This window comes from Nitrosomonas sp. Is24, from assembly GCF_033063335.1.
GTDB lineage: Bacteria > Pseudomonadota > Gammaproteobacteria > Burkholderiales > Nitrosomonadaceae > Nitrosomonas.
In genome coordinates, this window is record NZ_JAWJZG010000001.1 from 979,214 (window position 1) to 1,077,500 (window position 98,287).

Annotated in this window: 98 protein-coding genes and 3 pseudogenes (2 of these 101 cut by a window edge); 45 read left to right on the forward strand and 56 right to left on the reverse strand. The window is 49.9% G+C overall.

What is annotated here, in order from left to right; genetic code table 11:
* Together R2103_RS04295 and R2103_RS04300 are read left to right on the forward strand one after the other, a co-directional pair.
* Positions 1–675, forward strand: partial view of a hypothetical protein gene (locus R2103_RS04295; protein ID WP_317530286.1) — the 3' portion only. The gene continues 243 nt to the left of window position 1, outside the view; 675 of the gene's 918 nt are visible here — the last part of the coding sequence; the start codon falls outside the window, past its left edge; the stop codon is at positions 673–675.
* A 225-nt stretch (positions 676–900) separates the two neighbouring features.
* Positions 901–2,223 carry an SLC13 family permease gene (locus tag R2103_RS04300; protein WP_317530287.1) on the forward strand — a complete coding sequence of 441 codons (1,323 nt, stop codon included), beginning with the start codon at positions 901–903 and terminating at the stop codon, positions 2,221–2,223.
* A 169-nt stretch (positions 2,224–2,392) separates the two neighbouring features.
* Here the strand turns inward: R2103_RS04300 and R2103_RS04305 are convergent, their stop codons facing one another.
* The 3 genes and pseudogenes from R2103_RS04305 to ampD all read right to left on the reverse strand — a co-directional run bounded on the left by R2103_RS04305 (position 2,393) and on the right by ampD (position 3,454).
* Positions 2,393–2,752, reverse strand: a complete 360-nt coding sequence (locus R2103_RS04305; RefSeq protein WP_317530288.1) for a type II toxin-antitoxin system HigA family antitoxin — start codon at positions 2,750–2,752, stop codon at positions 2,393–2,395.
* Positions 2,753–2,769: 17 nt separating this feature from the next.
* Positions 2,770–2,865, reverse strand: a pseudogene (locus R2103_RS04310) (type II toxin-antitoxin system HigB family toxin); the annotation flags it as partial.
* Positions 2,866–2,878: 13 nt separating this feature from the next.
* Positions 2,879–3,454 carry a 1,6-anhydro-N-acetylmuramyl-L-alanine amidase AmpD gene (gene ampD / locus R2103_RS04315; RefSeq protein ID WP_317530290.1) on the reverse strand — a complete coding sequence of 192 codons (576 nt, stop codon included), beginning with the start codon at positions 3,452–3,454 and terminating at the stop codon, positions 2,879–2,881.
* A gap of 74 nt (positions 3,455–3,528) precedes the next feature.
* Between ampD and tmk the strand changes: the two genes are divergently transcribed.
* Positions 3,529–4,155, forward strand: coding sequence for a dTMP kinase (gene tmk, locus R2103_RS04320; protein WP_317530291.1), 627 nt, complete (start codon positions 3,529–3,531; stop codon positions 4,153–4,155).
* Positions 4,148–5,188, forward strand: a complete 1,041-nt coding sequence (holB, locus tag R2103_RS04325; RefSeq protein ID WP_317530292.1) for a DNA polymerase III subunit delta' — start codon at positions 4,148–4,150, stop codon at positions 5,186–5,188. The genes tmk and holB overlap by 8 nt, the downstream gene beginning before the upstream one ends.
* 7 nt (positions 5,189–5,195) lie before the next feature.
* On the opposite strand, the gene R2103_RS04330 is transcribed toward holB, so the two are convergent.
* Positions 5,196–5,717 carry a heme-binding protein gene (locus tag R2103_RS04330; protein WP_317530293.1) on the reverse strand — a complete coding sequence of 174 codons (522 nt, stop codon included), beginning with the start codon at positions 5,715–5,717 and terminating at the stop codon, positions 5,196–5,198.
* Positions 5,718–5,799: 82 nt separating this feature from the next.
* On the opposite strand from R2103_RS04330, the gene R2103_RS04335 reads away from it, so the two are divergent.
* Complete coding sequence (locus R2103_RS04335; RefSeq protein ID WP_317530294.1) at positions 5,800–6,510, forward strand: dienelactone hydrolase family protein; 711 nt, start codon at positions 5,800–5,802, stop codon at positions 6,508–6,510.
* Positions 6,511–6,645: 135 nt separating this feature from the next.
* The gene (locus tag R2103_RS04340; RefSeq protein ID WP_317530295.1) at positions 6,646–9,342 is read left to right on the forward strand and encodes a beta strand repeat-containing protein; all 2,697 of its coding nucleotides are present in this window, start codon (positions 6,646–6,648) and stop codon (positions 9,340–9,342) included.
* A gap of 20 nt (positions 9,343–9,362) precedes the next feature.
* Here the strand turns inward: R2103_RS04340 and R2103_RS04345 are convergent, their stop codons facing one another.
* The 3 genes from R2103_RS04345 to R2103_RS04355 all read right to left on the reverse strand — a co-directional run bounded on the left by R2103_RS04345 (position 9,363) and on the right by R2103_RS04355 (position 12,257).
* A complete protein-coding gene (locus tag R2103_RS04345) occupies positions 9,363–10,547 on the reverse strand; it encodes an iron-containing alcohol dehydrogenase (RefSeq protein WP_317530296.1) in 1,185 nt (394 codons plus the stop codon).
* Positions 10,544–10,849, reverse strand: coding sequence for an antibiotic biosynthesis monooxygenase (locus R2103_RS04350; protein ID WP_317530297.1), 306 nt, complete (start codon positions 10,847–10,849; stop codon positions 10,544–10,546). Before R2103_RS04350 ends, R2103_RS04345 begins: the two co-directional genes overlap by 4 nt.
* Positions 10,850–10,988: 139 nt before the next feature.
* A complete protein-coding gene (locus R2103_RS04355) occupies positions 10,989–12,257 on the reverse strand; it encodes a folate/biopterin family MFS transporter (RefSeq protein ID WP_317530298.1) in 1,269 nt (422 codons plus the stop codon).
* 223 nt (positions 12,258–12,480) lie between these two features.
* Here R2103_RS04355 and R2103_RS04360 point away from each other — a divergent pair, with 223 nt between their 5' ends.
* The 4 genes from R2103_RS04360 to R2103_RS04375 all read left to right on the forward strand — a co-directional run bounded on the left by R2103_RS04360 (position 12,481) and on the right by R2103_RS04375 (position 15,495).
* Positions 12,481–14,097 carry a fatty acid--CoA ligase gene (locus tag R2103_RS04360; RefSeq protein ID WP_317530299.1) on the forward strand — a complete coding sequence of 539 codons (1,617 nt, stop codon included), beginning with the start codon at positions 12,481–12,483 and terminating at the stop codon, positions 14,095–14,097.
* Between the two features lie 153 nt (positions 14,098–14,250).
* Positions 14,251–14,676 carry a hypothetical protein gene (locus R2103_RS04365; protein WP_317530300.1) on the forward strand — a complete coding sequence of 142 codons (426 nt, stop codon included), beginning with the start codon at positions 14,251–14,253 and terminating at the stop codon, positions 14,674–14,676.
* Between the two features lie 16 nt (positions 14,677–14,692).
* Positions 14,693–15,238: a YMGG-like glycine zipper-containing protein gene (locus R2103_RS04370; RefSeq protein WP_317530301.1), complete on the forward strand. Its 546-nt coding sequence runs from the start codon at positions 14,693–14,695 to the stop codon at positions 15,236–15,238.
* A gap of 71 nt (positions 15,239–15,309) precedes the next feature.
* Positions 15,310–15,495, forward strand: a complete 186-nt coding sequence (locus tag R2103_RS04375) for a DUF3330 domain-containing protein (RefSeq protein WP_317530302.1) — start codon at positions 15,310–15,312, stop codon at positions 15,493–15,495.
* 16 nt (positions 15,496–15,511) lie between these two features.
* On the opposite strand, the gene R2103_RS04380 is transcribed toward R2103_RS04375, so the two are convergent.
* From R2103_RS04380 to R2103_RS04395, 4 genes are all read right to left on the reverse strand, one after another.
* Positions 15,512–15,844 carry a DOPA 4,5-dioxygenase family protein gene (locus tag R2103_RS04380; RefSeq protein WP_317530303.1) on the reverse strand — a complete coding sequence of 111 codons (333 nt, stop codon included), beginning with the start codon at positions 15,842–15,844 and terminating at the stop codon, positions 15,512–15,514.
* A gap of 91 nt (positions 15,845–15,935) precedes the next feature.
* Entirely contained in the window at positions 15,936–16,319 is a 384-nt protein-coding gene (locus R2103_RS04385; RefSeq protein WP_317530304.1) for a VOC family protein, read from the reverse strand.
* Positions 16,320–16,354: 35 nt separating this feature from the next.
* Positions 16,355–17,836: a protein adenylyltransferase SelO gene (locus R2103_RS04390; RefSeq protein ID WP_317530305.1), complete on the reverse strand. Its 1,482-nt coding sequence runs from the start codon at positions 17,834–17,836 to the stop codon at positions 16,355–16,357.
* Between the two features lie 119 nt (positions 17,837–17,955).
* Positions 17,956–19,236, reverse strand: coding sequence for a flavin-containing monooxygenase (locus R2103_RS04395; protein WP_317530306.1), 1,281 nt, complete (start codon positions 19,234–19,236; stop codon positions 17,956–17,958).
* 324 nt (positions 19,237–19,560) lie between these two features.
* On the opposite strand from R2103_RS04395, the gene R2103_RS04400 reads away from it, so the two are divergent.
* On the forward strand, positions 19,561–19,893 hold the full coding sequence (locus tag R2103_RS04400; protein WP_317530307.1) for a hypothetical protein: 333 nt from the start codon (positions 19,561–19,563) through the stop codon (positions 19,891–19,893).
* A gap of 75 nt (positions 19,894–19,968) precedes the next feature.
* On the opposite strand, the gene R2103_RS04405 is transcribed toward R2103_RS04400, so the two are convergent.
* The 12 genes from R2103_RS04405 to R2103_RS04460 form a co-directional block, all read right to left on the reverse strand.
* The gene (locus R2103_RS04405; protein WP_317530308.1) at positions 19,969–21,492 is read right to left on the reverse strand and encodes a peptide MFS transporter; all 1,524 of its coding nucleotides are present in this window, start codon (positions 21,490–21,492) and stop codon (positions 19,969–19,971) included.
* Between the two features lie 1,473 nt (positions 21,493–22,965).
* Positions 22,966–24,138: an acyltransferase gene (locus tag R2103_RS04410; protein ID WP_317530309.1), complete on the reverse strand. Its 1,173-nt coding sequence runs from the start codon at positions 24,136–24,138 to the stop codon at positions 22,966–22,968.
* 352 nt (positions 24,139–24,490) lie between these two features.
* A complete protein-coding gene (locus R2103_RS04415; RefSeq protein WP_317530310.1) occupies positions 24,491–25,495 on the reverse strand; it encodes an NAD(P)-dependent alcohol dehydrogenase in 1,005 nt (334 codons plus the stop codon).
* Between the two features lie 216 nt (positions 25,496–25,711).
* Positions 25,712–26,161: an Hsp20/alpha crystallin family protein gene (locus tag R2103_RS04420; RefSeq protein ID WP_317530311.1), complete on the reverse strand. Its 450-nt coding sequence runs from the start codon at positions 26,159–26,161 to the stop codon at positions 25,712–25,714.
* Positions 26,162–26,184: 23 nt separating this feature from the next.
* On the reverse strand, positions 26,185–26,469 hold the full coding sequence (locus R2103_RS04425; protein WP_317530312.1) for a DUF2934 domain-containing protein: 285 nt from the start codon (positions 26,467–26,469) through the stop codon (positions 26,185–26,187).
* A gap of 136 nt (positions 26,470–26,605) precedes the next feature.
* Positions 26,606–26,962, reverse strand: coding sequence for a hypothetical protein (locus R2103_RS04430; protein WP_317530313.1), 357 nt, complete (start codon positions 26,960–26,962; stop codon positions 26,606–26,608).
* A gap of 317 nt (positions 26,963–27,279) precedes the next feature.
* Complete coding sequence (gene lon, locus R2103_RS04435) at positions 27,280–29,655, reverse strand: endopeptidase La (RefSeq protein ID WP_317530314.1); 2,376 nt, start codon at positions 29,653–29,655, stop codon at positions 27,280–27,282.
* A gap of 142 nt (positions 29,656–29,797) precedes the next feature.
* Positions 29,798–30,247: a CBS domain-containing protein gene (locus tag R2103_RS04440; protein ID WP_317530315.1), complete on the reverse strand. Its 450-nt coding sequence runs from the start codon at positions 30,245–30,247 to the stop codon at positions 29,798–29,800.
* 48 nt (positions 30,248–30,295) lie between these two features.
* Positions 30,296–30,799, reverse strand: coding sequence for a BCAM0308 family protein (locus R2103_RS04445; RefSeq protein ID WP_317530316.1), 504 nt, complete (start codon positions 30,797–30,799; stop codon positions 30,296–30,298).
* 172 nt (positions 30,800–30,971) lie between these two features.
* Positions 30,972–31,319 (reverse strand): ribosome hibernation-promoting factor, HPF/YfiA family, encoded by a 348-nt coding sequence (gene hpf / locus R2103_RS04450; protein WP_317530317.1) that lies wholly within the window; start codon positions 31,317–31,319, stop codon positions 30,972–30,974.
* Positions 31,320–32,747, reverse strand: coding sequence for an RtcB family protein (locus R2103_RS04455; RefSeq protein WP_317530318.1), 1,428 nt, complete (start codon positions 32,745–32,747; stop codon positions 31,320–31,322).
* Complete coding sequence (locus R2103_RS04460; RefSeq protein ID WP_317530319.1) at positions 32,744–33,151, reverse strand: archease; 408 nt, start codon at positions 33,149–33,151, stop codon at positions 32,744–32,746. Before R2103_RS04460 ends, R2103_RS04455 begins: the two co-directional genes overlap by 4 nt.
* A gap of 127 nt (positions 33,152–33,278) precedes the next feature.
* Here R2103_RS04460 and R2103_RS04465 point away from each other — a divergent pair, with 127 nt between their 5' ends.
* Both R2103_RS04465 and R2103_RS04470 read left to right on the forward strand, forming a co-directional pair.
* Positions 33,279–33,923 carry a phosphoribosyltransferase gene (locus R2103_RS04465; protein ID WP_317530320.1) on the forward strand — a complete coding sequence of 215 codons (645 nt, stop codon included), beginning with the start codon at positions 33,279–33,281 and terminating at the stop codon, positions 33,921–33,923.
* A 284-nt stretch (positions 33,924–34,207) separates the two neighbouring features.
* Positions 34,208–34,660, forward strand: coding sequence for a hypothetical protein (locus R2103_RS04470; RefSeq protein ID WP_317530321.1), 453 nt, complete (start codon positions 34,208–34,210; stop codon positions 34,658–34,660).
* Between the two features lie 108 nt (positions 34,661–34,768).
* Here the strand turns inward: R2103_RS04470 and R2103_RS04475 are convergent, their stop codons facing one another.
* The 6 genes from R2103_RS04475 to rimP form a co-directional block, all read right to left on the reverse strand.
* The gene (locus tag R2103_RS04475; protein WP_317530322.1) at positions 34,769–35,353 is read right to left on the reverse strand and encodes a PEP-CTERM sorting domain-containing protein; all 585 of its coding nucleotides are present in this window, start codon (positions 35,351–35,353) and stop codon (positions 34,769–34,771) included.
* Between the two features lie 319 nt (positions 35,354–35,672).
* On the reverse strand, positions 35,673–36,611 hold the full coding sequence (truB, locus tag R2103_RS04480; RefSeq protein ID WP_317530323.1) for a tRNA pseudouridine(55) synthase TruB: 939 nt from the start codon (positions 36,609–36,611) through the stop codon (positions 35,673–35,675).
* A gap of 26 nt (positions 36,612–36,637) precedes the next feature.
* A complete protein-coding gene (rbfA, locus tag R2103_RS04485) occupies positions 36,638–37,021 on the reverse strand; it encodes a 30S ribosome-binding factor RbfA (RefSeq protein ID WP_317530324.1) in 384 nt (127 codons plus the stop codon).
* 27 nt (positions 37,022–37,048) lie between these two features.
* Positions 37,049–39,703: a translation initiation factor IF-2 gene (gene infB / locus R2103_RS04490; RefSeq protein WP_317530325.1), complete on the reverse strand. Its 2,655-nt coding sequence runs from the start codon at positions 39,701–39,703 to the stop codon at positions 37,049–37,051.
* Between the two features lie 86 nt (positions 39,704–39,789).
* Entirely contained in the window at positions 39,790–41,262 is a 1,473-nt protein-coding gene (gene nusA, locus R2103_RS04495) for a transcription termination factor NusA (RefSeq protein WP_317530326.1), read from the reverse strand.
* 24 nt (positions 41,263–41,286) lie between these two features.
* Positions 41,287–41,715 (reverse strand): ribosome maturation factor RimP, encoded by a 429-nt coding sequence (gene rimP, locus R2103_RS04500; RefSeq protein WP_132426344.1) that lies wholly within the window; start codon positions 41,713–41,715, stop codon positions 41,287–41,289.
* Positions 41,716–41,990: 275 nt separating this feature from the next.
* Here rimP and acs point away from each other — a divergent pair, with 275 nt between their 5' ends.
* Together acs and R2103_RS04510 are read left to right on the forward strand one after the other, a co-directional pair.
* Positions 41,991–43,961 carry an acetate--CoA ligase gene (gene acs / locus R2103_RS04505; protein WP_317530327.1) on the forward strand — a complete coding sequence of 657 codons (1,971 nt, stop codon included), beginning with the start codon at positions 41,991–41,993 and terminating at the stop codon, positions 43,959–43,961.
* 43 nt (positions 43,962–44,004) lie between these two features.
* Positions 44,005–44,970, forward strand: coding sequence for an MBL fold metallo-hydrolase (locus tag R2103_RS04510; RefSeq protein ID WP_317530328.1), 966 nt, complete (start codon positions 44,005–44,007; stop codon positions 44,968–44,970).
* Between the two features lie 82 nt (positions 44,971–45,052).
* On the opposite strand, the gene R2103_RS04515 is transcribed toward R2103_RS04510, so the two are convergent.
* Complete coding sequence (locus R2103_RS04515) at positions 45,053–45,271, reverse strand: C4-dicarboxylate ABC transporter (protein ID WP_108698212.1); 219 nt, start codon at positions 45,269–45,271, stop codon at positions 45,053–45,055.
* A gap of 237 nt (positions 45,272–45,508) precedes the next feature.
* On the opposite strand from R2103_RS04515, the gene R2103_RS04520 reads away from it, so the two are divergent.
* From R2103_RS04520 to R2103_RS04530, 3 genes are read left to right on the forward strand one after another with little or no spacing between them, the layout of a single operon-like run.
* Positions 45,509–46,579: an alkene reductase gene (locus tag R2103_RS04520; RefSeq protein ID WP_317530329.1), complete on the forward strand. Its 1,071-nt coding sequence runs from the start codon at positions 45,509–45,511 to the stop codon at positions 46,577–46,579.
* Between the two features lie 10 nt (positions 46,580–46,589).
* Positions 46,590–47,105, forward strand: a complete 516-nt coding sequence (locus R2103_RS04525) for a lipocalin family protein (RefSeq protein ID WP_317530330.1) — start codon at positions 46,590–46,592, stop codon at positions 47,103–47,105.
* 10 nt (positions 47,106–47,115) lie between these two features.
* A complete protein-coding gene (locus R2103_RS04530) occupies positions 47,116–47,316 on the forward strand; it encodes a DUF2905 domain-containing protein (protein ID WP_317530331.1) in 201 nt (66 codons plus the stop codon).
* Positions 47,317–47,440: 124 nt separating this feature from the next.
* On the opposite strand, the gene R2103_RS04535 is transcribed toward R2103_RS04530, so the two are convergent.
* The 3 genes from R2103_RS04535 to R2103_RS04545 all read right to left on the reverse strand — a co-directional run bounded on the left by R2103_RS04535 (position 47,441) and on the right by R2103_RS04545 (position 50,664).
* Entirely contained in the window at positions 47,441–48,040 is a 600-nt protein-coding gene (locus R2103_RS04535; protein WP_317530332.1) for a hypothetical protein, read from the reverse strand.
* Between the two features lie 585 nt (positions 48,041–48,625).
* A complete protein-coding gene (locus R2103_RS04540; RefSeq protein ID WP_317530333.1) occupies positions 48,626–50,101 on the reverse strand; it encodes a Ni/Fe hydrogenase subunit alpha in 1,476 nt (491 codons plus the stop codon).
* 5 nt (positions 50,102–50,106) lie between these two features.
* Positions 50,107–50,664 carry an NADP oxidoreductase gene (locus tag R2103_RS04545; RefSeq protein WP_317530334.1) on the reverse strand — a complete coding sequence of 186 codons (558 nt, stop codon included), beginning with the start codon at positions 50,662–50,664 and terminating at the stop codon, positions 50,107–50,109.
* A 279-nt stretch (positions 50,665–50,943) separates the two neighbouring features.
* On the opposite strand from R2103_RS04545, the gene R2103_RS04550 reads away from it, so the two are divergent.
* From R2103_RS04550 to R2103_RS04565, 4 genes are read left to right on the forward strand one after another with little or no spacing between them, the layout of a single operon-like run.
* Positions 50,944–51,585, forward strand: a complete 642-nt coding sequence (locus R2103_RS04550; RefSeq protein WP_317530335.1) for a hypothetical protein — start codon at positions 50,944–50,946, stop codon at positions 51,583–51,585.
* A gap of 48 nt (positions 51,586–51,633) precedes the next feature.
* The gene (locus R2103_RS04555; protein ID WP_317530336.1) at positions 51,634–52,155 is read left to right on the forward strand and encodes a phage tail protein; all 522 of its coding nucleotides are present in this window, start codon (positions 51,634–51,636) and stop codon (positions 52,153–52,155) included.
* Positions 52,156–52,199: 44 nt separating this feature from the next.
* On the forward strand, positions 52,200–52,718 hold the full coding sequence (locus R2103_RS04560) for a phage tail protein (RefSeq protein ID WP_132426104.1): 519 nt from the start codon (positions 52,200–52,202) through the stop codon (positions 52,716–52,718).
* A 48-nt stretch (positions 52,719–52,766) separates the two neighbouring features.
* The gene (locus tag R2103_RS04565) at positions 52,767–53,267 is read left to right on the forward strand and encodes a phage tail protein (protein WP_317530337.1); all 501 of its coding nucleotides are present in this window, start codon (positions 52,767–52,769) and stop codon (positions 53,265–53,267) included.
* 143 nt (positions 53,268–53,410) lie between these two features.
* On the opposite strand, the gene R2103_RS04570 is transcribed toward R2103_RS04565, so the two are convergent.
* The 3 genes and pseudogenes from R2103_RS04570 to R2103_RS04580 all read right to left on the reverse strand — a co-directional run bounded on the left by R2103_RS04570 (position 53,411) and on the right by R2103_RS04580 (position 55,427).
* Positions 53,411–53,995: a PEP-CTERM sorting domain-containing protein gene (locus tag R2103_RS04570; protein ID WP_317530338.1), complete on the reverse strand. Its 585-nt coding sequence runs from the start codon at positions 53,993–53,995 to the stop codon at positions 53,411–53,413.
* Between the two features lie 68 nt (positions 53,996–54,063).
* Positions 54,064–54,652, reverse strand: a pseudogene (locus R2103_RS04575) (IS1595 family transposase).
* Between the two features lie 14 nt (positions 54,653–54,666).
* Positions 54,667–55,427 (reverse strand): annotated as a pseudogene (locus R2103_RS04580) (IS5 family transposase).
* A gap of 1,293 nt (positions 55,428–56,720) precedes the next feature.
* Here R2103_RS04580 and R2103_RS04585 point away from each other — a divergent pair.
* The 5 genes from R2103_RS04585 to hflX all read left to right on the forward strand — a co-directional run bounded on the left by R2103_RS04585 (position 56,721) and on the right by hflX (position 63,196).
* Positions 56,721–57,338: a translesion error-prone DNA polymerase V autoproteolytic subunit gene (locus tag R2103_RS04585; protein WP_317530339.1), complete on the forward strand. Its 618-nt coding sequence runs from the start codon at positions 56,721–56,723 to the stop codon at positions 57,336–57,338.
* A 239-nt stretch (positions 57,339–57,577) separates the two neighbouring features.
* Complete coding sequence (locus R2103_RS04590; RefSeq protein ID WP_317530340.1) at positions 57,578–58,807, forward strand: IS256 family transposase; 1,230 nt, start codon at positions 57,578–57,580, stop codon at positions 58,805–58,807.
* Between the two features lie 435 nt (positions 58,808–59,242).
* Positions 59,243–59,476, forward strand: coding sequence for a chemotaxis protein CheW (locus tag R2103_RS04595; protein ID WP_317530341.1), 234 nt, complete (start codon positions 59,243–59,245; stop codon positions 59,474–59,476).
* Between the two features lie 39 nt (positions 59,477–59,515).
* Positions 59,516–61,243 carry a methyl-accepting chemotaxis protein gene (locus R2103_RS04600; protein ID WP_317530342.1) on the forward strand — a complete coding sequence of 576 codons (1,728 nt, stop codon included), beginning with the start codon at positions 59,516–59,518 and terminating at the stop codon, positions 61,241–61,243.
* 606 nt (positions 61,244–61,849) lie between these two features.
* Entirely contained in the window at positions 61,850–63,196 is a 1,347-nt protein-coding gene (gene hflX / locus R2103_RS04605) for a GTPase HflX (RefSeq protein ID WP_317530343.1), read from the forward strand.
* A 138-nt stretch (positions 63,197–63,334) separates the two neighbouring features.
* Here the strand turns inward: hflX and R2103_RS04610 are convergent, their stop codons facing one another.
* Positions 63,335–64,831, reverse strand: coding sequence for a PAS domain S-box protein (locus R2103_RS04610; protein WP_317530344.1), 1,497 nt, complete (start codon positions 64,829–64,831; stop codon positions 63,335–63,337).
* 237 nt (positions 64,832–65,068) lie between these two features.
* Here R2103_RS04610 and R2103_RS04615 point away from each other — a divergent pair, with 237 nt between their 5' ends.
* Positions 65,069–66,526, forward strand: coding sequence for an alginate export family protein (locus tag R2103_RS04615; protein ID WP_317530345.1), 1,458 nt, complete (start codon positions 65,069–65,071; stop codon positions 66,524–66,526).
* 288 nt (positions 66,527–66,814) lie between these two features.
* Here R2103_RS04615 and R2103_RS04620 read toward each other — a convergent pair whose 3' ends face one another.
* Positions 66,815–67,426, reverse strand: coding sequence for a response regulator transcription factor (locus R2103_RS04620; RefSeq protein WP_317530346.1), 612 nt, complete (start codon positions 67,424–67,426; stop codon positions 66,815–66,817).
* Positions 67,427–67,428: 2 nt separating this feature from the next.
* The gene (locus tag R2103_RS04625; RefSeq protein WP_317530347.1) at positions 67,429–68,925 is read right to left on the reverse strand and encodes a PAS domain S-box protein; all 1,497 of its coding nucleotides are present in this window, start codon (positions 68,923–68,925) and stop codon (positions 67,429–67,431) included.
* Between the two features lie 320 nt (positions 68,926–69,245).
* Between R2103_RS04625 and R2103_RS04630 the strand changes: the two genes are divergently transcribed.
* The 4 genes from R2103_RS04630 to R2103_RS04645 all read left to right on the forward strand — a co-directional run bounded on the left by R2103_RS04630 (position 69,246) and on the right by R2103_RS04645 (position 72,051).
* A complete protein-coding gene (locus tag R2103_RS04630) occupies positions 69,246–69,419 on the forward strand; it encodes a hypothetical protein (protein ID WP_317530348.1) in 174 nt (57 codons plus the stop codon).
* A gap of 28 nt (positions 69,420–69,447) precedes the next feature.
* Positions 69,448–70,440 (forward strand): sodium-dependent bicarbonate transport family permease, encoded by a 993-nt coding sequence (locus tag R2103_RS04635; protein WP_108699179.1) that lies wholly within the window; start codon positions 69,448–69,450, stop codon positions 70,438–70,440.
* 219 nt (positions 70,441–70,659) lie between these two features.
* Entirely contained in the window at positions 70,660–70,992 is a 333-nt protein-coding gene (locus R2103_RS04640; protein ID WP_317530349.1) for a P-II family nitrogen regulator, read from the forward strand.
* A gap of 786 nt (positions 70,993–71,778) precedes the next feature.
* On the forward strand, positions 71,779–72,051 hold the full coding sequence (locus R2103_RS04645) for a TMEM165/GDT1 family protein (RefSeq protein ID WP_317530350.1): 273 nt from the start codon (positions 71,779–71,781) through the stop codon (positions 72,049–72,051).
* Positions 72,052–72,107: 56 nt separating this feature from the next.
* Here the strand turns inward: R2103_RS04645 and R2103_RS04650 are convergent, their stop codons facing one another.
* From R2103_RS04650 to R2103_RS04660, 3 genes are read right to left on the reverse strand one after another with little or no spacing between them, the layout of a single operon-like run.
* Positions 72,108–73,448 (reverse strand): ATP-binding protein, encoded by a 1,341-nt coding sequence (locus tag R2103_RS04650; protein ID WP_317530351.1) that lies wholly within the window; start codon positions 73,446–73,448, stop codon positions 72,108–72,110.
* Positions 73,445–74,131 (reverse strand): response regulator transcription factor, encoded by a 687-nt coding sequence (locus tag R2103_RS04655; protein WP_317530352.1) that lies wholly within the window; start codon positions 74,129–74,131, stop codon positions 73,445–73,447. The genes R2103_RS04650 and R2103_RS04655 overlap by 4 nt, the downstream gene beginning before the upstream one ends.
* Positions 74,132–74,191: 60 nt before the next feature.
* Complete coding sequence (locus R2103_RS04660; protein ID WP_317530353.1) at positions 74,192–74,482, reverse strand: PepSY domain-containing protein; 291 nt, start codon at positions 74,480–74,482, stop codon at positions 74,192–74,194.
* Positions 74,483–74,693: 211 nt separating this feature from the next.
* Between R2103_RS04660 and R2103_RS04665 the strand changes: the two genes are divergently transcribed.
* On the forward strand, positions 74,694–74,831 hold the full coding sequence (locus tag R2103_RS04665; protein WP_317530354.1) for a hypothetical protein: 138 nt from the start codon (positions 74,694–74,696) through the stop codon (positions 74,829–74,831).
* A gap of 231 nt (positions 74,832–75,062) precedes the next feature.
* On the opposite strand, the gene R2103_RS04670 is transcribed toward R2103_RS04665, so the two are convergent.
* The 6 genes from R2103_RS04670 to rplU all read right to left on the reverse strand — a co-directional run bounded on the left by R2103_RS04670 (position 75,063) and on the right by rplU (position 80,648).
* On the reverse strand, positions 75,063–76,349 hold the full coding sequence (locus tag R2103_RS04670) for a porin (RefSeq protein WP_317530355.1): 1,287 nt from the start codon (positions 76,347–76,349) through the stop codon (positions 75,063–75,065).
* Positions 76,350–76,659: 310 nt separating this feature from the next.
* Positions 76,660–77,769, reverse strand: coding sequence for a DUF1624 domain-containing protein (locus R2103_RS04675; RefSeq protein WP_317530356.1), 1,110 nt, complete (start codon positions 77,767–77,769; stop codon positions 76,660–76,662).
* A 19-nt stretch (positions 77,770–77,788) separates the two neighbouring features.
* Positions 77,789–78,898, reverse strand: coding sequence for a glutamate 5-kinase (proB, locus tag R2103_RS04680; protein WP_317530357.1), 1,110 nt, complete (start codon positions 78,896–78,898; stop codon positions 77,789–77,791).
* Positions 78,892–79,956, reverse strand: a complete 1,065-nt coding sequence (gene cgtA / locus R2103_RS04685; RefSeq protein WP_317530358.1) for an Obg family GTPase CgtA — start codon at positions 79,954–79,956, stop codon at positions 78,892–78,894. The genes proB and cgtA overlap by 7 nt, the downstream gene beginning before the upstream one ends.
* A 105-nt stretch (positions 79,957–80,061) precedes the next feature.
* Positions 80,062–80,319, reverse strand: coding sequence for a 50S ribosomal protein L27 (gene rpmA / locus R2103_RS04690; RefSeq protein ID WP_090320750.1), 258 nt, complete (start codon positions 80,317–80,319; stop codon positions 80,062–80,064).
* A 17-nt stretch (positions 80,320–80,336) separates the two neighbouring features.
* Complete coding sequence (rplU, locus tag R2103_RS04695) at positions 80,337–80,648, reverse strand: 50S ribosomal protein L21 (protein ID WP_317530359.1); 312 nt, start codon at positions 80,646–80,648, stop codon at positions 80,337–80,339.
* Between the two features lie 146 nt (positions 80,649–80,794).
* Between rplU and ispB the strand changes: the two genes are divergently transcribed.
* The 4 genes from ispB to R2103_RS04715 all read left to right on the forward strand — a co-directional run bounded on the left by ispB (position 80,795) and on the right by R2103_RS04715 (position 85,431).
* Positions 80,795–81,763: an octaprenyl diphosphate synthase gene (ispB, locus tag R2103_RS04700; RefSeq protein ID WP_317530360.1), complete on the forward strand. Its 969-nt coding sequence runs from the start codon at positions 80,795–80,797 to the stop codon at positions 81,761–81,763.
* Positions 81,764–82,143: 380 nt separating this feature from the next.
* Positions 82,144–82,371, forward strand: coding sequence for a PP0621 family protein (locus R2103_RS04705; protein ID WP_132426674.1), 228 nt, complete (start codon positions 82,144–82,146; stop codon positions 82,369–82,371).
* Positions 82,372–82,528: 157 nt separating this feature from the next.
* Positions 82,529–84,031 (forward strand): two-component system sensor histidine kinase NtrB, encoded by a 1,503-nt coding sequence (locus tag R2103_RS04710; RefSeq protein ID WP_317530361.1) that lies wholly within the window; start codon positions 82,529–82,531, stop codon positions 84,029–84,031.
* A complete protein-coding gene (locus tag R2103_RS04715; RefSeq protein ID WP_317530362.1) occupies positions 84,022–85,431 on the forward strand; it encodes a sigma-54 dependent transcriptional regulator in 1,410 nt (469 codons plus the stop codon). Before R2103_RS04710 ends, R2103_RS04715 begins: the two co-directional genes overlap by 10 nt.
* Positions 85,432–85,672: 241 nt before the next feature.
* On the opposite strand, the gene R2103_RS04720 is transcribed toward R2103_RS04715, so the two are convergent.
* Entirely contained in the window at positions 85,673–86,038 is a 366-nt protein-coding gene (locus R2103_RS04720) for a hypothetical protein (protein ID WP_317530363.1), read from the reverse strand.
* Positions 86,039–86,200: 162 nt separating this feature from the next.
* Here R2103_RS04720 and R2103_RS04725 point away from each other — a divergent pair, with 162 nt between their 5' ends.
* Positions 86,201–86,587: an exosortase system-associated protein, TIGR04073 family gene (locus R2103_RS04725; RefSeq protein WP_317530364.1), complete on the forward strand. Its 387-nt coding sequence runs from the start codon at positions 86,201–86,203 to the stop codon at positions 86,585–86,587.
* Positions 86,588–86,808: 221 nt separating this feature from the next.
* Here the strand turns inward: R2103_RS04725 and R2103_RS04730 are convergent, their stop codons facing one another.
* Positions 86,809–87,384, reverse strand: coding sequence for an FxDxF family PEP-CTERM protein (locus R2103_RS04730; RefSeq protein ID WP_317530365.1), 576 nt, complete (start codon positions 87,382–87,384; stop codon positions 86,809–86,811).
* 543 nt (positions 87,385–87,927) lie between these two features.
* On the opposite strand from R2103_RS04730, the gene R2103_RS04735 reads away from it, so the two are divergent.
* The 4 genes from R2103_RS04735 to R2103_RS04750 all read left to right on the forward strand — a co-directional run bounded on the left by R2103_RS04735 (position 87,928) and on the right by R2103_RS04750 (position 91,052).
* Positions 87,928–88,317 carry a plasmid mobilization protein gene (locus R2103_RS04735; RefSeq protein ID WP_292925100.1) on the forward strand — a complete coding sequence of 130 codons (390 nt, stop codon included), beginning with the start codon at positions 87,928–87,930 and terminating at the stop codon, positions 88,315–88,317.
* 1 nt (position 88,318) lies between these two features.
* On the forward strand, positions 88,319–89,629 hold the full coding sequence (locus R2103_RS04740; protein ID WP_292925099.1) for a relaxase/mobilization nuclease domain-containing protein: 1,311 nt from the start codon (positions 88,319–88,321) through the stop codon (positions 89,627–89,629).
* A gap of 52 nt (positions 89,630–89,681) precedes the next feature.
* On the forward strand, positions 89,682–90,215 hold the full coding sequence (locus tag R2103_RS04745; protein ID WP_317530366.1) for a hypothetical protein: 534 nt from the start codon (positions 89,682–89,684) through the stop codon (positions 90,213–90,215).
* Positions 90,216–90,533: 318 nt separating this feature from the next.
* Positions 90,534–91,052: a hypothetical protein gene (locus R2103_RS04750; RefSeq protein WP_317530367.1), complete on the forward strand. Its 519-nt coding sequence runs from the start codon at positions 90,534–90,536 to the stop codon at positions 91,050–91,052.
* Here R2103_RS04750 and R2103_RS04755 read toward each other — a convergent pair.
* Positions 91,049–91,900: a hypothetical protein gene (locus R2103_RS04755; protein ID WP_317530368.1), complete on the reverse strand. Its 852-nt coding sequence runs from the start codon at positions 91,898–91,900 to the stop codon at positions 91,049–91,051. The genes R2103_RS04750 and R2103_RS04755 overlap by 4 nt on opposite strands.
* Before the next feature lie 290 nt (positions 91,901–92,190).
* On the reverse strand, positions 92,191–93,309 hold the full coding sequence (locus tag R2103_RS04760) for a Fic family protein (RefSeq protein WP_317530369.1): 1,119 nt from the start codon (positions 93,307–93,309) through the stop codon (positions 92,191–92,193).
* A gap of 175 nt (positions 93,310–93,484) precedes the next feature.
* Between R2103_RS04760 and R2103_RS04765 the strand changes: the two genes are divergently transcribed.
* Positions 93,485–94,126 (forward strand): hypothetical protein, encoded by a 642-nt coding sequence (locus R2103_RS04765; RefSeq protein WP_317530370.1) that lies wholly within the window; start codon positions 93,485–93,487, stop codon positions 94,124–94,126.
* Between the two features lie 72 nt (positions 94,127–94,198).
* Here R2103_RS04765 and R2103_RS04770 read toward each other — a convergent pair whose 3' ends face one another.
* Both R2103_RS04770 and R2103_RS04775 read right to left on the reverse strand, forming a co-directional pair.
* A complete protein-coding gene (locus tag R2103_RS04770; RefSeq protein ID WP_317530371.1) occupies positions 94,199–95,458 on the reverse strand; it encodes a type II toxin-antitoxin system HipA family toxin in 1,260 nt (419 codons plus the stop codon).
* A complete protein-coding gene (locus R2103_RS04775) occupies positions 95,445–95,831 on the reverse strand; it encodes a helix-turn-helix transcriptional regulator (protein WP_317530372.1) in 387 nt (128 codons plus the stop codon). The genes R2103_RS04770 and R2103_RS04775 overlap by 14 nt, the downstream gene beginning before the upstream one ends.
* 232 nt (positions 95,832–96,063) lie before the next feature.
* On the opposite strand from R2103_RS04775, the gene R2103_RS04780 reads away from it, so the two are divergent.
* Positions 96,064–96,818, forward strand: a protein-coding gene (locus tag R2103_RS04780) for an IS5 family transposase (RefSeq protein WP_411172643.1) whose coding sequence is annotated in 2 segments (ribosomal slippage) — positions 96,064–96,393 and positions 96,396–96,818 — 753 coding nt in all. Because the reading frame shifts where the segments join, the coding sequence is not laid out codon by codon here.
* Between the two features lie 153 nt (positions 96,819–96,971).
* Here R2103_RS04780 and R2103_RS04785 read toward each other — a convergent pair.
* Positions 96,972–97,229, reverse strand: coding sequence for a hypothetical protein (locus R2103_RS04785; RefSeq protein ID WP_317530373.1), 258 nt, complete (start codon positions 97,227–97,229; stop codon positions 96,972–96,974).
* The gene (locus tag R2103_RS04790; RefSeq protein WP_317530374.1) at positions 97,198–97,713 is read right to left on the reverse strand and encodes an antirestriction protein ArdA; all 516 of its coding nucleotides are present in this window, start codon (positions 97,711–97,713) and stop codon (positions 97,198–97,200) included. Before R2103_RS04790 ends, R2103_RS04785 begins: the two co-directional genes overlap by 32 nt.
* A gap of 91 nt (positions 97,714–97,804) precedes the next feature.
* On the opposite strand from R2103_RS04790, the gene R2103_RS04795 reads away from it, so the two are divergent.
* On the forward strand, positions 97,805–98,287 hold the 5' portion of the coding sequence (locus tag R2103_RS04795; protein ID WP_317530375.1) for an excisionase family DNA-binding protein. It continues 3 nt past the right edge of the window; 483 of the gene's 486 nt are visible here — the first part of the coding sequence; its start codon is at positions 97,805–97,807; the stop codon falls past the right edge of the window.

Below are 98,287 nucleotides of genomic sequence, written 5' to 3' on the forward strand. Positions count from 1 at the left end.
AACTTGCAAGATGAAATTAAAAAATTAAAAGAAAGTAACCAAAATAAAGGAAGAAATTTATGTACTGAGCTTGAGGATGCAAAATATTTTCAGTTTCAAAAAGATTATGAATATATTTTTACTGACAAAGACTTTACGAAAGATACTGGTGTTCGTGCAATCGCAATTGATGGAAGCTGGAATATTGATAAGGAAAAGAGTTGCACCTCAGATAAGGGTGATCAATATATAGTAGGAAAAGATATTTCAAAGCATCGCATAGAAATTAAACAAGATAACGGAGAATTTAAGCCAGTTGGATATGCAACATCATTATATGATTCTAAAGTGCATATTAGTGAAGAAGGAAAGTTTGGGCTTCGAAGTATAATGAAGCCAGATTTGATGAAATTTATACCTCTAAAAGATGTTCCTTCTACTGAAGAAATTCTTCGCAAAGTTTGCTTATATGATAAGCATAGGCGACAGAAACATAACTTAATAGATGTAGAAGAATCTGATGCAAAAAAAAGCCAACCATGTATTACAACTATGGGGAAAAGTGATCATCGAATCGTAATGGCTTTTATTTGTAGTGGTTATACTAGGGTAATGTTTCAGAATAATCTTCAAAGTGAAGCTCAAGATATAAATACTCTCCCAGGAAACAGTATATCTTGTCCATCCGAAAAATAAATTTTACAAATACATAATATTGATCAGCAGGCTTAATAAGCATAAAACCGGGGAAGCGAAAATCTATATAAAAAATACACATTCTGATCGTTTTTACCACTTAGTAGTTGTAATGCTAGTAATTTTTTATTACTAGCTAAAACTTTTGAAAAAAATCAGATCATTAAAATTATAGTAATGCGTAATTATTTAGCTTTATTTTTTGGCCCCTTATTTGCAATACTTGTGGCAACCAGCATGAACGCCTCCGGCTGGGACACCAAAGCCTGCTGGGCCGGGGCCATCGTCACTTTGTGCGTTGTCTGGTGGATTTTTGAGCCGATTCCGATACCGGTGACGTCGATCATTCCGTTGGCGGTGTTTCCGCTGGCGGGGGTGTTGACCAAGGAGGACATTGCGCGAGCGTACGGCGACGATATGGTGTTGCTGATGCTCGGCGGTTTCATGATCTCGGCGGCGCTAGCGCACTCCGGCGCGCATCACCGGCTGGCGCTCGGGCTGATTCGCATCGTCGGCGGGCATAGCAGCCGACGCATCGTGTTCGGGTTTTTGTGCGCCTGCGCATTCATCAGTATGTGGATTTCCAATACGGCCACTACGTTGATGATGCTGCCGCTGGCGCTGGCGGTGATCGATCAAAGTGGCGACAAAAAACTGGCCATTCCGTTGCTGTTGTCGGTCGCTTACGGCAGCAGTATCGGCGGATTGGGTTCGCCGATCGGCACGCCGCCGAATCTGGTGTTCATGCGCGAGTATGAAAGCTTCACGGGGACCACGGTCAGTTTTACGCAGTGGATGAGCTGGGGCGTGCCGGTGGTGCTGTTGATGACGCCGCTGGCGGGTTTGTGGTTGACCCGGCATTTACATTTTAAGGGCGAATTGACGATGCCGCCGACTGGGCCGTGGCGCGCGGAAGAGCGGCGCATGCTGCTGATTTTCGGGCTGACCGTGCTGGCGTGGATCACGCGCAACGAACCGTTCGGTGGCTGGAGCGTCTGGCTCGGTTTGAAAGGGGCGAGCGATGCGACGGTGGCATTGATCGCCGTGGTGGCGATGTTTCTGATTCCGAACGGCCGTGGCAGCCAATTGCTGGACTGGGATACCGCGGTCAAGGTGCCGTGGGGTATTTTGATTTTGTTTGCCGGAGGGATTGCGATTGCGCAGGCATTCATGGAAACCGGATTGTCGCAAGCGGTGGGCGAGCAGTTGTCCGTTTTGTCCGGTCTGCATCCGTTGATCATCATTGTATTCGTTGCACTATCGGTTACTTTTCTGACTGAAATAACGAGTAATACGGCCATCACCGTTCTGTTGATGCCCATTCTCGGTCCGGCTGCGCTAGCCGCCAATGTCGATCCCGCGCTGCTGATGCTGCCAGCCGCGATGGCCGCCAGCTATGGTTTCATGATGCCGGTCGGCACGCCGCCGAATGCGATCGTGTTCGGTACCGGCGCGGTGCCGATCAGCAGCATGGTGCGCGAAGGGTTGGTGCTTAACTTTATTGGGGCTGCGGTGATCACGACGGTGTGTTATTGGCTGGTCGGTTGATCAAGCTCGGTAGGATGTGCCGGCTACAAGGAGGCGCATCAATCGAACGTGGAGTCACATCTTGATATCACAGTGAATTCAGCGCACGGTAAGGGGTCGTGTCCTGATAGTGTATTTTTGCAACGACTGAAACATCAAACCGGATCTCGGTAAGCCAGCATCTCCGAATTCAGGCCGGTTGTTTTATCAAAGACTCCGCTGGAATTCCCAGTTCCTGGTGCAATTTTTGGATCATTCTTAGCGTTAGCGCGCGTTTCCGGTTCAAAACTTCATAGACGCGGTTGCTTTTTCCAATCATCGGTTCTAGGTCTTTGACCGTTAAACCTTTCTGTTCCATTTCAAATTTGATGGCTTCTACCGGATCGGGGAGATCAAGCGGAAAATGCTTGCGCTCATAGGCTTCGATCAGTGTTACCAAGATATCCAGCTTTTCACCTTCCGGCGTGTTAGGTTCGGCCGTCATCAGTGTTTCCACTTCTTTCAGCGCAGCGCGGTAGTCAGTATCGGTCTTGATGGGTTTGATGTTCATGGTGGTTGTTCCTGGTGCTAAATTGTTTGTGCATCGATCCGGTCGTATTGAGCGTGTGTACCTATGAAACGGATATAGACAACGCTATATGCGTAGTTAATCCATACCACTAAAAGCTCTTCGGTACTATATTAATCCAGAATCATCACGACGGATGATTAAGTTGTTACCCAGGTTTTGACTATACTTCCCCCAATCAAACCAAGGCCCCGGGTCGGTTTTGCGCCCGGGGGCGATGTCCGAATGCCCGGCGATACTCTGAATCGGGTAGTGCTCGGACAAACACCGGGTCAAACCGATCAAAGTTTCATACTGCGCATCGGTAAACGGCGTGGTGTCGCTGCCTTCCAGCTCGATACCGATGGAGAAATCGTTGCACCGTTCGCGGCCTTGCCATTGCGAAACACCGGCATGCCAAGCGCGTTTCATACAAGGTACGAACTGAATGATCGCTCCATCGCGGCGGATGAAAAAATGCGCCGAGACTTTCAAGCCCTGTAACGTCTGATAATAAGGATGTGCCTGCGGGTCGATGTGATTGGTGAACAATTCAATCACACCATCGCCACCGAATTCATCCGGCGGCAGGCTGATGTTGTGGATCACCAGTAAGCTGATTTCCGTGCCTGCCGGGCGTTCGTCGCAATTGGGCGAGGCGATAAATTGAGCGGAATCCAGAAGACCTGCGGCATCGATTGGCATGCGTTAAAATGAGCGGATAATTAACTGATCGCGCATGGTAGCGTACCTTCATAAAACTTGAAAACCGGAATGGCATGACACAAGGCAAATTCATTACCCTGGAAGGCATCGACGGCGCGGGCAAGTCGACGCAGCTGGCGTGGATTGTCGAGTTGTTGCAGCGCCAAGGATTGCAGGCCGTCGTCACACGTGAGCCGGGTGGTACCGGACTGGGTGAGCGATTGCGCGCTGTGCTGCTGGATAAATCCATGACGATGCACGCGGAGACTGAAGCTTTGCTGATGTTTGCGGCGCGGCGAGAGCATTTGGATAAAGTGATTCTGCCTGCGCTAGCGCAAGGGCGGTGGGTGATATCGGATCGTTTCACCGACGCCAGCTTTGCCTACCAAGGCGGAGGGAGAGGATTGGATACCGGTAAACTGGAAATTCTGGAACACTGGGTGCAGAGTGCTTTGCAGCCCGATTTGACGCTGTATTTCGATGTGCCGGTGGAAGTTGGACGACAGCGCGTTAGTCAAGGGGGGGGTATGGATCGATTCGAGCAAGAACAAGCCGAGTTTTTCCAGCGCGTGCGTGCAGCGTATCTGGATAGAGCCCGGCAGTTTCCAGGCCGCATTAAAATCATCGATAGCAGCCAGTCCTTAGCGGAAGTGAAAGCGGCGGTTGAACTGACTCTGCAGCCTTTGTTGAATCATGGCTGATATTTATAGCTGGCAACACGACATCTGGCAGAAATTGATGCATAGCCGTCAATTCCAGGGGCACGCGCTGCTGCTCAAAGGCAAAAAGGGCACCGGCAAATACGAATTTGCCCGTCAATTGGCGAAGTCATTACTGTGTACAGCACCAGCTACCGGACAAAAAGCGTGCGGAACGTGCTTGAGTTGCGGCTGGTTTGAGCAAGCTAGCCATCCCAATTTTTATCAGGTCATGCCGGAAGCGTTGCTTACCAATTCCGATAGCAATGCTGAAAAAGAAGACAGTGAAGAAAAATCCGGCAGTGCCGCACCCAAGAAAAGCGCCAGTCAACAAATCGGCGTTGAGCAAATCCGCAAGTTGACGGATTTTGTTTATATGAGTGGACATCAAAATGGTCTCAAAATCATCCTGATTTATCCGGCGGAAACCATGAACAGTGCAGCAGCCAATGCACTGTTGAAAAAACTCGAGGAGCCGCCGGAGCAGGTATTGTTTCTGCTGGTAACGCATCAAGCGCAGCGTTTGCTGCCGACCATCCGCAGCCGCTGCCAGCAAATCGCGATGCCGCTCCCGGATGCGGCGGCAGCGCTGGCGTGGTTAAAGCAGCAGGAAGTCAGCGACCCTGAAGCCAGTCTGGCGGCCGCCGGTTTTTCTCCGTTAACGGCGCTGCTGCTGGCTAAAGGAGAAAATGCAGCGCAATACGGGCAATTCATCGAGCAAATCGGCCATCCCAGCCGGTTGGATCCGCTATCCCTGGCGGAAGCTTTGCAACAAACCAATCTATCCATCGTCGTCAATTGGCTGCAAAAATGGTGTTACGACCTGGTCAGCTATCGCACCAGCGGAAAAATCCGCTACTACGTGAAACAGTTACCGGCCATCCAAGCGCTCAGCCAACACATGGATTTACCCGGGTGTGTGACCTTCACCCGGGGGCTCAACGCCAAGCAGCAGCTATCGCATCATCCGCTGAATCCGCGCTTATTCCTGGAAGAAATGTTCATCGCGTATGCCGCCATGATGACGCGGAAATAATCACAGCTTATTTCTTTTCATACGTTTCGTCGGCTTTCAGCACTTTCAGCGCCGCACTGGCGCAGACTTCATCGAACTCAATGCCCGGCGCGCCGCCGACGCCGATGCCACCGACCACCTCACCGCCGATCTTGATCGGGAAGCCGCCGCCCAATAACAAAATATTCTCGTTCAAGCGCGTCAAACTTTGCAATTCCGGTTTCTGCGCAACGAGCACGGCGTATTTGTGTGTCGAATCGCGCAAGCTGTTGGCGGTGTAAGCTTTGCGGCGGCTGCTATCCAACGTATGCGGCCCGGCACCATCGGCTTTCAGTTGTACCTTGAGTAATCCGGATTGGTCGACAATCGCCACGCTGACTTTGAAGCCATCGTCGTGACATTTTTTGATTGCCGCCATCGCCGCCTGGGTTGATAATTCCAGCGGTAAAACCTTTTGTGTGGGGAAATCCTGCGCGAAAGACGGAGTGGATAATAAGCACAGCGATAGTGCTGAAACACTGACTGCAACTTGTTTAAGTGTGTTTGTCATGATCAAGTCCTTTGGGTCAATTATTAGGGATGTATTGAGACACGCAGTGAGATTATCACTGCTTTCAAGTAAAGGAGACAACATGATTACAAAAACGATCGATTATCAGGATGGCAGCACACCACTCGAAGGCTATCTGGCGTATCACGACACCGGCACGCCGAAACCCGCCGTGCTGGTGGCGCACGATTGGAGCGGACGGCGCGAACTGGCGTGCAAAGGCGCGGAAAGAATCGCCGACATGGGGTACGTGGGTTTTGCCTTGGATATGTATGGCAAAGGCATCTTCGGTGCGGATGGCGACGCGGATAGAAACGGTGCGTTGATGGCGCCATATGCGCAAGACCGGGCATTATTACGGCGCAGAATCAATGCCGCGCTGCACGCCGTGCGGCAACTGCCGCAAGTGGACCCAGCCCGGGTGGCCGCGATGGGCTACTGTTTCGGCGGTCTATGCGTGCTGGAACTGGCACGCTCCGGCGCGGATGTCAAAGGCGTGATCAGCATTCACGGTATCTTCGCGCCGGGCAATGTTCCCAACGAAACCATCACCGCCAAAGTGCTCTGCCTGCACGGCCACGACGACCCGATGGTGCCACCCGAACAAGTTCTCGCGTTCGAAACCGAGATGACTCGCGCCAACGTCGATTGGCAAGTGCACGTCTACGGTGGCACGATGCACGCCTTCACTAACCCGAAAGCCAACAATCCCAGCTTTGGCACGGTGTACAAGGAAGTGGCGGCGAATAGAGCGTACCGGTCGGTTGAGAATTTTTTGGGTGAGGTGTTTTAATAAGAAATTGCTGTGCCTAAATTAAGGCATTTGCTTATTTTGTTTCCATAGAAAGCGGCCTAACATGATGTAAGTTTCAAGATGGCTTTCGCGACACCGTTGATGTCGCCTATTTCTCTTTATGGAGGCTACATAATGCATAAGCAGCCATTCGTATTAATTTTTGCAGTAAGTTTTGTTTCCGCTGGTTTTGTCAACCAAGCCGTTCATGCGGATACCAAAACCTGGAGCAGCAGTGATGGTTTCTGGCATGACGACAGTAGCTGGTCTCCATCCGGTGTTCCGGGTAGTGGTGACGACGTAATCGTCAGCCCGTACGGCGGGGTGGACACGATATTGAATTTCTCCAGCGCTACCGGCAATCGCTCGGCCAATTCGCTGTTGATTAGTTCAGAAACGGCTAACACCATTAGCTTCCTGCAGGCTGGTGGTAGTTTGACTGTTTCCAGTCAAATAGTCGGCTCCGGTTTTGATTCCGGTTCGTCCGGGCACGGGAGTTATGTGCTCAGTGGCGGTAGTCTATCGGCAGAAGAGGAGGTCATCGGTGATAGTTACACACTTATCCCAGATGTATATGGTGTTTTTACCCAAAGCGGGGGTACAAATACGGTGACTAACCTGATTATTAGCCGGGCCGGTAGCCGTGGCGAATATAACCTGAGTGGTGGTAGCTTGTTGGTAGATAACGAGGTCATTGGGATTGGTTACGATGTTTATTCTTTCGGCACCAATGGCATTTTTACTCAATCCGGTGGCATGCATGTGGTAAATGGTGGGCTTTCCATTGGCGAACGTGGGTTCGGTACTTATACCTTATCTGCAGGCAGCCTATCGGCGAATAGTGAATCCATAGGTTCTGCTATTGCTCCTTGGGAGAGTGGTTCCGGTAATTTTACCCAGAACGGTGGCAAACACACCGTGAGTGACACCCTCTCCATTGGATATGGTCCAAATGGAAGGGGGAGCTATATCTTAAACGAAGGCAGTCTATCGACGAATAGTGAATCCATAGGCTCTACTATTTATTCTAATCCTATGGAAGGAGCCACCGGCATCTTTACTCAGAGCGGTGGCACACACACGGTGAGTGACATTCTCTCCATTGGATTAGGTGGATTTGGTACCTATACCTTAAACGCAGGCAGTCTTTCGACGAAAAGTGAATCTATAGGCTCTACTTTTTATCGTGATCCAATGGTAGTCGGCGGTACCGGTATCTTTACCCAGAGCGGCGGTACACACACGGTGAGTGGCATTCTTTCTATCGGTATTGGAGAGGCGAGTACCGGAAAATATGATCTGAATGCCGGTAGCCTATCGGCAGGTAGTGAGCATATTTATTCCGGTACTTTCAACCAGACCGGCGGTACAAATACAGTGAATCGTCTTACCCTTGGTCTTGTCGGCAGCAGCGGTATTTATAACTTGAGTGCCGGTAGCCTGTTGGCAGATATTGAGTTCATCGGACAAGGCGATGGCAGTCATTATCTACCTGATGGTCATGGCGACCTCACTCAAAGTGGCGGCATGCATACGGTGCGTGGCGAGCTTTTCATTGGTTACGATGGGGGAGTCGGCACCTATAACTTGAGCGCTGGTGACTTATTGGCAGATAGCGAGTTTGTCGGATCCGGTAGATATTTTGATAATATCGGCAGCGGCTATTTCACCCAAAGTGGTGGTACACATACAGTGATTCATGACTTTATTGTTGGAAATTATTTTGGTTCCGCCAGCTATTACCTCAGTGCCGGTAGTTTATCGGTGAGTTCCGAGTTTATCGGCGGCGGTGTTTTCAGCAGCGGAACCTTCATTCAAAGTGGTGGCACGAATACGGTGAGTGATATCCTTTCCATTGGTAGTGGGGTCGAAAGTACTGGAAAATATGACCTGAATGCCGGTAGTCTGTCAGTTGGTAGTGAGTTCATAGGAGGTGGGCCTTGCTGTAGCGCCTCTACAGGTACTTTCAACCAAACCGGTGGTGTTCATACCATAGCTGGTCTTATGACAAATAACGGCGTTTACAATCATTCCGGCGGTGCCTTTGTGGTTGGTGCAATAGATAATAGCGGCACGATAACCCAAACCGGCGGCACAATGACGGTGAACGGCAATGTTACCAATACCGCGAGCGGAAAGATTGAGATAGCAAATAGCCCGGCCATATTCACCGGTGACGTTGTCAATAATGGACAATTTAAGACCACGCACACGACAGTCACCTTCTCCGGTACCTACACGGAAAATGGCTCGTACATCAGTGATCCATCGATCAATAATTTTACTAACATAATCATCGGCACAAGCGGTTATCTCGTTGGCGGTACTGGAGATGAGTGGCACATCACGGGCAGCTTTGAGAATCACAGTCTGCAAAATACGCTATGGAATACCGCTAACGCCGGCTTGTTCTTCGATGGTAGCGGATTGAAAAGTCTCTACCTGGCAGGTATAGATGAAGGCGCGTCGCCCTTCGGCTTTACCAATAACTTTGCTTTCGGATCACTGTTCCTCGCGCAGGGTGCCGAGCTTAATATTTTGGATGGTAACGCAACGCCGGGTGCGGCGATGTATGTGGAACAGTTCAATCTAGCGGGTGGTGTTAGCCAATTGAGCAGCATCCATAGCGATTACAATATTTACTATAACCCGGCTTTGGCTGGTAATGCATATCTGCTGGGAAAAACTTATGCGCTGGATGGCGGTGGTTTGCTTATGGCTGCTGTTCCGGAACCAGAGACTTATGCCATGCTGCTGGCTGGGCTTAGCGTACTGGGTTTTGCTATCCGGCGCAGGGAGCAAAATCGAAAACGTTTAAACCGATTTGATTGAATTCAGAAAACGGTATCCTATTACAGTCGCTCCAACAAAATCTGCCTGATTTCCTCATCCGTGAGCACAATCGGATTAGTTTTCATGCTGCTGCCACGGCAGTTGGCGATGACTTTGTCGAGTCCTGCTTCCTGCAGGCCGTAATGCGAGAGGCGCGGCAGGGCGAGTTCGTCGGTCCATTGTGCCAGCAGGCCGGTGAGGGCATTGAAAGCTGTTTCCGGGTCGATAAAGCGTTTTTCGCAGAGAATTTCCGCAACGTGTAAATATTTCGCCAGTGCTTGGTTGTTGGGTTCTCGCGCTAATAAGCTGTGTATATTGACGCGGGTGGCGGCTGCGACCAGGGTGCCGCAGACGGCGCCGTGCGGGATCGGGTAGAAAGCGCCGAGCGGCGAAGCCAGGCCGTGCACCGAGCCCAAGCCCACTTGTGCTAGTGTGATGCCGGAGAGCAGGGCGGCGTACGCCATTTTTTCGCGATGGCGCGCCAGGTCGCCGTGTTGACGGTAAAGCGGAATCAGCGCATCGCGGGCGGCTTGCAGGCCGCTGATGGCCAGCGCGTCGGTGAACGCATTGGATTTCGTCGATACATACGATTCCAGCAGTTGCGTTAGCGCGTCCATGCCGTTGGCGGCGATCACGCTGGCCGGGCAACTGGCCAGCAAATCCGGGTCGACGATGGCGTATTCGGCGACCAGTTTGTCGTGGCGGAATGATTTTTTGAAACCGCTCTCGCCTTGCACGCTGAGCACAGCGTTTTTGGTCGCTTCGCTGCCGGTACCGGCAGTAGTGGGCACGGCGATGAACGGGATGGCAGGGCCTTCATAAGGTAATTCCGGGCCGACGCCTTCCAGGTAATCCATCACCGAGCGTTGCACTGACAATAGTCCGGCTATGGCTTTGGCGGCATCCAGCGCGCTGCCTCCGCCGATGCCAACCACGGCCGCAAAACGATCATTGGCATAGGTTCTGACGAGATCATCGATCAAAGCAGGGGAAGGCTCTTCCGCTACCGTGCAGTGTTGCCAGCCGATTGCGCGTTGCGCAAGCTGATCGATCAAATAGGACCAATGTCCGGTATCGGTAAAGGAACGCGCGCCGGTAACCAGCAAGATGCGCGCGCCATAGTTAGCGATAATATCCGGCAGTTTCTTCAAAACGCCTGCGCCAAATTCGATGCGCGGCAATCGGGCGATGGAAAATGGTGTCATGAGCTGCTCACGGTCGGATACAAACCGTCATAAACGATGCCCTTGCGTGGTTCGGCCATCCAATCCGCGACGGTATCGCGCCAAGCCAGATAATGCGCGGTTTCTTTATGCGCAGCCGCGTCCCGCTGCGATTTATAAGCTTCGTAAAATACAAATTTTGCCGGATCGCCGGCGGATTGCAGAATGTCAAAGCGCACGTTGCCCGGTTCGCGAATGGAGTTTTCGTGATTTACCCGGCAAGCTGCCTTGAACGCGTCGATTTTTTCCGGTTTGACTGAAACATAGACGATGGTGACATACATGATCCGAGTCCTCAGTGTTGGATGGGTTGTGTATCCATAGCTCGAAGATTGATCGAGGCATAAGACGGCGGGTATTTTACTACCAAACTCGCTGGTTGCTGCATCCGATCAAGACATGGGAGAACAGCGCTTAAGCAATTCAGCGTTGGCTTGATTGATCGTCGCGGGCGCGTGCTTCAATACGTTCGATGTGAATCAGCGGAACGAACAGCCAGATGGCGGCGGTCGTGCAGGTCGAGATGGTCACCAGCCAAGTGTACGCAAACGATCCCTCGCCGAGCGAAGTGTACAACTGTGCCCCGATGTTCTGCGAAGCCAGTGTGCCAAAATTGAAAATCGACATGAGCAGTGCGAAGAAAGTCGCTTCCGCCCGTTTCGGGCAGGCCCGGGCGGCCAGATCCAGGAACGCCAAGGTGGTGATCATGTTGGTGACGCCCCAGATCATGTGAATGAACAATGCAGATGTTTCTCCGCGATAAACCAAGTACGCCAGCAAGGTGATGACCGACAGGCCGATCGCGATGTTGATCATGCGCCGCAGCGGCACCGTGCGCGACAGCGCTGCATAGATCAGCGCACCGATGATGCTGAAGGTGGAGTCGATGGAGCTCAGAATGCCGATGTACTGCTGGCTGAAGCCCAGCGTATCGGTTTTGTAGTAGAAAAATGCCGGACCGAATGACGGGCTGAAATTAAAGAGAAAAATGAAGGCCGCGACCAGCCATATCGAGCGCTCTCCAAATCCTTCCCGCAGTGCAATCCAGGTTTCCTGGAACGCTTCAGGTCCTGAATGCACGTACTTTTTCTCACGCACGAAGAAGATCGCCATCAGCAGTACAGTAAACGGAAATATCGCTGAGACCGCAAACGCCGTGTGCAGGTCGCGGTGTTCGGCGAAATACCCGCCCAGTAAACCAACAAAGATCGATGCCGTGGTGATTGCGATCCATTGCACCGACTGAAAAGCACCGGTCAGCCCATGCAACTTACCATTTTCCACCATCAGCGCATCGCTGAGCACATCGTTATACGCCAGGCCGAATCCCATAATCGTATAGAGGACGGCGAGCTCCCAATAACTATACTGCGTGGTCAATGCAGCGACCAGCCCCGCTCCGCACGCCAGCGATGAAGTCAGCAGCATATAACTCTTGCGCCGTTGACCGAAGAGCGGCAGAAAGTCCGAGATCAACCCGTACAGGGGTTTGATGAACCAGGGAATCGATGCCAACAGAAAAAAAGCGGCTACATCGTCGGCTTCAAAACCTTGATCCTTGAAGGTGATCGAGATGGTTTGATCGGTCAACGCCGACATGCCTTGCGCGAAGTAAATGATGGCGAACAGAGCGGCAAAACGCTTTGCCTCGGCGGTTTTGAACAGAAGCAGGTATTTTGTCCAGACATTCATGTTCGCTGAGTTCGGTTTTTATCGTATTGGAATGAAAGGCTTAACGCTTTTTCAGTGCGCTGTAAAAAAGGTAAAAAAATACGCAAAGATTGGTTTGCTGAGCATTATAGCTTGGCAATTCGGCTCACCAGCTGAAATTTAGCAGATAAAGACCGGTTAATCTTGAATGGCAAGATGGTATTCTTGATTGATATCATTGTTGAAACACTCAACTCGCAAAAAAATGACAGCCTATCCACTTCTACTGAAACAGCTTTGGCATACACCGTTGGCGAATGCGCCCGGACAGGAAATTGTTTATCGCGATCAGTTGCGCTTGACTTACCGTCAGGTGTACGCGCGTATTAATCAGCTCGCGGCGGCGCTGGCAGCCGATGGTTTCGAGCAAGGTGATGTCATCGCCGTCATGGATCACGATAGCCACCGCTATCTGGAATGCTATTTTGCCATCCCGATGTACGGTGCGACTCTGATGACGGTCAATACCAAGCTGACTCCGGCGCAGATTGCGTATACCGTGAATCATTCAGGCGCTGCGCTGCTATTGTTGCATGCCGATTTCATCCCGGTGATCGAAGCCATACGCGCGGAATTATCCGGTATACGGAAGATTGTCGTTATCGCCGATGGCGCAGCGCTGCCGCAAACCGCCGTACATTTTGAGCGTGAGTACGAATCCTGGTTGGCGGATAAAACGGAACCTTTTGATTTTACCGATTTCGATGAAAATACCCGCGCGACGGTTTTCTATACCACCGGCACGACCGGCGCGCCCAAAGGTGTTTATTATTCGCACCGGCAATTGGTGTTGCACACGCTCGCTGCCGGTATGGCGCTGGCGGCACCGGCGGCGCATCAGCGCTTGCATGCCGAAGATGTGTACATGCCGCTGACACCGATGTTTCATGTGCATGCCTGGGGCATGCCGTATATTGCCACGCTGCTCGGTATCAAGCAGGTTTATCCCGGGCGTTACGCACCCGATTTCTTATTGAAGTTGATTCGTGAAGAGAAGGTGACTTGTTCGCATTGCGTGCCGACTTTATTAAAAATGATACTCACAGCCGCGCAGGCTTCTGGTACCGATCTGCGCGGCTGGAAAGTCGTGATCGGTGGATCGGCGTTGCCGCATGCGTTGGCTAAGCAAGCGCTGGCGATGGGGGTCGATTGCTTTGCCGGTTACGGTTTATCGGAAACAGCGCCCATATTGACGCTGGCGCAGTTGACCGGCAACAGCCTGCAAGCTTCCGCGCCGGATGATGCGCTGGCTGCGGTGTGCTCCGCCGGGCGTGCGATACCGTTGGTAGAGCTGAAAATCGTTGATGAAACCATGCGGCCGCAGCTGCATGACGGACAAAGCAGCGGTGAGATTGTGGCGCGTGCACCTTGGTTAACGGACGGCTATCTTGCTAACCCAGAAGCCAACGCGGCGCTCTGGCAGGGCGGTTATTTGCATACCCAGGATATCGGCGTGATCGATCCGGATGGCTATCTGCACATTACCGATCGTTTAAAAGATATCATCAAAGTGGCCGGTGAATGGGTGTCGTCGCTGGAAGTCGAGAATGCCTTATCCCTGGTTGCCGGTGTCAAAGAGGTGGCCGTCATCGGCGTGCCGGATAAACGCTGGGGAGAACGTCCGCTGGCATTGCTGGTCGTGGATCAATCGATTTTCAGTGAATCGGCCGTGCATGAGCAAATGCGGCTATCCATCGAACGCGGATTGATTTCAAAGCATGCCTTGCTGACGAAATTCAAGCAAGTCGATGCCATCGCCAAAACCAGCGTGGGTAAAATCGATAAAAAGGCTTTGCGGGCTGAGCACCTGGTTGCCGATTGAACAGTATTGAGGCGGCTAAGCTCGGTGTGAGGTGGATTGAAACCAGAAGCGGCAGCGTTGATTTTGTTTTATCATCTTCGGTACCGATTGAATTCTGCACTTATGTGTCAGTCTAAAAAGCATCTTGCAGCATAACTCGTCAGTGGAGCTTCTATGCGAACTGTTAAACCGATGTATCTGGTCATTGCACTTGTGATAATCCTGGCAAGCAATTCCGTTTGGGCGCGTAGCGGCGGGCATGTCGGCGGTCATAGCCATGGTCACAGTCATTTAAGTATCGGATTGGGTTATTACGGGCCAGGGTTTTATGGCGGCTACGGCTATGGCGGATATGGTTTTGGCGGCTACGGGTTTGGTTATCCGTATTACTACCCGCCGATGTACACCTATCCGCAAACGGTGATTGTGCCCACAACGCCGCCGGTTTATGTCCAGCAGCAACAGGCTCAGCCAGCGCAACCGGCGCAGCCGCAAACCAATTATTGGTATTATTGCCAAGAGGCGGATGGTTACTATCCTTATGTCAAAACTTGCCCGGGGGGCTGGATGCAGGTAGCGCCGCAACCGCCTGGACAATAACGCGGAGAGTTCAAACATGTTTACACCGAAAAGATTATCCGTTTTATTGATGACCGGCATGCTGGCTGCCTGTGCCAATATGCCGACGGGTCCGAGCGTATTGACGTTACCCGGCACCGGCAAGAGCTTTGATCAGTTCCGCGCCGATGACTATGAATGCAGAGCTTACGCGTACCAGCAAATCGGCGGCACAACACCGCAGCAATCGGCTCGTTCCAGCGGTGTGGAAAGCGCGGCGATAGGCACCGGGCTCGGTGCTGCTGCGGGGGCTGCTTTAGGCGGCGGACACGGTGCTGCGATTGGAGCGGGTACGGGGCTTTTGCTCGGTAGCGCGGCCGGGGTAGGGACTGCTTCATCATCCTGGTATGTCAACCAAGACCGGTATGACATCAGCTACATCCAGTGTATGTATGCAAAAGGTCATCGTGTTCCGGTGTCGGGAAATATTACTAACGATCAACCGGTGAGTACCGGCAGCAGCCCCAGAATTGCAACGCCACCGGCAAATTTTACGCCGCCCCCACCCCCGCCGGGTAATCCGCCACCACCGCCACCGCGCTAACCGGATCGCATGTGTGTAACAAGTGATGGCAGGAGCGCAGCAAAACCGGTTTGTATTATTGGGAGACGCTGATGATTGAACAGAAAAAGATAATCGAACCGGAAAAGGTAGCTTGTGAAGTGTGCCTTAAAGAAATACCGCTATCCGAAGCCACCAGTGTGAAAGCGACCGATTACATCGTGTATTACTGCGGACTGGAGTGCTACGATCAATGGAGAAAACAGAAAGAACCGCCTGCACCTGCAGGCAAAGATTGAACGTGCGCGCTTGCCATCAGTTTTTTGTCAGTACCCTCAAATCCAACGGAAGCTCTTCTCCGAGCCATTTGGCATCCACGGTATGGGCTTCCAGCTCGTTTTCCTGCACCGGATGAATGAGCACGGATAGACCTTGCCGCATTTCATCCAGGACCGGCGTGATTTTTTCGATCTCGGATGCCGGAATATGGATTTCAAACATCGGTCTGGAATGCGGACCGATCGGCTTTGCAATCAACCGGCCGACGTAGGTCAATTGCGGAAGCGCTTGAGCAATATTTTCCCGGACAATGGCAGCACGATCGATTTCATTTTCCAGAAAATAAATATGGCCATGGAATGTTTGCATGATCACCGCCTGTTAATTTTTTCCTGAGCATTATTCTATCATTCGCGCCTTGCCGCATGACTTCTATGCGCGGAGCTTATCCGCCAATGCGTCATTGCGGCGGGATGACGTAATCCGCTGTCAGCATCTCCAGCAAATGCCCGTTTGGATCGCGAAAGTAAACGCCCCGTCCGTCATAATTGTGATTGATGGTCATATCATCCGCAGTGCTGGGACCGCTACCGTATGGGATATGCCCGGCTTGCAGTCTGGCGAATATATCGTCGAATTCCTGCTCCGAGACTTTGAACGCATAGTGCAGGGTGTCAAATTTCTCTTTGTTGTCAAAATCCAGGCATAGCGTGTCATTGACGCGCACGACGATGAAATGCGAGAACACGCCGACATATTCAAAGCCAAACAACCGGCTATAAAATTTTGCCGATGCGGTTTTATCGAAGCAGGGCACGATAGTGTGATTCAGGGTAATTGCCATTATCTTCTCCTTTTAAAGCATTCGCATTGAGCCGCTTACGTTCCGCAAAAGGTTTGATAGACACGCTCCGACGGCGCTGGCGGCGTGCGGTAATGATAGTATTCGGGCAAATCGGTGAATGAATCGGCCAGTGCGGCAAGCAGTTGCTGCAACACGGTGTAATCGCCGTGTTCCGCAGCGGCGGACAATGCTTCTTCAACGCGGTGGTTACGTGGTATGACTGCGGGATTATGTGCTTGCATCAAACGCAACGACATCTCCCGGGAATCGGGTTGGCGCGCGAGCCTTGCTTGCCAGCGGGTGTGCCATGCCACAAATCCGGCATCATGAAACACCGCGTCTTCGGGCAAGGATTCCGCTGCCAGCGCGCGAAACGTATTGGTGTAATCGGTTTGATGACTGTGCATCCAGCTCAATAGAGCTGAGATCAGTGCGCTATCCTCGGTTTCTTCGGTGAGCAATCCCAATTTTTTACGCATCCCGCTCATCCACTGGTCTTGGTATATTTGCGGAAAAGCGTGAATCGCTTCTTCCGCCAGCGCCACGGCTTTTTCCTGCACCGGATCGATGAGCGGCAGCAGGGTTTCAGCCAAGCGGGCGAGATTCCATTGTGCCATCACGGGCTGATTGCTATACCGATAGCGGCCGGACCGGTCGATCGAGCTGAACACCGTGTGTGGATCGTACGCGTCCATAAAGGCGCAAGGACCATAGTCAATCGTCTCGCCGCTGATGCTCATGTTATCGGTGTTCATCACGCCGTGAATGAACCCGACTAACAACCATTTTGCGACCAATGCCGACTGGCGTTCAATGACCTGATGCAACAATGCCAGATAAGGGTTATCGGCATCGGTAAGGGTGCGATAGTGGCGTTGAATGACGTAATCAGCCAGTGTTTTAATGGCTCTCACATCGCCTTGCCCCGCCGCATATTCAAATGTGCCGACGCGGATATGGCTTGCAGCGACACGAGTCAGAATTGCACCGGGTAACACGGATTCCCGTATCACCGGTTCGCCGGTGGTAACCACGGCGAGACTGCGCGTAGTAGGAATATTCAATGCATGCATTGCTTCGCTGATAATGTATTCGCGCAGCATCGGCGCCAACGCCGCACGGCCGTCGCCGCGCCGTGAAAACGGTGTCTGGCCGGAGCCTTTGAGCTGGATATCGAACCGCTCGCCTGCCGGGGTGAGATGTTCGCCGAGCAATATTGCGCGCCCATCGCCCAGCATGGTGAAATGACCAAACTGATGACCGGCATAGGCTTGCGCGACCGGTTGCACCGTATCCGGCAGTGCATTTCCGGCAAACAGCAAAGCCGCTTGGTCTGCCGTTAATGCATGCAGATTCAGTCCGAGCGATTCGGCTAAAGCATGATTCAACAGGACCGTTCGCGGCGCGCGCACCGGCATTGGATGAACCGGTGCGTAAAAGTAATCGGGCAAACGGGCATAGCTATTGTCAAAGCGCCAGCCAACGCTATCGTTTGCCGGTTGTACATTGAATTTCATAGGTTTATTTCGCGTATGTTGGGTTGGAGTTCTTATCAAGTGACACTATTGTAAAGGACACCGCCTGTCTTGGTATGTTCCTGGCGCAGGGGAGTGATTCAATCGGGAGCAACGATAATTTATCGAACGGATTTTCCTTGCAGCATGCGGAGGAGCTGGCGGCGATAGGGGTGGTACTGCACTTCGATGGAATGCCGTGGACGCGCAATGAAGTGCCGCGCCCAGAATGCGCCTTCAGCATCGGCTTGTTCACGCCAATTGGATGGTAGCTGGATTTTGCCGCCGAGGAATTGACCGATCAGCCGCGCTTGCAGCTCGGCCAGAGTCCAGATGCAACCTTGCGGTTGTATCAAACCGATAAAAAACAGACTGGGATGGCCGGGATGAAAAATGCGCAAATAAAGCGGTACATGGCTGGCGTTTTCCCAGCTAATAAAGTCTGTATCAAAGAAGGGAAAGCTGATGGAATAGCCGGTCGCGGCGATGATGACATCGTACTGCGCCGATGTGCCATCGGTAAAGCGGACCGTGTGATCCGTAACATCCTGAATAGCAGGGCGGGGGTGTATTTTGCCGTGCCGTATCCTATCGAAAATTACCGAGTTGATGGTCGGGTGTGCTTGCGTGGGTGCAAAATCCGGCTCCGGCAACTGATAATCGCGGTAACGTCCGATTTGGATTCGCAGGGAAATTTTTTGCAGGCGGTTTCTTATGCTTTGCGGTATCCATTGAATAGAAGCCGCAAAGGTATCGGTCGGTTTTCCCATGACCAGTTTGGGAATAATGTACTGCGGTGTACGCAGGCTGATATCAACCCGCGCGGCATCGCGACTGGCTTCAACCGCGCAATCGCAGCCTGAATTACCAGCGCCCACGACAAGAACCCGCTTGTTTTCCAATCCTTGACTGGTTTTAAACTCGTGCGCATGCAGATATGTTCCGGCAAAACGGTCTTGCCACCCGGGATGACGCGGTTTGGTGTGATGCCCGTTGGCGACGAGCAGATCGTCGAATTCCGCTTGTGTGCTATCGCTTAATGTCAGTCGCCACCGCTCGTTCTCAATTTTTTCCGCATGCAGAACAGCAACATTGAATCGAATATATTTCTCCAGTTGAAAATGCCGGGTGTACGCCTGGAAATAAGCAAGTATTTGCTGATGACTGGGGTAATCGGGATAGTCGTCCGGCATCGGAAAGTCACTGAATTGCGACATCGGCTTGCTAGAAATAATGTGCGTCGCCTTACTGATGCTGCTGCGGCCCGGTGCGGTGCTGTATACCCAGTTCCCGCCGATCTGATCGTTCTTTTCATAGCACACGATATCGTGCAACCCCGCTTCCACTAAGTGCTTGATCGCGGTGAGACCGGAACAGCCGGCACCGATTATGGCAATGCGCATCTTGTGTAAGTTGATTCCGGTAAAAAGCGTTATCGGGCGATGAGCGATTCTTTACGATTCAATGTTCATCCTATTTGATCTGATGATAGCAGGTTATGGCCGCATCGTTATTATCCGGGCAGTAATCCAACCGGTAACGTAGCGCGGAGATGCGTGTTGCGATAGGTACGATTTACATTCAGCTGATATTCAGCCCAATGCTCACACAATGGCAACTGAGATACCGCGATTGATTCGGGTATCGGGTTTTAGAGAATAAAACGGGTTTGCATAGAAATTACCTCACAAAATAGCCCGTCTGTGTGAATTTTCAGGAGAAATATCATGAGCACTCAACGAATACTTATTCCACTTGCTTTCGTCGCAATTATTTTTCTGGGCGGCTGCGTAGCCACGCCGTATTACGGAGGAACGGGCTATTATCGGGGCGCGGCATACGGTTACAGCTATCAGCCATCTTATTATGCCGGTCAAGGTTATATGGGCGGCGGGTTCGGATATACCAATCGAGGACATAGGCATAATCATGGTCATATGCATCAAGGCGGTGGATATCGTCCTTTCGCCGGACAACATAGACATATCGGCGGCGGACATAAACACCATGGCCGGGGACATTGGGGTGGCGGTCACCGAGGCGGCCATCACCGGAGATGAGCAGGATGATTATGGACTTAATGGTAAATTCGCAGGGATTGCGTTATCCGGTGAAGATTGAATTGACGCAAAACGCTATGGCGCACCGTGCATCATTTTTTGCAATGTTTGAGTGAGTGCAAACAAAATCATGGACGCAATCCCGGACAAGATCACGAAGATCATGAAAAACTCGAACAAGCCTGTGATTTCAAAGCCAGCAAATACCGGTGTTGCGGGTAATGCCGGATCGGGGTACAAAGCGCTCAGTATTCCTGCGAATTTGCTGGCGGCCGCCATGGATAGAAACCATACGCCCATCAACAACGAAGCAAATTTCGCTGGCGCGAGTTTGACCACCATGGCCAAACCAATGGGCGATAAACACAATTCGCCGATGGTATGCAACAAATACAAACTGAATAACCACATCATGCTGACTTTGATGGCCGGATCCACGCCTTTGACGCCGAAGGCGATGACGCAGTAGCCTAGCGATAAGAATAACAGTCCTAATGCCTGCTTGGTGGGTGATGAAGGTTCCCAATTGCGCCGCCCCAGGAATGTCCAAATCAGGGCGAATAACGGCGCCAGTATGATAATCAGCACGGCATTGATGGATTGAAAGAAACTCGTTGGGATTTCGGTTCCGAACAAATTTCTATCGGTCTGTTCTTCGGCAAAAAAGGTCAACGACGCGCCCGCTTGCTCAAATGCCGCCCAGAAGAAAATCACGAAGAAAGCCAGAATATAAATCACGCCTATTCGCTTTTTTTCAATTGAGCTCAGGGCTTTATCGGCAATGATCGCTGCGGGGCCGATGATCGTGATGGAAAAGATGCTTGATCCGATGAGACCCAGATCCATAAGGTAATAAAACATAGCGAATAAAACCAACGTAGCAAACGCCCAGGCCAGTCTTTGAGAAAGGGGCATCGCGAGTGTTTGGGCGTCATGATCCGCTAGGATTTTTCTCTCCGGAACCAGCCCGATTCCCGCGCCTTCGGGCGTGACGATGAATTTGTTTTTGAGTAGCTCGAAGGTGAAGATACTGACGATCATGCCAATGCAGGCAGCCAGAAAACCCCATTGGAAATCCGCGGGGTTTCCGGTATCGCCCAAGCTGCCGCACACCAGCGGCGCGAGGAATGCGCCAAGGTTGATGCCCATATAGAAAATGGTGAATGCAGCGTCGATACGTTGATCGCCTGCCGGGTAAAGCTGGCCCACCATTGTGGAAATATTCGGCTTAAAAAAACCGTTGCCAAAAATGAGGAATCCCAGACCGAGGAATAGCATCGGTTGCGCGAAGGCAATGTTGTGGTAATTGGCTGCGGACAGGAACATGCAGAAATGCCCGATCGCCATCAGGATACCGCCAACAAGAATGGCCCGTCTGTTACCCCAATAACGATCCGCCATATAACCGCCAATGAGCGGCGTGAGGTAAACCAAGCCGGTGTAGTTGCCATAAATCTCGGACGCCAGCGCTTTGTCGAGCAGCAAGGCTTTGATCATGAATAATGTGAAGATGGCGCGCATGCCGTAGTAGCTGAAACGCTCCCACATTTCGGTAAAAAACAAAAGGTATAGACCTTTAGGATGTCCTGTTGAGTTCATGCGTTTTGCAATGGATTAACGTTGTCCGGATGCTGCTGGTGGTATTGTAAGTTTGAGCGGCGGGGCATTATAACCAGCGGAAGAAATCAGTGCGCATTTTGACTTCGGTAGAAGTATTGTCTCAGTAGAAAGCGATATCTGTTTTTTACATGAAAATATGAATTCTTCGGTTATATTGTCAGGGGATCGAATCGCGATGTTGCAAAGATTTTCTGATGAATAGCTGAATGATGACAAGGTCCAGGAGGATCATTAAGCCGGGCTGAATTACTGGAACGTGCAGCGAATGCCGAAATGCATGCAATGCATATTACTCCCATCGTTTCGCGGCAAAATGGTGCTGCGTAGTCATCTAATGATGGTGTGCGGGGCAGACGATGCGATACCGGCTCTGCATCGGTTGTGCCTATCTTACTGGTTAACCGCTCGTGAGCCCAGATATGCTCCTTTGCCTGTCAGTAATCCGCCGCATATTGCTGAGAGAGAAAATTCATGATGATCAATATGCAGGCGAGGAATACCGTGTAGTATGAAAATTTCTTAGCATCCCTTAAGTGATCATCCTTGGAGGGGAACTTGATGTTGTCTACCTTGCTGGCATATCTTTTACTAATATATTCATAGGTTTTTTCATAGTTAGAGTGCATGTATTGATGGTAAATCATCAATGCAAAAGAAATCACTAACCCGATCCACCCCAAAAGCTCAATCATTGTTTACCCCCGATGTTTTTAATGAATTGCATAGATAATAGAGTCCATCGTATCAATAAAAATTCGATGAATAAAATTTTTTGCGGAAGGGTGGTGAGCAGAACTGGGTCGGCACTATACGCAGTCTTGAGGGGCATAGGATCCGTTGCACAGTTCTGCTCATAAGGATCCCAGCGCGCCCAAGGAGTTGGGTTAGGAGTAAGAAAAGGCGCGCTGGGTTTAAACTCTTCCAGCCATCCGGCTACGCACAACATAATGCGCTGGCTGGTGCGGTACTGTTCTGAAATGGTGAGTGACCATCTTAATGCAATATTTTTAATTTATCTGTACGTGCGAACACGTAGGGTTAAACCCTTATTGATGGTCTGCAAAAGTTATACATGCACCGTAATTGCCATTCGCAGTAATTGGCGCAATAAGAATATGCCCCACAAGGTACTGAATTTTGCAGCGATAGCAGTACAACAGTGCGCCGGTCTCAGACCTGCAAAGCTAATATGTACAGTAACCTACGCGTGGAAGTTAACCGATCCAACGTGCGAAAGCACTACAGCCCGCATACCGGAAAATATTGAAGTGAAGTAGTTTGGATTTGATTTGGCAGCAGGGTTTTACCAAGAGGTGGGATTACCTGGTTTGATAGAGGTGTGAAACTTTGTCAACCAAGCGCGAAAGCGCAAAGGGTAATCCCATGAGTAGTTTTCAACAGAAAGCCTGAATTGCGGCAATTCAACCCCATTTCCACCACAACAACGCCAATTTATCTTCTTCTCTCTCCCGGTATCCACGCCAGTTGCCAACCGGGTGCGGATTTGCCTTCCAGCAAGCCGGTCAGGCGGAAGTTGATCCATTTGCGCGTGGGCATTTCCAGGTGCCGGTAGCTCCAGATCGCGATCGAAATAGCCGAACCGAACATACCCGCTACAAATAGGATGGATCCTGTTACGCTACTTTCCACGGGCAGCCCGGTGATGCTTTCCCAATCCTGTTTTGCAACAAACTGGACCAGGTAATGCCACATATAAATAGAGAATGACAATACCCCAATCGTATGCAAGCCGCGCGTATCGAGGCAGGTGCATAAATAGCCGCGATCTTCCCAGGTCACCAGCACGATCAAGGCCATCAAGCCAATCACCAGAACATCGGTTACACCAAAGTGGAGCGAAAGGAACAGTGCAATGGAGGCAACAATCTGAATACACGTCAGGCATTTGTCCGGTAAAGTAGAAACCGCGTGACGTGCTAGGAACAACAACATGCCGATCGTGAAAGCGGATGCGGCGCGGATGGTGGACAAACGGAAGTTGTCGTTGACATCGCTATCCGTCGCCATACATAAGCAATAGAAAAGCACCGCAATGCATGACAGCACCACTAAAGCCAGCTTGCGGTTATCGCCATTGATGGTCAGAAGCGCGGCAAAGAGCAGATAGCAAAAGAATTCCGCGCTCAGCGACCATGAGGGGAAATTCCAGGTGACCCAATCAAACATGCCCCACGAGTGGATCAGAAACAGGTTGGCGGCCAGTGATTCGGGTGTGCGTAAGGCGTCGTCGAACAAGCAGCAGGCTTCTTTTCCTAATCCCCAGTTGATCAGTGCCAGCAGCGTAAAGAAAAGTATGGTTGCCACCAATGTAATGAAATGCAGGGGATAGATCCTAGCGATCCGGGCAATCAGATAATGCAAAGTGTCACGCATGCTATAGCGTCTGGGATGTTCGATGTCATACACATAGGCCATGACGAATCCACTGAGAATGAAGAAGAAATCAACCCAGAGGTAGCCTTTGTAAAAATACAGGGTGATTTCATCGGGATCTATCGATGAATGCAAATAATATCGAAAATGAACGAAGACAACCATCATGGCTGCCCAACCGCGCAATGAAGTATGCGAACGGATTTCTTTTTTATGTGAGATATGCATCATAAATTGAATTTTTCACTGATGAAACCAGCCGTTCTTAACGGCAAGCGGTTTCAAATCTGCTGAATTGAAGTGTTAGGGTTTGATGTATTGGATTTATGCGTAACGGGCGAATCGGGGAAATACCGGATTGAAAAATGCGCGCTATTATAAATGATTGACTAACAACCGCTCCGCTAAATGTTTATCGGCAAGCAAAAATTAACAGTTTGGATGGAGTGGATCGGCGCCGGAAAGTTCCCGCCAAAATACTAAAGTTGCTATCCAGCGATCAGTTTTCTGCCATTTACCTGGCAAAAATGGAATGAAGGGAGCATGAAAATTTTGCCTGACAACAGCCAGGCAAAATCTCCGGTTACGGGTGACTTAATACAATGCGGTATTTCGCCTGGCCGCTTGCCAATCTGGCCAGCGCTTCATTGACTTGATCAAAACGGAAAACTTCAGTGACCGATTCGATCTTGTGCTGCACGGCAAAACGCAGCATGGTGGCGATACCGGCGGGGCTGCCGACGGGGGAACCCGACACCGAGCATTGATTGGCGATCAGCGGGAATACATTGATATCCAGCGGTTCAAGCGGCACACCGAGAAAATGCAAACGGCCTTTGGGACGCAGGGTAGCGATATAGGTATTCCAATCCAGTTTGACATTGACGGTGGTTAAAATCAGATCAAAGCGGCTGGCCGCGGCAGCCAGTTCGCTTGGTTTTTTCGTGTCCAGCACATCGTGCGCGCCCATCGCCAGCGCTTCCTTCTTTTTGTCTTCGCTCGAAGTGAAGGCCGTTACCCGGCAACCCCATGCACGCAGAAATTGCAGTGCGATATGTCCTAAACCGCCAATGCCGATGACGGCGACTTGGGCCGTGGGCGGAACGTTGTATTGCAGCAACGGATTGAAAACGGTGATTCCGCCGCAGAACAGCGGACCCGCGTTTTGTGCGTTGAGGCCATCGGGCAATGCGACAACACTGACCGCCTTGGCGCGTACTTTGTCGGCAAAACCGCCGTGGTGGCCTACGATGGTGGATTCCGGCTGTGCACAGAGGTTATGGTCGCCGGACAAACAGCTGTGGCACGTCATGCAATAACCGGCATGCCAGCCCAGGCCGACACGCTGGCCTACTGATAGATTATTGACATGCGCACCTTTGGCCGCAATGGTGCCGATGATTTCATGTCCCGGCACGAAAGGATATTGGGTGATTCCCCAGTCATTGTGCAGCATGCTTAAATCGCTATGGCAAATGCCGCAATGCTCGACCGCGATTTCAACATCGTGATCGTCCAATGCACCGGGATCGTATTCAAAAGGCTGGAGTTTTCCACCAGGTTCAAATGCCGCATACGCTTTAATCATGAATTTTCCTTTTACCTATCCGGTTAATCTTCGGGTTCAGCGTATTATGCGGCAATACAATGCTGCATAGAAGACAAAAACTGCGGCACTTGGTTGACTTGGGTGCGAATATCACCGGAAAAAACCCCGCAGCCGGTTATAGCTGACCGCAGGGTTTTGTGGTATCGGTAATTCAATGCGACGAGGAATAATCTCCGCTGTTGCAAGCGGTTACGGTTATTTGATGGCTATTTTTCTGGCGCCCGATCCATTGATCTTGGGCAGTGTCAACTCGAGTATGCCGTCTTTGTACTTGGCTTCCGTTTTTGATTCATCAACCGCACTGTGCAAGGTAAAGCTCCGGTAGCTGGAGCCTTGATAGCATTCGCGGCAGATTACCCGATCACCTTCTTTTTCTTCTTTTTCATTTTTTGTTTCGGCACTGATGGAAACCCGGTTACCGTCGACTTGCACCTTAATGTCATCTTTACTGACTCCGGGGATTTCTGCGCGGACGGTATAGGTTTTATCGTTTTCTTTGACATCGATCCGGATCAGCGGCGCGGTTTCCGGTTCACCGGAAAATGGACGTAAACCGAATCCTTTGAACCAGTCGTCCATGTTCATGAAGGGATCGAGGCGCGCTAAATCGCCGGGTAGTGGAGAACGGCGGACAATTCTTGACATGATTTTTGCTCCCTGAGTAAGGATTATTCTTTAATGGTGAGAAATTGAAAATCTATGCTGCCGCTATCAAACATATCCAGCTCACTGTCGACTTCCCGCTCAGCTTCAAGCCAATCGCGCAGGGCATCCGTCTCATTGCCCGTGAAGCCGCGCTTCTCGGCCCGGAAATAAGCCGCGGTGGCGATCATTTCCTGGCGGTCAACCGGTTCTGCTGAATTCATGGCCTGATGCGCGAGTATCCGCTCCTCGCTTTTTGATAACCTTGTTCCGGATTTCTTGGTTTCTCCTTCGCTGACTTTGCTTGGCATTTGATAATCCTCCTTTAGCAGGATATTTATTCGTACTGAAAGATGAGATTGATAAAAACCTTTATCAATTGATTATCTTAGTGAAATTTTTTTAAAAAATAAGTAAGAAAATACTTATTTTTAACTAAGTAAATACTTAGATATTGACAGCGCTTTTATTTTTCCGGCTGTTAAAGCCGCGATCATTCCGCGTGTTTTCAGTCGCACCAAGAATCTCGCAGATGCTTTTAAATTCACTGCGAATGGTGGCGGGCGTTCTTTTCAGGTGGGCAGCAAGCAGCTTGCAATCGGTCGTTTCCAGGACAAGACTGGCTTCGAGCAGTTGATACAGAACCGGGGGCAGCATTTGCTCGGTATCGATTGCACCGATGAGCTGCGCGGCATGCATTTTCGCGCGCCGCAATTGCCCCGATTCATAGAAAGAACAATTGTTTTTTTGTTTGTAAAGATGACTAATGGCGTTAAAGTTGTCGAGAGTTTCAGCATGCATCATTTGAATTTACTCCTCACATTAGGCGATATTTCCAGGATAGCAAGACAATGTGACAACCATATAACAGACACATTGAACTGGCTTCCGGTGATTCACTGTAACTGGACAGGGAGGAAACTACAATGCGGCAAATTGCCGCTTTATTTAGCCTTGTTTTTTGTATTTAACTACCGCTTTGGTATTTTGGAACGGTTGGCGGCATAAATATATAAGCGCATCGCTTATCTTTCTCTAAGCAAAATGCCTAGAAATTCATGGATGGTCGTTTGATGCGCATGATCATCCGGAATGACTCCCCAAGTTCTGGTAATGCTTGTTTAAACAAGCTTGAATCCGGATGCTTGCAGCGGATTGGCGGCTTGATGCAATGCTGCTTGCATGGCGTCATCGGCGGTTTCCAGTAAAACAAACTGCATCGCCATGCGCGTTGCTTCCGGAACATCTCGCAGATCTTTCTGGTTACGTGCAGGCAACAACACGGTTTGAATACCGGCGCGCTGTGCCGCGAGTATTTTTTCCTTGATGCCGCCGACTGGCAATACCAAGCCGCGCAAACTGATTTCACCAGTCATGGCGACATCGTGGCGCACCGGGCGGTTGGTGAAAAGCGATGCGAGCGCGATGAACATCGCCACACCCGCGCTCGGCCCATCCTTTGGAATAGCGCCTGCCGGAACGTGCATATGCACATCGATGCCGTCAAACAACGCTAACGGAATATTAAGATCGCTGGCGCGCGCTTTGACCAGCGTGAGCGCGGCTTGCGCGCTTTCCTTCATCACATCGCCGAGCTGTCCGGTCAGAATCAGTCTTCCGCTGCCATTGATGCGCGTGGCTTCGATGAACAGGATGTCGCCGCCTACCGGTGTCCAGGCCAGGCCGGTAGCGACACCGGGTAAGTCGGTGTGCAGCGCGAGTTCGTGTTCAAATTTTTCCGCACCCAGGATCGCATCCAAATCGCTCACGTCGATTCGTACTTGCTGTTGCTTGCCTTCCGCAATGCGCAGGGCCGCGTTCCGCATGACCCGGCCGATTTCCCGTTCGAACTGACGCACACCGGCTTCACGGGTGTAGTTGGCCACAATGCTTTGCAGCGCTTCGGGTGTCAGTGTGCATTGTTCCTCGCGCAGGCCGTTCGCTTCACTTTGACGCTGCACTAAATACCGCAAAGCGATTTGCAGCTTCTCCTCTTGCGTGTAGCCGGGGAGATCGATAATTTCCATGCGGTCGCGCACTGGTGGCGGCACGTTATCGATCACATTCGCGGTGGCGATAAAAATCACCCGGCTTAAGTCGAACGGTACGCCGAGATAATTATCGCGAAACGTCGAATTCTGCTCCGGATCGAGAATCTCCAGCAGGGCAGCGGAGGGGTCACCTTGTATGCTGGCAGACATTTTATCGATCTCGTCGAGCATCATGACGCAATTACGCGCGCCCGCCTTGCGTAATCCTTGCACGATATTGCCCGGCATCGCGCCGACGTAGGTGCGGCGGTGGCCGCGCATTTCGGCTTCGTCGTGCACACCGCCCAATGAGACGCGCACAAACGAACGCTGCAACGCGCGTGCGATGCTTTGGCCCAGCGACGTTTTGCCAACACCGGGCGGTCCGACAAAGCACAGAATCGGCGCCCGGCCGTGCGGTTTCAATTTCTGCACCGCGAGGAATTCGATGATGCGTTGTTTGATCCGCTCCAGCCCGAAATGATCCGCTTCCAGAATCTGCCGCGCGCTATTCAGGTCGATCGGCGCCTCCTCGGGCAGCCGCCACGGCAATTCGGTCATCCATTCCAGGTAAGTATGCAGCATCGAGAATTCACTCGATGCTCCCGGCATGCGCTGCAAGCGGTGCAATTCTTTGCGTGTTTGTGTTTCGATATCGCCCGGCATGCCGGCTTTGGTGATGGCTTCGTCCAGTTGCGTGATTTCTTGATCGTTGTCGCCGTCTTCGCCGAGTTCTTTTTGAATCGCTTTCAACTGTTCGCGCAGCAGATATTTGCGCTCGCGATCTTCCATTTGCTCTTTGGTGCGCTCGCCGATTTCTTGCGACAAGCGCAACACTTCGATGCGGCGCGACAGGATGTGCAGCACTTTTTGCAGCCGTTCCTCGGTATCGATGGTTTCGAGCAGCATTTGTTTCTCGCTCACTTCGGTATCGAGCAGACTGGCGGTGATGTCGGCCAGATCGGAAGGCGCGCGCGTGGCTTGCAAAGCGTGCGCAAGCTCCGCCGGTACACCGGGCAATAGCGATAAAATTTCAATGGCGCGTTCGCGCAATTGCAGTGCCAGTGCTTCGGTTTGTGTGGTGATGGGTGCCGATTCCTCAATGCGCTTTATGCGCGCCGCGATGAACGGGTATCCCTCGATCAATTCTTCGATCTGGAAACGTTCCATACCCTGGCAAACGACGTGATGTGTCTTGTCGTCGGATGTCATATGCCGCACGATATTGGCGATAGTACCGGTGCCGCACAGTGCTTCCAATCCCGGATTGTCGACAGCGGCGTCTTTTTGCAGCACGATGCCGATCGGCGTTTTGGATTGCAGCGCGTGCTCAATGGTGGCGATGGATCGCATCCGGCCGACCGTGATGGGCATCAGTACATGCGGAAATAACACCACGTTGCGCATCGGTACCAATGCAATGACATCGGCAGGCAACTCGAATGGGTTTGTGGCGAGTGGTTCCATAGCGGCTCATCCTTCAGAATGTAAGGCGGTTTTAATATTCTCTTGGAATATTTGAGCGCTTAACCAGGAATTCAAGTGAGATCCGCTGGCCTTGTTTGAGGTAACCGGCTTTGTTGTGCCGGTTACCGGTAGAACTAGAACATCACGGGCGATGCCGCGTTTCTTTCTTTTGCTCGTAGCGCACTAATTTGGCGAGATCGAGCAACTCTTCCGATAATAATTGCAGCGCATCGTCCAGCGTCAGGATACCGGTCAATTCCCCCGATTCATCCACAACCGGCAAACGCCGGATGGTTTTGCGGCGCATGAATTCGATGGCTTCAGACGATGGGGTATTTTCCTTAATGGTAAATACTTCCGCTGCCATAATGTCGCCAACGGTGATGACGGCTGCGTCCAATTCCGTTGCCACAACTTCCACCACCAGATCGCGATCTGTCACAACGCCGGCCGGAATCTGGCGGCCGTCACGCTTCTCGACCACGATGACCGCACCGACATGAAACTGGCGCATCAGTTTGGCAGCTTCCACAATGGTTGCATCCCGTTGGATAACAATGACTTCACGATTGCAAATTTCGCCGACAGACATTTGATTTCTCCTTTCTGGTTGTTATGGAAAGACGGGCAAATTCACGGTTCAACGTGACCAATGCACGCGCAACAGGTTTTCCGCTGCGTTATAGTGAAACTCCAGCTCACCCTGGTACGCATCGTGGATGGCTTCACCGATACCGCGCGCGAGATGAATGTCGGTGGTGGTGATCAGCACTTCGTGATCTTTTATCTCCATGGCCATGATCCGTTTCAGCGGGTGCTCGGTTTTTTCCTGTTTCTCAACGTGCTGCATCAAATGCATGATTTCATCCCGGTGTGCGTGGAAGAAATCACCGTGCAAGGTCAGGAATCCAGCCGGGTATTGATCCTGAATGCGTTGGCAGGCCGGACAGTTATGCTCATGCGCATTGACCGGTGCAGCAAGCCATTGCCACCGGCCTTTGTGAAATACAGCGCTGCAAAGCGGACAAACGGTGGGTTCGGGGAGCTTGCTTTTGATTTGATAGGCGTCGTGAATTTTTTCCTGGAAAACACCGTCGTGCCGTGTGATTTGATGGAAGCCAGGGTGTGCGTTTTTTGTGCTCATGATAAATCCCTCCTTCTGCTGCAACTGTTTCAGTTTGAATGAGAAGTCATTTTTTATCCTTTCACGGTCAACCGTGCGTCCGTGAAAGATTGAACATCCGTTTCATCTTGCGCGCTTTGATAATTTTGTCAAGCGTTTCCGTCATGGGATCCGCTGGCATTTTTTCGCCGCGTTATTTGCGGGCGTGATCCTCCAGTTGACGCTTGGCGGCGTCGAAGGCATCGCGCACTGCGACGTAGACATCTTCATTGGCCACACGATTGACCACGATTTCGCTGCCGGGTACCGTCATGTCGATGTGCACGTCAAACATCCGGCCCTGATGGTGGTGTTTGTGCGGGAGTTCGACGACGATCCGGCAGCTCGTGATGTGCGGATAAAACTTTTCCAGCTTTTCCGCTTTTTCGCGGATATGACTTTCAAGCGCTTCGGAGTGGGGGATATCGCGCGTGGTGATTTGCAGTGTGATTTCCATGAAATTTTCCTCCTGTTGAATTGAGTTAAACGTTTCCGGTAACAACTATCCTTTGATGCATACTTTGGGGCGCAGAAAAGCGACTCTGCGCGCCAGTCCCGCTTGTTCCGTGACTTCGGCCACTTGATCGACATCCTTGTAAGCGCCCGGCGCTTCTTCCGCCACGCCACGCATCGAACGGGTGCGGATCAGGATGCCTTGCCGCTCGAGATCATTGATCAAGGTCCGGCCATCCCACTGTCTCAATGCTTGGTTGCGGCTCATGGCGCGGCCCGCACCGTGGCTGCATGAGGCAAACGCCTGATTGGTGCTGACGCCTGCGAGAATATACGAGCCGGTGCCCATGCTGCCGCCGATGATGACCGGTTGCCCCACGTCGCGGTATCGCGACGGCAGTTTGGGATGTCCGGGTGCGAAAGCGCGCGTGGCGCCTTTGCGGTGCACATGCAGCCAGCGGGTTTTGCCGTCCACTTCGTGCTGTTCTTCCTTGCAGGTGTTATGCGAGATATCGAACAGCGTTTCCAGTGAGGCCTGAGGATACACGTCGGCAAAGGTGTCGCGCGTCAAGTGCGTCAGGATTTGCCGGTTGGCTAAAGCGCAATTGATCGCGGCATTCATCGCGCCGAGATATTGCTGGCCTTCCGGCGATTTGACCGGAGCGCAGGCCAATTCCCGGTCGGGCAGGTGGATGCCGAGACGGCTGGCTGCCTTAGCCAGCGTCACCAGGTAATCGGTACCGATCTGATGGCCGAGTCCGCGCGAACCGCAGTGGATGGAAATCACCAGTTGGCCCTCGCGCAGACCGAAAGCCTGCGCCGTAGCGTTGTCGTAAATGCGTTCCACGACTTGCACTTCCAGATAATGATTGCCGGAACCCAATGTACCCATTTCGCCGCGCTGACGTTTTTTGGCCAGCTCGGATACGTTGTCCGGCACCGCGCCGGAGACACAGCCGTTTTCTTCCACATAATCCAGATCGGCGGCATCGCCGTAGCCCTGTTTTACAGCCCATTGCGCGCCGCCCAGCAGCACTTGATCGAGTTGCTGCGGGTTGAGATTGATATGGCCTTCTTCGCCGACGCCCGCCGGGATTGTGGCGAACAACCGGTTGGCCAGTTGATTGAAGTAGGGCGCCGCATCGCGCACATCGAGATTGCTGCGCAGGCAGCGGATGCCGCAGGAAATATCGAAACCGACACCACCGGCTGAAATGATGCCACTTTGTTCGGCATCGAATGCCGCCACGCCGCCGATGGGGAAGCCGTAACCCCAGTGCGCATCCGGCATGGTCATCGCTGCGCCAACCAGACCGGGCAATGCGGCGACATGGGCGATTTGCTCCAGCACTTTGTCGTCCATGCTTTCGAGCAACGGCGCGCTGCCGTACAGCAGGACTTCCGCGCGTTTATCGCCGGATGCCTGAGGCAGCGTCCAAAGATAAGTGTGCAGCTGTTGTAATTGTTGTAGATTCATACATCCACCACGCAACGGGACTCCCAAACCGGGCCAATTGGTTTTACCGCGAGCATGGTCAGCGTTGCACCTTTGACTTCCACGCCGCGTTCCAAGCCGTCGCGCCATTTTTCCCCGGCGGCTTTGGCGTGCCAATGATCATTCTGGTGCTGGATGTGAAAATGACTGAACACCATACCGAGTTCCCGCGCCTTTCCTAAAATGAGATTAAGCCAGACTACCAGCGCCAGTTCAAGGTCGGTTTCTTCAAATTCCAGGGCGACTACGATCACGGGTTGTACTGTTTCAATGTTGGTGATAATCGCGAAAACCGCATGCGCCGCTGCTTCAAACGATTGCTCGATTGTCAGGCCGCAGCCGATAATCCCGATGTCGGCATCGTGTTCAAAATACGATGAGCTCACTTTTTAATCACTTTATAAAAATGTAGTTTTATTGTAGTATTTTTGCCGGAAGAAATGTATCAATCTGAACGATCGTTGCGATTGATCAAATCGGAACACACTGCACAATAACGATAAGGAGCACAGCATGATTTTCGCCGACCGCATGGCAGCAGCCGGTAAATTGGCGCATGCATTGTCCGGATACCGCGATAAAAATCCGCTGATACTCGCTATCCCGCGTGGCGCGGTGCCGATGGCCAAGGCGATTGCGCAGCGGCTGAACGGTGAACTGGATGTGGTGCTGGTGCGTAAGCTCCGCGCTCCCGGTAATCCGGAGTATGCCATCGGTTCCGTCGACGAAAGCGGTTGGGTTTATTTGACGGAATATGCCGCACGGGCCGGTGCGGATCAAGCGTACATCGATCAGGAAGTATCGGCGCAATTGGAAACCATCCGGCAGCGGCGCGCGCACTATACGCCCGGGCGCGCACCGATAGATCCCGCAGGGCGCATCGTGATTGTGGTTGATGACGGACTGGCTACCGGTTCGACCATGATTGCCGCACTGCATGCCTTGCGTAACCAGAAAACGGCGGAATTGATTTGTGCCGTACCGGTGGCGCCACCTGAAACACTGAAGAAATTGCAGGGCAAAGCGGATCGCATTGTCTGTTTGTCAGCACCCGATGATTTTTATGCCGTCGGGCAGTTTTATACGGACTTTCCGCAAGTGAGCGATGACGAAGTGATTGCGTGTCTTGCCGCCGCGCCACGGCAGATTGTGGGGTAATCGCGAATGCTGTTGGCAGGAACACACTCGCCGGTACTTGAAATTGTACGTACCGTCATTACTTCAGTTTTGATGGCAAGAGTGGCAGGTGCCCGTGTCTTGGATGCAAATGATAACAATGGCTGTTTGCTGAAATTGCAGCGTTGCTTAACCGGATCGGATGCAGTGGTGAAATCGAATAGAAAGCTTTATTATCAAAGAAATTACATACCAGTGAACCTTAAGCCCGATTCTTAATCGAATGGTTCATTGGTTACGGCTTCCTACTTTATTTTTGATGACCTATGTACCTTGATAAAATTTACGTATTACAAACGGGTGTAAGTCTTAAAGTTTCTACCATGGCGCTACAGGAATTGATTGCCAAAGCCATCAACACAAGAAAATTTCCCGAACTTCAGAGCATTCGCAGCACGACGGATTTGTATGCTTATCTGTCGGTTGTTGTTTGCGCTGGCGCGGAGGACTTGATCAAAAGACGGCAGCGTTGGATTAATCATAAAACCAAAGCGGATTTGATTGCCGGTCAGCCGATTCCATTCAATACCTTCTGCAATCTCTTCTGGCGTAATCTCGACGAGGATGACCCGGATGGCGATGAATGGCAACAATTGATTGCCAGCGACGAGTTTTATTCACAACTGACCATTTTGCTGCACAAATTGCGTATTGCCGAGCGTAGCTTGCAGCAATATAACGGTAGTGCCATTCTTGATTTCAATCTTGGCTCGGCTTGAGCCAGTGTGACCGGAACAGTTAAAAAGACCACGCTGTTTTAATGTCATGAAGAACAATCCCGCTCTTGAGCGGGATTGTTTTAAGCAATGTCAGATTCGACACCGGTTTTATTTTTTGCGGCGGATGGTAGCACCAAGTAATCCCAATCCGATCAGCAACATCGCGTAGGTTTCAGGTTCTGGAACGGGTGAAACGTACCAAGCGGAATCCGGTGTATAGGATGTAGCTTGAACGTGCAGCGCTAACTGGCCATCAATCGGTAAAGGATCGGATCCCAAACCACTCACATGCCAGGTTACTGATTCATTGGCTGTCAGTCTGTCTGATGACCCGCCATCACCGAAATCGTAACGGAAATTAAAACTTCCACCTGGGCCGCCGCCACTAGCTGGATTGACCACAGTCACGCCTCCACCTAAATCGGTTGAGCTGGATGTGGGTTCTGTGCCTACCACTGCCATTGAGCCTATGAATGAATCGGTACCAAAGATTGCATTTAAATCTAAAGTGGTCAGTGTAAATGTCCAGTTTCCTCCGCCATCATCAGTAGCACTCAGATCGGCAAAGTGAACATTCGCAGGGCCGCCACCGGATAGTAACTGGCCAAATGAATAGGTATTTGCTTGAACACCGCTTCCAAAGACGAGAGTACCCATTGCAATAATCGCTATTGCTAGTTTTTTTAGTATCATGTCTTGCTCCTTTTTATATTGCAGATTTGTGGTATTAACTCTCCTGAGTTCAGAACTTTCATAATGAAAACATTCATTAGTCATTCCAAACTTAGGCACTTTTGATTATGTGCTTAGGAAAGTCTTATTGATATAAGGATTATGCTTATTTTTCAGAAAAAATAACGAGTAATCTTTGTAGGATAATTGGAATTCTTCTGCCGTTATGGCGTTTGGAAGTATGCTTGAGGCAGCGCGTTCGAGAGGTTTGAGCATGAGTGCGATGTGAAGCGATTCAGCGTTGCGGTAATTTCCGGGAGAATTCGTTTCGATCGCAAATTTATACCGTCATTTCAGACCAATAATTATTCGACAATAAACGCTTGGCCATTATTTCCTGGTTAGCGGTGATTTCGCCGAGTCCCATGAAGTGTTGCCGGTTATATAAGCGTATGACTTTTCCGGCCGGTATAGCGTCGCTATCCGGTTGATATTCCACGGTGCGGCCTTGTTGCAGCAGTAATGCCGACTGATCGTCTAGCGTTATTGCCGGGTATGATTGCAATAAACAATCGACCGGCAGTAAACACGCATCTCTCTCGGTAGCGCTCATTTCCTCTAGCGCCGGTAGCGTGTGCGCTTGAGATACCGGGAAACGATCGATAGCGGTACGGCGCAAACTCAGCAGGTACGCGCCACCGCATCCTAGTGCCTTGCCGATATCTTCCGCCAGTGTCCGGATGTAAGTACCTGTACCGCATTGAATATTCAATTGCAATTCATTGTGCAGTAATGACTGGATTTGTATTCCGTGAATGATGACTTCACGCGCTTGCCGTTCAATGTTTTCGCCGTTTCTGGCATAGGCATACAGCGGTTTGCCTTGGTGTTTAAGCGCGCTGTACATGGGTGGGGTCTGCATGATGGGGCCTATAAAACCCTGTATGACGTGTTCGCATTCGGAGAAAGCCGGGTTAGGGACGGTTGCGGCCACTTGACTGATTTCGCCTTCCGCATCGCCCGTGGTGCTCATAAAACCCAGTTTCAAGGTTGTTTCGTAGGTTTTATTGGCGCCCAGCAGCACCGATGAGAATTTGGTGGCTTCGCCAAAACAGACTGGAAGCAACCCGGTCGCCATGGGATCCAGTGTGCCGGTATGTCCGCATTTGGTTGCGGAGAAAAGATGCTTGGCGATCTGGATGGCTTTGTTGGATGAAATATTGAGCGGTTTATCCAATAACAGGACGCCGCTGATATTGCGTTTCGCTGGTTTAGTCAAATGAGTGCGGTGGTCAACTGGTTTGCTCAGGTTTCCGGATCGAGATGGTGCGTTGCCTTGTCTTGCGCGATGGCTTCATCGATTAATTTGGACAGACGCACGCCGCGTTCGACCGATGCATCAAAAACAAAGTGGAGTTGCGGTGTGATTCTTAATTTCATCCGATGGGCGAGATGGGTACGCAAAAAACCCTTGGCATGTTCCAAACCTTTTTCCACCAGCACATTTTCTTCTGTATTGCATAACGTGGTGTAAAAGACTTTGGCATTACTATAATCGCGAGTCACTTCGACGGCCGTGATCGTGATTAGCCGTACACGGGGATCTTTGATTTCATTTTGTACCAAATCCGCTAATTCCCGCTGTATTTGGTCGGCAACGCGCAGGGTACGGGAAAAATCTCTGGGCATATCGGCTATCGCGAATCAGAATACTGATTACAGAGACCGTGCGGTCTCGACAATTTCATAAATTTCCAGTTGGTCGCCGACCTGAATATCATTGAAATTTTTTAGCGATAAACCGCATTCAAACCCTTCCCGGACTTCCTTGGCATCATCTTTGAAGCGTTTCAGCGAATCGAGTTCGCAGCTGTGGATTACCAGACCATCGCGTAACACTCTGACGAGTGAGCTTCTTTTAACGATGCCATCGAGCACATAACATCCGGCAACCACGCCCACTTTAGGAATGCGATAAATTTCACGGATATCGACGAGACCGATGATGCTTTCCTTGCGATCGGGCGACATCATGCCGGAAAGTGCCGCTTTAATTTCATCAACCGCTTCGTAAATAATATTGTAGTAGCGCACATCGACGCCACTGGAACCGATCAATTTGCGCGCGCTTGCATCCGCGCGGACATTAAAGCCAATAATGACGGCTTTGGATGCCAATGACAGGTTGACATCGGACTCGATAATCGCGCCCACGCCACTGTGGATGATATTGACCTTGACTTCGTCCGTTGAAATTTTCTGCAGCGCGTAAGCCAAGGCTTCGCAAGAACCTTGCACATCGGCTTTGATGATCAAGGATAGGATTTTGACATCTTCTTGCTGGTCAAAAACATTCTCAAGTTTTGCGGCCTGCTGCTTGGCAAGCTTCACATCACGGTATTTACCTTGCCGGAACAGTGCGATTTCCCGTGCTTTCCGCTCGTCATCGAGTACCAGCACGGTTTCACCGGCTTCAGGTACCTCGGATAATCCTTGAATTTCGACCGGAATGGATGTTCCCGCCTGTTTAATCGCTTTACCATTTTCGTCGTTCATGCCGCGCACTTTGCCAAAAACCGCGCCAGCCAATATCACATCGCCGCGATTCAGCGTTCCGGATTGCACCAGAATGGTTGCGACCGGGCCGCGGCCTTTATCCAGCCGTGATTCGATCACAACGCCTTTTGCAGCGGTTTTGACCGGGGCTTTCAGTTCTAGCACTTCGGCTTGCAGCAATATGCTTTCCAGCAGGCTATCAATGCCTTGACCTGTTTTGGCCGATACCTCGACGAACATGGTATCGCCGCCCCAATCTTCCGGGACTACTTCGTGCGTAACCAGTTCGTGTCGGATCCGTTCGGGATTGGCTTCGGGTTTGTCGATTTTATTGACGGCTACAATGATGGGGATCTTGGCTGCTTTGGCATGGTGAACGGCTTCGATGGTTTGCGGCATAACGCCATCGTCCGCAGCGACGACGAGAATAACGATATCCGTGATCTTGGTGCCGCGTGCACGCATGGCCGTAAAGGCTTCATGTCCCGGAGTATCGAGAAAGGTGATCATGCCGTGATCGGTTTCTACATGATAAGCGCCGATGTGCTGGGTGATTCCGCCCGCTTCACCACCGGCGACACGGGTGCGGCGAATATAGTCCAACAATGAAGTTTTACCGTGATCCACGTGCCCCATGACCGTGACCACAGGTGCCCGCGGGAGCGATTCGGCTTCACCGGTGGAGGATTCGTGATCGGCAAGAAAATTCTCGGGATTATCAATCTCGGCATATTTGGCGATATGGCCCATTTCTTCGACGACAATCATGGCCGTATCCTGATCCAGCATTTGATTGATGGTCACCATGCTGCCCATCTTCATCAATACTTTGATGACGTCGGCGGCTTTTACCGACATTTTTTGTGCAAGAGCGCCTACAGAAATGGTTTCGGGAACCATGATTTCGCGCACGATCGGTTCTGTCGGTGCGGAAAAGGCGTGCATATTCTGCTCTTCGGCATGCGCCGGTTTGCTATGTTTATCTCTGCGTGTGCGCCAGCCTTGTTGACCGTTGGTGAGATCGCCGCGGGTTTTGACACCGCGTTTTTTAGTGGTTTCATCTTTCCAGACCACTTGCTGCTTGGCTTGTTTCTTCTTTTTCTCGACTTTTTCTTCCGGTTTTACCGCCGGTTTGTGCAGCGTTCCGTCGGTCGAAGCGGCCTGAGTGCCATCTGCAGATTGTTCGGTCTCGGTTTTCTTGGCGATGGTTGACGGACTGCTGATTTCTGCTTCTGCGGGTGTTGCCGGTCCCGGTTTGATTGCTGTTTGGGCTGCTTCAGTCTCAGTGGCTTTTTCCGGTTCTGTTAAGGTTTTATTGCCAGACTCGGCTTTCTTGCGCTCTCTTTTCTGTTTAATCTCTTCAGCCTGACGCGCCATCAATTCCGCTTGCTTGCGCGCTTCTTCGTTGCGCAGAGCCAGTTGTTCCGCATCGATGATGGAGACAGGTTCTTTGCTCGGCGGACTGACGGCCTCAATGGGCTTAGCGGCCTCTGGGGGAGTTTCAACTTCGTCCGGCATGCCCGGTTTTGTCAGTACGCGTCTTTTTCTGACTTCCACTTGAATCGTCCGTGCCCTGCCTGTGCTGTCAGATTTACGTATTTCGGAAGTTTGGCGGCGTGTTAACGTGACTTTGCTGCGGGTCTCAGTGGTGCCATGAGTTTTTCTTAGATAATCAAGTAACTGCGCTTTATCTTGCTCGGTTAAACTGTCTTCCGCCAGCGTTTTTTTTACGCCGGCAGCTTTAAGTTGTTCCAGCAGGACTGCCGGTAACAAACCCAGTTCATTAGCAAATTGTTCCACACTCATTTGAGCCATTTATAACCCTTCAACAAACAAAACGACAAGCAGGCTTCCGAAATAAACAACAACCCGGTTAATTTATTACTAACCGGGTGTTTAAATCAAGTAAACCATGGTTCACGTGCTTTGATAATTAATTGATTTGCACGTTCAATATCAATACCGGTCATCTCAACCAGATCATCGGCAGCCAGATCGGCTAAATCGGCTTGTGTATTAATACCTTTTGCCGCCAGCTCGCGCACGATATCAATATCCATACCTTCTATGGCAAGCAAATCTTCCGCGACATGCTCAACTTTTTCTTCATTTGCGATGGCATCCGTGAGCAGCACGTTACGCGCACGATTGCGGATCTCGGTGACAGTTTCTTCATCCAACGATTCGATTTCCAGCATCTCATTCAATGGCACGTAAGCTACTTCTTCCAGCGTAACAAAGCCTTCCTGCACAAGAATTTCCGCGATTTCTTCGTCGACATCGAGTTTCTGCATGAAGAGCTGGCAGATTTGCGATGATTCTTGCTCATGTTTGGCTTTGGATTCTTCCACCGTCATGATGTTAAGTTCCCAGCCGGTCAACTCGGAAGCTAAGCGCACATTCTGTCCGCCGCGGCCGATGGCTTGCGCCAGATTATCATCATCGACCACGATGTCCATGCTGTGCTTTTCTTCATCGACCATGATGCTGCTAATTTCCGCGGGCGCCAGTGCATTGATGATAAAAGTCGCGGGATCGTCCGACCACAGCACGATATCAACGCGTTCGCCAGCCAGTTCACTGATGACCGCTTGAACTCTGGAGCCGCGCATGCCGACGCAAGTACCGATCGGGTCGACACGCTGATCGTTCGATTTGACGGCAATCTTGGCGCGTGATCCGGGATCACGGGCGGCTGCTTTAATTTCCAGCAGACCTTCTTCAATCTCCGGCACTTCCAATTCAAACAATTTCATCAGAAATTCAGGGGAGTTACGCGAGAGCTTTAATTGCGGCCCTCTGGCAGCGCGATCCACTTTATGCAGATAAGCCCGGACCCGGTCACCGACACGCAAGTTTTCCTTCGGTATCATCTGGTCGCGAGGGAGCTCCGCTTCGATCTTTCCGGACTCGATAATGGCATTGCCACGCTCCATGCGTTTAATCGTGCCGGTAATTAAGTAATCTCCGCGTTCCAGGAAATCATTCAATGTTTGCTCACGTTCGGCGTCGCGTATTTTCTGGAAAATAACTTGTTTTGCGGCTTGTGCGCCGATACGCCCAAACTCAATGGGTTCTAGCGGTTTTTCCAGAAAACTGCCAATCTGAATGTCCGCATCGGTTTCTGCTGCATCACTCAAGGAGATCTGGCGCGCAGGATCTTCCACGGCGCCATCCTCAACAACCAGCCAGCGGCGGAAGGATTGGTGATCTCCTGTGGTTCTGTCAATAGAAACCCGAGTCTCGATATCCTCTTGAAATCGTTTTTTCGTAGCGGATGCCAATGCGAGCTCCAGCGCAGTGAAAACAATCTCTTTTTCCACCGCTTTCTCGCGTGCCAATGCATCAACCAACAGTAAAATTTCGCGGCTCATAGTCCTCCAGCCAAATCTATATACCTACAATTTTGGAACCAAACGCGCTTTTCCAAGGTTACTCAATTCAAGATCAAACAATTTTCCTTCGCTTTCCAGTTTTATTATGCCATTATTTATTTCCCGCAAAACTCCCACAAAATTCCGTTGCCCCTGAATCGGGATACGCAGCTTTAGTTTGACCGTTTCTCCTTTGAAACGGATAAAATCCGCTTCTTTCCGCAACGGCCTGTCTAATCCGGGCGATGACACTTCCAGCCGGCCATAATCGATGTTTTCAACTGCAAACAACCGGCTGAGATGATTGCTGATTGCCACACAATCATCGATGTTAATACCGCCCTCTTTGTCGACAAATATTCTTAATAATTTGTTGTGTGCTAGCCGTTCCACTTCAACCAACTCGTAACCCATGCCTTGCAGAGTCGATTCCAATAATTCCTCTAATACCATAGCTCCACCACAAATAAAAAATGGGCTGAAAAAGCCCATCGAATTTATTGATTTTATTTTAACAAATATTTGTGAAATAGGAAACATAAACTTTCGCCAAGGGTAATATTTGCAGCGATTTTCAGTGCCTTACCGGTATTCTCCGGATAGCCTGTTTAATGCTGTTTTTGGGGCGGAGTTTTTAACCTGTCCCAAATTAAGAGGTATAAGGTGTTTGGAGCCAATGATACAATTCCGTCTCAGTGTATTGAACGAATGAATACCGGAGATAGTGCATGTCGACGATTGAATCAGTTTTAAATGAAACCCGTATTTTTCCGCCCTCTGATGAATTTTCTAGCCAGGCCAATGTATCCAGTTTTCAAGCCTATCAAGCTTTGTGTGCGGAAGCCGAGCAGGATTACCAGCATTTCTGGGCCAAACGGGCGGAAGAGCGGATTCTTTGGCACAAGCCTTTCACACAAGTACTGGATGATCGTAATGCGCCGTTTTACAAATGGTTCGCCGATGGTGAGTTAAACGTTTCATATAACTGCCTTGACCGGCATCTGGCTACCCAGGCGGATAAGGTCGCCATTATTTTTGAGTCCGACGACGGCGAGGTGATACGGTCGACCTACCGTGATCTCCATCAACGGGTTTGCCAGCTCGCCAATGCATTGAAAGCACGCGATATCAAGAAAGGTGACCGGGTTGTCATTTACATGCCGATGCGCATTGAAGCGGTGGTTGCCATGCAAGCCTGCGCCCGTATCGGCGCGATTCACTCCGTAGTATTCGGCGGTTTTTCCGCCAAAAGTTTGCACGAGCGCATTCACGATGCCGGTGCAGTAGCAGTCATTACCGCCGACGAGCAAGTGCGCGGCGGTAAGCATCACCCGCTTAAGGCGACCGTTGACGAAGCCATGCGCATGAATGACATAACATCGGTGCAATTGATTGTAGTGTATCAACGCACCGGCGGAGATATTCCGTTTAATCCGCCGCGCGATGTCTGGTGGCATGAGATTACCCAGAATGCCGGTAGCGAATGCGAACCGGAATGGGTTGATGCCGAGCATCCTTTGTTTACGCTGTATACCTCCGGATCGACCGGTAAGCCCAAGGGTGTGCAGCATTCCAGCGCGGGCTATTTGCTGGGCGCTATCGTTAGCATGCAATGGATTTTTGACTATAAACCGACGGACATTTTTTGGTGTACCGCCGATGTCGGCTGGATCACCGGTCATAGCTATGTCACGTACGGGCCGCTGGCCATGGGCGCGACGCAAGTGATTTTCGAAGGAATTCCCACCTATCCGCACGCCGGACGTTTTTGGGAAATCATCCAGAAGCATAAAGTGACAACCTTTTATACCGCGCCCACGGCCATCCGCTCGCTGATCAAATTGGGCGGTGATCTGCCTGCGCAATACGATCTTTCGTCGTTGCGGTTATTGGGTTCAGTCGGGGAGCCGATCAATCCAGAAGCCTGGATATGGTTTTATGAAAAAGTAGGGCGGTCGCGTTGTCCCATTGTCGATACCTGGTGGCAGACGGAAACCGGCTGTCATATGATCGCGCCAACACCGGGTGCAGTTGCACTTAAGCCCGGCTCCTGCACGTTTCCGTTGCCGGGAATTTTCGCGGCGATTGTCGATGAAGCCGGTCACGAGGTCGAAAACGGTAAGGGCGGCTTCCTAGTGATTAAAAAGCCTTTTCCTTCGCAAATCCGCACCCTGTGGGGTGATCCGGAACGTTTCAAAAAAGCCTATTTTCCGGACGATACCGGCCATGGAAAATATTATCTGGCGGGCGACTCCGCTTATCGCGATAAAGATGGCTATTTCTGGATCATGGGGCGTATCGATGATGTGTTGAACGTTTCCGGGCATCGCTTGGGCACGATGGAAATTGAATCGGCATTGGTCGCCCATCCTTTGGTGGCGGAAGCGGCGGTGGTTGGCAAGCCGCATGAAATCAAAGGCGAAGCGGTGATTGCGTTTGTCGTATTGAAAGGCAAATATCCGCACGGCGAAGAAGTGGCACGGATTACGGATACTTTGCGTGACTGGGTGGCGAAGGAGATCGGCCCGATTGCCAAGCCCGACGAGATCCGTTTCGGAGAAAATCTGCCCAAGACCCGATCGGGAAAAATCATGCGCCGGTTATTGCGCACGCTCGCCAAAGGCGAGGAAATCACGCAGGATATTTCCACGCTGGAAAACCCCGCGATTCTTGAACAATTGAAATATCCGTCCAAATAATATCCAACATTATCCTTTAAAGTTTGAGAAAAAACGGAACACTATGTCATTACCGCTAGTTATAGATTATGAACATGGCATCAGTGCCATTGATGCACAGTTTCACCGCCCCAAACGCGCGGCGATTCACTTGATTGTCGAAAAAGGCGCGGCCGCGCTGGTGGATACCGGCACGTCGTTTTCCATTCCCGGTGTCGTCGCGTCGCTCGAACACAAGAACATCGCCGTTGAAGATGTCGCTTATGTGATATTGACGCATATCCATCTCGATCATGCCGGTGGCGCGAGCGAGTGTATGCGGCTTTTTCCCAATGCCAAACTGGTTGTGCATCCACGCGGCGCGAGCCATATGGCGAATCCGGCGCGGCTGGTCGCCGGTGCCATGGGGGTTTATGGCGAGGCTGAATTCAAACGCGTGTATGGTGAGATCTATCCGATCGACGCCGCGCGGATTATTGAAGCGCCGGATGAAAGCCGCATTGATCTGAACGGCCGTTCATTACTGTTTCTCGATACGCCGGGGCATGCGCGTCACCATAATTGCATTTTCGATGAGCGCAGCCAGTCTTTTTTCACCGGCGATACATTCGGCGTTTCGTACCGGGAATTCGACGTCAATGGTTTGGAATTTGTTTTCCCGACTACCTCGCCGGTGCAGTTCGATCCTGCCGCAGCGCACGCTTCGATTGACCGCATTATGCGCTATCAGCCACGCTACGCTTACCTGACCCACTATAGCCAGATCGGCAATCTCGCGCACCATGCGCAATCTTTGCATGAATTGCTCGATGCGCACGTCGAAATTGCGCAGCGCGCAAAAAATGATGAAGACCGTCAAACGGTAATTTCAAAAGCTTTACGGGAAATATTGCTGCAACGGCTAACGCAGCAGGGTTGCCGGTTGCCGCTGGATGCGATTGATGAGCTTCTGCGCTCGGATATCCGCTTGAATACACAAGGGTTGATTCATTGGCTCGATCAACCGGCGGAGCGTTTCAAACAGCTATGATTGGAAAAAGACCGGTCTTGGCAGCCGAATAAAAAATGGGGTTAAGGCGGAGAGCCTTAACCCCATTATTGGAGAGAGAGTCTTACGCTGTAACTTTTTTGCCAGAGTAATGGGTTCTGGTTTTGGTTGAACTTGCTGCCATGGCGATGACCAAATAATTTACGTACAGAATCGTGCCAAGAATGATGTCGGAGATAACCCATTCGGTTACCGATTCCGGTAAATTGAACACCGACAAAACACCAAAAAATGTGCCGCTGATAACCAATGCCGAAATAATAAAAATATGACCTGTTTTCATGAGAATTTCCTTGTTTGAAATGTGTTGAGGTTGTAGTGAAAAAAAGTGTTTACGGCAATTGGATAGTAATCTTCACAAAAAGTTCACACTAATTTCACATTTAGTTCACATCTACTATCTTTCTATCTGAAAGATAAAGAAATTATTTCTAAAAAAATAATAAAAAATCAGTAAAAAATGTAACTCATTAAATTAAGCTAAAATGATCCCTATTAAATATTTAGGGAGATTTAGTGGATGAATACGTTGTTTTCACCGCTCAAACTGGGTGCGCTGACGGTACCGAACCGCATTTTCATGGCGCCACTAACGCGCTGTCGTGCTGGGGATGAGCACCTTCCGAATGCGCTGATGGCAGAGTATTACGCGCAACGGGCAAGTGCCGGTTTGATCATTGCCGAAGCGACGATGGTGATCGAGGGCAACTCGGCATTTTGGAAAGAACCGGGCATTCATTCCGTGCAGCAGGTTACCGGCTGGCGGTTTGTGACCGATGCGGTGCATGCCGCCGGTGGCAGAATCTTCCTGCAACTCTGGCATGGCGGCAGAGCCTGCCATCCATTGCTCAATCGCGGTGCGCAGCCGGTTGCGCCGAGTGCCATTGCCATCGCCGATGAAGTGCGCACGCCGGAAGGAAAAAAGCCGTATGCCGTGCCGCGTGAATTGCGCGATGACGAATTGCCCGGCATCGTCGCCGGATTCAAACAAGCCGCGCAGAATGCCCAAAGTGCAGGTTTTGACGGCATTGAGATTCACGGTGCGAATGGTTATCTATTGGATGAGTTTTTGCGCGATGGCTCGAACAAGCGCAGCGGTCCTTACGGCGGTCCGGTTGAAAATCGCGCGCGTTTGATGCTGGAAGTGCTCGAAGCGGTTAGCGCCGTATGGGGCAGCGGCCGGGTGGGATTGCGCATTTCGCCGCTCAGCAGTTACAACAGCATGATCGACAGCGATCCGGCCGGATTATCCGCCTGGCTCGCCAACCGCCTCAACGATTATCACCTGGCGTACTTGCATGTGATACGGGGCGATGTCTATCAGCAACAAAGCGGTGACGTGATGACGCCGATCCGCCAGCACTATAAAGGCGTGCTGATCGGCAATATGGGTTACAGCGGCGATGAAGCAAGTGAAGATATCGCCGCCGGAAAAGTCGATGCCGTGGCTTTCGGCACTAGCTTTCTGGCAAATCCCGACTTACCGGCGCGGATCAAAACCGGCGCAGCGCTCAATCCGCCCAATCCGGCCACGTTTTATACCTGGGACGCACAGGGCTATACCGATTACCCGGCATTAACCACTTCGTGAGTACATAAAAATGCGACTGCTATCCATTATTTTTTTCTGCGCTGCGCTCAGCGGGTGCTTGTCGATTCCACAGAATGTTGCGCCGGTTGACGGCTTTGAGCTCAATAAATATCTGGGAAAATGGTACGAAATCGCTCGGCTTGACCATTCGTTTGAGCGCGGGCTCGACAATGTCACGGCGGAATACTTCCTGCGCGACGACGGCGGTGTCAGAGTCATCAACAAGGGCTTCTCAACGGCGGAAAATAAGTGGAAAGAAGCCGAAGGCAAAGCGTACTTCGTCAGAGATCCACAGCAAGGCTATCTGAAAGTTTCCTTCTTCGGGCCATTTTATGGCGCATACATTGTGTTTGAACTGGACAAAGAAGACTATCAATACACCTTTGTTACCAGCTACGACAAATCGTACTTGTGGCTGCTGGCAAGAACGCCGACGGTCAGCGATGCCTTGCTGGATCGGTTTGTGCGCAGAGCCGCAGAACTGGGTTTTGAATCAGACAAGCTGATATTCCCGAAGCAGAATTAGCGCGAATGTCATGCAACAGTTACTGATTGCACTCGGAGTCTTGTTACTCGTGCTCGGCCTGCTGTGGCCCTGGCTGTCGCAACTGCCGCTCGGCCGCTTGCCCGGCGATATCCACATCGAACGCGAGAATTTCAGCTTTCATTTTCCGCTGATGACTGGCTTGGTGATTTCTGTTGTGCTGACACTGATACTGTGGTGGTTGCGGAAGTAAAGTTGCTCAATGCAACTATCCACGACTTCAAAGTCGAGTATCCCCAACTACTTCGCTATTAGTGTTGATGCTGTTCGCATGTTCAATACTATTCCCAAAATTGCGTTTGGATATAAAGTGAAATCTAATCAGTACCTGAGGTTTGGTGCTCACGAGAAGCAAGAGCCTGTGCCAGGGTATGAAGCTGGATAAGACACTCACCTAGGTCTGAAAACGTGAGTTGGTGCTGACCGATCTCCAACGTTGAACCATCGTTTGTAACAGCGAGCATGATAGAAGTTCCTGGTACAACCCCGCCTCGGGCGATGTCCTTTTCCATGTGTTCGATAGCATTACGAACTGGGCGAATCGCCTTCTGGTATGATTCAAGTTTGCGCTTCTCCGTTCGCTCGATCCCAGGATTCAAACGATGGGACGCCATTTTATCCGTAAGTGATAGGCAACGCTTCACTGTGCTGATGCACGTTTCGAAATCAGCCAATCCTTCTAATAACAAGACCGTACGGTTTTCTGATTGTGCGTATTGGAGCAGGAGTGACCGGCCTGCGTTATAGGTGCGGAGCGCTTTGTCTGTACACAAAATGTAAGCATGCACGTATGAACGAACCTGCGGGTCGTTGTGACCTCCACGACAAGTGAACACCAAATTTAAGAGATAGTTCGCGATGACAGGGATATCGAGGTGGTCGAGGTCCGGCGCTGTACAGGTGGTAATCCAGGTCATCGTGTGTGGCTGCCTTTAATTGCAGTGCTAACGCGTAGCGTTTGACTGTTTCTTTGCTTGTTATTGTTAGGGGTTTTGACGATAGTGTGATTCATAATGTTTCTGAGAATCATAGAATTGGTCTAAAACGGCTTCTATTAATGCGCGAATCTGGGTTGGGGATGGCCAGTTTCTATATAATTTTGAGACTATTATCGGGAGCGATGATATGTTTTTTTCACTTCTATATATCGAAGTTTCAAGAACATTTATGTCCGAGTGTGCGAGTACCTGATCTCTTAAATTAATTATATCTTTATGAAGTTGGAGCAGTGGTTCTGGAAGTGCAGGTTCGTAGAATGAGTATTTTTTATTGTTAGAACCATACGATTTTTTAAAGGGTTTGCAGTACTCGATTAAAGCCATTCGGTAAGCTGCGCTCCAAATGGCTCCTCCAGATTTGGTATTTTCTAGCTCGCAAATAGTTCTCCAGGCGCGATTTAGGCTGGTTATAGATTCTTGATAATGGACGTATTCTTCATCCTTGCTCATTCAAACCCCTAATCAATATGTCGGGCGGTAAGCCAAATTGGCATACCTCGTTCGTCATCGAACTGCACCGTCCACCCCTTTCGTCAATTGATGAATCACTTTCCCCGTCGTGTCTTGTAATGCCACTTGCAGCGGCATTTTTCCCAGCGCATGCGTGGCGCAGGAAAGACAGGGATCGTACGCGCGCACGGCGACTTCGAGGTGGTTCAGCAGTGCTTCGGTGATTTCTTGGCCGTCGAGGTATTGATTGGCGACCACGCGCACCGATTCGTTCATGGCCTGGTTGTTGCTGGTGGTTGAGACGATCAGGTTGGCTTGGGTGACCAGGCCTTCTTCGTTGACTTGGTAATGATGGAACAGCGTGCCGCGCGGGGCTTCGATGACGCCGATGCCTTGCGGCTGGCGTTCGCTTTTATCCGCCATCAGGTCTGTGCTGGTGATGCCGGTATCGTGCAGCAATGCGTGAATCGATTCGGCGCAGTGCAGCAATTCGATCATGCGTGCCCAGTGGTACGCCAGCGTGTCGTGCACCGCGCCGCCGTTGCCGTAGGCTCTGAAGCGCAAGCGCGCCGCTTCGGCAAGCGGTGTGGTGATGCGGTCGCAATTGTTGATGCGCGCGAGTGGGCCGACGCGGTACCAGCCTTCTTCGGTTCCCAATGCGAAAAAATATGGGAACTTCAGGTAGCTCCACGAACGCACTTCTTCCTTGAGGATTTGTTGATAATCGCAGTAATCGAACTGATCGAAAATCGAGCTGCCGTCGGCGGCATTTGCGCGCAAACCACCGTGGTAGAACTCCAGTTCGCCGTTGCTGCCGGTCATGCTGAGATAGTGGCTGCGCAGTGTGCCGAAATCGCGGTGTTCCGGGTGCGCGGTATGGATTTGCTCGTTCAGCGTCAGCGCTTCCTGGCTCCATTGCAGAATATCATCGATATCGGCGAGCAGCGCATCGCGTTCGGACAGGGTCAGTGCTTTGTTCATGCCGCCGGGTACGGTGCCGGTGCCGTGAATGCGTTTGCCGGTGATCGCTTCGATGATTTGCTGGCCGTATTTGCGCAATTTGACGCCTTTCATTGCAATTTCCGGATATTGCGCCAGCACTCCGGCAATATTGCGCTGGCGCGGATCGCTGCCGAAGCCGAACAGAAAATCGGGTGACGACAGGTGGAAAAAATGCAATGCGTGCGATTGCAGCATCTGGCCGAAATGCAGCAAACGGCGCAGTTTGGTCGCCGCCGGTGTGAGTTGCCGCACCCCGGCGATTTGATCCACCGCTTTCCCCGCCGCCAGTTGGTGGCTGACCGGGCAAATGCCGCACAGCCGCTGCACGAAGAACGGTACTTCCCAGTACGGACGGCCCTGGATGAATTTCTCGAAACCGCGGAATTCGACGATATGGAAACGCGCTTCGACGATGTGGTTGTGATCGTCGATCAGCAAAGTGATTTTGCCGTGTCCTTCGACGCGTGTGACCGGGTCGATAGCGATGCGGCGGGTGGCGGGTGACGAGGCGGGTTTGTCCGGTTCCATAGCGCTTAATCGTAATGTAGCTGGGATGTTGCGATCACCGGTTTTTGTCCGGCCAGTAACGGTTGCAGCAGTTGCAGGAAAGCATCTGCGGATGGCGGGCAGCCAGGCAGAAAGTAGTCGATGGGCACGATTTCGCTGACCGGATACACCTTGTCGAGCAGCAGCGGCAGTTCAATGTCATTGGGGATCTGCGGGTTGGTGATGCCGGTACCCGTGAGATACGCTTCCTGCAAACAATCCTGCAAATCGAAATAATTGCGCATCGCGGGCACGCCGCCGTTGATCGCACAAGCGCCGACCGCCACCAGAATTTTGCAGCTGGCGCGGAATTCGCGCAGCACGTGCACATTTTCCGCATTGCACACGCCGCCTTCGATCAAGCCGATATCGCACGGGCCGCAGTGCTTGATGTCGGTGAACGGCGAACGATCTAATTCAACCTGTTCGAGCAAACTGGCGAGGCGTTCGTCCATATCCAAAAAAGACATGTGACAACCAAAGCAACCGGCCAGCGACGTGGTGGCGATTTTGAGTTTGCGTTTGATCGTGTGTTCAGTTGTCATTTTTCATCGGATTCCTTGACCGATAGTTCTTACACAGCGGATGCATGGCGTTTTTGTTTTACCAGTCAATAAATGCCGGTCGAATACGGTTATTTACATGAATAATATAATGAATTGCCGCTGCAGAAATCCCTTGATCTGGATTACGATATAAGAGTATAACGTAACTGAACTGACTGACGGGAATCAGTCTCGTTTCGGTCGTAAAGCCGATGACTATGACTGTAATCTTATCAATACAAAGAAAAAACATTCGCATATCCCAAGGAGAACTTTCCAATGAAAAAATATTTACCTGCAAAAACAATTGCAGCACTTGCACTGATGGCCGGATCGCAGTTTGCGCTTGCAAACACGACCGTAACCCTTGGCGATCAGGATTTTGCCGACGGCGCGACAATGAACATCGTTCCTTTTACGACTGCCGGAGCCGGAGAACCCGCGCCATTTGGTTTATTTATTGGCGGGGATACCAGTTCAAACTTCTCAGCCAGTTGGACATTTTCCTACGGCGCAATCGCGGATACTATCCTTAGTGGCAGCTTGATACTCGGCATTTATGATCACGAATCCGCTGCTTCCGGAAATCAAGTGGCGTCCTTTACCGTCAATGGGGTGGATCTGACCAGCGCGCTCAATACGCTGTTTGAATCGCACGGCGGCGCTAGCCGTGAAGATAATGTGTATACGCTGACGCTGCCGTCGTCAACCTTCGCCGGACTGGCCTCGGGTACCGTTAATGTTGCGTTATCCCTGACAGGTCCGGGATTGGGCTTATTCGGTGAGTCGACCTTTAACGGCGCCGGGCTGGATTTCTCCACGCTGGATATCGCCACTGCCGTTCCGGAACCGCTGACAAGCACGCTGCTGCTGATCGGGGTTCCGGCGGTATTGGCTGCGGCGCGGCGTAAGATAGTCTGATACGGTTGATTTTGTTACCGAAGTGCTTTCAGGAGCGAGGAGAAAATAATGCCCGATCCCTATTTAGGTGAAATCAAGACTTTTGCTGGCAATTTTGCCCCCGCCGGCTGGGCTCTATGCCAGGGACAGTTGCTTTCAATCGCGGAGAACGATGCGCTGTTTTCACTCATCGGAACGACCTACGGCGGTGACGGCGTATCGACTTTCGCTTTGCCGAGTCTTGCCAGCCGTATCCCGTTGCATCAAGGTACCGGGCCTGGTCTCAGTCCCAAGGTGACCGGTGAGCTGGGCGGCAGTGAAACAGTCACTTTGACTGCCGGGCAATTGGCCGCTCACAACCATACAGCGGTCTGTTCCAATACCAACGGCAATAGCGCGAGCCCCATCAACAGCTATTGGTCGACCGATCCCGGCAGCAATACCGGAGCCTATAGCACGGCCAGCAGCAGCACCATGGCCGCTACGGCGATCGGCAATACCGGCGGAGGGCAACCGCATAACAATGTGCAGCCTTATTTGGTCATCAACTACATCATCGCGCTTGAAGGTATTTATCCTTCCAGAGATTAGGATGACAGCAATCCGGATAACTGTTGAAAAAAGGAGATCTTTGCATGAGTGATCCGTATATTGGAGAAATCCGCTCGTTTGGATTTAATTTCGCGCCGGTGGGCTGGGCGCAGTGTAATGGGCAGTTGTTGCCCATTGCCAGCAATACGGCATTATTTTCGATTCTGGGTACAACCTATGGCGGCGATGGCAAATCGACCTTCGCGCTGCCTAACCTCCAAGGCAACGTCGTCATGGGCGCAGGGCAGGGGGGCGGTCTTTCTAACCGCGTGCTGGGCGAATCCGGCGGCACGGCGACGGAAACATTGACAATCCAGCAGATTCCGTCGCATAGCCACCCGGCCAACGCACAAGCAGGAGACGGCAACAAACCCGCTCCCGCAGGAAATTTCTGGGCGCAGGATCTGGGTGGCAGCAAGGAATATGGCGATAGCGGACCGGCGCAAATGGCGGCTGGAACAATTACCGCTACCGGCGGCGGGCAAGCGCACGATAATCTTCAGCCATATCTGGCGTTGAACTTCTGCATTGCGTTGCGTGGCGTATTTCCGCCCAGAAGTTGAAACCGGACATTTCGCAGCAAGAATTCGACAAGATAATGAGAGGATAGTATGGACGATCCATTTTTAGGGGAGATTAGGCCCTTTGGGTTCGGTTTTCCGCCCAAGGGCTGGGCGAGTTGCGATGGCCAGTTGTTGCCGATTGCGCAAAACGCTGCACTGTTTTCGTTATTGGGTACGATGTACGGCGGAGACGGCCGCACCACGTTCGCGCTGCCGGATCTTCGCGGCCGTGCCGGGATGCACGTGAGTTCAGTTCATACCCAGGGAGAACGCGGAGGACAAGAAAGCGTGGCGCTTACAACCGCCCAAATTCCACTGCACAGTCATACGGCAAACTGCAGCAATGTCGCTGGAACTCAAACCAGTCCGGCGGGAAAATTCTGGGCGCAGGATTCCGACGGCAATGTCGTGTTCAACAGCACAGGCGGCGCAACCATGGCTGCTGCGGCAGTAGGCAATACAGGTGGACAACCGCATCCCAACATGCAACCTTACCTTGTGGTGAATTATTGCATTGCTCTGCAGGGTATTTTTCCGAGCCGGAGTTAGTAACTCAATACCATTGGTAAAGCCGATGGTACAGGCGTTTAACGGAAGAAATGTGAGAGTTTGCTCCTGAGCTGAAATTTCTTCCGTTAAACGATGGTTTTGTGGTTTTTTACCTGGCAAAATACAATGGCAAGCACCGTTTTTTATGCTTGTACTGTGCGTTTACGGTGGTGAATAGAAACCAGACCGCCAAGCCCAAACAGCATCAGCGCCCATGTAGCCGGTTCAGGTACTGCAACCGTATACTGAAAATCATCCAACAGGTACCCATCTCCAGCAATGAAATCGTCGAAAGTAATGCGTGCCATACCGGTGAAGTTAAGATTGATAAATTCATCGGATGAAGTGACGGAACCGAGCAAGTTGTTGGCCGCATCAAATGCTTGCACAACAATAGTATCCACCTCTGATGTATAAACGCCGCTGATCCAGTTGTGGAAAGTAAGGCTATCGGTCGTGGCTCCGCCTAATAATTCCATCGTAATTTCTTGTCCATCGTGAAACGAGGAAAGTACTCGACTGGATTCCGATGGAAATGCAGGGGTAAGATCTCGAATTTGCAAGCCTAGTCCTGAAAAGCGCACACTGGTCCCATCAACAAGCAAAGTTGTCGTATTTCCCGCATAAGTACCTACCGGTTCACCCTGAAAATCGATAAGTGAAGCATTGACGAGCGGCGCCGCGGCTATCGACGAAGCTATGACCAAACTACGATATAAAGTATGCATGATATTTTCCTTATTAGAAATTTTAGAAACAAAATCAAACTATATTAAAGTGGCTGTAGTAGATTATTTTAAATTTGAGTCCAATTTTTAAGAGTTTTTAGTTGATGTTTAGGTGTTCTACAATTAATTAAACCTGAATTCACATTCTTTAAGAAATAATGGAAATGATTCTTTGGGAATTCCATTGTATTTTCTTTTCTTAAAATACGTTTGGCCTGATTCCAAAAATTCTCAATCCCGTTAATGTGATTCTTGCCTTGTGCAAATAGCGTGGAGTGATTAATTCTTTCATGGTAAAAGTGGCTCACATCAAGTGCATTGTAACGGCGATAACAATCTGTATAAACTCGTTGTCTGGTGCTATTTTTCTTGTTATCAGCGGCATAAGTGTTTCTGATTTAGTGTCACCTACAACCTTTGTGTATACCTTACCACCGAAGTAGCTCTCATCCAACTCTACTGTACCAGCAAAGATTTGGTGAGATTCCTGCTCCAAATGATAAGCAATAACTTCACGTATTTTGCGATAAAACAGCGCTGCGCTATTGGGCTGAATTCCGAGTATATTGGCCGCTGATCTTGCTGTAACTTCCAGAACAAAAAATTCCACTAAACTTAACTGTACTTTCCTAATAATCTACAATTACTTATCTTCATTTGATTAGGGCCTGTTAACACAATCTAAGTGCTTCGACGATGAAGGCAAAGTGGATAAAGGAGATGAAGACGACATCGAGCTTATCGAACCTGGAGAAGATGCGGCGAAATCCCTTGAGCCTTCTGAACAATCGTTCGATCTCGTTGCGTTTTTTGTACATGGCACGGTTGTATTCCCAGGGTGACAAGCGATTTGCTTTGGGCGGAACAACCGGGATGTAACCCAAATCTAGTGCCAGTTGCCGGGTTTGGTCGCCTTCATAAGCACGATCCATCAGCAGGTAGGTGGGCGTATTGACGGGACCGAGGGAAAGCAAAAGCTGCCTGCCCTCTGGCGCATCGTGGGCGTGACCGGGCGAGAGGGCAAAGCTTATGGTTGTTCTGGAATCTGCGGCAACCAGATGAATTTTGGTGGTCCATCCACCTCGGGATTTTTCGATGGATTGCGGTGTTTTTTTAATGCACCCGTACCGCCGGGATGGACTTTGATACTGGTACTGTCCAAAGAAACAGCTTCAATACGGATACGGATGATTTGCTGATGCTGAAGTTGCCCAAATACATGGCTCAGTACACCACTCTTTGCCCAGCGATTCATGCGGGTATAGATGGTATGCCAGTTGCCGAATCGCTTGGGCAGTCCTCGCCACTTGCAGCCATGCTCGGCAACGTAAAGAATGGCATTGAGAACTTGCAGATTGGAATGGCTGACGTTGCCACGCTGACGCGGCAGGCAGTGCTCGATCTGTTGATATTGAGTTTCGGTGATTTCCATCACCAAATTATATCAAATAGCGTTAACAGACCCTAGCTTAGCTACTAAGCTAATCTACTCCAACCTCATCTACTCCAACCTCATATTAGAACATGGTTGTTTGCACAGCTGGAAGGCTATCGAAGGTACAACTAAGCACAGAGTCACATACGAGATATCAGAATGAATTATTTTGAATTGCAAATGCCGCGTAATTAAAGGTTTGCATCAAATGACTGGATTTAATAGCGCTAATATTAATTTGTACTTGGCTTGCCAGTGATGACTGCAAATTGCGTTCATTCTGATTCCTGATTTAGGATTGCTGTCTGAAAGGATGAGGATTCTTGGCTTTGGAACTAATGCCTTTGTTTCATCGGCGCGCGTGCGATGTAATTTTGTAACAATTTCTCCAGTAGTTTTGCCAATATTAATCAGGTCATATTGAGTTCATTTTTGAGAGAAATGTGAAAAAATCTTTATTGCAGTTATCAATAATGCCGGATCTCAATTCAGTAACAATAAGTTTTCGGTTTTTGGTGAAAAATTACCTGCTTTCATTTCAGTTACTGCTGCCGCTGCATCGAGCTATCCGCCAGATACCTGTGCGAGCGATTACGTGATTCATTGGAGGGCAAACAATAAGATCAGAAAAAATCAGAAAAGCGGGGGGACGGCACAGGAATGAAAACCGGGTTTTGGCTTTTCATTAATCGATATTTTGCATTTTGTTGATCTATATCAAGAAAATTGACCTTTGCGGATGGATTTCTTGATCTGAATCAATAAATCGAACGCAGGTTTGCTTGAAAATGCAATCTCCACTAATTGTTAAACGACGGAGATAATCATGGAAATGTTAGACAGAGAAGATTCTATTACATTTAAAAAACTTGGCTACAATATGACTTTCATCGGCGCAGTGGCAGTAGCGCTGATTGTTATCTCAATATACTTCTCGTAAGCAATCAACGCAACGCTTGAATCCCTTCAATTTAAGTGTTTCAGTGAACTACCTCGTCCCTTGGGCGGGGTAGAAAATCCACGCCATCGCTGCGATGCAGTGTGAAAGCTGATCAGCAGCGCTATCAATTCTAGTCAAAACTGTAAAATTACCAGAGTGCATTGAAAGCCGCGCACCGGGTATTGGGTAATTTCCGTAAAAAATAAGAAAAGCTTCAGTGTTGATTGATCCGGAACGAGCAGGGCCGGAACATTCTAAGCTTGCTGCTCATTCTTGCACGAGACTATTTGACAGCAATATACAAGGCGTGTTTGAATATCGCTACGAATTTCAATGGGAGTGATTCAGACATGTCAAATCGTGGCGGAAAACGGGAAAATGCAGGCAGGCCGCGCGGCCAGGGTAAATTTGGCGAGCCTACGACAACGATGCGCATACCGGAAAGCCAGACAGCAACCATAAAAAGTTTCTTGGAAGCTTTTCAACGCAAAAAAGCGAATGGCGATCGCGATACCTCGGTTGCCAATATTGAAGAGAATGAGCTGCTCATTCCCGAGATCAGCGCGCAACCAACCTTGTTACCGCTTTTTGCCACCAAAGTGGCGGCGGGATTTCCCAGTCCGGCGGATGATCATGTCGAAAAACGCCTGGATGTCAGTGAGTTTCTGATCGACCATGCGGCATCGACGTTCTTTGTAACGATCAAAGGGGACTCGATGATTGATGTGGGTTTGCTGCCGGATGATAAAGTGGTGGTGGATAGATCAAGAACACCGGGGATGGGCGACATTGTGCTGGCAGTGGTGGATCGTGAATTCACCATCAAAATTCTGGATTACGGGGCGAACAAAATGCCAAGGCTTATGCCAGCCAACTCATCGGGCGCTTACCGGCCCATTTATATACGTCCGGATATGCAATTTGAGATTTTCGGTGTCGTCATAGGATCGTTTCGCCGCTTCAAATAAAATATCACGATGGCTGCATGGCCGGTGGCAGCCATGCAGTGAAAGCTCCGGAATGCCGGATGAGGTAGCTGTCGTTTCCATCATAGTCATGTGTGGGTTAGTTCGGACACTATCTCACCGTGTGTCCTTAGATAAAGATGACCGTTTTTCTGATTCAATCAAAGAAATTCAGAGGGTGTAAATAATTTTGTGTAAATGGTCATATTGCAGGAAACTGCTTATATATATTTGGAGTAAAAATGACCACACCCAAACCCCTGCCGGCCGGCTTAATTGATAGCCTGCTGGCCGATTACAAAAAGCCAGAAGATTTAATCGGTGAGCATGGTCTTCTCAAGCAACTCACCAAAGCGTTGGTTGAACGTGCCTTGCAAGCAGAAATGGCCGATCATCTTGGTCACGATAAGCACGAAACGGTAGTCAATGCCACTGGCAATACCAGAAATGGTAAAAGCCGTAAGACCCTGAAAGGTGAATTCGGTGAGTTACCCATCGAGATCCCCCGTGACCGTGAGGGCAGCTTCGAGCCTCTGATCATTTCCAAGCATCAGACCCGCTGGGCGGGCTTTGATGACAAGATCCTCTCGCTGTATGCCCGTGGCATGACAGTGCGTGAAATCCAACAGCACCTCACTGAAATGTATGGCGCCGAAGTATCGCCTACGCTCATTTCTACGGTCACTGATGGCGTAATGGATGAAGTGAAGCAGTGGCAATCCCGGCCTCTCGATGCGGTGTATCCTGTGATCTATCTCGATTGTATCCATACCAAAGTTCGTGACGCTGGTAGCGTTCGTACCAAAGCGATTTACCTGGCGATCGGCATTAACATGGAGGGCCATAAAGAAATACTGGGCTTATGGATTGCTCAGACCGAGGGTGCCAAGTTCTGGCTCAGCGTTGTCACTGAACTCAAAAATCGTGGCGTGCAAGATATCTTTATCGCCTGTGTCGATGGCTTAAAGGGCTTTCCCGAAGCGATTGAAACCGTCTATCCACATGCCATTGTACAACTCTGTATCGTGCACATGGTTCGTAACAGTCTCAACTACGTCAGCTGGAATAAACGCAAGGAAGTAGCTGCTGATCTACGTTTGGTCTATAGCGCCGCCACGATTGATGAGGCTGAGCACGCGTTAGCCGGCTTTGAAGATAAATGGAACAATGCTTATCCACCGATCGCCCGATCTTGGCGCAATAACTGGCAACGCATCATTCCATTCTTCGACTACCCGACTGAGATACGGCGCATTATTTACACCACCAATGCGATTGAGTCAGTCAATATGAGCCTACGCAAAGTCAGCAAAAACCGTGGATCGTTTCCCAACGATGAAGCCGTGATCAAATTGTTTTATTTGGCTCTCAGCAATATCGCCAAAAAATGGTCTATGCCACTAAGAGATTGGAAACCGGCACTAAACAGGTTTACTATTCAATTTAACGAAAGAATGCCTCGGCATTATTAACCACCGTTTACACAAAATCTAGGACACCCCCGAAATTCACTTTCCTTAAAAAGCTTAACTTGATTTAGCCCTAAGTTACTGATTTTGTCCCACGTGGCGTAACTCCATCGCTATCCTTCACTTCATCCCTTCATCTGATGAAGCTTTAGATTCCATAAGAATCAGCTACTTCAGTGCTGCTTTAGCAGCTCGCAACAGCTCCTTTAAAGGGTTTGCAGCGATCATTCGAAGTAATTTAATTCTCTATTATAAGAAATATCCTACATTATTGGTTCATGTATTTGAAATAAACAATAGGAATAAACTTACAGAACTTTCTTTAAAGAAAACCGTAAACAGCTGCTTCATTCCTACAAATTGTTTGATTCTAGAATATATTGGAAAGTGGATTCTATATATTTATCAGTAAGTAATAATGGTTAGAGATTTATTGCAGTGATTATTTTGAATGTGGCCGGGCGGGTAATGGGAATTAAGGTGGGTGGAGTATCGGATGTAATCACTCTGAGGGAGGGACAAATACAACCGGAGCCGGAGTTGGGTTTAGTCATTGATACTGAATATATTACCGGGCTAGGAGCAGTCGACGAGCGCATGCTGATATGGATCGATATCGAGAAATCGATGAGTAGCAGCGGCTTGGGCTTGATCAAACAAAGTATTCAGTAGTGGAAAATTTAATTTAGAGAACGCTTAAAGGAGCTAGTAATGTTTAAAGATACAACTATTAAGTTTCGTTTGTTTCTTATAATCAGTATGTTGACAATTCTGATGTTGGGTGTCGGTTCTTTTGGATTAAACAGCTATCATGATTCCAATGAACGCTTGAAGGGGTTGCACGAAACCCGCACCATGTCCCTAGCCTATTTGGGCACTGTGATTGACCGCTGGTACACGATTCGCCTGAATGGGTTAGATTCTGTGGGGAAAAAAGATGTCAATAATGCTAAAGCCAAACACGAACAAAATATGGAGTTGATTAAAGAGATCGAAGAATTATGGGCAAAAAACCAAACTACCATTGTGACGGAACATGAAATGATCTTGTCCAAGACCGTGGCGGATCAGGCCAAAGAGTATGCTGACGCACTAAAGCTGACGTTCCAGTATGCAATAGCTGGCGATTTCGAAGCGGCGGCTAACAATGCGGCGAACAATGGCGGTCCAAAGTTTACTGCTTTACGTACCAGTCTATTCAAAATACTCGACTTGCAGAAAACGGATGGCGCTCAAGAATATCAGGATGCACAAAGTACTTTTGAAAAAATCTCTACGGCTATGATAGCTGTGATGGCACTCGGTGCTGTATTGGCCATTGTTTTTGGCATGCTGTTACTACGTTCGATCATTGTGCCATTAAATGAAGCAGTTGAAGTGGCAAATGCGGTAGCCTCCGGTGACCTCACCAAACGGATAGAAGCGACATCCACGAATGAAACCGGGCGGCTGTTGCAAGCACTGAAAGCGATGAACGAGAATCTGGTCGACCTGGTCGGTAAAGTGCGTTCGGGAACCGACCAAATCGCAACGGCATCGGGAGAAATCGCATCGGGCAACTCGGACTTGAGCCAACGCACGGAAGAACAAGCCTCCAGCCTGGAAGAAACCGCATCGTCGATGGAAGAATTGACCTCCACCGTCAAACAAAACGCCGACAACGCGCGCCAAGCCAATCAACTGGCTGCCGGTGCCTCGGAAGTTGCGATGAAAGGCGGCTCGGTAGTAGGTCAAGTGGTGCAAACCATGAGCTCGATCAACGAAAGCTCGAAGAAAATTGTCGACATCATTAGCGTGATCGACGGCATTGCGTTCCAAACCAATATTCTGGCGCTGAATGCGGCGGTGGAAGCGGCGCGCGCCGGTGAACAAGGCCGTGGCTTTGCGGTGGTAGCGACAGAAGTACGTACACTGGCGCAACGTTCCGCAGCGGCAGCGAAAGAAATCAAGGAACTGATCAGTGATTCTGTAGCGAAAGTAGAAGACGGCACGCGCCTGGTGGATGAAGCGGGTGCAACCATGGACGAAATCGTCACTGCGGTAAAACGCGTTACCGACATCATGAGCGAGATCTCCGCGGCATCGCAAGAACAAAGCTCCGGTATTGAACAGGTTAATCAAGCGGTAACCCAAATGGACGAAGCCACGCAACAGAATGCCGCCTTGGTGGAAGAAGCTTCAGCCGCAGCGGAATCCATGCAAGAACAAGCCCACGCATTAACACAAGCGATAAACACCTTCAAATTATCGGAAGGTTACTCAGGAACACCGGCGGTGATCAAAAGAAACAATCGCTCCGCCAGCATAGCCAAACTGCCGAATCGCGGCCCTGCGCGGAAAAAGCCTGCGGTGAAAGCCGTAACAAACACTGAAGCCGTAACGGCTCAACCACGCAAAGTTGCAGCTGGAGGTGGCGCTGAGGATTGGGAAGAGTTCTAACCTTCCGGGTAGTAGTCTTAAAGTAAATTAAAACAAAGGGCGTTACCGGGTTTGATAGGGATGTGAATCCGTAATCAAACAAAATAAAGGTAACGCCCTTTAATTTGTAGTAATCGCGCACTAAGCTTCACCGCACATCTCAAAATCAACCGGTAAAACGCAGCGATCAACGGTTAGATGAATCTTCGCAGCGTTGCCTGCACGGTTTTCCCCCATGCTACGATTCTTGGATTACCTCAACTGGGCTGGTACACAGCTAAACCAGCCACTGGATTTCAATAGGCGCCAATCGAGATAATCATTGATGGTAAAATGATTAAGGACGGTCGACGGTCGCTTGAGTAATCTTGCACGTTGGGATGCCGGTTATTGTTGCGCAGTGACATGATCTGCAATTAACTGATGATATTTTTATAACCCTGTAATGATGCGATCAGTGCAATTGTTGCCGACGCATCAAATGAACCAATTCTGACCGGTCAAATTCCTTAAGACCGCACAAAACAAAATGTTGGTTTTGTCTTTCCAAGCCGCACCGGTTCCGGTGTATGCAGCAGCTTTTTACACTACTATTGACTCCCATTATCCAGGAAGCGTGATTTTCCAATGTCCATAGAAATCAAAGAAAAACCCAAATTTGCTGTCGCGGCGGCGGTTCAGTTGCCGAATGTCAGCGATATCGAATTCGAATCGTCACTGGCCGAGCTGCGTGAGCTCGCAAAAACACTGGGTTACACAGTCGTCAACACGTTCGTGCAAAAACGCGCCAGCTTCGACACGACCGCGTACTTGGGCGTTGGCAAGCGCGAGGAAATCCGTTGTTACGTGCACAACGATTCCGGATCGGATGAGTCTGAGGAAATCGCCATTCGCCCCGATGATCATGACATCAGCGCTCTCTTGGTCGATCACGAGATCTCACCGTCGCAGGCGCGCAATCTTGAGAATGAGGTCGGTTGCGAGGTGATGGACCGCACCATGGTCATTCTCGAAATTTTTCACCGTAACGCCCGTTCCCGTGCGGCGCGCGCGCAGGTGGAAATCGCGCGCCTCGGTTACATGGCGCCGCGCCTGCGCGAAGCCGCCAAACTTGCCGGGCCGCAAGGGCGGCAACGCAGCGGCACTGGCGGGCGGGGCGCGGGTGAATCGCATACCGAATTGGACCGGCGCAAGATCCGCGACCGTATCGCCGAATTGCAACAGGAAATTGTCGCGCTGGAAGCCGAGCGCAAGATCCAGCGCGCGCGGCGGCAAGAGCGCCAAGGACTCGCCAGCGTCGCGCTGGTCGGTTATACCAATGCCGGTAAATCCACCTTGATGCGGGCGCTTACCGGCAGCGAAGTGTTGGTCGCCAACAAACTTTTTGCCACGCTCGATACCACGGTGCGGGCGCTCCATCCGGAAAGCATGCCGCGCGTGCTCGTCAGCGACACGGTCGGTTTCATCAAAAACCTGCCGCACGGGCTGGTCGCTTCGTTCAAATCCACGCTGGACGAAGCGCTCGATGCATCCTTGCTGCTCCACGTCATCGATGCCAGCGACCCAGGATTTGAGCGCCAGCTCGAAGTTACCCAGCATGTGCTTGAAGAGATCGGCGCGCATGACGTGCCGCGTATCCGCGTATTCAACAAAATCGACCATGTTGGCGATGCAACGGCGCAAGCCGGATGCGAAGCTGCCTTACGCGCCCGGTATCCGGACTGCATCGTGATGAGCGCGCGCCGTGCCGACGATGTTGCGAGATTGCGCCAGAAAATTGTCGAGTTTTTCCAGCAGAATCTGGTTGAAGCCGAACTTTTTCTGCCTTGGTCGGCACAGCAGCTACGCGGTGCGATCTACACGAATTGCCAGGTGCTGGCGGAACATTCGGATAATGAAGGTACTTTGTTCCGGGTTCGTAGCGAATCGGCCACCATCGAGAATCTGCGCGAGCAATTTAGCCGCGCATCATGAGTTCAGCGTCTTTTGCAATCCCGTGACAGGAAAGTCACGGATTTTTATGGTCCGGTCGAGCCACTTATTCGCTCAACTCGCTTTCGCGTGCAATGCGCGCGAGATCCAGCAAATTATTGGCGCTGGTCTTTTGCAAGATCATGGTCCAAAGGGGAGAGTGAAATGAAACTTTGCGCCTGTTTTTGTATCGGCATCAACCCAGAGTTGACTGCCGTTGTCCTTGATCAACGCGCGGCTAATCGTAAGCCTCATGCCGATACCGGATGGCTTGGTGGTAAAAAAAGGCTCGAATATGCGCTTTGCCATAGTTTGATCAAGACCGGGCCCGCTATCTTGTACTATAACTAACGCAATGCTTTTTTCATTCAAAGTTTGTGCTTTGGTGGTAATTGTTAAAATTGGTGAATCGACGGTCCGCATGGCTTCTACAGCATTCCTGAAGAAATTTACAAGAACTTTCTGCACTTGTGTGCGATTGCATTGAACAGCGGGAAGATTTTTTTCCAAATTCAGTTTTGAACGAAATCTTTCATATCCATCGTTAGAAGCAATATCGAGCGCTTCGCGTATGACATCGTTCAAATCTAACGATTCGGCTAACAACTCACCTTGCTGTAAAAAAGCAATTAACTCGTGCAAGCTGTGACCAGCGCGCTGCGCTTGCTCCACACAACCTTCCAGCGCTTTTTTTAGATTCTTCACATTAAGATCATTGCTTTGTAATGCATGGAGTACTACTTCGCTATAAGCCGATATCGCAGTCAGCGGCTGATTCAGCTCATGCGCAATAGTTGAGGCTGTATGTGCAGCTACTTGTTGTTTGAGGATTTTTTCCGCTTCGTCGCGTTGCATTCCCAACTTTTTTCGGAGAATTTTCTGCTCCGTCACATCCTGGGCAATGCCTACCAGCCGATTTGCGCAGTCAGCTTCAAAATAGACTCGCCCCACGACGGAAATCCAACGTTCAGTTCCGTCAACAGGATCAACGACGCGATACTCCGCTTTGTATTCACCGCGGCTGGCGGAATCCATCGCATAATCTATCGCTGCTTGCCGGTCTGCGCGATCATCGGGATGTATCATGGCGACAAATCCTTCATAGCTGATTGTCTTCCCGGTATATCCGCTCCAAAACCTGCGCATTTGCTCATCCCAATAAACAATACTTCGTTTGAAGTTATAGTCGAAAATGCCAAACCCCGCGGCCTGCTTGGCCAAGCGTAAACGCTCCTCACTTTCCCGCAATGCGTTTTCGGTCTTCTGACGTTGCCGGGGCACTGTCAGTGTGATTAAAACGTAAAGCTGTTGTTGCAGTTCAACCGGGCTTAAGCTCACGTCTAGCAGCATTTCCTGGCCGGAACGATCGAGTACTATGAATTCGGTGCCACTACCCATTGGCAGCTTGACCGGTTTATTGAAAAAAAGTGCTTGATAATGCTGGTACTGTTTCCGGTATCGTGGCGCGATTGGCCTATCAATCGTTAGCCCCTCGAGTTCATTCTCGCTGAAACCGAACAATTGCAGCGCTGCCGGGTTCATTAACACGATACGCCCGTCACTTTCAATTAACACCATCGCATCCGCCATAGCATCGAATAATACCTTGAAACTTAAGTTTTTTATCGCTTCGGTCACATTGCGCTCCGATTGTAGAGCTCAGCTTTTTAGTTGCTGAAGTTTGTGTTCAAAATTTATTTTTCTCTATTAGATTCCATTACATAAGAGTTTACCCTTACGTGCTTACGCGTATGTTGCTATTTCTTATACATAAGTACTATTCCTTCGAAAACAGGATTCTCTGTTCAAACCATCAAAATTAAATAGGGAGAGGAAAAAGGAATGATTAGGAAAAATGCTCGGTGTGCCCGTTGGATGGCTTTAGCCGTTACCGGGTCTCTTTTAGGCAGCGATTATTTATTCGCAGCGGAAGTGGAAAAAGGGGAGACGGAGAAGACAACGAAACCATCCGTTGTCGTTCAAAACAAGACCGTAGCCAATGGAGCCAATGGCGCACCTTTCAGCGCACTGGAATCACCTGGGCGTACGCGCTTTGACTTCGATAATCTGACCAAATTGATGGAGGATCACAAAACGCCGCTTGCCGCTATGGCGCCGGATTGGCTCAATGTGGCAATCGAACACCGTACCCGTTACGACGTATACGATCACGGTTTTACCAAGAGTATTCCGGGATTCAACGATCAGATTCATCAACGTACCCGGTTCTTGTTTGAAGTCAAGAACATCATCGATCCGCTGAAGTTCACCCTCGAACTGACCGACATCCGCGCTCCACTGGCCAACTTCGGGCAAGATCATAACCCGACTATGGCCGATCATTTTGACTTCACCCAAATGCATCTCGGTCTGCACGACAAAAACTTTCTCGGCACAGGCTATGCGGCGAAATTCGAAGTCGGCCGTTTCATGATGGACTTGGGTGAAGCCCGCCTGGTAGGGGGACACCGTTGGGGTACCTTATCACCCGCGTTTGATGGTTTGCACTTCATGATGGGCAATACCGATCAAAAATGGAGTTTGCGCGTGTTTGGCGCCCGTCCGGTGCAACGTGATCCGACATCGTTGAATTGGAACACTCCCGAAACTTACTTCTCCGGCGCTTACGTTACCAATCGCGATCTGCGTTGGGCTAACTTCGACGGTTATTTCTTGCAGTTGAACGAAGGCGATAATCTCAGACAGCGTAACTTATCGACCACCGGTTTCAGGCTGTTCGCCAAGCCGACGAAAGGCAGCATGGATTATGAAATTGAATCCATGTACCAATTCGGCGATACCCGGAACAAGAGCCTATTCGCCCATCGCCATCACGGCGAAGTCGGGTATAGCTTCAATACCTCGATGCCGTTGCGGGCGCTGTACTTATTCGACTTTGCATCGGGAGACCGCGATCCGGACAAGAACTTTGACATTTTGTACGCAAAACGCCGGGTTGAATATGGTCCGACCGGTATGTTCGGGCCGTTCTTCCCGTCCAATCTGATGTCGCCCGTCGGCTTTCGCGCCACGCTCGTTCCCACCCCCACGGTGCGCCTGATGATGTCGCACCGTGCGTACTGGCTGGCGGATAAGCGCGGCGCGTTTGTCGGCAGTGGCCTGCAAGATGCGACCGGCGGGGCCGGGGGCTTTCTCGGTCATATGCTCGATGTCAGTTTAGGCTGGGATCCGCAGTGGAGTTACATGAAACGAATGAGCTTCGACTTTGGTTATAGTCATTTATTCAAGGGCGATTACTTTGATAAGGTTCCATTCAGCCCGGGCATGAAGGACACCAATTATGGCTACACCATGGTGACCTTCAAGTTTTAGTGTCGTAAATATTTGAGAAGCAGGCGGCTCCTTAAATAACTTTAAGGAGCCGCCGGTGCATTACTTAGGGAAACGCTGATTAAATCAACGAACGTGATGAAGGGCGAGGCGCGCGGAACGCAACAACCGAGACATATCAATCTGATAGACGAGGGAGTGAGTGCCGCGCAACGAAGCAATTCGCTCGTGCAGTCAATTAATTAGCGCTTCCTTAGTGTAATGCTTGTTAGAAATTGCGTCATGGAAGGTGTGTGATCATTGCGGCGCCGTTTGTCGGGTAAAGCGGCATCATTCGCTCAACTCGCTTTCGCGTGCAATGCGCGCGAGATCCAGCAGATTATTGGCGCCAGTCTTTTGCATGATTTTGGATTTGTGGATTTCCACCGTGCGATAGCTGATGCCCAGATAAGAGCCGATTTCCTTATTGGAATGTCCTTGCACCGCGAGGAGCATGACTTCCCGCTCACGCCGGGTGAGCTTTGTCAGGCATGTGGTTATTTCCCGGTTTTGCGTGGCGTCACTCAATCGTTTTTTTGCTTCGGTAAACGCAGCGCGCACGCAAATCAAGAGTTTCTCCCGGATCACCGGTTTGGTCAGGAAATCGATCGCACCGCCTTTGATCGCTCTGACACTCATGGGAATGTCGCCATGCCCAGTCAGAAAAATGACCGGTAGCAAAATCTTACGCCAAGCCAGTTCTTCCTGGAGTTGCAAACCGTCCATTCCGGGCATTTTTACGTCAATGATGACACAGCCGAAAAAATCCGGACGGTAAGCATTCAGAAAGGTTTTGGCGTTCTCGAAGGATTGCACCCGCATACCAGCCTGTTCGATCATCAATGTGAGGGAATCGCGCACGGCTGCATCGTCATCTACGATAAAAACGGTGAGTTCCTGCATGATCATGGTCCAAAGGGGAGGGTGAAATGGAATTTTGCGCCTGTTTTTGCATCGGAATCAACCCAGAGTTGACCGCCGTTGTCTTCGACCAACGCACGGCTGATCGAAAGCCCCATACCGATGCCGGATGGTTTGGTGGTAAAAAAAGGCTCAAATATGCGCTTTGCTACCACTGGATCAAATCCCGGACCGTTATCCTGCACGATCACGACTGCGACATCCTTATCGTTGACAGTCTGCATCGTGGTGGTGATCGTCAGGACCGGGAAATCGATGTTTCGCATCGCTTCGATCGCATTTCTAAAGAGATTGACCAGAACTTTTTGTATCTGCGTGCGGTTACACTGGACAGCCGGGAGATTCTGCTGCAAATGCAGTATCGGGTGAAATCTTCCGTAGCCGTCATTGTATACAATGCTCAGCGCGCCATGAATGACATCGGTCAAATTCGACCGCTCGGTCACCAATTCACCTTTCTGCAGAAAAGCCAGCAGTTCGTGCAAGCTGCGTCCGGCCCGTTGGGCTTGTTCCACGCAACCTTGCAACGCGCGCTTTAAATTGTCCGCGCTGAAACTGCCGTTATTCAGTGCGTGCAGCACCACTTCGCTGTAGGCGGAGATTGCCGCCAGCGGTTGATTGAGTTCATGTGCGATTGCGGAAGCCGTGCGCGCCGCCACTTGCTGCTTGAGAATATTTTCAGTTTCATTGCGGTGAACTTGCAGTTTTTTCTCGATGTTTTTCTGTTCTGTGACGTCGCGTGTAACGCCTATCAGGCGGTGCGGGCACCCGCCTTCGAAATATACCCGGCCCCTGGCGGATATCCAGCGTTCAACGCCGTTAATGGGATTGATAATGCGGTATTGCGCTTTGAATTCGCCATTGCTGTTGGGATCCATCGCTTTATCGATAGCCGCCTGGCGCGCCTCACGATCTTCCGGATGTATTGCGGCGACGAATTCTTCGTAACTGACGGTTTTTGCGGAATGCTTGCCCCAAAGCTTGCGCATTTGCCGGTCCCAATAAATGATATTGCGCTTGAAGTCGTAGTCAAAAATGCCCAAACCGGCTGCTTGCTTGGCCAAACGCAGGCGTTCCTCGCTGGAACGCAGCGCATCTTCGGTATCGAGACGCCGGTTAGCGATCGTGAATAGGATAAGAATGAAAAGTTGTTGTCCCGTTTTGATGGGGCTGAGACTGATATCCAGCAATATTTCTTTGCCATCGCGATTTAATGCGATCAATTCATTGCCAACGCTCATGGAGCGCTTTACCGGCCGGTTCAAGAACAGCCGTTGATAGTAGCGGTACTGTTTGCGATAGCGGGGTGCGATCAGCATTTCGATGGCCAGCCCTTTCATTTCATCCGCGCTGTAACCCAGCAATTCTTGTGCTGTCGGATTGGTCAGGACGATATGTCCCGTGTTTTCAGTCAACAGCATCGCATCCGCCGCTGCATCGAACACTGTCCGGAAATTCAAGTTTTTCACTGCGCTATTCACATTGTTTTCCTGCTGTTGAATTCGAGTGTGTACCGCGATGAAGCTTACGATAAAAACCTGTAATTTTCTATCAATTTATTGATATGTAAGGGTTTGCCCTTACGTGTCAGCACGAATATTGCCCCCTGTTTTTCTCTTGTAGGATTTGCCGGGTAGGGAATATGACGCGAGTTTGCCCACCACTTCGTTCCGTTTGCATTGCTTAAATTTGCTGGTGGGTTTTTTTCAATCGCGCGGATTATTGGAGGCATTAACCGCGTTCGGCGGCGTGTTGTTTTCACTACATGATATTAACCCCTTTAACTGTTTGGAGAAACGAAATGAGTAGAAAAATAATAGCTTACGGACTTGTTCTGGCTACGCTATCCCTATTGCCGGGCAAAATATTCGCTGCCGGGCAAGCGCTGGCGGGTTGTAAAGAGAGCCCGGTCAAAGCTAACACAAGTCCCGATACGATACTCCCGGATGTAACACGTAGAGTCTCCCTCGTTTAATAACTATTCGTATAAGAGGAGTGTAACCATGTCTCTGTCCAGTCTTCTCGTACCGGCGATACTTTTTTTCGCGCTGGGTATGTTTGCTTGCCTCATCAAATCGGATCTGAAATTTCCGCCCGATATGCACAAGATGATCGTTATCTATTTGCTGATCGGTATCGGACTTCATGGCGGCAAGGCGCTTGCAGGATCTGATATGGGATCCGCGCTTCCCGCCGTATGGGCGGCACTTGCGTTTGGTTGCGGGTTGCCCATTGTGGCTTATATTATTTTGCGGGCGCTGGGAAAAATCGATCCGCTCAATGCCGCGGCCATTTCCGCGCACTATGGTTCGGTGAGCGCAGGAACCTATATGACGGCGGTTGCGTTCCTGGGGGGTATCGGCGTGACGTATGAAGCCTATCCCGTGATCATGCTGGCGATCATGGAATCACCCGCGATCATGATTGGTTTGGTGCTGGCCGGCTATTCCCGGAAAATTTTGGGCGGAGCCACCAAAGCCGACAAAGGAATGTATAAACATCTGATCATCGAAGCCTTTACCAACGGCAGTATTCTGTTGTTGTTCGGTTCGATGGCGATCGGCTGGGTGGTTTCCGATCCGAGCTACAAGAAAATTGAGCCGTTCTTTGAACTCATCTTCATGGGTGCGCTGTGTATATTCCTGTGCGATATGGGGATGGAAGCCGGGAAAAGGTTATCGGAATTTAAGACCGTCGGTGTTTTCCTAGTGGGTTTTGGCATTGCTATGCCTTTAATCGGCGCGGTATGCGGATTGTTCGTCGGTCACTTCCTCTTGGGGTACTCAATCGGTGGTATCACGTTGGTAACCGTACTCGCAGCCAGCTGCTCCTATATCGCGGTGCCCCCGGCCATGCGGCTTGCGATTCCAGAGGCGAATCCATCGTTTTATCTGACGCTGTCGCTCGGGGTGACTTTCCCATTCAACGTGGTGGTGGGTATTCCTATGTACTATGCGGCTGCCCAGTACTTGCACGAGACTTATTATCCGTGGTGATGGATATTTCCGCTGCTGGTTTGGTTACGCATGATTGAAAGCATATTGGGTATGGGGCAGCGATGCGATGATGAATCGCTGCCTGCCACGATATGGAATGTTTCAATCAAAAAAGCACCGGCTGGAATGTATCAGTGATTGAAATGACTCAGGATAGCCTCGGGAATTGATCCGGAATGTGCAGAGCCTGAGTACGACATAAACAATTTTGGGAGAGAAATGATGGTGTTAAGACCAGATATTTTAGTGACTATGAAGCGCATCGAGATCGTCATTGATGAAAAGTCGCTGGATGATATGCTGAAGCTGCTTCGGGATGCCGATGTGCGTGGCTACACAGTCATCAAGAAGGCGGGAGGGTTGGGTTCAACCGGTGAGCGCAACCCGGATGATTATGTGTTGGAAGAGCATAATGCGGTGATGGTTCTTGCCTGTGAAGAGGACCAAGCAGAGAAAGTCATTATGACGCTTCAACCGAAACTAAAGGATTTCGGCGGTATGTGCCTGATTTCCGATTGCCAATGGGTGATAGGGCCGGCCATTTCATTTTAACCGGATTACTATTACCTCTTGGACGGTTAGTCCTTGCGCATCAAACAGAATCCCGGCTGTGATCAGCCGGGATTATTCATTCAAACCTTTTCCTGGAATTGTAAAAAACTGTGCGATCAATCGTGAAAGCGCAGTTCCGGCCGATTGCTGCACTACTTCCGCCGGATGAGGCATTTCAAGCGGGCTGCCGCTCTTGTCAACACTATCTTTGCTTATACCCGTGCCGGATACCGGTCTCCGTTTTATCGCTATTATGCCCGAGCACCAAACCCTATGGCTTATAAGGGCTTACGCTTAAGTGCTCGCACAGATTTTTCAACCCGTTGTTCCCACGTAATATTCAAAACAGCTGAATAGATTGGATCGCCGTTTTGCTCGAGAAAATTACTGGAGGAGGTATAAAACCATGGCTTGGAAAAATATTATGGTCACGTGTTGGATGGTTTTTTTCATTATTGGGTGTTTTTTATGGAGCCCGCACTTATTCGCAGCGGAAGTGGAAAAAGGGGAGACGGAGATTCAAAGGCGATTACTTTGATAAGGTTCCATTCAGCCCAGGCATGAAGGACACCAATTATGGCTACACCATGGTGACCTTTAAGTCTTAATGTTGCTTGACGCGGTTTTCCTGTTTTTGTATGGCCCGGTTGCGGATGAGCCGAAATAAGACGTGATGTTTTGTTATTACAACGAAGAAGATAAACGGTATGATCTAAAGAGGAAGGGTGGTGAAGCAGTTTATCGGCGATCACCCGGTATTAGATTCTTACAGGTCTTGGAAACGGAATGGATTACAAAATTTTACTGACGGTTTTCGCCACGGTGTTTATCGCGGAACTGGGTGACAAAACGCAATTGGCTACGATGCTGTTTGCCGCCGACAAGGAAGTCAGCAAGCTGACGGTATTTGTCGGCGCATCGCTGGCGCTCATTGCGACTTCGGCGCTTGGTGTACTGGCTGGCAGCGTGATTTCCGATTATATCAGCGAAAAACATTTGCACTATATCGCAGGGGCGGGGTTTATTCTGATTGGTGCGTGGACGCTGATTAAGGCGTAGGCGGGAGCGGTCACATCCCAGGTTTTTCAAGCTCGCTATAAGTGGCGTCGTGAGTATTATTTGCTTTTCTTTAAACGCAAAGTCACGCAGAGACCGCCGTTTGGATTGTTCTCAATCAGTAGTTCTCCACCGTACACCTGCATGATATCGCGCACAATCGCCAAGCCGATGCCGTGACCGGGGGTGGATTGATCGGCGCGCACACCGCGTTCCAGGATTCTGGCGATTTCATGCGGTTGGATACCGGGGCCGTCGTCCTTGATTTGGATCACCACCTGATTTTCCTGATAACCCGCCGCTAAATGGATGCTGTTGCGGCACCATTTAAAGGCGTTGTCGACCAGATTACCGAGTAATTCCATCAAGTCGCCTTCGTCGATGCGCAGGCCGATGCTGTCATCGATGGCGACGGTTATTGCAGGCTGTTTGTTGCGGTAGGCTTTGGTGACGGTGTTGACGATCCGGTCGGCCATCGGGCGTAACAGAATCAATCCCATACCCGGTGAGCTGCCGGCGGTTGCGGCGCGGCGCAGCTGGTACTGGATCGTGTTGTCCATGCGGTCGATTTGTTCCTGAATCGTTTTGCGCCGGATGGCTTCATCGTCTTCACTATGAATGGCGCCCTGTAGGACGGCAAGCGGTGTCTTGAGGCTGTGCGCCAGATCGGCGAGGCCGTTGCGGTAGCGTTTTTGCTGTTTGTGCTCATGCGCGATCAGAGAGTTGATGCTGTCGGTCAGCAACTGGAGTTCGCTCGGATAAACGCCTTTCAACCTTTCCTGTTGGCCGGATTCGATCGCGGCAAGCTCCACCGATACCTTGCGCAATGGCTGCAAGCCCCAGCGCAATACCAGCATTTGCGTGGCTAACAGCAAAATGGCCATGGCGCCGAGCCAACCCCATAAATCTTCGCGATAACGGTCAATTTGCGCTTCAAACAGTACGGTATCGGTGATGACATTGAAAGTCAGCGGATAATCGCCGGACGGTGTTTCCCAAGCCACGCCATAGCGGTAAATAAAATGCGACTCGTCGTTAATCATGATTTGCGCGAATTCTTTTTTGCCTTTTTCCAGCAAGGTAATGTCCGGGATCGGTTTGTTCAGCGATGATGTGGAGCGCCAGGCGATGGTGTTGGCCGGGCCGATGATGAAGGCATAAGTATCTGAGTTTACGTGACCGAGTTCGGCATCGAGTAAGTTGGTCGGCACATCCAGCTCGCCGGAATCTTCCACTTCGGCGTCACCCATCAGCATCAGTACCTTCGCAAACAGCCGGTCTTTGACGCCGACGCGGGCACTGTCATAAAAAGCGCGATCCAGCGTCCAGGCGATGCCGACGATAAAAATCAATAACACCAGCGTTGCGCTGAATAAAATGCGCCGGTTAAGCGACATCATGACGATTTGTTGCACTCCAGCGTGAAGCGATAGCCGCGGCCGCGCATGGTTTCGATCGGATTCAAGGTACCCTCGGGGTCGAGTTTGCGACGCAGCCTGCCGACCATCACTTCGAGCACGTTGCTGTCGCGATCTTCGTCGTGCGGGTAGAGATAATCAGCCAAGGTGTGTTTGGATAGCACTTCACCGTGATGACGCACCAATTCTTCCAGCAAGCGGTATTCAAACGAGGTCAGTTCGATGCTCTCTCCATTGACGGTAACGGATTGAGCCGTGACATCGAGCGTGATCGGGCCGCATTTCAGGAGGGTTTGCGGTATGCCGGTAGAGCGGCGCAACAGTGCTTTGACCCGGGCTTGCAGCTCTTCCATCTGGAATGGTTTGGTCAGGTAGTCATCCGCGCCCATTTCCAGCCCTTGTACCTTGTCCTGCCAGCTGCTGCGCGCGGTTAGAATCAGAATCGGCAGCAAACTGCCGCGTTCGCGCAATGCTTTGATAATCTCCAAACCGGATTTGCCGGGCAGGCCGATATCGATAATGGCGGCATCGAGCGGATATTCGGTGGCGAGAAACAATCCTTCATCGCCGTTGCTGCACGTGTCGACCATATAACCGGCCGCTTCCAGTTGCTGCCGGATCTGGTTTTGTAAGCGGAATTCGTCTTCAATGACCAGGATGCGCATCGTTTACTCCTGCGTACATAATAATTTGCTTGGTTGAACCATGGGATTGCAGTGCGCGTGCTAATGCGTTGAAATGACCGTGCCATCCAGCGCATTGATCAGAACCATATGGACTGTGCCTTGGTTGCTGAGAATTTTGATGCGGTAAGTATGATCGGTCTGATTGATCGCCAGCACGCGGCCTTTGAAATGCTGTTGCGCGATGGCGATTGCCCGCTGCTCCGTGATGCCAGTAGCCGGATCGTTTGGCGTGGGATGTTCATTGGCCGCACTATGCCTGCCGGCTGTCGCGGGCGTGAATGCAATGATCGCTAGCAGTGCAATGATTGAAATTTTCCACCATCTATTCATAAACAACAATCCCATACATTGGAGGTAGAAATCAGGTTGGTAACAGATACGGTATTTTCATGCCTGTTACCAGTCACAACGCGCGTCAGAAGCGTATCATAAAGTCCATATTTCCGGTATTAATGCCCATCATCATTTGCGGAGGGACAACGTATACCGGTGCTGGGTAGTAATTATAGTTATATTGCGCTGGCGGATAATATCCGCGTGGTTGGCTATAACCGTAATTATATCCGCCACCGATGAAATGCTGGTGCCGGTGATGTCCGTGGTCATGGTGATGATGATGGTGGCGATGATGACCTCTGCCTGCTTGCGCAAGCGATGGGGCGGCCAAAGTGATAGCTAAACACAAGGCAAGCATAAGACCGGATAATTTTATTTTTCTGGTTTCCATTTTATTCTCCTCTCAGTTGTTAGTTGTTCATGCAAATTGATTGCTGATGGAGCCAATCTACGCCGGTTTGTATGAACAAAAACTGAATGGAAAAAGTAGCGAGCCGAATGATGTTTGGTCTATTCGGTAATGCTCGTGAGTAGAATATTTGAACATTGTTCGCCGTCTTTTTTCATAACCGCCTTAAAACGGTAAGACGAAATCCAGCGAAAATAAAATTTGATCCTTGTTGCCTGCGAACGGCCGGTAAGCTGAGGTTTTATAGGCATCAACCCGGTCGTAGCGAATATTTGAACGGATATTCAATTTTTTGATGAAATCCCACTGGGATTTAAATGTTCTGGCTATTTTCCAGTTAATACCGGCGGTGAAGTTATAGTAGTCGGCGGGTGCGATCGTTACGCTGTTGATGTTGCCGGCGTAACTGGCGGGTATGCCATTGATATTGTTGGTGGCGGCTGCAACGCGGAACGGCGAAGGATTGCGGAAACCATCTTGATCGCGGAACCATTCGCCGCGTATGCCGACCGATACGTTATCGGTAAGGTCGTGGTATAAATGCGCAATTGCGCTGAACCATTCGGCGTCTTTGATGACGTTGTTGTATTTGAGATTATTCAGCAAAACACCGCCGGCATGGCCATGAACATGGTGTAGAACTATCTGAGTCTGCGGTGTGATCTTGTGTTGTAGCACGACATTATAAAACCCCCATATTTCGCTGCTTTGTTCCGAGGTTTTACCATAAGTGCCGGAAAGATGGAATGAAGTCGCTTTATCGTCGCTGCTCCAGGTAAAACCGGTAATGCCGTTCCAATTTTTCAACTGTTTGTCCCAACCTGCGTCCCATCCGCCGTTGGCGCTGCCGGTGAGCGGACCGCCTAGAATCAGCCAATTGGAATTGATTTTGTAATTAAAGAGCACGCCGGTGTGCGTGAACGGCTCGCCGATATTTAAAGTATACGCGCGCGTATAGAAGAAATTATCCGGCGCTGGAACGGTTTCGAAGCCGGTTGGTGTATAAAAATGACCGAGCTTGATGTTGAGGCCGTTGCCAATCGGTACATAAGTCTCCAAGAATGCCTGTGGCAAGGCAATACCGTATGTGCGCGTGGAGGCGCAGCATATATTGAGATCCCAGTTGCTTCTTTTTAGGGGGGCGCCGGTATTGACATCGAAGGCGGGTACACCGAAGGCTTGAGTAAAAATGGCATCGGTGCCGAACATGAAATCAAAGCGTCCGCCGAAATCCCATTTATTGCCTTCCGACACCACGGGGCGGCGCATGAACAGGTTTAATTGGTTCAGTTGAAAGCGATTGGCTTGGTCTGCAAAAATGACCGGGCCGTTATAGCCGCCTGATTGACTGGGATTGAATGTGGCGCCGCCATGAATCCAGCCGCCGAATTCCAGTTTTTTATAGGTTAGAAATTTTCTCAGCTCATTAGCGTAGAGATTTTCAGTATCCATGAAAAAAACGGAAAAATAACAAGCAATGGTTAACAATAACCATTTTGAATATATCGAACGGCCTTGCATTGGGAAAATGTATGTTTAAAAATGTTTTAATCGGTGGCGCGTGATTCCGAAGTCAATGGGAAGCGGTATTTCTGACACGATATTCTCGTTGCTGCTACAGCATGACAAGACCGTGGTTACTCCAATTCAGCGGGGCGCACATTATAACCACAAAGCCCGCATCGATAAATCATAAATCGGTATAGAAAGCCGATGTCACGCAGCCGGATCGATTACTGGCGGCATGCTGCGCCGGTTGATGTTAAAGAAAGCGCAACCAGCTTTGAGGATGCCGCCATTTCAAATTGCGGTAGGCACGGCAGATGGGGTACAGAATGATCAGCGCCAGCAACGTGATCGCGTAGGTTTGTTCCAGGCTGCCGCGTTCAAACAAAGGCTTCAGTGCCGTCAGCACGGCGAAGTGGGCGAGATAGAAGAATAACGCGGTTTGCCCGAATACCAGCACGGGGCCATTGGGGTGGATGGTTTTTTTCCATGACTCCAGGCGCATCAGCAACGATAGCATGATCGCCATCAGACCCAGTTCCAGCAGTGTGTACGCTAAACTGGGCGGATATTTGCTGACGTGCAGCCAGTGCACCAGAGTGTTGCCTTCCAGGTGCATGAATAGATTACCGTAGCCGTCCAGGCCGCGGATCACCACAAATAACGTCAATGCAAACCAGCCGCAGGTCATCAGCAGGCGCTCCGGTTTCCATGCAGCGGATTGCTGGACAATGAGCCTTTCGCCGAATACCCAGCCGAGCATCATGATGCCGAGCCACGGCAGCGCGGGGTATAACACCGAATACTTTTCACCGAACACCGGGGCAAAGGTGATGGCCAGCCAGAAAGGAACCTCGCCACCCGGCTGCCACAGTGACATGAGCAGTAATTCGCCACCGGCGGCGATCACAATCGCCAGCCAGAAAACAGTGCCAGCGCCGAGACGTTGCAGATGCACCATCAGCATCATGCTGATGCCGATGGCGTACAGCACTTGCAGCACCGGTTTGCCGCCAATCAGCGAGAACAGCGCGATGTCGAGTAATGCGATGAAGGCGCCGCGCAGCAGTAGCTCGCGGTCAATCGCGGCGGTGCTCATGCCTTGTTGTTGCCGCTGGAAATTGCTGATGGCGATCGAGGTGCCGGCGAGAAATATAAACGTGGGTGCACAGATATGGGTGACCCAACGGGTGAAAAACTGATCGGCTGCGAACTGAGCACCCGGTTGGTAGAGTAAAACCGAATCGGCGAAAATGCGCTGGCTGTTGAAAAACCACGAGGTATGATCGAGTGCCATCAGAATCATGACGATGCCGCGCAGCCAGTCGATGGCGGCGATGCGTTGCGCGTTTTTATCGAGTGGCATGGTTGCGGATTGGCAGTAATTACAGCAGAACCAGATTGTTCCTGTGAATCAGTTCCGGTTCGTCGACATAGCCCAGGATCGCTTCGATTTCACTGCTGGGCTGTTTCAGGATTTTTTGCGTTTCCACGGCGCTGTAGTTGATCAACCCGCGTGCGATTTCGCGGCCGTCGGAGTCCAGACAGGAAACCGTTTCACCGCGTTCGAATTCACCATTGACGTCAGTCACGCCAATCGGCAGCAAACTTTTGCCGTCATCGATCAGGGCTTTGACCGCGCCTGGGTCAAGCGTGACGTAACCGCGCACTTGCAGATAATCGGCGAGCCATTGCTTGCGCGCCGCCAGCACCGGTAATTTGGCGACAAAACGGGTACCGATGGCTTCATCCTGGCTTAGGCGCACCAGCACGTTGTCTTCGTGCCCGGAAGCAACGATTGTGTCCGCACCGCTGCGTGCCGCGCGTTTGGCCGCGATCACTTTGGTTTGCATGCCGCCGCGGCTGATGGCGCTGCCGACGCCGCCGGCCATTTTTTCCAGCGCCGGGTCGCCGGCGTGGACTTCGGGTAACAATTTCGCATCCGCATTCTTGCGCGGATCGCTGGTATACAAACCGGCTTGATCGGTCAGAATCACCAGCGCGTCGGCTTCCACCAGATTGGTAACCAGAGCCGCGAGCGTGTCGTTATCGCCAAAGCGGATTTCATCGGTGGCGACGGTATCGTTTTCGTTGATGATGGGGATGATGTTGAATTTCAGCAAAGCCGTCAGTGTGGAACGGGCGTTCAGGTAACGCTTGCGATTGGATAGATCTTCATGGGTCAGCAGCACTTGCGCGGTTTGCAGGCCGTATTGCGAAAAGCTCGAAGCGTAGGCTTGTGCCAATCCCATTTGGCCCACGGCGGCCGCTGCTTGCAATTCATACAGTGCAGTAGGGCGGCTTTCCCAGTTGAGCCGTTGCATGCCTTCGGCAATCGCGCCGGAAGAAACCAGGATGATTTCCTTGCCCATTTGCTTGAGTGTGGCGATTTGCGCCGCCCAGCCGGCCAGTGCGGCGTGGTCGAGTCCTTTGCCTTGATTGGTGACCAGGCTGCTGCCTACTTTGATGATGATGCGGCGTGCTTGCTTTAACATGGATTCGCTAGTTCGTTTTCCGGAATCGGGTTTTCAGGTTGTGGCGGTAGATGCTGCTCCAGATATTCCATGATGGCGTACGTCAGAAGCTGGCAGCCTTCGCTCGTCAATGCCGAAATGATGAAGTATTTGTCTTGCCATCCCAGTTTTTCCACAAACTGACGACAGATTTCGTCGCGTTCGTCTTCCGGCATCATGTCGGTTTTGTTCATCACCAGCCAGCGCGGTTTTTGATACAGTGCTTCGTCGTATTTTTTCAGCTCTTCAGCGAGTGCTTGGGCTTCATGCACGAGATCGGTATCTTCATTCGGCGGCATCATGTCGACCACATGCAGCAGCAGCCGGGTGCGAGTCAAATGTTTCAGGAAGCGATGCCCTAGTCCTACACCTTCGGCCGCACCTTCGATCAGCCCAGGGATATCGGCCATGACGAAACTGCGGTTCTGGTCAACGCGCACCATGCCGAGGTTCGGTTGCAAGGTGGTGAACGGATAATCGGCTACTTTCGGGCGTGCGGCCGATACTGCGCGGATGAGCGTGGATTTTCCAGCATTCGGCATACCGAGTAAGCCGACGTCGGCGAGCACCTTGAGTTCCAGTTTCAGCTCGAGTTCCTGGCCGGGCTCACCGAAGGTGAATTGCCGTGGTGCGCGATTGGTGCTGGATTTGAAGTGCAGATTGCCGATACCGCCGTTGCCGCCTTTGGCTAGAAGAATTTTTTGCTGGTCATGCACCAGATCGGCGACGACTTCACCGGTATTGATATCCTTAATCAGCGTGCCGACCGGCATACGCAGAATGATATCTTCGGCGCTTTTTCCATAGCGATCCGAGCCTTGACCGTTTTGGCCATTCTTGGCGCGGTGAATGCGGGCGAAGCGGTAATCGATCAAGGTATTGATGTTGCGGTCGGCTACGGCAAATACGCTGCCCCCTCGGCCGCCATCGCCGCCATCGGGCCCGCCCTTGGGGATATATTTCTCGCGCCGGAAGCTGGCGACGCCATCACCGCCTTTGCCCGCCAATACCTGGATAACCGCTTCGTCTATGAACTTCATAAGTAACTGGTTAATGATTCCTTGCTGTTTTTACGGCATCCTGCAAACAAAAAAGCCCCATCGGTTGCGACAGGGCTTTTTAAGTAAATCAGGTGTATTTGTTTTTTACGCAGGTATTACGCTTGCTACTTTGCGTCGTAATGCACCCTTGATACTGAAATTCACTGTTCCCGTCACTTTGGCAAATAAAGTATGATCTTTACCGATGCCGACATTCTCTCCCGGGTGAACCTGCGTGCCGCGCTGTCTGATGATAATCGATCCGGCTGAGATCAATTCACCGCCGTAGCGTTTAACACCAAGCCGTTTTGAGTGTGAATCGCGTCCGTTTCTAGAACTTCCGCCCGCTTTCTTATGTGCCATTTATTGCTCCTTAAGCCTTAAGCTGAAATACCGGTGATTTGTATTTCAGTATAATTCTGCCGGTGACCTTGATGCTTTTGGTAGTGTTTGCGACGGCGCATCTTGAAAATGCGAATTTTGTCGTGACGGCCTTGACCAAGAACCGTCGCACTGACTTTGGCGCCACTGATAAGCGGTGTGCCCACGGATACTTTGTCACCATCAGCCACCATCAATACCTGATCGATAACGAGCTCACTGCCATTTTCCACTTGCAGTTGCTCCACCTTCAGTTTCTCACCCACTTGAATTCGATACTGTTTACCGCCGGTTTTTATGACCGCATACATAATTAACTCCATGCTTCCCTTTTACAGAACCGCGAATTATACATAAATAGCCTTTGATTGTGGTGGAAAATTTCATGCAATTTATCATTATGCTTGACACTTGGGCGTCGTCATTCCTAACATAGCGTTTTCTACAAGGTATTATTGTGTCAATCGAAAATATTAGAAGCTTCATCGCGCAAGACATGAACATCGTTGACGATGTGATTCGCGCAAAATTGCATTCTCATGTCCTTCTGATTCGCCAGGTTAGTGAATATATAATTGATAGCGGAGGTAAGCGGCTACGCCCTGCATTGGTGATTTTATCGGCGGGCGCGTTTGGGTATAAGGGTAAATTTCATTACAACCTCGCAGCGGTTGTCGAGTTTATCCATACCGCAACTTTGCTGCATGATGATGTGGTCGATGAGTCGGAACTACGGCGCAATAGAGAAACCGCCAATGCATTGTTTGGCAATGCCGCCAGTGTTCTGGTAGGGGATTTTCTTTATTCCAGGGCATTCCAGATGATGGTGGAAGTCGACAACATGCGCGTAATGCAGGTCTTGGCGGACGCTACCAATACGATTGCCGAAGGGGAAGTCCTGCAGCTGCTCAATTGCCGCGATCCGCAAGTGACGGAAGAAAACTATCTGCAAGTCATTCGTTATAAAACCGCCAAATTGTTTGAAGCAGCAAGCCGGTTAGGCGCGATTCTCGGTGGTGCGACGCCGGAAGAAGAAAATGCCATGTCGATTTACGGTATGCATTTGGGCACAGCATTTCAACTTATTGACGACATGCTCGACTATACCGGCAACAATCAAGATATCGGCAAGAATCTGGGTGACGATCTGGCCGAAGGAAAACCGACATTGCCGCTTATTTATGCCATGCGTGTGGGTACCCCGGAACAAGCCGGCATTATCCGCAGGGCGATTGAAAATGGCGGGGAAGAGGGGTTTCAGCCCGTCCTTGATGTGATCCAGAAAACCGCAGCACTGGATTATGCGCGGAAATGCGCCGAGGCTGAGATTGTAACCGCGACCGCTGCGATAGCATCCTTGCCGGATTCGGAAAACAAAAAATGCCTTATGCAATTGGCGGATTTCGCCATTACCCGCAATCATTAAAAAACATGAGAAATTGTTGTGCTGATTAACTCGTGATCACCCTATGGATTTTGAAGGAAGTGTTTTTTCTCTTCTATCGATCAAGGTTGTTTCAACTACGGTATATGCAACGCAACATTTTTTTGTGTTTCCACTCCTGAGTTTTATCCGTTTTTCCATCAAAATTATTTTGATCTGATCAAATTATTATTTTATATTTCATATTCTATTGATAGGGAATAAAACCCCGGTTAATCGATCATTTGCCACGGCAAAAAATTGTTATGCTGATCCGGCTATGGCAATTAAATCCGGATTGGCAGGTTATTGATGCGCGGCAATGCGAATGCAATACACTCAATAAATCAGATTGATGCCATAAAGGAAGTATCAGAATCAATATGGGTAAATTAATTTTTTACGTACTGATCGCACTGCTGATTTATTGGATAATCAGAAGCCGCCGCCCCAAGCAGGAAAAGCATGAAGCTTCACCGGAATCTGTTGAGGATATGGTGAATTGCGCGCAATGCGGTGTTTATCTGCCGAAAAGTGAAGCTATCCATAGTCATACTAAATATTTTTGTAGTCACGAGCATTGTGACTTGTATATAAAATCTTCAACTTGAGCCGATTTTTGTGTCAACTTCACGATACCTCTCACCCCATAAACATTCATTATCTTGGCCGCTAGAATCAGGCACAACGGCGGCTGATTATACTGGTCAATACTGGCGTTCTCTCTATTATTTCAATTGCTTCCGCTTTGTGATCGGCAGTGGTCTATTGATTGTCTCATGGCAATCCGGATTCGCGAACCTTGGTTCTTATCACTATCAGCTGTTTTTATATGCCGGCATTGGCCATGTGCTTTTCAGCGGCTTGTTCATGCTGCTGATCAGGTTGCGTTTTCCTGGTTTTAACCGGCAACTGGCGATCCAGGTCATCAGCGATATCGTGTTTTTCTCGCTGATGCTTTATGCCAGTGGCGGTTTACATAGCGGTTTGGGTGTTTTATTACTGGTATCGTTGGCTGGAGCGGGTCTTATCAGCCGTGGTCGCTTGGCGCTGTTTTTTGCTTCTATTGCGACGATCAGCTTGCTGCTGCAGGAAACATACTCCTTATGGACGGTTGATCATTACGCTGCGCAATATTCGCAGGCAGGCTTATTGAGTATGGCGTATTTTGCCGTTGCCTGGCTGGCGCATCGATTGGCCAAATATACCTTGGCCAGTGAACAGCTGGCCAAAGAGCGCGGCATCGATCTGGCGAATATGGCGCAAGTCAATCAATTGGTTATTCAAGACTTGCAGGAAGGTGTATTGGTTGTCGATCAATATGGTTATATCCGGCAGCGCAATGCCTACGCGGAACGGTTGTTTGATCTGAATGTATCTGCGGGTAAAGCGGAACGGCTCAAATTATCCGATTGTATGCCCGAGTTAGCCAGCCGTTTTACCAGCTGGCAGGGTGATAGCAGTATCAGTTTCGATTTGCTGCGCCTAGCCCATAGTAACGCCCTGGTGCGGACGCGTTTTCTTCCAATACAAGCGGATTCCCGCAACGGCGTTGTTATTTTCCTCGAGGATATGGGGCGCATACAGGCGCAGTTACAGCAGTTAAAACTTGCCGCCTTAGGACGTCTGACGGCTAACATTGCCCATGAAATCCGTAATCCGCTGTCCGCTATCAACCATGCGGCTGAATTGTTGGAAGAAGAACAGCTTGAGAGCAATACAGATCCCCGTCTTGTACGCATCATTTGTGATAATACCCGGCGTTTAAACAAGATCGTCCAGGATGTGCTGCAGTTAAACCGGCGTAATATTGCAAAGCCTGATTTGATTGATTTGCATGAGTTTATGCGAAAATTTCTTGAGGAATTTTGTCATGCGGAAAAAATGGACGGGAATGTGTTCGTGTTGAGAAATTCCAACCAACACTGGGTAAGTTTTGATCGCGATCATTTGAATCAGGTGCTCTGGAATTTATGCCGCAATGCGTGGAGACACTGCTGCAAACAGGCGGCTAGCGTCCGCATCGAGTTATCCACGGCCAATGAAAATAATGTCTGCCTGGATATCGTGGATGATGGTCCGGGTATCGATCCGCAACAGGTGAAGCAGATTTTTGAGCCGTTTTTTACCACGGCTGCCGGAGGTACCGGTCTGGGTTTATATATTGCGCGCGAATTGTGCGAAACCAATCAAGCCTCGCTGGATTACATTGAAGGTTCCAGCGGCGGACATTTCCGTATTATTTGCCAAAGTAATCAATCATGTCTGTAGATAGCGAACGATCCGTCAATTCCCATAGAAAAACCGCTTCTCCGCATATTCTGATTGTGGATGATGAACCCGATATTATCGAATTACTTGAATTGACGCTGGCTCGCATGGGAATGGATGTTTCCAGTGCGCAGTGTATTGGCGACGCCAAGCAGTTGCTGCAATCCCGGCAATTTCAGTTATGTTTGACCGATATGCGTTTGCCGGATGGAGATGGGCTGGAGCTGGTTAAATATATTGCACAGCATTGCGCGGATTTGCCGGTCGCCGTGATCACTGCGCATGGCACCACGGAAAATGCCGTGGCTGCGCTTAAAGCCGGTGCCTTTGATTATTTACCCAAACCGGTTTCATTAAAACAATTGCGGGATCTGGTCAAATCAGCTTTGAGCCTGCCGCCGATGCAGACTGAATCGGCAGTGCAAGTCAGTCAGCGTGTGTTATTAGGCGAATCTGCGCCGATGCTTCAGCTGCGTGCAACGATTGATAAACTTTCCCGTAGTCAGGCTGCGGTTTACATCAGCGGTGAATCAGGTAGCGGAAAGGAACTTGCAGCCAGAATGATTCATGAGAGGAGCGCGCGTCACACACAGCCTTTTGTCGCCGTCAATTGCGGTGCGATCCCGGAGAATTTGATGGAAAGCGAGTTTTTCGGGTATAAGAAGGGCGCCTTTACCGGTGCGGAAAAAGATCATGACGGTTTTTTTCTGGCAGCGAATGGCGGTACTCTGTTTTTGGATGAAGTCGCCGATTTGCCATTGACGATGCAGGTCAAACTGCTCAGGGTGATACAGGAAAAACAAGTCAGGAGAATCGGTGAGACACAAGAAAAAAGTGTCGATGTGCGCATCATTAGCGCCACACATAAAAAACTCAACCTGTGCGTCGAGACCGGGCAATTCCGCCAGGATTTGTACTACCGGCTGAATGTGATCGAATTGAATATGCCGGCGCTACGCGAAATGCGCGAAGATATTCCGCTGATCGCAGAAGCCGTGCTGGCCAAGCTATGCCGGGAAGCGGGGCGGTCAGATTGTAGTCTGAAGAAAGACGCGCTGGCACTGCTCAAGAGCTACGATTATCCGGGCAATGTGCGCGAGCTGGAAAATATACTGGAGCGGACACTTGCACTGTGTTTTGACACGGAAATCGGAAAAGAAGATTTGCAGTTGCCGCATAAAGCAAAAGAGACTCCGCAAATTGCCATGATCAAGCTTCCTGCCGATCTGGAACAGAATCTGCCGCTGCAGGATTTTCTCGATAGGCTGGAGAGAGATTCCATCGTCAAGGCATTAAATGAAAACCGGTACAACCGCACCAAAGCGGCCAAGATTCTGGGGATTACGGTCCGTTCGCTGCGTTACCGGATGGAGCGTTTAGGATTAAATGACAGAGCGTAGCGGATTAAATCGCCCATCAAGTCTTTTTTCTTAATCCAGGAGACACAATTATTATCGCCGCTGTAAGGTGATTATGTATCCGTAGCTTGGGGAAGCGTTGATTAATTCAACGAACGTGATGAAGGGCGAGGCGCACGGAACGCAACAACCGAGACATATCAATCTGATAGGCGAGGAGTGAGTACCGCGCAACGAAGCAATTCGTTCGTGCAGTCAATTAATCAGCGCTTCCTTAGGAAATTTACTGATTGGACCAGTATCTGAGTATTCTATCCTTATCAAAGTACAAATAAGTTCCGGTTCCAATGCCAATGAAGTCGGATCCGACAATGATGGAGTCCGCTCCGGGAATATGGTATTCCCAGGTATCTCCGCTCGAGCTTTTGCGGGTTCTATAACACCACTTGCAAGGAGATCCCCAGGAAGCAATCACTTGCTCCTGCGTCATGCCTACGGCGAGCTCCTTAAGATTGATCGCTCTGCGAATTTCTTCCGGCAGATTGTTGTCTGCTAAAACTTCCTGCTGGATGCGATTGTCTCTTACCGCGCTACATCCACTCAGTATTAGGACTGTTGCAATCACTGTAATAGCGAATCTCTTATTCATAAAGAAAATTATCCATAACTGGATCAAGTGACAGATTGGCAATTTTAGGTTTCATAGTGAAATAAGGAGCGTTTTTTTATTATATGACGACTAATGTTGAAGTCTTTTTAAATTGAATAATTAACAGTATGATAGTTTAAAAATTTCAAAGGAATATTTTTAATGATATACATAATATCCAGATTTACCTTGCTTGTTGTTCTATCATTACTTTTTTCGTTTCAAGCGCATGCGCGTGAAACAATAACTGCCGACGTTTATTTTAACAGGGCTGGCACGAAGATTCTAAGCGGTGTTGCTAATGTGGCTACCGGTTGGATGGAGTTGCCGAAAAATATCTCTTTATGGAACCAAAGAGATCAAAATGCGTTGATTGGTATTACTGAAGGATTGTTATGGGGCGTTTTTCATACGGTTGGCAGGACAGGCAATGGCGCATTGGATCTTGTGACTTTCTGGTTACCCACTTATCCGATTCCGGATCCGCTGTTTGTCTGGGATGATTTCTCAAAAGAATCGGAATATCACGGTTGGCGGATGGGCCGGTGATTTTTAACTAACGCAGATCGTTCGTTTCAGTTTTGGGAAGAAGCACCACAACACGTATCCGGATTTTTGCGCACACGATTTAGCAAACCGCTTTTCTGGTTTGATCGGATTGAGCGGTGGACTGTGGATATGTGTTTACTGATTCAACTGAAAGTACATAGGAAACAAAACGGGAGCTTAAGCTCCCGTTTTGAATTAAATCAAAATAACTACCTTACCAATTATTTTCTACGGCGTGCCGAGAATCCTAGCAGGCCTAAACCAACCAGCAACATAGCGTAGGTTTCTGGTTCTGGAACGGGCGAGACGTACCATGCAGAATTTGGCGAGAAGCTTGTGCCTTGCACATGTAAAGCCAACTCTCCGTTAATCGGGAGATGCGAGCTGCCTAATCCAAAAGCATCCCATGAAACTGTTTCGCCAGTTTTAAGCTTATCGCTTCCACGGCCAAAATCATATCTAAAATCAAAGCTGCCGCCGGGGCCGCCACCGGGGTTTTTGCTAACAGTACTCACGCCACCGCCGGGTACGACTGTTACAGAGCTAGGTGTTAAACCATCTACAGCCATTGCACCGACAAATGCACCAGAGCCAAATGCGCTTAAATTAATATTGTGAAGAAAGAATGACCAGTGTCCGCCACCCAGATCATTGATATCCAAATCTGCAAGGTGCGCTGTTGTGGGGCCGCCGCCGGATAGCAGGTGCCCAAAATGATAAGTTGCTGCTTGGGCACCGCTTCCGATAACAAGAGCGCCCGCTGTGATAATGGACATTGCCAGTTTTCTTAACATCATTTTTACTACCTCCAAAAAATTCTTAAATCAGGTCTTGTGTCACTTTTATCCATCTAGCAATCAACACGTCTTCCTGCTGGTGCTAACAATAACCGCAGGAGCAATCGAAAACAATAGATCACTCCTCCTGATTTATTAGAATTCTTGTCCTAAGTAAAATCAATGCTCACTTAATAAGTGAAAGTACGGTAGTATTTTTTGACTAGGGCGCAACAGGAAGCGGTGCGTTTGTTTGCTATGTATACAAGGCATAGATGCTTGTATCAGCTTTCACAGTCAGTACTTATAAAAACAAAAAAGCACTTAGAATATACATTTCTTAAGTGCTTGATTTGTTTGGTTGCGGGGGCTCGCTCTGACCTTGCCCTTGGACATAATACATCCCTTCGCAAGGACAAAATGGTTGCGGGAGTGCACAACCATCTTAACCTGCTATTTTCCGCAATCGGCCTCTCAGAACGAAATATTACCATATAACCTACAGAAAATAGGAGGTTTTTGCTTTAATTGTGTTCTGACGGCCATTTTTAGATGGTGTGTAAAATGGCAAGCATTAAGGATAAATTTAATGGGAGAAAACCCCTCCCCCCATTCTCAATTCGCTTAACCAAAGAAGAGCGGCAAAAATTAGATCAGCTGGCCCAGGGCACTTCTCTGGCCGAATATATACGCTCACGCATATTTGACGGAAACGCTCCGGTTCACAGAACCAAAGGGCGTTTCCCCGTCAAAGACGAACAGGCTCTTTCACAAATTTTGGGAATGTTGGGGCAGTCCAGAATTCCCAATAATATTAATCAGCTGGCGAAAGCCGCCAACACCGGCTCGCTACCTGTTACGCCCGACACAGAGAAGCAACTCCATGAGGCCTGTTATTCCGTCATCTGGATTCGACGCCAATTGATTCAGGCCCTCGGTTTGAAAGCTGACTAAGATGATCTTAAAGGGATCGCAACGAGGTGGTTCGCGGCAGCTAGCCGCCCACCTCAACAAAACAGAAGAAAATGAGCATGTGGAGCTGCACGAAATTCGCGGCTTCATGGCCGATGATGTTAATGGCGCTCTCCATGAAGCTTATGCTATGAGCCGAGGGACGCGCTGCACCAAATTCTTGTTCTCAGTGAGCCTCAACCCACCTGAGACCGAAAATGTACCCATAGACAAATTTGAAGATGCACTGGGCCGGATTGAAAATAAATTAGGTCTGGAGAATCAACCTCGCGTTGTAGTTTTTCATGAGAAGGAAGGCAGACGCCATGCCCATTGCGTTTGGTCGCGCATTAAGACCGACGAAATGAAGGCCGTCCATTTATCTCACTATAAAAACAAGCTGATGGATGTTTCCAAGCAGCTTTACCTTGAAAACCACTGGGATATGCCCAAGGGGTTCATCGATAAAAATCAGAAAAATCCCCTCAATTACACACGGCAGGAATGGCAGCAGGCCCTGCGCACCAATCAGAATCCCAAAATTATCAAAGCTGCCTTACAAGAAAGCTGGGGCATCTCCGATAGCCGTAAAGCTTTTGAGCACGCCTTGCAAGATAGAGGCTATTACCTGGCAAGGGGAGATAAACGCGGATATGTCGCAGTAGACCTTTATGGCGAAGTCTATTCATTATCTCGCCAGATCGGCGTCAAAAAAACTGACCTCACAAAGAAGCTGGGCGATGCTCAGCATTTACCTTCAATTGAAGAAGCTAAAAACACGATCTCTGGCCGATTGACCCAACAATTCAAGGGCTACAGCGATGAATTGAATCTCAAGCACAAACAAGAGCTACAACCGCTCTTTCACGCAAAGCAGGCGATGACGCAGCAACATCGCAAGGCTCGCCAAGATCAAAAATTTACGCACGAAAACCGCTGGCAGGCTGAAGAACAAGAACGCGCTGCCAGATTACGAAAGGGCTTTCAAGGCCTTTGGGACAGATTAACCGGCGCATATCAGAGAACCTGCACCAAGAACGAAAAAGAAACTCAAAAAGCGTTTCTGCGAGATAAGGAAGAAAAAGAAACCCTGATCACGAAGCAGCTCACCGAGCGCAGGAGGCTCCAATCACAATTCAAGGATTTACGCCAGAAGCAAGTTAAAGAACGAGCTGATCTTTTTGCCGGTATGAACAAACATTACAAAAATATTGATCGCCAAGATGAAATCAGGAAGCTCTACGAACAAGAAAAAATCAGAATACAGAGGACAATCAAAGATAAGGAAACGACGGATTATGATCCTGAAATTTAAGCCAACATTCAAGCTTTAAAAAGAGATTTTATCTGAGTAGGGAGAAAACATTGTGAAAAAATCAAAAAGAAAAAAGTTTATTCCTCTATTTCTTGTTCCCAAAGTGCGAAAACGTCATGTCCTGCCCATTTTTCAAGAACATGAAACACTCTGGAAGCTGTTTGCTGAAGGCGTACTCAGAAACCGATTTTTTCATGAAGAGATAATTAAGCGAGGGCCAAAATGCCTGGCCTGTGATCGTCACTTCAATGGCGAAAACGCTGCCGTATCTTCCAAAATTGAAAAGCATCATCATTGTTATCTGCGACTCTGCATCGGAAAACTTCTACCCCCAGATTCTGATGACATTTACAGGCAAGCCAAAGATGGCGAATTTCCGCTGGTTCCCGATTGCCGACGCTGCAAAGCAGAAAATCCAGAATATTATCAGGGGTGCATAAAGAAAATTTTCCCTGTCCACGGTAAGTGCCATGAGGACATTCACGAGCTGGAAAAGGCGCTCTTCACAAACCTCAAAAAGAAATTGCGGGCTGATTTTTTGTCAGCTGTAAATCCACAAAACTCCTGCACGACTTCCCCAAGTTAGCCAAATAGACAATTAAAATGGCTGGCGCAGAAGATGCAGATGAGTTCTGGATCACTGGAACTGGCGCAACGCCTGATGCGCCACAATCGTATCGAAATACCGTATCGAATATATTTTTAATGCACAAAACGCCATAAATCTTGACACGCATCTTTTTTACCATCTTTCCGCGTCGAAATTTAACGATATTTCACAAAAAATCCCTTAAAAGACTCAATCTTTCAAGACTATAGAAAATCCTGCTTCGAGAAACTTGATTCTTTTCTTGTTTAATGATACGTATCGTAGCACTAATGATTTTTGAAGGGGATTTTCGTCATGGCCGCGCCGGATGTGAACAGCAGTTTTAGCAAAAGCGCAAAAGCAGGCTTGCTCGCACTCGCCATGGTAGCCATGCCCTTCGCCGCCGCCAACGACGCACAGGCGCAGCAGCCTGTAGAAATCGCCCAATCTGTGCAATTTGCTGCCAATAAGGCACGCGGCGATAATTTTCTCAGTCGCGCAGGCGATTATTCTAAAGGGCGCAAGGTAGTTGGCATAGCTATTACGGTTGGCGGTGATGTCCCATCCCATGTGACACTCCAGCAAGTAGGGGAGCTAGCGAAAGCGAAAGTTGAGAGCTTTAAAGCACCCGCTGAATATTTCGTAGAAAGAAATCCAAATCCTAATGCTGGAACTTCAATGATGTATTTTATTGACGGAGAACCTTGGTCCAATGCCATGAGCTATAGAGAAGGCCTTGACAAAGCTGAAACCGTTGCGGCAGAAGCGTGGCTAACTTTCATGACGAAAAAAGAAACCTTGGCTTCTGCACCACAGGCCACGTTACAACGTTAACCAAAAGGTTTAGTGCTGGGCTTTGGTTGAGAACTATCACTTGTAGCAAATAGCTCTCCTAGGCTTGAATCCTTCGAGTTGGATTCCCGAACAGAGTTTGTGGAAGCCTCTAGAAAAGTACTTGCCAAACCATCTTCTTTAACCAAATCCTTTGCTTTATATGCAACTTTTTCGCTAACTTCAATTTTCTCCCCGGCCTTCACGTCAGCGATCGCTTCCCGCGCTTGCGATTTTAAAACATCAGCTTTTTCTTTGTTTAACTTTAACCATTCCTCAACACGCGGTTCTTCATCAAGCTCCGACACATGAATTTCACCATTTTCTATGCGACGTTTAATGGCAAGAGCGATCTGATGCCTGCGCTCTTCTTCATTTTCAATAGCCAGAAGTCGCTCTGCCTCCTCTTCCTCCAGATAGCGTCTGGCCAAATCTTCAGCGAAGTTTTTGCCGTATTTCGCTGCCAGGCCATCCTCGATCCCACGCAGGCGATCCTGAATATCCTGTAGCATTCTAATAAACCGCAGGTTTTCATCCTGCTTGCGTCGTTCTTCCTTTTCTTTCTCAGCCATAGCCCGCACTGTATCAGCCACTGACCCAAGCTGCACGCTGACCTGATTTGCGCCGAGCGTTCCATCCTGCACAGCCGCCGCGAAATTATGCCGCAGAAGATTTCCATCGCTGTTCGCAAGATCAAAAACGGCGGCATCCGCATTGATAACGGGCCGCGCCTCGGCATCGGCATCAAGGCCTTTCAGGTTCTCCAAAACGGCGGCCTCCGGCCATTGCGCCTTGAGGCTGCCTTTCTGCGTCAAATCCGTCCCTGTCGTCGTCCCCGGCCCGAAAGCCATGGCCGTTCCCCCTTTATGTGTTCCAGAAACCAGTCTCTCCCCGTGTGGAGGGGGTGACCGGCCCCTGCTTCAATCCCCTGTTTGGTCAGGTTGAATTATTTTGTTATGCGCTTTTATATTGTTGCCGCGCACCAATCCTGATCCAGTTCGAGTGTAGGAGATTATCGTGAAGAAAAGGTAAATATGTAAATAGTTAAAATTTGAATAAAGTTTTATATAAATTCGAGATATTTCAGCGGCTATGAAATTTATGGTAAGACCAGCAATTCCAATATCCCGAATTCATTCCGTTATTGGGTTTCTGGTATTCCGTTTAGGGAATAACTGGTGCTGCGCCCGCCACCGACATCTTTAATCAGAATGCCGCGTTCCATCAGATCAAGAATATCCCGCAGGGCCGTATCCTGAGAACATTTGGCCATCTTCGCCCATTTTGAGGATGTAAGTTTGCCTTCAAACCCACCCAGCACCTTGTTCAGCATCAAGCGCTGGCGATCATTGAATGGCACATCCTTATGACTCTGCCAAAACCGGGCTTTGTGGAGCACGCTGCCCAGCGTTTCTTCCGTGCTGCTGATTGCACGGTCAAGGCAATTTAAAAACCATTCCAGCCAGGGTGTGATATCGAGGTCACCTTTTTGAGTTTTTTCCAGCATATCGTAATAGGCTTTTCGTTCCTGCCGGATTTGTGCCGACATGCTGTAAAAGCGTTGCGAGCTTTGTTCTGATCGTGCCAATGCCATATCGGCAATCGCACGTGCGATACGTCCGTTGCCATCCTCGAAAGGATGAAGCGTGACAAACCACAGGTGGGCAATGCCTGCCTTGAGAACGGCATCCGTATCGTCCTTGCCATTAAGCCACTTCAGGAACATATCGGTTTCTTTTTTAAGGCGCTTGGCGGCAGGAGCTTCAAAATGTATCCGCTCTTTTCCAAGAGCGCCGGATACCACCTGCATCGGCCCGCTTGAATCATCGCGCCATTGCCCGATGATGATTTTATGCATGCCACTATAACCAGTCGGGAACAAGGCTGCATGCCACCCAAACAGACGCTCAGTGCTAAGTGGTTGCGCGTAATTTTGCGTCGCATCCAGCATCATATCGACAATGCCATCAATATGGCGGTCAGTGGGTGCTAACGCGCCAATGTCCAACCCTAGCCGCCGGGCAATAGATGAGCGAACCTGGTCATGATCCAGAATTTCGCCTTCAATTTCGGAAGATTTCAGCACATCGAGCGTCAGGGTCTGGAGCGTGGCTTCCGCTTGTAAGGGAAATCCCAAAGCTTCCATCCTGCCAATCAGACGTCCCTGCCGGTGACGCACAGACGCCAGCAAACCGGACAATTTTTTATGATCCCAGCAGAAATCAGGCCATTCAGGCAATTCATGGATATAGCGATTCATTCTACGCACCTCATGCGGAGATTATGCGCCATATTCTCCGCATTTTGCAACTGCAATAACCGCATCTTATGCGGATATTATGATGGCTATTCGCCGCATCTGCTTATGTTTCTTGCATGAATCCAGCGATTGCGAGAATATTCTTCAGAGGAGCAGGATTTAAAATTGGCAGGGCATGGATATAGAATCGGTCACAATATCTGATGAACTGCAACAGTATCTTCAGGACTTGAAAAGCTCAAGCGGTGCTGGCGCTTCATCCATGTTACGTGGTGCAAATGACCGCCCAAAAGGTCTTGATGCCGCGATGGTCAATCGCTGGCTCAGTGGCAAGACGAGAACGGCACGATCTGATCATTGGAATTATGTGATCAAGCGTTGGTCGGAGATGCCGAAATGGATGAAGATTACTCCCGAAATTCGAAGGGCGCTTCAACTTGAACATGAACGAACGGGCATCGGCGCAATAGCTCTTCTCAATATTGCAGGATCACTGAATGGCGCAATCAAGCCCAGCGCAATCGATCATTGGTTGGCTGGTGTCCGTAACAAAGCGCCGGAAGAACATGTTCACTTTGTCTTGAACGCTTGGCGCATGCTTCCTCCGATGGAATGGATCAGACTTACGCCGCAACACCTCTCCGATTTAGCCGATTTGCGCAATCGCTTGCACCTCAATCCCCGCATATTGGTACGACACGCAAGCGATTGCCCCGGTAATCTTAATGAGAACAAAATTTATGACATCCTGGGCGGACGTTATAAACAAATTCGCAAAACTCATTTTGATTTCTTAATGGGCTTGTTATCGGGGTAGAAAGCGCCCCATCAATTCACAAACTGAACGTTCGCCTGAAACCACCAAGGTTTCCGCGACTTTTTTAGAAAATCATTCTGTTGAGAAAGGGTTCAAAAACTGTCTGCTCCATAGCAATTTCTTGTCTACCTCGCTGAGTTCAGCTTCTTCACACACGCCATCCCAATGCCGTTTAATTGCAGAAATCATCTTTTCAAAAATGGCGCGTGCTTGTACTTCGGAAAGCAGAAAGTTATGAGCGGTCTCAAGGCAGGATTTTAACTGGCTAAGATTATTATTGCCGGATATGAGCATAGCCTGTGAGGCTTCATTACCAGTGCGGCCTTGCGGACAGATATCATAAGCCGGTGTAAGGGTCAGTTCTTTGCCATTCCAGAATGCGGCATGATTTCGTGCATGATCATCCGTGTTACCACAAAGAATGTTAAAGACGAGCCGTGAAAATACTTCTTCAAGTGTCGCTTTCGGATCAGTAAAACGATGGCGGATAATTTCTGCAAATGTTTCATAGCTTGCGTAACGAGCCATCATGTCATCAAGACCAAGCAGTGTCAGCGCAGAGACCATTGCTTTACGCGACCAGCCTTGATCTTTCTGTTTGCGGTCAAAGCGCTCTATCAAAAGCACATCTTTATTGGCAGCCTTGATGAGCTTTACAGGCGCAACATTCAACCCAGATAGCGCAGCGAGCCGCATAGCAACAAATTCAGCTTTGACAACGCTATACAAGTCAGCGCTGGAAGAAAACTTGGCGACATATTTTTGGCCTTGATCCTGGATTAATGCCTTTGGACGTGCTCCGCCAATGGAACTGCCATGGAAGAGCGCCTGATCCAATTCAGGTGTAAGCGGAACGCCCTTTTCAACCCGTTCAACAGATTCAATAAGCTCTTCCATGCTCACATTGTTTGCTGAGCGCGGTATATACTCGGTTGGCGAGCGCTGAAAATCGAGCGCACCGATACGATCAGAGCCAGATTCCAATAAATAGGTCAATTCATCCAGCTCGCCTGTATCCGTGCTTACACCCTTGCGTCCCAATTTTTTGTTGATAATGACGCGTCGTCCCCACGCATCGGGTGCTGCATCCCGGATACAGCCAGGCATGGTCAAGCCTTCGTGTAGGGGCAATACTCCTGCTTTTAAAGGCAATTCCGGCTCGTAAATTGCAATGGCTGGTTTTTTGTCATGAGCACGCTCAAGGTAGCTCTTACCATAGTTAAATAAGATATTGCCGTTATCAGCTTCGAGCCTTCCTGCAACGACAGGTTCAGTTTCATCCGGCAACCATATCCAGACATAAGCCTCTTTGTCATGACTAGAAATCATCATGCACCGCCTTGGATTTTTTGCGCACGGATTTTGGTAATAACGACAGCTTATCTTCAGTTTGGCGGATGTGCCTGGTCAGCGTAGTTTCATCGGCATCAAACAGCTTTACACCGACGATGATCGCCACTTCGAATACAGCTCCGATCTCGCATTTAAGATCGCCTTTCTCGATACGTTGTAGCAACCCTCTAGAAATACCGGCGCGATCTGCAACCTCTTGAGCGGTAAGTTTTCGTTCTTTTCGCGCAACGCGAATCAACTCTCCAAGGAGGAGAGACGCTTCACGACTATAACGCGAGTAAGTTCGTGTAATTGATTTTGGCATCGCTTTATTTTGGTTCATATATAGATCATAAAACGCTTTTATGATCATTCTGTGAACCACCATAATAGCTATTGAGTTCTATGTCAAGAAAACTTTGATCTTTATATAGATCATAAGATAGTTTAATGACCTATATAAAGATCATTCTAGTGCGAAAGATGCTAACTAATGGGGGATATTGTTCTTCTCATAACAGTCTACTAGGGTCCAGACCCATTAATTTTCAGGATTCCCCAAATTGTTAAAAGATGATTCAATCTTTCAAAGAGGAGGATTGGCGATGTCTGATTTATTCTGGTTTACAGATGCGCAATGGTCGCGGATTGCGCCGTTATTGCCTAAGAATACACGCGGCATGAAACGCGTTGATGATCGCCGCGTCATGAGCGGCATAGTTCATGTGTTGAAATCCGGTGGCCGTTGGAGTGATGCGCCTGCGGATTACGGCCCAAAGAAAACCCTGTACAATCGCTTTGTTCGCTGGTCTGAGCGCGGCATATGGCAGAATATTTTCTCTAATCTTTCCGGTGTTGAGGGGATACCGGATCGTTTGATGATTGATAGCTCCAGCATCAAAGTTCACCGTTGCGCTCGCGGCGCAAAAGGGGGGCCTTGGCCCATGCCATTGGTCGCAGCAAGGGTGGGCCGAATACAAAAATCCATGCGGTGACGGATGGATTGGGCAGACCTTGCGTTATTTTCCTGACTGCCGGAAATGTTCATGATTGTAAGGTTGCAAAGCCCTGCCTTGATGCGATGCCGCCCTCACAAGAGGTTCTTGCTGATAAAGGCTATGACAGCAAAGATTTACGCGACTGGCTGAATGATCGCGGCACCCAGGCCATCATCCCCTCACGATCAAACCGAAAATCGCCCTATACCTATGATAAAACCCTCTACAAACAGCGTAATATCATCGAACGTATGTTTTGCAGGCTGAAAGATTATCGGCGCATCGCAACCCGATTTGATCGTAATGTACAAAACTTCCTCTCCGCCATCTGTCTCGCCGCTTCTGTCATATGGTGGATTTAATGAGTCTGCACCCTAATAGCATGAGCCCTCAAACTCATCCCTTCCAGACAGAAAGGCCAGCGCTTTCCCCACAAATATTCAGAATCATCGAACTTCATGGTTTGTAATTATTTTTCAGGAAATTGCCGAAAAATAATCATATTTCAGAGTTTGTCAGCGCTTTTCAGGAAACATACCGCACTCTGTGCGGCAAAATTCAGAAAAACTAAGTGCGCAGCACACTCTTTCAAGCTGAACCGACGACTTGTCGGTCTCTTTAACACCTACCTGCCAAAGCTGGCAGGTAATCGCCGCCGAAAACTGCAAGGTTTCGGCGGCGCGATTTTTTCGCCTCAAGAAAAAAGCGCTGCCGGTTTCAGCCAGCAGCGCATAATTTGCCTTAGTGGTTCCAGAAAATATGAACTTCTTCATATCCTGTTTCTATGGTGAACACATCGCCGTTCAATTCCATATCGCGGCCCATTCTTTCATAATCGATATAGTAAGAAAGGTTTTCAGGAATTTGCGTCGTTTCCTCTGTCAATTCCTCGGCATAATCGGCCAGCGATTTATAACAGCCGCAATAATTTTCTTCTGCGGCTTTTCTGGCCTCGTCCAAATCTCCGCCGAAGTTGTTTAATAGTTCACCGCCAAAATCTGGATATTCATCTATAAAACAAGCGATTTCGTGCGCAGCCTCTATGCCTTCATATTCACCCAAGGCATAACCGGCGAATCCTTCATAGTCATGAATTGCATATTCTTCCGCGAACCCTTCGGGGCTACTCGCAAGCATTTTATTAATTTGCTCTTGAATTTCTTCCAATTCGTCGCAGGCATCAATCCAAACGCCGTGAAGCTTACCATTGTTGTATGCGGCCAAATCTGCAACATAAATTCTGATTTCGGTATTCATAGTCGTTTCTCCTTAAATTCGGTATTGGGGTTCTGAGCAAAGCGCTTTGCCTGGCTCATAACCCCTGCCGACTAGGGCGACTAAGGCGGTGGTGAAAAAGTCCAGAAAAATTGCGGAGGGTCTATTCAAGCGAAGCGCCGAATGGAAACCGTCATTTTTCTTGACTTTGAGGGGACAAGACCCCTCCTGTTTTTATCGTTACAAGCGCACCACATGTGGTGGTGACATCCTCTTTTCTAACAAAAACAAACTGAACTTATGGACAATCATTAGAATAATCAACCTTTTGCTCTTCTTTATGAGAAACGGTCTCATATCAATCTTTTGTAAAATTGATAAAGGCACAAATGATATGCGTATTACATACGGCGCTTACAAGCATATAATCTCTCCCGTATTGCCTCTGACGAGTGCTGTGGCTTATAACCTAATCGTCCACGAAGAATTTAAGAAAATGACAAAAATAGATGATTTCCGGTTGTCTCTATATGAAATTTGCAAGCGCCTTGGTGTTAGCCAAGACAACGTGTATAAATGGATTGAAAAGCATGATATGCCCGCTCACCGCTTATAC

Bases quoted from the DNA above. Each gene is read 5' to 3' on its own strand.
- R2103_RS04775 (WP_317530372.1), bottom strand. From the start codon at position 95,831: ATGATCATAAAAGCGTTTTATGATCTATATATGAACCAAAATAAAGCG.
- R2103_RS04655 (WP_317530352.1), bottom strand. From the start codon at position 74,131: ATGCGCATCCTGGTCATTGAAGACGAATTCCGCTTACAAAACCAGATC.
- rpmA (WP_090320750.1), bottom strand. From the start codon at position 80,319: ATGGCACATAAGAAAGCGGGCGGAAGTTCTAGAAACGGACGCGATTCA.
- R2103_RS04465 (WP_317530320.1), top strand. From the start codon at position 33,279: ATGATTTTCGCCGACCGCATGGCAGCAGCCGGTAAATTGGCGCATGCA.
- R2103_RS04525 (WP_317530330.1), top strand. From the start codon at position 46,590: ATGCGACTGCTATCCATTATTTTTTTCTGCGCTGCGCTCAGCGGGTGC.
- R2103_RS04785 (WP_317530373.1), bottom strand. From the start codon at position 97,229: ATGAAGAAGTTCATATTTTCTGGAACCACTAAGGCAAATTATGCGCTG.
- R2103_RS04445 (WP_317530316.1), bottom strand. From the start codon at position 30,799: ATGAGCACAAAAAACGCACACCCTGGCTTCCATCAAATCACACGGCAC.
- R2103_RS04720 (WP_317530363.1), bottom strand. From the start codon at position 86,038: ATGAATAAGAGATTCGCTATTACAGTGATTGCAACAGTCCTAATACTG.
- R2103_RS04660 (WP_317530353.1), bottom strand. From the start codon at position 74,482: ATGAATAGATGGTGGAAAATTTCAATCATTGCACTGCTAGCGATCATT.
- R2103_RS04640 (WP_317530349.1), top strand. From the start codon at position 70,660: ATGATGGTGTTAAGACCAGATATTTTAGTGACTATGAAGCGCATCGAG.
- R2103_RS04360 (WP_317530299.1), top strand. From the start codon at position 12,481: ATGACAGCCTATCCACTTCTACTGAAACAGCTTTGGCATACACCGTTG.
- R2103_RS04545 (WP_317530334.1), bottom strand. From the start codon at position 50,664: ATGACAACTGAACACACGATCAAACGCAAACTCAAAATCGCCACCACG.
- R2103_RS04540 (WP_317530333.1), bottom strand. From the start codon at position 50,101: ATGGAACCGGACAAACCCGCCTCGTCACCCGCCACCCGCCGCATCGCT.
- R2103_RS04725 (WP_317530364.1), top strand. From the start codon at position 86,201: ATGATATACATAATATCCAGATTTACCTTGCTTGTTGTTCTATCATTA.
- cgtA (WP_317530358.1), bottom strand. From the start codon at position 79,956: ATGAAGTTCATAGACGAAGCGGTTATCCAGGTATTGGCGGGCAAAGGC.
- R2103_RS04615 (WP_317530345.1), top strand. From the start codon at position 65,069: ATGGCTTTAGCCGTTACCGGGTCTCTTTTAGGCAGCGATTATTTATTC.
- R2103_RS04510 (WP_317530328.1), top strand. From the start codon at position 44,005: ATGTCATTACCGCTAGTTATAGATTATGAACATGGCATCAGTGCCATT.
- R2103_RS04560 (WP_132426104.1), top strand. From the start codon at position 52,200: ATGAGTGATCCGTATATTGGAGAAATCCGCTCGTTTGGATTTAATTTC.
- R2103_RS04470 (WP_317530321.1), top strand. From the start codon at position 34,208: ATGTACCTTGATAAAATTTACGTATTACAAACGGGTGTAAGTCTTAAA.
- R2103_RS04670 (WP_317530355.1), bottom strand. From the start codon at position 76,349: ATGGATACTGAAAATCTCTACGCTAATGAGCTGAGAAAATTTCTAACC.
- R2103_RS04705 (WP_132426674.1), top strand. From the start codon at position 82,144: ATGGGTAAATTAATTTTTTACGTACTGATCGCACTGCTGATTTATTGG.
- R2103_RS04630 (WP_317530348.1), top strand. From the start codon at position 69,246: ATGAGTAGAAAAATAATAGCTTACGGACTTGTTCTGGCTACGCTATCC.
- R2103_RS04330 (WP_317530293.1), bottom strand. From the start codon at position 5,717: ATGACAAACACACTTAAACAAGTTGCAGTCAGTGTTTCAGCACTATCG.
- R2103_RS04515 (WP_108698212.1), bottom strand. From the start codon at position 45,271: ATGAAAACAGGTCATATTTTTATTATTTCGGCATTGGTTATCAGCGGC.
- R2103_RS04350 (WP_317530297.1), bottom strand. From the start codon at position 10,849: ATGTATGTCACCATCGTCTATGTTTCAGTCAAACCGGAAAAAATCGAC.
- R2103_RS04770 (WP_317530371.1), bottom strand. From the start codon at position 95,458: ATGATGATTTCTAGTCATGACAAAGAGGCTTATGTCTGGATATGGTTG.
- R2103_RS04400 (WP_317530307.1), top strand. From the start codon at position 19,561: ATGAGCACTCAACGAATACTTATTCCACTTGCTTTCGTCGCAATTATT.
- R2103_RS04355 (WP_317530298.1), bottom strand. From the start codon at position 12,257: ATGAATGTCTGGACAAAATACCTGCTTCTGTTCAAAACCGCCGAGGCA.
- hflX (WP_317530343.1), top strand. From the start codon at position 61,850: ATGTCCATAGAAATCAAAGAAAAACCCAAATTTGCTGTCGCGGCGGCG.
- rplU (WP_317530359.1), bottom strand. From the start codon at position 80,648: ATGTATGCGGTCATAAAAACCGGCGGTAAACAGTATCGAATTCAAGTG.
- infB (WP_317530325.1), bottom strand. From the start codon at position 39,703: ATGGCTCAAATGAGTGTGGAACAATTTGCTAATGAACTGGGTTTGTTA.
- R2103_RS04530 (WP_317530331.1), top strand. From the start codon at position 47,116: ATGCAACAGTTACTGATTGCACTCGGAGTCTTGTTACTCGTGCTCGGC.
- R2103_RS04790 (WP_317530374.1), bottom strand. From the start codon at position 97,713: ATGAATACCGAAATCAGAATTTATGTTGCAGATTTGGCCGCATACAAC.
- R2103_RS04565 (WP_317530337.1), top strand. From the start codon at position 52,767: ATGGACGATCCATTTTTAGGGGAGATTAGGCCCTTTGGGTTCGGTTTT.
- R2103_RS04370 (WP_317530301.1), top strand. From the start codon at position 14,693: ATGTTTACACCGAAAAGATTATCCGTTTTATTGATGACCGGCATGCTG.
- R2103_RS04410 (WP_317530309.1), bottom strand. From the start codon at position 24,138: ATGATGCATATCTCACATAAAAAAGAAATCCGTTCGCATACTTCATTG.
- nusA (WP_317530326.1), bottom strand. From the start codon at position 41,262: ATGAGCCGCGAAATTTTACTGTTGGTTGATGCATTGGCACGCGAGAAA.
- R2103_RS04455 (WP_317530318.1), bottom strand. From the start codon at position 32,747: ATGAATCTACAACAATTACAACAGCTGCACACTTATCTTTGGACGCTG.
- R2103_RS04555 (WP_317530336.1), top strand. From the start codon at position 51,634: ATGCCCGATCCCTATTTAGGTGAAATCAAGACTTTTGCTGGCAATTTT.
- R2103_RS04675 (WP_317530356.1), bottom strand. From the start codon at position 77,769: ATGCCACTCGATAAAAACGCGCAACGCATCGCCGCCATCGACTGGCTG.
- R2103_RS04645 (WP_317530350.1), top strand. From the start codon at position 71,779: ATGGATTACAAAATTTTACTGACGGTTTTCGCCACGGTGTTTATCGCG.
- R2103_RS04335 (WP_317530294.1), top strand. From the start codon at position 5,800: ATGATTACAAAAACGATCGATTATCAGGATGGCAGCACACCACTCGAA.
- R2103_RS04420 (WP_317530311.1), bottom strand. From the start codon at position 26,161: ATGTCAAGAATTGTCCGCCGTTCTCCACTACCCGGCGATTTAGCGCGC.
- tmk (WP_317530291.1), top strand. From the start codon at position 3,529: ATGACACAAGGCAAATTCATTACCCTGGAAGGCATCGACGGCGCGGGC.
- R2103_RS04715 (WP_317530362.1), top strand. From the start codon at position 84,022: ATGTCTGTAGATAGCGAACGATCCGTCAATTCCCATAGAAAAACCGCT.
- R2103_RS04600 (WP_317530342.1), top strand. From the start codon at position 59,516: ATGTTTAAAGATACAACTATTAAGTTTCGTTTGTTTCTTATAATCAGT.
- R2103_RS04520 (WP_317530329.1), top strand. From the start codon at position 45,509: ATGAATACGTTGTTTTCACCGCTCAAACTGGGTGCGCTGACGGTACCG.
- R2103_RS04735 (WP_292925100.1), top strand. From the start codon at position 87,928: ATGGCAAGCATTAAGGATAAATTTAATGGGAGAAAACCCCTCCCCCCA.
- R2103_RS04375 (WP_317530302.1), top strand. From the start codon at position 15,310: ATGATTGAACAGAAAAAGATAATCGAACCGGAAAAGGTAGCTTGTGAA.
- R2103_RS04430 (WP_317530313.1), bottom strand. From the start codon at position 26,962: ATGATGCATGCTGAAACTCTCGACAACTTTAACGCCATTAGTCATCTT.
- R2103_RS04635 (WP_108699179.1), top strand. From the start codon at position 69,448: ATGTCTCTGTCCAGTCTTCTCGTACCGGCGATACTTTTTTTCGCGCTG.
- R2103_RS04340 (WP_317530295.1), top strand. From the start codon at position 6,646: ATGCATAAGCAGCCATTCGTATTAATTTTTGCAGTAAGTTTTGTTTCC.
- ampD (WP_317530290.1), bottom strand. From the start codon at position 3,454: ATGCCAATCGATGCCGCAGGTCTTCTGGATTCCGCTCAATTTATCGCC.
- R2103_RS04380 (WP_317530303.1), bottom strand. From the start codon at position 15,844: ATGCAAACATTCCATGGCCATATTTATTTTCTGGAAAATGAAATCGAT.
- R2103_RS04755 (WP_317530368.1), bottom strand. From the start codon at position 91,900: ATGGCTTTCGGGCCGGGGACGACGACAGGGACGGATTTGACGCAGAAA.
- R2103_RS04730 (WP_317530365.1), bottom strand. From the start codon at position 87,384: ATGATGTTAAGAAAACTGGCAATGTCCATTATCACAGCGGGCGCTCTT.
- R2103_RS04440 (WP_317530315.1), bottom strand. From the start codon at position 30,247: ATGTCTGTCGGCGAAATTTGCAATCGTGAAGTCATTGTTATCCAACGG.
- R2103_RS04620 (WP_317530346.1), bottom strand. From the start codon at position 67,426: ATGCAGGAACTCACCGTTTTTATCGTAGATGACGATGCAGCCGTGCGC.
- R2103_RS04390 (WP_317530305.1), bottom strand. From the start codon at position 17,836: ATGAAATTCAATGTACAACCGGCAAACGATAGCGTTGGCTGGCGCTTT.
- R2103_RS04750 (WP_317530367.1), top strand. From the start codon at position 90,534: ATGGCCGCGCCGGATGTGAACAGCAGTTTTAGCAAAAGCGCAAAAGCA.
- R2103_RS04305 (WP_317530288.1), bottom strand. From the start codon at position 2,752: ATGAACATCAAACCCATCAAGACCGATACTGACTACCGCGCTGCGCTG.
- acs (WP_317530327.1), top strand. From the start codon at position 41,991: ATGTCGACGATTGAATCAGTTTTAAATGAAACCCGTATTTTTCCGCCC.
- R2103_RS04365 (WP_317530300.1), top strand. From the start codon at position 14,251: ATGCGAACTGTTAAACCGATGTATCTGGTCATTGCACTTGTGATAATC.
- R2103_RS04585 (WP_317530339.1), top strand. From the start codon at position 56,721: ATGTCAAATCGTGGCGGAAAACGGGAAAATGCAGGCAGGCCGCGCGGC.
- R2103_RS04590 (WP_317530340.1), top strand. From the start codon at position 57,578: ATGACCACACCCAAACCCCTGCCGGCCGGCTTAATTGATAGCCTGCTG.
- R2103_RS04395 (WP_317530306.1), bottom strand. From the start codon at position 19,236: ATGCGCATTGCCATAATCGGTGCCGGCTGTTCCGGTCTCACCGCGATC.
- R2103_RS04760 (WP_317530369.1), bottom strand. From the start codon at position 93,309: ATGAATCGCTATATCCATGAATTGCCTGAATGGCCTGATTTCTGCTGG.
- rimP (WP_132426344.1), bottom strand. From the start codon at position 41,715: ATGGTATTAGAGGAATTATTGGAATCGACTCTGCAAGGCATGGGTTAC.
- R2103_RS04345 (WP_317530296.1), bottom strand. From the start codon at position 10,547: ATGACACCATTTTCCATCGCCCGATTGCCGCGCATCGAATTTGGCGCA.
- lon (WP_317530314.1), bottom strand. From the start codon at position 29,655: ATGGAACCACTCGCCACAAACCCATTCGAGTTGCCTGCCGATGTCATT.
- R2103_RS04475 (WP_317530322.1), bottom strand. From the start codon at position 35,353: ATGATACTAAAAAAACTAGCAATAGCGATTATTGCAATGGGTACTCTC.
- R2103_RS04765 (WP_317530370.1), top strand. From the start codon at position 93,485: ATGGATATAGAATCGGTCACAATATCTGATGAACTGCAACAGTATCTT.
- R2103_RS04550 (WP_317530335.1), top strand. From the start codon at position 50,944: ATGAAAAAATATTTACCTGCAAAAACAATTGCAGCACTTGCACTGATG.
- rbfA (WP_317530324.1), bottom strand. From the start codon at position 37,021: ATGCCCAGAGATTTTTCCCGTACCCTGCGCGTTGCCGACCAAATACAG.
- R2103_RS04570 (WP_317530338.1), bottom strand. From the start codon at position 53,995: ATGCATACTTTATATCGTAGTTTGGTCATAGCTTCGTCGATAGCCGCG.
- proB (WP_317530357.1), bottom strand. From the start codon at position 78,898: ATGTTAAAGCAAGCACGCCGCATCATCATCAAAGTAGGCAGCAGCCTG.
- R2103_RS04425 (WP_317530312.1), bottom strand. From the start codon at position 26,469: ATGCCAAGCAAAGTCAGCGAAGGAGAAACCAAGAAATCCGGAACAAGG.
- R2103_RS04405 (WP_317530308.1), bottom strand. From the start codon at position 21,492: ATGAACTCAACAGGACATCCTAAAGGTCTATACCTTTTGTTTTTTACC.
- R2103_RS04415 (WP_317530310.1), bottom strand. From the start codon at position 25,495: ATGATTAAAGCGTATGCGGCATTTGAACCTGGTGGAAAACTCCAGCCT.
- R2103_RS04535 (WP_317530332.1), bottom strand. From the start codon at position 48,040: ATGACCTGGATTACCACCTGTACAGCGCCGGACCTCGACCACCTCGAT.
- R2103_RS04385 (WP_317530304.1), bottom strand. From the start codon at position 16,319: ATGGCAATTACCCTGAATCACACTATCGTGCCCTGCTTCGATAAAACC.
- holB (WP_317530292.1), top strand. From the start codon at position 4,148: ATGGCTGATATTTATAGCTGGCAACACGACATCTGGCAGAAATTGATG.
- R2103_RS04740 (WP_292925099.1), top strand. From the start codon at position 88,319: ATGATCTTAAAGGGATCGCAACGAGGTGGTTCGCGGCAGCTAGCCGCC.
- R2103_RS04650 (WP_317530351.1), bottom strand. From the start codon at position 73,448: ATGATGTCGCTTAACCGGCGCATTTTATTCAGCGCAACGCTGGTGTTA.